Source organism: Enterobacter sp. BIGb0383 (assembly GCF_003751845.1).
Lineage (GTDB): Bacteria > Pseudomonadota > Gammaproteobacteria > Enterobacterales > Enterobacteriaceae > BIGb0383.
Genome location: NZ_RJKQ01000001.1, coordinates 1,138,816 through 1,254,158, shown reverse-complemented (window position 1 = coordinate 1,254,158; position 115,343 = coordinate 1,138,816). Strand labels below are relative to the sequence as shown.

102 protein-coding genes, 2 tRNA genes, 1 riboswitch and 1 other annotated feature (2 of these 106 only partly in view) are annotated in these 115,343 nt (G+C 54.9%); of the genes, 81 read left to right on the top strand and 23 right to left on the bottom strand.

Going from position 1 to position 115,343, the window contains the following annotated elements:
- Positions 1–1,538: the start of a diguanylate cyclase gene (locus EDF81_RS06030; RefSeq protein WP_123347183.1), read on the bottom strand. Its footprint begins 1,792 nt before the window's first position; the window shows 1,538 of its 3,330 coding nt (coding positions 1–1,538); it begins with the start codon at positions 1,536–1,538; its stop codon lies beyond the left edge, outside the window.
- 334 nt (positions 1,539–1,872) lie between these two features.
- On the opposite strand from EDF81_RS06030, the gene udk reads away from it, so the two are divergent.
- The 3 genes from udk to asmA all read left to right on the top strand — a co-directional run bounded on the left by udk (position 1,873) and on the right by asmA (position 5,186).
- Positions 1,873–2,514, top strand: coding sequence for a uridine kinase (gene udk, locus EDF81_RS06025; protein ID WP_123347182.1), 642 nt, complete (start codon positions 1,873–1,875; stop codon positions 2,512–2,514).
- Positions 2,515–2,604: 90 nt separating this feature from the next.
- Positions 2,605–3,186 carry a dCTP deaminase gene (dcd, locus tag EDF81_RS06020; RefSeq protein WP_123347181.1) on the top strand — a complete coding sequence of 194 codons (582 nt, stop codon included), beginning with the start codon at positions 2,605–2,607 and terminating at the stop codon, positions 3,184–3,186.
- Positions 3,187–3,335: 149 nt separating this feature from the next.
- On the top strand, positions 3,336–5,186 hold the full coding sequence (asmA, locus tag EDF81_RS06015; protein WP_123347180.1) for an outer membrane assembly protein AsmA: 1,851 nt from the start codon (positions 3,336–3,338) through the stop codon (positions 5,184–5,186).
- A 35-nt stretch (positions 5,187–5,221) separates the two neighbouring features.
- Here the strand turns inward: asmA and EDF81_RS06010 are convergent, their stop codons facing one another.
- Positions 5,222–6,802: a TerC family protein gene (locus tag EDF81_RS06010; protein ID WP_123347179.1), complete on the bottom strand. Its 1,581-nt coding sequence runs from the start codon at positions 6,800–6,802 to the stop codon at positions 5,222–5,224.
- A 668-nt stretch (positions 6,803–7,470) separates the two neighbouring features.
- Here EDF81_RS06010 and EDF81_RS06005 point away from each other — a divergent pair.
- The 39 genes from EDF81_RS06005 to EDF81_RS05815 all read left to right on the top strand — a co-directional run bounded on the left by EDF81_RS06005 (position 7,471) and on the right by EDF81_RS05815 (position 50,221).
- Complete coding sequence (locus tag EDF81_RS06005) at positions 7,471–8,610, top strand: polysaccharide export protein (RefSeq protein WP_123347178.1); 1,140 nt, start codon at positions 7,471–7,473, stop codon at positions 8,608–8,610.
- Positions 8,611–8,616: 6 nt separating this feature from the next.
- Entirely contained in the window at positions 8,617–9,060 is a 444-nt protein-coding gene (gene wzb / locus EDF81_RS06000) for a low molecular weight protein-tyrosine-phosphatase Wzb (RefSeq protein ID WP_123347177.1), read from the top strand.
- A gap of 2 nt (positions 9,061–9,062) precedes the next feature.
- Entirely contained in the window at positions 9,063–11,231 is a 2,169-nt protein-coding gene (wzc, locus tag EDF81_RS05995) for a tyrosine-protein kinase Wzc (RefSeq protein ID WP_123347176.1), read from the top strand.
- A gap of 85 nt (positions 11,232–11,316) precedes the next feature.
- Positions 11,317–12,159, top strand: coding sequence for a colanic acid biosynthesis glycosyltransferase WcaA (wcaA, locus tag EDF81_RS05990; RefSeq protein ID WP_123347175.1), 843 nt, complete (start codon positions 11,317–11,319; stop codon positions 12,157–12,159).
- A gap of 2 nt (positions 12,160–12,161) precedes the next feature.
- A complete protein-coding gene (gene wcaB, locus EDF81_RS05985; RefSeq protein WP_123347688.1) occupies positions 12,162–12,650 on the top strand; it encodes a colanic acid biosynthesis acetyltransferase WcaB in 489 nt (162 codons plus the stop codon).
- Positions 12,647–13,864, top strand: a complete 1,218-nt coding sequence (wcaC, locus tag EDF81_RS05980; RefSeq protein ID WP_123347174.1) for a colanic acid biosynthesis glycosyltransferase WcaC — start codon at positions 12,647–12,649, stop codon at positions 13,862–13,864. Before wcaB ends, wcaC begins: the two co-directional genes overlap by 4 nt.
- Positions 13,839–15,059, top strand: coding sequence for a colanic acid polymerase WcaD (wcaD, locus tag EDF81_RS05975; protein ID WP_123347173.1), 1,221 nt, complete (start codon positions 13,839–13,841; stop codon positions 15,057–15,059). Before wcaC ends, wcaD begins: the two co-directional genes overlap by 26 nt.
- A 16-nt stretch (positions 15,060–15,075) precedes the next feature.
- Positions 15,076–15,822, top strand: a complete 747-nt coding sequence (wcaE, locus tag EDF81_RS05970) for a colanic acid biosynthesis glycosyltransferase WcaE (RefSeq protein ID WP_123347170.1) — start codon at positions 15,076–15,078, stop codon at positions 15,820–15,822.
- A gap of 21 nt (positions 15,823–15,843) precedes the next feature.
- Positions 15,844–16,392: a colanic acid biosynthesis acetyltransferase WcaF gene (wcaF, locus tag EDF81_RS05965; RefSeq protein WP_123347168.1), complete on the top strand. Its 549-nt coding sequence runs from the start codon at positions 15,844–15,846 to the stop codon at positions 16,390–16,392.
- Between the two features lie 28 nt (positions 16,393–16,420).
- Complete coding sequence (gene gmd, locus EDF81_RS05960; protein WP_123347166.1) at positions 16,421–17,542, top strand: GDP-mannose 4,6-dehydratase; 1,122 nt, start codon at positions 16,421–16,423, stop codon at positions 17,540–17,542.
- A 2-nt stretch (positions 17,543–17,544) separates the two neighbouring features.
- Positions 17,545–18,510, top strand: a complete 966-nt coding sequence (locus EDF81_RS05955) for a GDP-L-fucose synthase (RefSeq protein ID WP_123347164.1) — start codon at positions 17,545–17,547, stop codon at positions 18,508–18,510.
- Positions 18,511–18,514: 4 nt separating this feature from the next.
- Positions 18,515–18,994: a GDP-mannose mannosyl hydrolase gene (locus EDF81_RS05950; protein ID WP_123347162.1), complete on the top strand. Its 480-nt coding sequence runs from the start codon at positions 18,515–18,517 to the stop codon at positions 18,992–18,994.
- The gene (gene wcaI / locus EDF81_RS05945) at positions 18,991–20,211 is read left to right on the top strand and encodes a colanic acid biosynthesis fucosyltransferase WcaI (protein WP_123347160.1); all 1,221 of its coding nucleotides are present in this window, start codon (positions 18,991–18,993) and stop codon (positions 20,209–20,211) included. The genes EDF81_RS05950 and wcaI overlap by 4 nt, the downstream gene beginning before the upstream one ends.
- 3 nt (positions 20,212–20,214) lie before the next feature.
- Positions 20,215–21,651, top strand: a complete 1,437-nt coding sequence (gene cpsB, locus EDF81_RS05940) for a mannose-1-phosphate guanyltransferase (RefSeq protein WP_123347158.1) — start codon at positions 20,215–20,217, stop codon at positions 21,649–21,651.
- Between the two features lie 74 nt (positions 21,652–21,725).
- Positions 21,726–23,096 (top strand): colanic acid biosynthesis phosphomannomutase CpsG, encoded by a 1,371-nt coding sequence (gene cpsG / locus EDF81_RS05935; protein ID WP_123347156.1) that lies wholly within the window; start codon positions 21,726–21,728, stop codon positions 23,094–23,096.
- A gap of 68 nt (positions 23,097–23,164) precedes the next feature.
- Positions 23,165–24,559 (top strand): undecaprenyl-phosphate glucose phosphotransferase, encoded by a 1,395-nt coding sequence (gene wcaJ / locus EDF81_RS05930; protein ID WP_123347155.1) that lies wholly within the window; start codon positions 23,165–23,167, stop codon positions 24,557–24,559.
- 12 nt (positions 24,560–24,571) lie between these two features.
- On the top strand, positions 24,572–26,050 hold the full coding sequence (gene wzxC, locus EDF81_RS05925; protein WP_123347152.1) for a colanic acid undecaprenyl disphosphate flippase WzxC: 1,479 nt from the start codon (positions 24,572–24,574) through the stop codon (positions 26,048–26,050).
- A 29-nt stretch (positions 26,051–26,079) separates the two neighbouring features.
- Positions 26,080–27,360, top strand: a complete 1,281-nt coding sequence (gene wcaK / locus EDF81_RS05920; protein WP_123347150.1) for a colanic acid biosynthesis pyruvyl transferase WcaK — start codon at positions 26,080–26,082, stop codon at positions 27,358–27,360.
- Positions 27,357–28,577: a colanic acid biosynthesis glycosyltransferase WcaL gene (gene wcaL, locus EDF81_RS05915; protein WP_123347148.1), complete on the top strand. Its 1,221-nt coding sequence runs from the start codon at positions 27,357–27,359 to the stop codon at positions 28,575–28,577. Before wcaK ends, wcaL begins: the two co-directional genes overlap by 4 nt.
- A 12-nt stretch (positions 28,578–28,589) precedes the next feature.
- Positions 28,590–30,002 (top strand): colanic acid biosynthesis protein WcaM, encoded by a 1,413-nt coding sequence (wcaM, locus tag EDF81_RS05910; protein ID WP_123347146.1) that lies wholly within the window; start codon positions 28,590–28,592, stop codon positions 30,000–30,002.
- A gap of 180 nt (positions 30,003–30,182) precedes the next feature.
- Entirely contained in the window at positions 30,183–31,178 is a 996-nt protein-coding gene (locus tag EDF81_RS05905; protein WP_123347144.1) for an NAD-dependent epimerase/dehydratase family protein, read from the top strand.
- 218 nt (positions 31,179–31,396) lie between these two features.
- Positions 31,397–32,290, top strand: coding sequence for a GalU regulator GalF (gene galF / locus EDF81_RS05900; RefSeq protein ID WP_123347142.1), 894 nt, complete (start codon positions 31,397–31,399; stop codon positions 32,288–32,290).
- A 393-nt stretch (positions 32,291–32,683) separates the two neighbouring features.
- A complete protein-coding gene (gene rfbB / locus EDF81_RS05895) occupies positions 32,684–33,766 on the top strand; it encodes a dTDP-glucose 4,6-dehydratase (protein WP_123347140.1) in 1,083 nt (360 codons plus the stop codon).
- Complete coding sequence (gene rfbA / locus EDF81_RS05890; protein ID WP_123347138.1) at positions 33,766–34,629, top strand: glucose-1-phosphate thymidylyltransferase RfbA; 864 nt, start codon at positions 33,766–33,768, stop codon at positions 34,627–34,629. The genes rfbB and rfbA overlap by 1 nt, the downstream gene beginning before the upstream one ends.
- A 15-nt stretch (positions 34,630–34,644) precedes the next feature.
- On the top strand, positions 34,645–35,196 hold the full coding sequence (rfbC, locus tag EDF81_RS05885; protein ID WP_123347136.1) for a dTDP-4-dehydrorhamnose 3,5-epimerase: 552 nt from the start codon (positions 34,645–34,647) through the stop codon (positions 35,194–35,196).
- A gap of 2 nt (positions 35,197–35,198) precedes the next feature.
- The gene (locus EDF81_RS05880; RefSeq protein ID WP_123347134.1) at positions 35,199–36,026 is read left to right on the top strand and encodes an NAD(P)-dependent oxidoreductase; all 828 of its coding nucleotides are present in this window, start codon (positions 35,199–35,201) and stop codon (positions 36,024–36,026) included.
- Positions 36,026–37,513 carry a lipopolysaccharide biosynthesis protein gene (locus EDF81_RS05875; RefSeq protein WP_123347132.1) on the top strand — a complete coding sequence of 496 codons (1,488 nt, stop codon included), beginning with the start codon at positions 36,026–36,028 and terminating at the stop codon, positions 37,511–37,513. Before EDF81_RS05880 ends, EDF81_RS05875 begins: the two co-directional genes overlap by 1 nt.
- 1 nt (position 37,514) lies before the next feature.
- Positions 37,515–38,024, top strand: coding sequence for a DapH/DapD/GlmU-related protein (locus tag EDF81_RS05870; RefSeq protein ID WP_123347129.1), 510 nt, complete (start codon positions 37,515–37,517; stop codon positions 38,022–38,024).
- Positions 38,024–38,602 (top strand): DapH/DapD/GlmU-related protein, encoded by a 579-nt coding sequence (locus EDF81_RS24320; RefSeq protein ID WP_148049919.1) that lies wholly within the window; start codon positions 38,024–38,026, stop codon positions 38,600–38,602. Before EDF81_RS05870 ends, EDF81_RS24320 begins: the two co-directional genes overlap by 1 nt.
- A complete protein-coding gene (locus EDF81_RS05860; RefSeq protein WP_123347116.1) occupies positions 38,603–39,496 on the top strand; it encodes a glycosyltransferase family 2 protein in 894 nt (297 codons plus the stop codon).
- 10 nt (positions 39,497–39,506) lie between these two features.
- Complete coding sequence (locus EDF81_RS05855) at positions 39,507–40,481, top strand: EpsG family protein (protein ID WP_123347114.1); 975 nt, start codon at positions 39,507–39,509, stop codon at positions 40,479–40,481.
- The gene (locus EDF81_RS05850; protein WP_148049910.1) at positions 40,465–41,574 is read left to right on the top strand and encodes a glycosyltransferase; all 1,110 of its coding nucleotides are present in this window, start codon (positions 40,465–40,467) and stop codon (positions 41,572–41,574) included. The genes EDF81_RS05855 and EDF81_RS05850 overlap by 17 nt, the downstream gene beginning before the upstream one ends.
- A gap of 2 nt (positions 41,575–41,576) precedes the next feature.
- A complete protein-coding gene (locus tag EDF81_RS05845; protein ID WP_260232654.1) occupies positions 41,577–42,194 on the top strand; it encodes a DapH/DapD/GlmU-related protein in 618 nt (205 codons plus the stop codon).
- A complete protein-coding gene (locus tag EDF81_RS05840) occupies positions 42,178–43,194 on the top strand; it encodes a hypothetical protein (RefSeq protein WP_123347110.1) in 1,017 nt (338 codons plus the stop codon). The genes EDF81_RS05845 and EDF81_RS05840 overlap by 17 nt, the downstream gene beginning before the upstream one ends.
- 6 nt (positions 43,195–43,200) lie before the next feature.
- Entirely contained in the window at positions 43,201–44,628 is a 1,428-nt protein-coding gene (gene cpsB, locus EDF81_RS05835; protein WP_404851449.1) for a mannose-1-phosphate guanyltransferase, read from the top strand.
- Positions 44,629–44,700: 72 nt separating this feature from the next.
- The gene (gene cpsG, locus EDF81_RS05830) at positions 44,701–46,071 is read left to right on the top strand and encodes a colanic acid biosynthesis phosphomannomutase CpsG (RefSeq protein WP_123347106.1); all 1,371 of its coding nucleotides are present in this window, start codon (positions 44,701–44,703) and stop codon (positions 46,069–46,071) included.
- A 168-nt stretch (positions 46,072–46,239) separates the two neighbouring features.
- A complete protein-coding gene (gene gndA / locus EDF81_RS05825; RefSeq protein ID WP_123347104.1) occupies positions 46,240–47,646 on the top strand; it encodes an NADP-dependent phosphogluconate dehydrogenase in 1,407 nt (468 codons plus the stop codon).
- A 262-nt stretch (positions 47,647–47,908) separates the two neighbouring features.
- Complete coding sequence (ugd, locus tag EDF81_RS05820; RefSeq protein ID WP_123347102.1) at positions 47,909–49,075, top strand: UDP-glucose 6-dehydrogenase; 1,167 nt, start codon at positions 47,909–47,911, stop codon at positions 49,073–49,075.
- Positions 49,076–49,336: 261 nt separating this feature from the next.
- The gene (locus EDF81_RS05815) at positions 49,337–50,221 is read left to right on the top strand and encodes a Wzz/FepE/Etk N-terminal domain-containing protein (RefSeq protein ID WP_184999469.1); all 885 of its coding nucleotides are present in this window, start codon (positions 49,337–49,339) and stop codon (positions 50,219–50,221) included.
- Between the two features lie 38 nt (positions 50,222–50,259).
- On the opposite strand, the gene hisIE is transcribed toward EDF81_RS05815, so the two are convergent.
- The 9 genes from hisIE to hisL form a co-directional block, all read right to left on the bottom strand.
- On the bottom strand, positions 50,260–50,871 hold the full coding sequence (gene hisIE, locus EDF81_RS05810; RefSeq protein ID WP_123347098.1) for a bifunctional phosphoribosyl-AMP cyclohydrolase/phosphoribosyl-ATP diphosphatase HisIE: 612 nt from the start codon (positions 50,869–50,871) through the stop codon (positions 50,260–50,262).
- Positions 50,865–51,641: an imidazole glycerol phosphate synthase subunit HisF gene (gene hisF / locus EDF81_RS05805; protein WP_123347096.1), complete on the bottom strand. Its 777-nt coding sequence runs from the start codon at positions 51,639–51,641 to the stop codon at positions 50,865–50,867. Before hisF ends, hisIE begins: the two co-directional genes overlap by 7 nt.
- Positions 51,623–52,360, bottom strand: a complete 738-nt coding sequence (gene hisA, locus EDF81_RS05800; RefSeq protein WP_123347094.1) for a 1-(5-phosphoribosyl)-5-[(5-phosphoribosylamino)methylideneamino]imidazole-4-carboxamide isomerase — start codon at positions 52,358–52,360, stop codon at positions 51,623–51,625. The genes hisF and hisA overlap by 19 nt, the downstream gene beginning before the upstream one ends.
- A complete protein-coding gene (hisH, locus tag EDF81_RS05795; RefSeq protein WP_123347092.1) occupies positions 52,360–52,950 on the bottom strand; it encodes an imidazole glycerol phosphate synthase subunit HisH in 591 nt (196 codons plus the stop codon). Before hisH ends, hisA begins: the two co-directional genes overlap by 1 nt.
- Positions 52,950–54,017, bottom strand: a complete 1,068-nt coding sequence (gene hisB, locus EDF81_RS05790) for a bifunctional histidinol-phosphatase/imidazoleglycerol-phosphate dehydratase HisB (RefSeq protein ID WP_123347090.1) — start codon at positions 54,015–54,017, stop codon at positions 52,950–52,952. The genes hisH and hisB overlap by 1 nt, the downstream gene beginning before the upstream one ends.
- Entirely contained in the window at positions 54,014–55,075 is a 1,062-nt protein-coding gene (gene hisC, locus EDF81_RS05785) for a histidinol-phosphate transaminase (protein ID WP_123347088.1), read from the bottom strand. The genes hisB and hisC overlap by 4 nt, the downstream gene beginning before the upstream one ends.
- Positions 55,072–56,376, bottom strand: a complete 1,305-nt coding sequence (hisD, locus tag EDF81_RS05780; RefSeq protein WP_123347086.1) for a histidinol dehydrogenase — start codon at positions 56,374–56,376, stop codon at positions 55,072–55,074. The genes hisC and hisD overlap by 4 nt, the downstream gene beginning before the upstream one ends.
- 5 nt (positions 56,377–56,381) lie before the next feature.
- Entirely contained in the window at positions 56,382–57,281 is a 900-nt protein-coding gene (hisG, locus tag EDF81_RS05775; protein ID WP_123347084.1) for an ATP phosphoribosyltransferase, read from the bottom strand.
- Positions 57,282–57,328: 47 nt separating this feature from the next.
- Positions 57,329–57,450: a sequence feature (His leader region), on the bottom strand.
- Complete coding sequence (gene hisL, locus EDF81_RS05770; RefSeq protein ID WP_001364200.1) at positions 57,426–57,476, bottom strand: his operon leader peptide; 51 nt, start codon at positions 57,474–57,476, stop codon at positions 57,426–57,428. It overlaps the preceding feature by 25 nt.
- Before the next feature lie 178 nt (positions 57,477–57,654).
- Between hisL and EDF81_RS05765 the strand changes: the two genes are divergently transcribed.
- The 5 genes from EDF81_RS05765 to tsuB all read left to right on the top strand — a co-directional run bounded on the left by EDF81_RS05765 (position 57,655) and on the right by tsuB (position 61,638).
- Positions 57,655–58,479, top strand: coding sequence for an SDR family oxidoreductase (locus EDF81_RS05765; protein WP_123347082.1), 825 nt, complete (start codon positions 57,655–57,657; stop codon positions 58,477–58,479).
- A 288-nt stretch (positions 58,480–58,767) separates the two neighbouring features.
- Positions 58,768–58,830, top strand: a complete 63-nt coding sequence (yoeI, locus tag EDF81_RS24110; protein WP_221180815.1) for a membrane protein YoeI — start codon at positions 58,768–58,770, stop codon at positions 58,828–58,830.
- Positions 58,820–60,178, top strand: coding sequence for an APC family permease (locus EDF81_RS05755; protein ID WP_123347077.1), 1,359 nt, complete (start codon positions 58,820–58,822; stop codon positions 60,176–60,178). The genes yoeI and EDF81_RS05755 overlap by 11 nt, the downstream gene beginning before the upstream one ends.
- Positions 60,179–60,339: 161 nt before the next feature.
- Positions 60,340–61,395, top strand: a complete 1,056-nt coding sequence (gene tsuA, locus EDF81_RS05750; RefSeq protein WP_123347075.1) for a thiosulfate utilization transporter TsuA/YeeE — start codon at positions 60,340–60,342, stop codon at positions 61,393–61,395.
- Positions 61,396–61,410: 15 nt separating this feature from the next.
- Positions 61,411–61,638, top strand: a complete 228-nt coding sequence (gene tsuB, locus EDF81_RS05745; protein WP_123347073.1) for a thiosulfate utilization sulfurtransferase TsuB/YeeD — start codon at positions 61,411–61,413, stop codon at positions 61,636–61,638.
- Between the two features lie 42 nt (positions 61,639–61,680).
- On the opposite strand, the gene sbcB is transcribed toward tsuB, so the two are convergent.
- The gene (sbcB, locus tag EDF81_RS05740; protein ID WP_260232653.1) at positions 61,681–63,111 is read right to left on the bottom strand and encodes an exodeoxyribonuclease I; all 1,431 of its coding nucleotides are present in this window, start codon (positions 63,109–63,111) and stop codon (positions 61,681–61,683) included.
- 252 nt (positions 63,112–63,363) lie between these two features.
- Between sbcB and EDF81_RS05735 the strand changes: the two genes are divergently transcribed.
- The 23 genes from EDF81_RS05735 (at position 63,364) to EDF81_RS05625 (ending at position 86,865) form a co-directional block, all read left to right on the top strand.
- A complete protein-coding gene (locus EDF81_RS05735) occupies positions 63,364–64,452 on the top strand; it encodes an acyltransferase (RefSeq protein ID WP_123347069.1) in 1,089 nt (362 codons plus the stop codon).
- 129 nt (positions 64,453–64,581) lie between these two features.
- Positions 64,582–65,751, top strand: a complete 1,170-nt coding sequence (dacD, locus tag EDF81_RS05730; RefSeq protein WP_148049908.1) for a serine-type D-Ala-D-Ala carboxypeptidase DacD — start codon at positions 64,582–64,584, stop codon at positions 65,749–65,751.
- Positions 65,752–65,838: 87 nt separating this feature from the next.
- Entirely contained in the window at positions 65,839–66,897 is a 1,059-nt protein-coding gene (locus EDF81_RS05725; RefSeq protein ID WP_123347067.1) for an FUSC family protein, read from the top strand.
- A gap of 212 nt (positions 66,898–67,109) precedes the next feature.
- A complete protein-coding gene (locus EDF81_RS05720; protein ID WP_123347065.1) occupies positions 67,110–67,445 on the top strand; it encodes a DUF496 family protein in 336 nt (111 codons plus the stop codon).
- Between the two features lie 146 nt (positions 67,446–67,591).
- Positions 67,592–67,827: riboswitch (cobalamin riboswitch) on the top strand.
- A 94-nt stretch (positions 67,828–67,921) separates the two neighbouring features.
- Positions 67,922–69,301: a cobyrinate a,c-diamide synthase gene (locus tag EDF81_RS05715; protein ID WP_123347063.1), complete on the top strand. Its 1,380-nt coding sequence runs from the start codon at positions 67,922–67,924 to the stop codon at positions 69,299–69,301.
- Complete coding sequence (cbiB, locus tag EDF81_RS05710) at positions 69,298–70,257, top strand: adenosylcobinamide-phosphate synthase CbiB (protein WP_123347061.1); 960 nt, start codon at positions 69,298–69,300, stop codon at positions 70,255–70,257. The genes EDF81_RS05715 and cbiB overlap by 4 nt, the downstream gene beginning before the upstream one ends.
- 9 nt (positions 70,258–70,266) lie before the next feature.
- Positions 70,267–70,899: a cobalt-precorrin-8 methylmutase gene (locus EDF81_RS05705; protein ID WP_123347058.1), complete on the top strand. Its 633-nt coding sequence runs from the start codon at positions 70,267–70,269 to the stop codon at positions 70,897–70,899.
- Complete coding sequence (gene cbiD, locus EDF81_RS05700; protein ID WP_123347057.1) at positions 70,896–72,038, top strand: cobalt-precorrin-5B (C(1))-methyltransferase CbiD; 1,143 nt, start codon at positions 70,896–70,898, stop codon at positions 72,036–72,038. The genes EDF81_RS05705 and cbiD overlap by 4 nt, the downstream gene beginning before the upstream one ends.
- The gene (gene cbiE, locus EDF81_RS05695) at positions 72,032–72,640 is read left to right on the top strand and encodes a precorrin-6y C5,15-methyltransferase (decarboxylating) subunit CbiE (protein ID WP_123347055.1); all 609 of its coding nucleotides are present in this window, start codon (positions 72,032–72,034) and stop codon (positions 72,638–72,640) included. The genes cbiD and cbiE overlap by 7 nt, the downstream gene beginning before the upstream one ends.
- On the top strand, positions 72,630–73,199 hold the full coding sequence (locus EDF81_RS05690) for a decarboxylating cobalt-precorrin-6B (C(15))-methyltransferase (protein ID WP_123347053.1): 570 nt from the start codon (positions 72,630–72,632) through the stop codon (positions 73,197–73,199). Before cbiE ends, EDF81_RS05690 begins: the two co-directional genes overlap by 11 nt.
- Positions 73,192–73,965, top strand: coding sequence for a cobalt-precorrin-4 methyltransferase (locus EDF81_RS05685; protein ID WP_123347051.1), 774 nt, complete (start codon positions 73,192–73,194; stop codon positions 73,963–73,965). Before EDF81_RS05690 ends, EDF81_RS05685 begins: the two co-directional genes overlap by 8 nt.
- A complete protein-coding gene (gene cbiG / locus EDF81_RS05680; protein ID WP_123347049.1) occupies positions 73,946–75,001 on the top strand; it encodes a cobalt-precorrin 5A hydrolase in 1,056 nt (351 codons plus the stop codon). The genes EDF81_RS05685 and cbiG overlap by 20 nt, the downstream gene beginning before the upstream one ends.
- Positions 75,001–75,726 (top strand): precorrin-3B C(17)-methyltransferase, encoded by a 726-nt coding sequence (locus tag EDF81_RS05675; RefSeq protein WP_123347047.1) that lies wholly within the window; start codon positions 75,001–75,003, stop codon positions 75,724–75,726. The genes cbiG and EDF81_RS05675 overlap by 1 nt, the downstream gene beginning before the upstream one ends.
- Entirely contained in the window at positions 75,723–76,508 is a 786-nt protein-coding gene (locus EDF81_RS05670) for a cobalt-precorrin-6A reductase (protein WP_123347046.1), read from the top strand. The genes EDF81_RS05675 and EDF81_RS05670 overlap by 4 nt, the downstream gene beginning before the upstream one ends.
- A gap of 10 nt (positions 76,509–76,518) precedes the next feature.
- Positions 76,519–77,313, top strand: a complete 795-nt coding sequence (locus EDF81_RS05665) for a sirohydrochlorin cobaltochelatase (RefSeq protein ID WP_123347044.1) — start codon at positions 76,519–76,521, stop codon at positions 77,311–77,313.
- On the top strand, positions 77,310–78,023 hold the full coding sequence (locus tag EDF81_RS05660; RefSeq protein WP_123347041.1) for a cobalt-factor II C(20)-methyltransferase: 714 nt from the start codon (positions 77,310–77,312) through the stop codon (positions 78,021–78,023). The genes EDF81_RS05665 and EDF81_RS05660 overlap by 4 nt, the downstream gene beginning before the upstream one ends.
- Before the next feature lie 33 nt (positions 78,024–78,056).
- Positions 78,057–79,580, top strand: coding sequence for a cobyric acid synthase (locus tag EDF81_RS05655; RefSeq protein ID WP_123347039.1), 1,524 nt, complete (start codon positions 78,057–78,059; stop codon positions 79,578–79,580).
- Positions 79,577–80,119: a bifunctional adenosylcobinamide kinase/adenosylcobinamide-phosphate guanylyltransferase gene (gene cobU / locus EDF81_RS05650; protein WP_123347037.1), complete on the top strand. Its 543-nt coding sequence runs from the start codon at positions 79,577–79,579 to the stop codon at positions 80,117–80,119. The genes EDF81_RS05655 and cobU overlap by 4 nt, the downstream gene beginning before the upstream one ends.
- Entirely contained in the window at positions 80,116–80,856 is a 741-nt protein-coding gene (gene cobS / locus EDF81_RS05645) for an adenosylcobinamide-GDP ribazoletransferase (RefSeq protein ID WP_123347035.1), read from the top strand. The genes cobU and cobS overlap by 4 nt, the downstream gene beginning before the upstream one ends.
- A gap of 29 nt (positions 80,857–80,885) precedes the next feature.
- Positions 80,886–81,941 carry a nicotinate-nucleotide--dimethylbenzimidazole phosphoribosyltransferase gene (cobT, locus tag EDF81_RS05640; protein WP_123347033.1) on the top strand — a complete coding sequence of 352 codons (1,056 nt, stop codon included), beginning with the start codon at positions 80,886–80,888 and terminating at the stop codon, positions 81,939–81,941.
- Positions 81,942–82,158: 217 nt separating this feature from the next.
- Positions 82,159–83,586 (top strand): APC family permease, encoded by a 1,428-nt coding sequence (locus tag EDF81_RS05635; protein ID WP_221180807.1) that lies wholly within the window; start codon positions 82,159–82,161, stop codon positions 83,584–83,586.
- A 16-nt stretch (positions 83,587–83,602) separates the two neighbouring features.
- Entirely contained in the window at positions 83,603–85,330 is a 1,728-nt protein-coding gene (locus EDF81_RS05630) for an amidohydrolase (protein WP_123347031.1), read from the top strand.
- A 68-nt stretch (positions 85,331–85,398) separates the two neighbouring features.
- Positions 85,399–86,865 carry a sigma-54-dependent Fis family transcriptional regulator gene (locus EDF81_RS05625; RefSeq protein ID WP_123347029.1) on the top strand — a complete coding sequence of 489 codons (1,467 nt, stop codon included), beginning with the start codon at positions 85,399–85,401 and terminating at the stop codon, positions 86,863–86,865.
- 71 nt (positions 86,866–86,936) lie between these two features.
- Here the strand turns inward: EDF81_RS05625 and EDF81_RS05620 are convergent, their stop codons facing one another.
- Positions 86,937–87,239: a helix-turn-helix transcriptional regulator gene (locus EDF81_RS05620; protein WP_123347027.1), complete on the bottom strand. Its 303-nt coding sequence runs from the start codon at positions 87,237–87,239 to the stop codon at positions 86,937–86,939.
- 231 nt (positions 87,240–87,470) lie between these two features.
- On the opposite strand from EDF81_RS05620, the gene fusA reads away from it, so the two are divergent.
- Entirely contained in the window at positions 87,471–89,573 is a 2,103-nt protein-coding gene (gene fusA, locus EDF81_RS05615) for an elongation factor G (RefSeq protein WP_123347025.1), read from the top strand.
- 158 nt (positions 89,574–89,731) lie between these two features.
- Positions 89,732–90,673, top strand: a complete 942-nt coding sequence (ldtA, locus tag EDF81_RS05610; protein WP_123347023.1) for a L,D-transpeptidase — start codon at positions 89,732–89,734, stop codon at positions 90,671–90,673.
- A gap of 3 nt (positions 90,674–90,676) precedes the next feature.
- Here the strand turns inward: ldtA and EDF81_RS05605 are convergent, their stop codons facing one another.
- Together EDF81_RS05605 and EDF81_RS05600 are read right to left on the bottom strand one after the other, a co-directional pair.
- Entirely contained in the window at positions 90,677–91,900 is a 1,224-nt protein-coding gene (locus tag EDF81_RS05605; protein ID WP_404851448.1) for a YncE family protein, read from the bottom strand.
- Positions 91,901–91,923: 23 nt separating this feature from the next.
- Entirely contained in the window at positions 91,924–93,969 is a 2,046-nt protein-coding gene (locus EDF81_RS05600; RefSeq protein WP_123347021.1) for a TonB-dependent receptor, read from the bottom strand.
- 340 nt (positions 93,970–94,309) lie between these two features.
- Here EDF81_RS05600 and EDF81_RS05595 point away from each other — a divergent pair, with 340 nt between their 5' ends.
- A complete protein-coding gene (locus EDF81_RS05595) occupies positions 94,310–95,335 on the top strand; it encodes an LLM class flavin-dependent oxidoreductase (protein ID WP_123347019.1) in 1,026 nt (341 codons plus the stop codon).
- 603 nt (positions 95,336–95,938) lie between these two features.
- Entirely contained in the window at positions 95,939–96,880 is a 942-nt protein-coding gene (locus EDF81_RS05585) for an Abi family protein (protein WP_123347017.1), read from the top strand.
- Between the two features lie 166 nt (positions 96,881–97,046).
- Here the strand turns inward: EDF81_RS05585 and EDF81_RS05580 are convergent, their stop codons facing one another.
- Positions 97,047–97,577, bottom strand: coding sequence for a glyoxalase superfamily protein (locus EDF81_RS05580; RefSeq protein WP_123347016.1), 531 nt, complete (start codon positions 97,575–97,577; stop codon positions 97,047–97,049).
- 136 nt (positions 97,578–97,713) lie between these two features.
- A tRNA-Asn gene (locus EDF81_RS05575) sits at positions 97,714–97,789 on the bottom strand.
- A 5-nt stretch (positions 97,790–97,794) separates the two neighbouring features.
- Here EDF81_RS05575 and EDF81_RS24045 point away from each other — a divergent pair.
- The 4 genes from EDF81_RS24045 to EDF81_RS05560 all read left to right on the top strand — a co-directional run bounded on the left by EDF81_RS24045 (position 97,795) and on the right by EDF81_RS05560 (position 100,967).
- Positions 97,795–97,974, top strand: a complete 180-nt coding sequence (locus tag EDF81_RS24045) for a DUF5951 family protein (protein WP_184999468.1) — start codon at positions 97,795–97,797, stop codon at positions 97,972–97,974.
- A gap of 5 nt (positions 97,975–97,979) precedes the next feature.
- Positions 97,980–99,407 carry an EmmdR/YeeO family multidrug/toxin efflux MATE transporter gene (locus EDF81_RS05570; protein WP_123347014.1) on the top strand — a complete coding sequence of 476 codons (1,428 nt, stop codon included), beginning with the start codon at positions 97,980–97,982 and terminating at the stop codon, positions 99,405–99,407.
- 252 nt (positions 99,408–99,659) lie between these two features.
- Positions 99,660–99,735 (top strand) — tRNA-Asn (locus EDF81_RS05565).
- A gap of 245 nt (positions 99,736–99,980) precedes the next feature.
- Positions 99,981–100,967 carry a DUF2971 domain-containing protein gene (locus EDF81_RS05560; RefSeq protein WP_123347012.1) on the top strand — a complete coding sequence of 329 codons (987 nt, stop codon included), beginning with the start codon at positions 99,981–99,983 and terminating at the stop codon, positions 100,965–100,967.
- A 95-nt stretch (positions 100,968–101,062) separates the two neighbouring features.
- Here the strand turns inward: EDF81_RS05560 and EDF81_RS05555 are convergent, their stop codons facing one another.
- The 3 genes from EDF81_RS05555 to shiA form a co-directional block, all read right to left on the bottom strand.
- Complete coding sequence (locus EDF81_RS05555) at positions 101,063–102,841, bottom strand: aminopeptidase P family protein (protein ID WP_123347010.1); 1,779 nt, start codon at positions 102,839–102,841, stop codon at positions 101,063–101,065.
- A gap of 23 nt (positions 102,842–102,864) precedes the next feature.
- A complete protein-coding gene (locus EDF81_RS05550; RefSeq protein WP_123347008.1) occupies positions 102,865–104,313 on the bottom strand; it encodes an AMP nucleosidase in 1,449 nt (482 codons plus the stop codon).
- A gap of 117 nt (positions 104,314–104,430) precedes the next feature.
- Entirely contained in the window at positions 104,431–105,750 is a 1,320-nt protein-coding gene (gene shiA / locus EDF81_RS05545; protein ID WP_123347683.1) for a shikimate transporter, read from the bottom strand.
- A gap of 552 nt (positions 105,751–106,302) precedes the next feature.
- Between shiA and pagP the strand changes: the two genes are divergently transcribed.
- Entirely contained in the window at positions 106,303–106,878 is a 576-nt protein-coding gene (gene pagP, locus EDF81_RS05540; RefSeq protein WP_123347006.1) for a lipid IV(A) palmitoyltransferase PagP, read from the top strand.
- Between the two features lie 6 nt (positions 106,879–106,884).
- Here the strand turns inward: pagP and EDF81_RS05535 are convergent, their stop codons facing one another.
- From EDF81_RS05535 to EDF81_RS05525, 3 genes are read right to left on the bottom strand one after another with little or no spacing between them, the layout of a single operon-like run.
- Positions 106,885–107,850, bottom strand: a complete 966-nt coding sequence (locus EDF81_RS05535; protein WP_123347004.1) for an acyltransferase — start codon at positions 107,848–107,850, stop codon at positions 106,885–106,887.
- Positions 107,847–110,906, bottom strand: a complete 3,060-nt coding sequence (locus tag EDF81_RS05530; RefSeq protein ID WP_123347002.1) for an efflux RND transporter permease subunit — start codon at positions 110,904–110,906, stop codon at positions 107,847–107,849. Before EDF81_RS05530 ends, EDF81_RS05535 begins: the two co-directional genes overlap by 4 nt.
- Positions 110,906–111,991 carry an efflux RND transporter periplasmic adaptor subunit gene (locus EDF81_RS05525; protein ID WP_184999467.1) on the bottom strand — a complete coding sequence of 362 codons (1,086 nt, stop codon included), beginning with the start codon at positions 111,989–111,991 and terminating at the stop codon, positions 110,906–110,908. The genes EDF81_RS05530 and EDF81_RS05525 overlap by 1 nt, the downstream gene beginning before the upstream one ends.
- A 521-nt stretch (positions 111,992–112,512) precedes the next feature.
- Between EDF81_RS05525 and EDF81_RS05520 the strand changes: the two genes are divergently transcribed.
- Both EDF81_RS05520 and EDF81_RS05515 read left to right on the top strand, forming a co-directional pair.
- Complete coding sequence (locus EDF81_RS05520) at positions 112,513–112,944, top strand: universal stress protein (protein ID WP_123346998.1); 432 nt, start codon at positions 112,513–112,515, stop codon at positions 112,942–112,944.
- 37 nt (positions 112,945–112,981) lie between these two features.
- Positions 112,982–115,343 carry the 5' portion of a cation-transporting P-type ATPase gene (locus EDF81_RS05515; protein WP_123346995.1) on the top strand. It continues 326 nt past the right edge of the window, so only the first 2,362 of its 2,688 coding nucleotides appear in the window; it begins with the start codon at positions 112,982–112,984; its stop codon lies beyond the right edge, outside the window.

The window sequence follows — 115,343 nt, the reverse complement described above, 5'->3', positions numbered from 1 at the left end:
ATACCGTCTCTGACCTGAATACGAAACTCCAGCTTAAACGGCTGCTGGGAACGCAGCCCCTCGCGAACAATCTCTTCCGCCTGGTGACGATCTTCCGGCAGCAGGCACGACTGCCAGAGCTGCCAGGACGGTTTGATATGCGGTTCGACGTCATAGAGCTCGAACATCCGCTTATCCCAGTTCATGATGTCCGGCTTGATATCCCACTCCCAGATACCAATTCCACCCGCTTCGTTAGCGAGGGTAATACGCTCCATCAGGCGTCGGTTGATCTGCTCGGCGGTCTTCAGGTCGTTGATATCTTCAATCTGGGAAATAAAGTACAGCGGCGTACCGTTGGTATGGCGCACCACCGAGACCGCCAGCAGCGCCCAGACCACGTCGCCGCCGCGGGTGTAGTAGCGCTTCTCCATTGAGTAGCTGCGAATTTCGCCGTTGACCAGCTGCTGCAGTTTTTCCAGATCGTTATGTAAATCTTCCGGCCAGGTAAGCTGCTGGAAGGTCAATTCGCGCAGCTCATCCTGGCTGTAGCCCAGGAAACGGCACAGGGCTTTATTGACCTGCAGCCACTGGCCTTCGGTACCGATCAGCGCCATGCCGATGGCGGAATATTCCATGGCATTACGAAAACGCTCTTCGCTTTCGGTGATGTGCTTACGCTCGGAACGGAAGGCGTACATCACCATCGTCATAATATTGGCCGGCAGCAGCATCATCAGGAAAGGAAGCCAGGGAGCGTTCATCATGGTGCTGTAGTGCTGCGGGGTCAGCTCTGTGGGATGAGTCGCCATCATCATGGATACCGCCATAACGGTGATCAGGAAGACCACGAAGGCTTCCACCCGGGGCAGGCGCACGGCGCTCCACATCAGCAGTACGATAATGCAGGTAAAAGGCCAGGGCACATAGAGGATAGCCAGACCGCTCAGCGCCAGGGTCACCGAGAGCGTGACCAGAGTTTCCATCAGCAGGCGCGGATCGCGGTGGCGCGTGAGATAGTGCATTTTGAACAGCAGTCCGAGCGGGACCAGCGCCATCGCCCCGATGGTTTCCGACAGCACCCAGATTAAAAAGGTTTGTAGCGGCTGTTCGCCAGGTGCGACCAGGTGGGCCATTGCACCGCCGAACAGCGGAGGAATAACGGCGCTACCAATGGTCAGACGTACCCAGTCATTGAGATTCTTCAGCGGATTATACTGGGGCAGCAGCCGTCGCAGCAGCAGCGCGCCGATCAACGCCTGAGTGACGTTGATCGCGGTGTACCAGAGATTAAGATCGCTTAACGGGTTAATCAACATTGAGGCGCTGACGCTGCCCAGGGAACAGACAAGAATAATCCCTGGCCATATCCGCCCGGCATGACGGTAAAACGCAACCATCATAATGGCCGTCGGGAACCACACCGGCGCCAGTACCGTCCCAATACGTATTAACTCAAGTGAGAACAGCGTGAAGATAAAGGTCGCCAGCCCTAAACTGACCAGACGCAGTAGAGGGTTAGGGGCGATCGCTGTGGCACGCTGGGATGGTTTCGTCATTACCGCTCTATCCGCAGAGGCTCTGCTTGTGAGGCGCAGTGCCCGGACGTATGAAATTTGGATTTTGGATTATGCTAGTACAAACAATTTACAATTCCTATGGCGTCTGCTCATAATTTGACATCCCAGGGTTATTAATTACTTAGTCTGCCTAAAAAGTAGTTCCACTGCGCTAAAAATAAGCATAAAAATTTGCGCCAGGGTCACAAAATTCGCATCGCATCGTCACGGCGTATTCGACTGGTATCGGAACGCTGAAATCCCTATAATTGCCGCGTTTGACGCTCCGGCGTCGCCCTTCCTAAACATCCAGGTTAATCAGGTCGCTAAATTTATGACTGATCAGTCCCATCAATGCGTCATCATCGGCATCGCCGGCGCATCGGCTTCAGGTAAAAGTCTTATCGCCAGCACGCTGTATCGCGAACTACGTGAGCAGGTCGGTGATGAGCACATTGGCGTTATTCCAGAAGACAGCTATTACAAAGATCAAAGTCATCTGTCGATGGAAGAGCGTGTGAAAACTAACTATGACCATCCTAATGCTATGGATCATAGTCTGCTGTTCCAGCATTTGCAGACCCTCAAGAACGGTAATCCTATCGAGCTGCCGGTTTACAGCTATGTGGAACACACCCGCAAGCAGGAAACCATCCGTATCGAACCCAAAAAGGTGATTATTCTTGAGGGGATCCTGCTGCTGACCGATGCGCGTCTGCGCGGCGAAATGAACTTCTCTATTTTCGTCGATACTCCGCTCGATATCTGCCTGATGCGCCGCATCAAGCGTGATGTTAACGAGCGCGGCCGTTCGATGGATTCGGTGATGTCTCAGTACCAGAAAACCGTGCGTCCGATGTTCCTGCAGTTTATCGAACCCTCCAAGCAGTATGCCGATATCATTGTGCCGCGTGGCGGCAAAAACCGTATCGCCATCGATATTCTGAAAGCAAAAATCAGTCAGTTTTTTGAATAATTTACGTTAATTGTGTACCGTTCAGGGATCACCTGATTTGCCCTCGCCGCCGAGGCGGCGAGGGCGCGCGACACAAAAGGAGAACGCGCCATGCGTCTGTGTGACCGAGATATTGAAGCCTGGCTGGATGACGGCCGCCTCGCCATTACCCCGCGTCCGCCTGTGGATCGCATCAATGGCGCGACCGTCGACGTCCGCCTCGGCAATAAATTCCGCACGTTTCGCGGCCATACCGCCGGGTTTATTGACCTCAGCGGGCCGAAGACGGAAGTGGCTGCCGCGCTGGACCGCGTGATGAGCGATGAGATCGTTCTGGCCGATGGCGAGGCTTTTTTCCTCCATCCCGGCGAACTGGCGCTGGCGGTGACCTTTGAATCGGTCACCCTGCCGGACAATCTGGTGGGCTGGCTGGACGGCCGCTCCTCGCTGGCGCGTCTGGGTCTGATGGTGCACGTGACCGCGCACCGTATCGATCCGGGCTGGTCTGGCTGCATCGTGCTGGAGTTCTATAATTCAGGTAAGTTGCCGCTGGCGCTGCGTCCGGGCATGCCGATTGGCGCGCTGAGCTTTGAGCCGCTCTCCGGACCGGCTGCGCGGCCTTATAACAGCCGCCAGGATGCCAAATATCGCGATCAGCAGGGCGCGGTTGCCAGCCGAATAGATAAAGATTAATCGTTTGCTCATCAGGCGTTATTGTCGCAGCCAGTTTGGACACGGACAGCGCGCAGCAACCGGAGCGTACACGCAGTACGTGAGGGTTGCGAGCACTGCCCAGGTTCAAAATGGCAAGTAAAACAGCCTGACGCTGCACAGAGGATGCCATGAGACGAGTATTGACAACGCTAATGATATTGCTGGCCGTGCTGCTGGCCGGTCTGTCAGCCTTAGTGTTGCTGGTCAATCCGAACGACTTCCGTGAGCATCTGACGCGGCAGGTCGAAGCGCGCAGCGGCTATCAGCTGCGCCTTGATGGCCCGCTGCGCTGGCACGTCTGGCCGCAGCTGAGCATTCTTTCCGGCCGTATGTCCCTGACCGCGCCCGGCGCTGAACAGCCGGTGGTGCGCGCCGATAATATGCGCCTCGACGTGGCGTTGATCCCTTTGCTTTCCCATCAGCTACAGGTTCAGCAGGTGATGCTGAAAGGCGGCATTGTCCAGCTTACACCGCAGACCGAAGCCGTACGTCATGAAAATGCGCCGGTACCTCCGCGTTCCAACACGCTGCCGCAGGCGGAAGAGGATCGGGGATGGGCGCTGGACGTCAGACGTCTGAAAGTCGAAGACAGCGTGCTGGTGCTTCAGCGTGAATCTGACGAGCAGGTTATCTTCCGCGATATCAATCTGCAGATGGAGCAGAATGAGCGCCACGAGGCGACCATCGACTTCTCTTCCCGGGTGAATCGCAACCAGCGTGACCTGGCGCTGTCTCTGACGGCGCAGGTCGACGCCAGCGACTATCCTCACCAGTTGAAGGCCACTGTCGGACAGATAAACTGGCAGCTGCAGGGGGCGGATCTGCCGTCCCAGGGCATCGTCGGTCAGGGTAGCCTTGGCGCGCTCTGGCAGGATGAGACGCAGAAACTGACCCTCAGTAATCTTAATTTAAACGCCAACGGCAGCCAGGTAACCGGGCAGATCGGCATGACGCAGCAGCCGGTGCCTGAGTGGGTTGCCGATCTGAAATTCGACCGCCTTGACCTCGATAAACTGCTGAACGTCCCGGCGAACCCGGCCAGCAGCAGCGCGAGGATCCAGCAGGGGCAAAGCACTTCCGGCCAGCCGCGCCCGGTGATTTCAAACGGTGATTCACTGGATGGCTATGACGCGCTGCTCGGCAATACGGCGCAAATTTCACTGACCGCACAGCATCTTCTGTGGCGCGGCATGGATTTCAGCCAGGTCAGCGCCCGGGCGCAGAATCAGGCGGGCCTGCTGACCCTGAGCGAGCTGCAGGGCAAGCTGGGAGAAGGGGATATTTCCCTGCCGGGCACCGTTGATGCCCGCGGAAAAACGGTGCGCACCGCTTTCCAGCCGAAGCTGGATAACGTTGAAATTGGCACCATCCTGAAGGCGTTTAATTATCCCATTGCCCTGACCGGTAACCTCTCGCTGGCGGGTGATTTTACCGGCAATCGTATTGATGCCGATGCGTTCCGTCGTGACTGGCAGGGTGAAGCGCACGTTGAGCTGGCAAATTTGCGGTCAGAAGGACTGAACTTCCAGCAGTTGGTCCATCAGGCCGTGGAACGAAGCACTAACGTGCAGACCCAGCAGAACTACGATAGCGCGACCCGGCTGGATAGCTTCAGCAGCGATCTCCAGCTGCAAAAAGGCAAGCTAACCCTGTCGGAGATGGCCGGGCGTTCGCCGCTGCTGACACTGACCGGCGAAGGCAGTCTCGACCTGGTGAAACAGCTGAGCGATATGCGCTTTAACGTCAGCGTGCTGGAGGGCTGGAAGGGTGACAGCCAGCTGGTTGCCATGCTTAAAACCACGGCTATCCCGCTGCGGGTGTACGGTCCGTGGCAGGCGCTGAATTACAGTCTGCAGGTCGATCAGTCTCTGCGTAAACAGCTCCGGGGCGAGGCGAAACGCCGCCTGCAGGAGTGGGCGGAGAATAATAAGGACGATCCGGATAGTAAGAATATTAAGCAGCTTCTCGACAAGCTTTAAAACAACGGGCGGCCAGGTGGCCGCCCGTTTTGCACTCAGACTTCGTAGTCCGGCGCATCCTCAACGGGGGCGATAATCTGCACCTTCTGCACCCGATGACTGTCTATCTGCAGGGTTTTTAGCCTGTAGCCGCCAACCACCACCTCTTCGCCTTCCTGCGGCACCCGCTGCAGATGCTCCATCAGCAGGCCTGCGACCGTGTGATATTCGCGCCTTTCTTCCAGCGGCAGCGGCACATACTGGACGAGGTCTTCCAGCGGCATATGCCCGTTGACCGTCCAGCTGCCGTCGGCGTTTTTCTCAATATCGTGGCGGGCGTCAATCTCTTCGATTTCGTTTGGCAGGTTGCCGGCGATGGTTTCCATCACGTCGCTGAGCGTCACGATCCCTTCAACGGAACCGAACTCATCGACCACAAAGGCGAAATGGGTACGGGCGTTGCGGAACTGCTCCAGCGCCTGCAGCAGCGGCAGCGCCTCGGGGAAGACCAGCGGCTGACGGATTAGCACGCGTAAATCCAGGGCTTCGCCGCGCAGGGACTGCTGCATCAGGTCAATCACATGGATCACGCCCAGCAGCTCATCTTCGTTTTCTCCGCCGGTAACGACCATTCGGGTATGCTTGTTTTTTTCCAGCAGGGCGCGAATCTCGCTCTCCGGCGCGCTGAGATCGATATGCTCAATATCATGCCGGGAGGTCATAATACTGCTGACGCTGCGCTGGTTAAGATTCAGCACGCGCTCAATCATCCGCCGCTCCTGCGGGTTGAAGATAGGGGTATCGTCATGATCGAGCAGCATTGAGGCGGCATCAGCGTCCAGCTCAGCGTCCTCTTTTCTGCCGCTCAGCAGGCGCATCACCGTTTCGGTGGTGCGCTGACGCAGCGTCTGGTTGGCAGACAAGAAGCGGCGGCGGTTGAAAATGGCCAGCTGGTTTAGCGACTCGATAATCACCGAGAAACCGATAGCGGCATACAGATACCCTTTCGGAATATGGAAACCAAAGCCGTCGGCGACCAGGCTAAAGCCAATCATCAGCAGGAAGCTGAGGCACAGGATCACAATGGTCGGGTGATTGTTGACGAAACGGGTCAGGGCGCGGCTGGCGATCAGCATGACGCTAATGGCGATAATCACCGCGGCCATCATCACCGGCAGATGGTCCACCATCCCCACGGCGGTGATCACCGAATCCAGAGAGAAGACCGCATCCAGCACCACAATCTGTGCGACGACGCTCCAGAATTTAGCCCCGCTGCGCTGGCTGGGGTTATCGCTGTCTTTGCCCTCCAGCCGCTCGTTAAGCTCCACCGTGGCCTTAAACAGTAAGAATAGTCCGCCAAACAGCATGATCAGATCGCGGGCGCTGAAGCTGAGATCGCGGAAGTTGAAGAGCGGCTGCGTTAGCGTGACCAGCCAGGAGATAGAGGCGAGCAGGGCGAGGCGCATAAACATCGCCAGAATCAGGCCCGTTACGCGGGCCCGGTCGCGCTGCGCAGGGGGAAGTTTTTCCGCCAGTATCGCGATAAACACTAAATTATCAATACCAAGAACCAGTTCGATGACCACCAGAGTGACCAGACCGGCCCAGATAGAAGGATCGGCAATCCATTCCATGTTGAAAGTAATACCTTATGTTGTATGACAATTGTCACAGTGCGATCATGGTTAAAGCGGCGATAAAATGCAATATATTACTGAGATTTATCTTAATACAAACCCGGATATCAATGAATTATATCCGTATGATTACTGTGCTGAATTAGCTGTTTTTCCGTATTGTCTGTTAAATAATCGTTAATGGCTATTTGGTGACTTGTCAATATCAATATAATCCTAAAAGCACTTACTTGAATCCTTAATATTAATCTTAAAAAGCCGTAACCGGCAGTCTGTTACCTTGCCTGCTATTCGGTTAGCTGCAACAATTCTCGCAGTATTAAAAATTAAATTGTTCATCGATCTTTTTTCTGACCACGGTGTATGAACACGTTGTGCTGATAGCTTTCATATGGAAAACAATTGCCAGCTGGTTTTTCTGCATGTCAGGGTCTGTAACACCTTGATTTGACAGCGGTGGGTAGCTGAAAGCCAGGGGCGGTAGCGTGGTCGGTGGGTAGCAAGTCTGTTGCTGATTATTTGTCAATAGCATAGGGATGGATAAACATTTTTTAGGACTGATGCCAGTTATATTACGTTTCAATTAAATGCATTCTCAATGTCTATGAATTGAGCGCATATTAATTCGCACAGGATAATTACTCTGCCAAAGTGATAAATAATCAATGATGAAATCCAAACTGAAATTGATGCCATTATTGGTGTCTGTAACCCTGATGAGTGGTTGCACCGTCTTTCCTGGCAGCAATATGTCCACTATGGGCAAAGATGTGATTAAGCAACAGGATGCCAATTTCGACCTTGATAAGATGGTCAATGTTTTACCCTTGACCCCGCGACTGATTGAGCAATTACGCCCGCGTCCTAACGTGGCGCAGCCGAATATGTCTCTGGACCAGGAAATTTCTTCTTATGAATATCGCGTAGGGCCGGGCGACGTGCTCAGCGTTACCGTCTGGGACCACCCTGAGCTAACCACGCCGGCCGGTCAGTATCGCAGCTCCAGCGACACCGGCAACTGGGTGCAGGCCGACGGCACCATGTTCTATCCCTACATTGGTAAGGTTCACGTCGTCGGTAAAACGCTTGCCGAGATCCGCAATGACATTACCGGCCGCCTGGCCCGTTTCATCGCCGACCCGCAGGTGGATGTGAATATCGCCGCGTTCCGCTCACAAAAAGCCTATGTTTCCGGCCAGGTGAATAAGTCGGGCCAGCAGGCGATCACCAACGTGCCGCTAACCGTACTGGATGCGATTAACACCGCCGGTGGCCTGACGGATAACGCCGACTGGCGCAACGTGGTCCTGACGCACAACGGCCAGGAGCAGCGTATTTCCCTGCAGGCGCTGATGCAAAACGGCGATCTCAGCCAGAACCGTCTGCTCTATCCGGGTGACATCCTGTTTGTGCCGCGCAATGACGATCTGAAAGTGTTCGTGATGGGTGAAGTGAAAAAACAGAGCACGCTCAAAATGGACTTCAGCGGCATGACCCTTACCGAAGCGCTTGGCCAGGCGGAGGGTATCGATATGACCACCTCCAACGCCAGCGGCATTTTTGTTATCCGACCGCTGAAGGGCGAGAAAGACCGCGCAGGCAAGATTGCCAACATCTACCAGCTTGATATGTCCGATGCCACCTCTCTGGTGATGGCAACGGAATTCCGACTCCAGCCGTATGACGTGGTCTATGTCACCACCGCGCCTATTGCTCGCTGGAATCGTCTGATCAATCAGTTGCTGCCGACGATCAGTGGCGTTCGCTATATGACCGATACAGCTGACAAGCTCAACAACTGGTAAGGCGCTATGTTCAACAAAATATTGGTGGTTTGCGTGGGGAACATTTGCCGTTCCCCGACCGCAGAGCGGCTGCTGCGACAGTATCAGCCGGATCTGAAGGTGGATTCAGCCGGGCTGGGTGCTCTGGTGGGACGTTCTGCGGAATCGACCGCAACCAGCGTCGCGGCAGAACATCATCTTTCACTGGACGGCCACTGCGCCCGGCAGATTTCCGGGCGCATGTGTCGCGACTACGACCTGATTCTGGCAATGGAGAAAAAACATATCGCGACGCTGTGTGAGATAGCGCCGGAGATGCGGGGCAAAGTGATGTTGTTTGGTCACTGGGACGGCGAACGGGAAATTCCCGATCCGTACCGTAAAAGTCGTGAGGCCTTCGAGGCGGTGTACACCTTACTTGACCAGTCTGCCCGACAGTGGGCGCAGGCACTGAAAGCTCAGCAGGGATAACAATGACCGAAAAAGTAAAATATTCTGCCGCACCCGCGTCAGCGTCGGGCAGTGATGAAATCGATATTGGCCGACTGATCGGCACGGTGGTTGAGGCAAAATGGTGGGTTCTGGGCGTCACGTCGCTGTTTGCGCTGGGCGCGGTCATCTACACCTTTTTTGCCACACCTATCTATAGCGCCGATGCGCTGGTGCAAATCGAGCAAAACAGCAGCAGCGCGCTGGTGCAGAATCTTAATAGCGCCCTGTCGAACAAGCCTCCTGCCTCCGATGCGGAAATTCAGCTGATTCAGTCCCGCCTGGTGCTGGGGAAAACCGTTGACGATCTCGACCTGGATATTGGCGTCAGCAAAAATACCTTCCCGGTCTTTGGGGCCGGCTGGGATCGGCTGATGGGACGGCAGAACGAAACGGTAAAGGTGAGTGCTTTTACGCTGCCAAAAGGGATGAATGAGCAGATCTTTACCCTGACCGTGCTGAACCCTAAGCAGTATTCCCTTACCAGCGACGGTGGCTTCAGCGCCCGCGGTGAAGTGGGCAAGCCGCTGGAGAAAGACGGCGTGACTATGCTGGTTAAGAGCCAGGCCGCCAGCGAGGGCAGCGAGTTTACCGTCACTAAATTCTCCACGTTAGGCACCATCAACAACCTGCAGAATAACCTGACGGTGACGGAAACCGGCAAAGATACCGGCGTGCTGAGCATGACCTATACCGGCGAAGACCGGGAGCAGATTAGCGCCATTCTGAACAGCATCTCGCGCAACTATCTGCAGCAGAACGTTGAGCGGAAATCGGAAGAGGCGGCGAAAAGCCTGGCCTTCCTGGCTAAACAGCTTCCGGAAGTGCGCGGGCGTCTGGATGAGGCGGAAAACCGTCTTAACAGCTTCCGCCAGGAGAAAGACTCCGTTGACCTGCCGCTGGAAGCGAAAGCGGTGCTCGACTCCATGGTCAATATTGATGCACAGCTGAACGAGCTGACCTTTAAAGAAGCGGAGATCTCCAAGCTCTTCACCAAATCTCACCCGGCCTACCGCACCCTGCTGGAAAAACGCCGCGTGCTGGAGGATGAGAAGAATCGCCTGAATTCCCGCGTAACCGCGATGCCGAAGACCCAGCAGGAGATCGTCCGTCTGACCCGCGACGTGGAATCCGGTCAGCAGGTCTATATGCAACTGCTGAACAAGCAGCAGGAGCTGCAGATCACCGAAGCCAGCACCGTCGGGGATGTGCGTATAGTTGACCCGGCGATTACCCAGCCGGGCGTACTTAAGCCGAAGAAAGCGCTCATTATTCTGGGCAGTATTATCCTCGGCCTGATGCTGTCGATTGTCGGCGTGCTGCTTCGCTCCCTGTTTAACCGCGGAATCGAAAGCCCGCAGGTGCTCGAAGAGAGCGGGATCAGCGTCTATGCCAGCATTCCGCTTTCGGAATGGCAAAAGACCCGCGACAGTGTCAAAACCGTTAAAGGCGTTAAGCGCTACAAGCAGAGTCAGCTGCTGGCGGTGGGTAACCCAACCGACCTTGCCATTGAGGCGATCCGTAGTCTGCGTACCAGCCTGCACTTCGCCATGATGCAGTCCCGTAACAACGTCCTGATGATGACCGGGGTCAGCCCGTCGATTGGTAAAACTTTTGTCTGCGCCAACCTGGCGGCGGTGATCAGCCAGACCAACAAACGCGTGCTGCTGATCGACTGTGATATGCGTAAAGGCTATACCCACGAGCTGCTGGGGACCACCAACGGCAACGGGCTGTCGGAAGTGCTGGTGGGTAAAGGAAATATTGCCGATGCGGCCAAGCCGACGTCAATCAGCAACTTCGACCTGGTGCCACGTGGGCAGGTGCCGCCGAACCCTTCCGAGCTGCTGATGAGCCCGCGCTTTGGTGAGTTGATCGAGTGGGCCAGCAATAACTACGACCTGGTCCTGATCGATACCCCGCCAATTCTGGCCGTGACCGACGCCGCCATTGTTGGCCGTCATGCGGGTACCACCCTGATGGTGGCGCGCTATGCCGTGAACACCCTGAAAGAGGTGGAAACCAGCCTGAGCCGCTTCGATCAGAATGGTATCGAAGTGAAAGGGGTGATCCTGAACTCCATCTTCCGCCGCGCAACCGGCTACCAGGATTACGGTTACTACGAATACGAGTACAAGTCAGATTCTAAATAACAACTAACCCCCACGCCGACCTGTTCCCGCGCTCCTCAGGGGAAGAGGTGCGGGTGGGGGGAAGACACTGCCTTCGGGGAATACCATGACCAACGATCGCCCACTCATCTCCATTTATATGCCGACCTGGAATCGCCAGCAGCTGGCTATTCGCGCCATTAAGTCCGTGCTGCGCCAGGATTATCCGCACTGGGAAATGATTATTGTTGATGACTGCTCCGCGTCTTATGAGCAGCTGCAGCAGTACGTCACTGAACTGAACGATCCCAGGGTCAGCTATACCCGCAACGCCTTTAATTCCGGCGCCTGCGCGGTGCGTAATCAGGCTATTTTGCAGGCTAAAGGGCAGTTCATTACCGGCATCGATGATGACGATGAGTGGACGCCGAACCGGCTGTCGGTGTTTCTGCAGCACAAGCGGGAGCTGGTCACCCATGCGTTTCTCTACGCCAATGACTATGTGTGTCAGGGCGAAGTTTACGCCCAGCCGGCCAGTCTGCCGCTGTACCCGAAATCACCGTATTCGCGCACGCTCTTCTATAAGCGCAACATTATTGGCAACCAGGTTTTCACCTGGGCATGGCGGTTTAAAGAGTGCCTGTTCGATACCGAGCTGAAAGCCGCTCAGGATTACGACATTTTCCTGCGCATGGTGGTGGAATTTGGCGAGCCCTGGAAGGTGGAAGAGGCGACGCAGATCCTGCATATCAATCACGGGGAGATGCAGATCACCTCCTCGCCGAAAAAGTTTTCCGGCTACTTCCATTTTTACCGCAAGCATAAAGATAAATTCGACCGCGCCAGCAAAAAATATCAGCTCTTCACCCTGTACCAGATCCGCAATAAGCGTATGAACTGGCGCACGCTGCTGACCCTGTTTTCCGTGCGTAACGGTAAACGCCTGGCTGACGGGCTGCGGGGGAAATAATGCTGCTGGAAGATCTGCGAAGTAATAGCTGGAGCCTGCGACCGTGCTGCATGGTCGTGGCCTACCGCATTGCGCATTTTTGCTCCGTCTGGCGCAAAAAAAATGTCCTGAATAATCTGTGGGCGGCACCGGTTCTGGTGCTCTACCGCATCCTGACTGAATGCATATTTGGCTATGAGATCCAGGCGGCAGCCACTATAGGCCGCCGGTTCATCATCCACCACGGCTACGGGATCGTTATCAATAAAAACGTCGTGGCCGGGGACGACTTCACGATTCGTCATGGCGTGACCATCGGCAACCGCAGCGCGGAGAATCTGCGCTGTCCCACCATTGGTAACGGCGTGGAGCTGGGGGTTAACGCCGTCCTGATCGGGGATATTTGCATCGGTAATAACGTCACCATCGGTGCCGGCAGCGTCGTGCTGGACAGCGTTCCGGATAACGCGCTGGTGGTGGGCGAAAAAGCGCGAGTAAAGGTTATTAAATGAATATTCTGCAATTTAACGTCCGCCTCGCCGAAGGCGGCGCCGCGGGCGTCGCGCTGGATCTGCACCAGCGGGCGTTGCAGCAAGGGCTGCAGTCGCGCTTCGTGTATGGCTATGGCAAAGGCGGCAAAAAAAGCGTCAGCCACGACAACTATCAGGAGGTCATCAAGCAGACACCGCGCCTGACCTCTATCGCCAATCTGGCGCTTTTTCGCCTGTTTAATCGCGATGTTTTTGGCAACCTGAATAATCTGTACCGCACGGTCACCCGTACGCCGGGCCCGGTGGTACTGCACTTTCACGTGCTGCACAGCTACTGGCTTAATCTGGAAGAGGTGGTGACATTTTGCCTGAAGGTGAAAACCCATAAGCCGGAGGTGACCTTTGTCTGGACGTTGCACGATCACTGGAGCGTCACCGGCCGCTGTGCTTTCCTCGACGGCTGCGAAGGCTGGAAAGATAACTGCCAGAAATGCCCGACCCTGAGCAACTACCCGCCGGTAAAAGTGGACAGGGCGCATAGCCTGGTCGACCGTAAGCGCGAGCTGTTTCGCGCCATGCTGGCGTTGGGCTGCCGTTTTATCTCTCCGAGCCAGCATGTGGCCGACGCCTTTAACAGCCTGTACGGCGCCGGTCAGTGCCACATTATCAATAACGGTATCGACGTGGCGACGGAGGCGATCCTCGCCGATCTGCCGCCCGTTGCGCCCGAGGCAGCGCGGCCCAAAATTGCCGTTGTGGCCCACGATCTTCGCTATGACGGAAAAACCAACCAGCAGCTGGTGAGGGATATCATTGCCCTCGGCGATAAAGTGGAGGTGCATACCTTTGGCAAGTGGTCGCCGTTTGAGGGACCGAACGTCATCAACCACGGTTTCCTGACCGACAAACGTCAGCTGATGAGCGAGCTGAATCCGCTGGACGCGCTGCTGTTCAGCTCCCGGGTGGATAACTATCCGCTGATCCTCTGTGAAGCGTTATCCATCGGCGTGCCGGTGCTGGCAACCCATAGCGATGCGGCGCGGGAAGTGCTGCAAAAATCGGGCGGTAAAACCTTTGGCGAGCAGGCGATCCTGCCTCTGGTGCAGTGCCCGAAAGCGGAAATCGCCCAGGCGGTATTTGGCACCTCTCTGGACGCCTTCCGTGCCCGCAGCCGCGAAGCCTATAGTGGAAAACAGATGCTGGAGGAGTATGTCTCGTTCTATCAGAATCTGTAGTTATCTGGCTCTGCCGCTGATTTACCTGCTGGTCAACGTCAAGCTGGCCCAGATCGGTGAGAGCTTTCCGATAACCGTTGTGACTTTTTTGCCGCTGCTGCTATTGCTGTACGTGGACAAAATTAACCTGAAAAAACTGATGATTGCCTTAGGGATCGGGGCCGGGCTGACGCTGTTCAACTATATCTTCGGTACGTCGCTTAACGCCGGGAAGTACGTCACCTCGACCCTGCTCTTTATCTACCTGGTGATCATCATTGGCATGGTGTGGAGCATACGCTTTAAGCAGGTTTCACCCCATAACCACGCTAAGATTTTGCGTTTCTTCTACCTGGCGGTTGGGTTTATCGTTCTGCTTGCGGCCCTGGAAATGGCGCAGATTATTCTTACCGGTGGCAGCAGTTTGATGGAGATGATTTCGAAATATCTGATTTACAGTAATAGCTATGTACTTAATTTCATAAAGTTCGGTGGTAAGCGTACCACTGCTCTCTATTTCGAACCGGCATTCTTTGCTCTGGCACTAATCTCAATTTGGCTCTGCATCAAACAGTTCGGTATCAAAACACCAAAGACAGATGCTATGATTCTGGCAGGGATAGTTCTTTCGGGATCGTTTTCCGGGGTAATGACATTTATTCTGTTTTACCTTCTCGAATGGGCGTTTCAGTATTTGAACAAGGATGCAATAAGAAAAAGACTACCGCTGGCAATTATATCCTTAACCGCGTTTATGGTGGGGCTGGTTTTCGCCTTCCCCTATATTGCAACGCGACTGGGAGACCTCGGAACTGAGGGGTCGTCATCATATTATCGAATCATCGGGCCGCTGGTGATGGTCGGGTATTCCCTGACAAATATTGATGGCATGGTACGGTTCGGATCTCTTTACGAATATGTCGCATCATTCGGAATATTTAACGGTGCGGATGTCGGGAAAACCATAGACAATGGTCTGTATCTGTTAATCATCTATTTTTCATGGTTCGCAGTAATACTGACGGCATGGTATCTGTTTAAAGTGGGTCGCATGACGATCAATGCTTTTGGAAATAACCGGAACTTTGGCGTTCAACTGTACCTGTTTACTCCCGTGTCGTTGTTTTTTACGGGGTCAATTTTTAGCCCGGAATATGCTTTCTTAATTGTCTGTCCGTTTATTTTCCGCAAGGCGTTAAATATAACGAAGAATTGATAGGGTGAATCTAAACATGCTGCTGACTGTTATTACCGTAGCGTTTCGAAATTATGACGGAGTGGTGAAAACCTGGCAGTCGCTTCAGCAGCTGGCACGCGCCACTGACATCAGCTTCGAGTGGATCGTTGTAGACGGTGGCTCGCAGGACGGCACGGCGGAGTTCCTGCAAAACCTGAACGGGCAGCATCACCTGCGCTACGTCAGCGAGAAAGATAACGGACTTTATGATGCCATGAATAAGGGGATCGATATGGCCCGCGGCCGTTTCGCTATCTTTCTTAATTCCGGCGATATTTTCCACGCCGACGTGGCGGATTTTGCCCGCCAGCTGGCGGACAAAAAAGATGACGCCATGTATATCGGTGATGCGCTACTGGATTTTGGCGACGGGAATAAGGTCCGCCGTAGTGCGAAAAGTGGCTGGTATATCTATCACAGTCTGCCGGCCAGCCATCAGGCCATCTTTTTCCCGGTGAATGGGTTAAAAAAACATCCCTACGATCTCCAGTATCGTGTGTCATCGGATTATGCCCTGGCGGCGAAGATGTATAAGTCCGGCTATGCCTTTAATCGCATTAAGTGCCTGGTCTCGGAATTCTCGATGGGCGGGGTGTCAACCTCGAATAATCTGGAATTATGTCAGGATGCCCGCAATGTGCAGCGCAAAATATTACGCGTGCCGGGTTTCTGGGCCGAGCTTTCTTATCGGTTGCGTCTGCGGACAACCGGTAAAACAAAAGCCTTATATAACAAAGCATAAAGCGGGATATAAGGAAAAGTGATGCAAGAGCTAAACGGATTCTCGGTGCCAAAAGGTTTTCGGGGCGCGGGTGGAATTAAGGTTCAACTGTGGTGGGCGGTGCAGGCAACGCTGTTTGCCTGGTCCCCACAGGTATTGTACCGCTGGCGCGCCTTTTTATTACGGCTATTTGGCGCGCGGATTGGCAAGGGCGTGGTTATTCGTCCTTCGGTGAAAATTACCTATCCCTGGAAATTAACGCTCGGGGATTACGCCTGGGTTGGAGACGATGCCGTGCTCTATACCCTCGGTGAGATAACCATCGGCGCAAACGCCGTGGTATCGCAGAAGTGTTATTTGTGCACCGGCAGTCACGATTACCAGAGTGCGCATTTTGATATTCGTTCGACGCCAATTGTGATTGGCGAGAAGTGCTGGCTGGCGACGGATGTGTTTGTCGCTCCCGGCGTAACGATCGGCGACGGCACCGTTATTGGTGCGCGAAGCAGCGTTTTTAAATCGCTACCGGCAAATGTGATTTGCCGTGGCAACCCCGCAGTGGTGATACGCGAACGCGTTGAAACTGAATAATTTCTGATAAGTACAGAGGAATATAATCATGACTAAAGTCGCTCTCATCACCGGCGTAACCGGGCAGGATGGTTCTTATCTGGCTGAGCTTCTGCTGGAAAAAGGGTACGAAGTTCACGGCATCAAGCGTCGCGCTTCCTCCTTTAACACCGAACGCGTGGACCATATCTACCAGGATCCGCACAGTAGCAATCCGAAGTTCCATCTGCACTATGGCGACCTGACCGACTCCTCTAACCTGACCCGCATTCTGCAGGAAGTGCAGCCGGATGAAGTCTATAACCTGGGTGCAATGAGCCACGTTGCGGTCTCCTTCGAATCCCCGGAATACACGGCTGACGTGGATGCCATGGGTACCCTGCGTCTGCTGGAAGCCATTCGCTTCCTGGGCCTGGAAAAGAAAACCCGTTTCTATCAGGCCTCCACCTCTGAGCTGTACGGTCTGGTGCAGGAAATCCCGCAGAAAGAGACCACGCCGTTCTATCCGCGCTCTCCGTACGCGGTGGCCAAGCTGTACGCCTACTGGATCACCGTAAATTACCGTGAGTCCTACGGCATGTACGCCTGTAACGGCATCCTGTTCAACCACGAGTCTCCGCGCCGTGGCGAAACCTTCGTGACCCGTAAAATCACCCGCGCTATCGCCAATATCGCCCAGGGCCTGGAGAAGTGCCTGTACCTCGGCAATATGGACTCCCTGCGTGACTGGGGCCACGCCAAAGACTACGTGAAAATGCAGTGGATGATGCTGCAGCAGGAGCAGCCGGAAGACTTCGTTATCGCGACCGGCGTGCAGTACTCCGTGCGTCAGTTCGTTGAGATGGCAGCCGCTCAGCTGGGCATCAAACTGCGCTTTGAAGGTACCGGCGTTGAAGAGAAAGGCATCGTGGTTTCCGTTACCGGTCATGACGCCCCTGGCGTGCAGCCTGGCGACGTGATGGTGGCCGTTGATCCACGCTACTTCCGTCCGGCGGAAGTGGAAACCCTGCTGGGCGACCCGACCAAAGCGCACGAAAAACTGGGCTGGAAACCGGAAATTACGCTGCAGGAGATGGTCTCCGAGATGGTGGCAAAAGATCTGGAAGCGGCGAAAAAACACTCGCTGCTTAAGTCTCACGGTTATGAGGTTGCCATCGCGCTGGAGTCCTGAGCATGAGCAAACAACGTATTTTTGTGGCCGGTCACCGCGGGATGGTGGGATCGGCCATCGCCAGACAGCTTGAACAGCGCGGCGACGTGGAGCTGGTGCTCCGCAGCCGCGACGAGCTGAACCTGCTGGACAGCAAAGCGGTAAACGACTTTTTTGCCGCGGAGCGCATCGATCAGGTCTACCTGGCGGCGGCGAAAGTGGGCGGTATTGTGGCCAACAATACCTACCCGGCTGACTTCATCTTCGAAAACATGATGATCGAGAGCAACATTATTCACGCTGCGCATGTGCACAACGTTAATAAGCTGCTGTTCCTCGGCTCATCCTGTATCTACCCGAAGATGGCGAAGCAGCCGATTGCCGAGAGTGAACTGCTGCAGGGCACGCTGGAAGCTACCAACGAGCCTTATGCCATCGCCAAAATTGCGGGCATCAAGCTGTGCGAGTCCTACAACCGCCAGTATGGCCGCGATTATCGCTCGGTGATGCCGACCAATCTGTACGGTCCGCATGACAACTTTCACCCGAGCAACTCGCATGTGATCCCGGCGCTGCTGCGCCGTTTCCATGAAGCGACGGCCGAGAGTGCACCGGACGTGGTGGTGTGGGGCAGCGGGACACCGATGCGCGAGTTCCTCCACGTTGATGATATGGCCGCGGCCAGCATCCACGTGATGGAGCTGGATGCAGAAGTGTGGCAGGAAAATACCGAACCGATGCTGTCGCATATCAACGTCGGAACCGGCGTGGACTGCACTATCCGCGAGCTGGCGCAGACCATCGCGCAGGTGGTGGGCTACAAGGGCCGCGTGGTCTTTGACGCCACCAAACCTGACGGGACGCCGCGTAAGTTGCTGGACGTGACCCGTCTGCATCAGCTCGGTTGGTACCACGAAGTGGGGCTGGAGCAGGGCCTGGCCAGTACGTACCAGTGGTTCCTGGAAAACCAGCACCGGTTCCGGGGGTAACAGCATGTTCCTGAGTCATGAAGACTTTGCCACGGTAGTACGTTCAACGCCGCTGATCTCAATCGATCTGGTGGTGGAGAACGAGGCGGGGGAATTTCTGCTCGGCAAGCGCAACAACCGTCCGGCCCAGGGCCGGTGGTTTGTGCCTGGTGGCCGCGTGCAGAAGGATGAAACGCTGGCGGACGCGTTTATGCGTCTGACAGAAGCGGAACTGGGCGTTTGCCTGCCGATGTCGGCAGGCGAGTTTTACGGCGTCTGGCAGCACTTCTATGACGACAACTTCTCCGGGACGGATTTCTCCACCCACTACATCGTGCTGGGGTTCCGTCTGCGGGTCGACTCGAAGACGCTGGCGCTGCCGGTCGAGCAGCACAACGACTACTGCTGGTTGACGCCGGACGCGCTGCTGGCTCACGACAATGTCCACGACAACAGCCGGGCGTACTTCCTGGCCGAACGTCAGGCCGGAGTGCCGGGCCTATGAAAATCCTGGTCTACGGCATCAACTATTCCCCGGAGCTGACCGGTATCGGTAAGTACACCGGCGAGATGGTGGAGTGGATGGCCCGTCAGGGCCACGAGGTGCGGGTGATTACCGCCCCGCCATACTATCCCCAGTGGAAAGTCGGGGAACAATATTCCGCCTGGCGCTATCGCCGGGAGCAGGGGGCCGCCACCGTCTGGCGCTGCCCGCTGTACGTACCCAAACAGCCTTCAACGCTGAAGCGTCTGATGCATCTCGGCAGCTTTGCCCTCAGCAGCTTCTTCCCGCTGATGGCCCAGCGTCGCTGGAAGCCGGATCGCATTATCGGCGTGGTGCCGACGCTCTTTTGTACGCCGGGAATGCGCCTGCTGGCGAAACTCTCCGGTGCCCGCACGCTGCTGCACATTCAGGATTACGAAGTGGATGCGATGCTTGGCCTCGGAATGGCCGGGGGCAAGAGCGGCAAAGTTGCCCGTCTGGCGGCGGCCTTTGAGCGTAGCGGCCTGCAAAACGTCGATAACGTCTCCACCATTTCGCGCTCGATGATGAACAAGGCGTGCGAGAAAGGCGTGGCGGAGCAAAAGGTGATCTTCTTCCCTAACTGGTCGGAAGTCGCCCGTTTTCGCGACGTCGATGCGGCTGAGGTCGCGGCGCTGCGCGCCTCGCTCGGGCTGGATGACGCACACAAAATTATTCTCTACTCCGGCAATATCGGTGAGAAGCAGGGGCTGGAAAACGTCATTGCCGCCGCCGAGGCGCTGCGCGATCGTCCCTGGACCTTTGTCATCGTAGGGCAGGGCGGCGGTAAGGCGCGGCTGGAAAAAGAGGCGGCTGAAAAGCAGTTGCCCAACGTGAAATTCTTCCCGCTGCAGCCTTATGAAGCGCTGCCGGCGCTGCTGAAAATGGCCGACTGCCATCTGGTTATCCAGAAACGCGGCGCGGCGGATGCGGTACTGCCGTCGAAGTTAACCAACATTCTGGCCGTGGGCGGGAATGCTGTGATTACCGCAGAGGCGGACACCGAGCTGGGCCAGCTGTGCACCAGCCTGCCGGGGATCGCCGTTTGCGTTGAGCCGGAGCATGTTCCGGCGCTGGTAACGGGCATTGAACAGGCCCTCGCGCTGCCGAAAGTCAACGACATTGCGCGCGAATATGCTGAACGCACGCTCGAAAAAGAGAGCGTGTTAAGCCAATTTATTGCTGATATTCGGGGTTAAAAAATGAGTCAATCACAGCTTTATCCGGTCGTGATGGCGGGTGGCACCGGTAGCCGTCTCTGGCCGCTGTCGCGCGTGCTTTACCCCAAACAGTTCCTCTGCCTGAAAGGGGAACAGACCATGCTGCAGGCAACCGTTTCACGCCTGAACGGCGTCCAGTGCGAAAGCCCGGTGGTGATCTGTAACGAACAGCACCGCTTTATCGTGGCCGAGCAGCTGCGCCAGCTGAACAAACTGACGGAAAATATCATCCTGGAACCGGCGGGGCGCAACACCGCACCGGCGATCGCCCTTGCGGCGCTGGCGGCAAAACGCAATGCCCCGGATGGCGACCCGCTGCTGCTGGTGCTGGCCGCCGACCATATGATCCAGAATGAAGAGGCGTTCCGCCAGGCGGTTCGCGACGCCATCCCGTTTGCCGAAAGCGGCAAGCTGGTGACTTTCGGTATCGTGCCGAACCAGCCGGAAACCGGCTACGGCTATATTCGTCGCGGCGACGTAACGCCGGGCGATAAAGACGCGGTGGCCTTCGACGTGGCCCAGTTTGTCGAAAAACCGAATCAGGAAACCGCCGAGTCCTATATTGCCAGCGGCGAATACTACTGGAATAGCGGTATGTTCCTGTTCCGCGCCGGTCGTTTTATCGAGGAACTGCGCAAATTCCGCCCGGATATTCTTGACGCCTGTGAGAAGGCGATGAGCGTAGTCGACCCGGATCTCGACTTTATCCGCGTTGATGAAGAGGCGTTCCTCGCCTGTCCGGAAGAGTCTGTCGACTATGCGGTGATGGAGCAGACGGCCGATGCGGTGGTGGTGCCGTTGGATGCAGGCTGGAGCGATGTGGGTTCCTGGTCTTCTCTCTGGGAGATCAGCGCCCATACGCCGGAAGGTAACGTCCACCACGGGGATGTGATCAGCCATAACACCGAAAACAGCTATATCTACGCCGAGTCAGGCCTGGTGACCACCGTCGGGGTGAAAGACCTTGTGGTGGTGCAGACCAAAGATGCGGTGCTGATTGCCGACCGCGCCGCCGTACAGGACGTCAAAAAAGTCGTCGAGAAAATCAAAGCCGATGGCCGCCATGAACACCATATTCACCGCGAAGTTTACCGTCCGTGGGGGAAATATGACTCCATCGACGCGGGCGAACGCTATCAGGTCAAACGCATCAGCGTGAAGGCCGGGGAAGGGCTCTCTCTGCAGATGCATCACCACCGGGCCGAGCACTGGATCGTGGTCGCTGGTACCGCCAAAGTGACCATCGACGGTGAGATCAAGCTGATTGGTGAAAACGAATCGGTCTATATCCCGCTGGGCGCGCGTCACTGCCTGGAAAACCCGGGGAAAATCCCGCTCGATCTGATCGAAGTCCGTTCCGGCTCCTATCTGGAAGAGGACGACATTGTGCGATTTGAAGATCGCTACGGGCGCATTTAACCCCTGACGAATATCAATAATGGACTGGCCTGCCCGGCAGGCCCCGGCGGATCGCTGCCTGAAGAAGGTACAAGATGAGCAAATTAACCTGTTTCAAAGCCTATGACATTCGCGGCAAGCTCGGCGAAGAGTTAAATGAAGATATCGCCTGGCGTATTGGCCGTGCCTACGGCGAGTACCTGAAGCCGAAAACCATTGTGCTGGGTGGCGATGTGCGCCTGACCAGCGAGTCCCTGAAGCTGGCGCTGGCTAAAGGCCTGCGCGATGCGGGCGTTGACGTGCTGGATATCGGCCTGTCCGGTACCGAAGAGATCTACTTCGCCACCTTCCACCTTGGCGTGGACGGCGGGATCGAAGTGACCGCCAGCCATAACCCGATGGACTACAACGGGATGAAACTGGTACGCGAAGGCGCGCGTCCGATCAGCGGCGATACCGGCCTGCGCGACGTACAGCGTCTGGCGGAAGCCAACGACTTCCCGCCGGTAGACGAAGCCCGTCGTGGCAGCTATCAGAAAATCAATCTGCAGGATGCCTATATTGAGCACCTGCTGGGCTATATCAACCCGGCGAACCTGAAGCCGCTCAAGCTGGTCATTAACTCCGGTAACGGTGCCGCCGGTCCGGTGATTGATGCGATTGAAGCCCGCTTCCAGGCGCTTAAGGTGCCGGTGACCTTTATCAAGGTCCACAATACCCCGGACGGCAACTTCCCCAACGGCATTCCTAACCCGCTGCTGCCGGAGTGTCGCGCCGATACCCGCAATGCGGTGATTGAGCACGGGGCCGATCTGGGTATCGCCTTTGACGGCGATTTCGATCGCTGTTTCCTGTTTGATGAGCGTGGACAGTTTATCGAGGGCTACTACATTGTCGGCCTGCTGGCCGAGGCATTCCTCGAAAAACATCCGGGGGCGAAGATTATTCACGACCCGCGCCTCTCCTGGAACACCGTTGACGTGGTGAGTGCCGCTGGCGGTACGCCGGTGATGTCGAAAACCGGCCACGCGTTTATCAAAGAGCGGATGCGCGCCGAAGATGCGATCTACGGCGGGGAAATGAGCGCCCACCACTATTTCCGTGATTTTGCCTACTGCGACAGCGGCATGATCCCCTGGCTGCTGGTGACCGAGCTGCTGTGCCTGAAAGGACAATCCCTGGGCGAACTGGTTCGCGACCGGATGGCGGCGTTCCCGGCCAGCGGAGAGATCAACAGCAAACTGGCGGAGCCGGTCAACGCGATTGCCCGCGTGGAGCAACACTTCGCGGCCGACGCGCTGGAAGTGGACCGCACGGACGGTATCAGCCTGGCCTTTGCCGACTGGCGTTTCAACCTGCGTTCCTCCAATACCGAACCCGTGGTGCGACTCAATGTGGAATCACGCGGCGATGTTCCGCTGATGGAAGCACGCACACAGGCCATTCTGGCGTTACTGAATCAGTAAGCGGCATCCCCTCCCGGTATGGGAGGGGATAACCCTCTGACTCGACGCGGAATTTAACGGGAAAAACGATGACAACTCTAACAAAGCGCAAACGAGCTAAAACGAATGCATCGTTAATTTCAATGGTGCAGCGATTCTCCGATATCACCATTATGTTTGGTGTGCTGTGGGGAATTTGTAAGCTCTGGGCACTGCCCTTTTTCTATATTTACCTGTTGATGGCGCTGATCACGCTGGTGGTATTTCAGATGGTCGGCGGCATTACCGATTTCTACCGCTCCTGGCGCGGCGTCAAAATCGTGAGTGAGCTGCTACTCCTGCTGCAAAACTGGACGCTCAGCCTGATTTTCAGCGCCGGGCTAATGGCGTTTCACGACGAATTCAATAACAGCACCAGCCTCTGGCTGGCCTGGTACCTGCTGGCCGGTTTCGGCATGATCACCTGTCGTACCTGTATTCGCCTGGGGGCCGGCTGGCTTCGCCATCACGGCTATAACACCCGTCGGGTGGCGGTGGCCGGGGATCAGCCGGTAGGGCAGGCGCTGCTGAACAGTTTCCGCGAGGAGCCCTGGCTGGGCTTTGAGGTGGTCGGTGTTTATCACGATGCGAAGCCCGGCGGCGTAAGCAATGACTGGGCGGGAAACCTTGACCAGCTGATTGAGGATGCACGTGCGGGGAAAATTCACAATGTCTATATCGCCATGTCGATGCAGGATGAGTCTTCTATCCGTCGACTGGTAAACGATCTGGCTGATACCACCTGTTCGGTGATCCTGATCCCGGATGTCTTTACCTTCAACGTGCTGCATTCCCGCATCGAAGAGGTGAACGGCGTTCCGATTGTGCCTCTCTACGACACGCCACTTTCCGGCGTTAACCGCGTGCTGAAACGTCTGGAAGATATCGTGCTGGCGGGAGTGATCCTGATGCTGATCTCCCCGGTACTCTGCGCGATTTCGCTGGCGGTGAAGTTTACCTCGCCGGGGCCGGTTATCTTCCGCCAGACCCGCTACGGGATGGACGGTAAGCCCATTATGGTCTGGAAATTCCGCTCCATGAAGGTCATGGAGAATGACAAGGTGGTCACCCAGGCGACGCAAAACGATCCGCGCGTCACCCCGGTCGGTAACTTCCTGCGCCGCACCTCTCTGGATGAACTCCCGCAGTTTATTAACGTGCTGACCGGCGGGATGTCGATTGTCGGGCCGCGTCCGCATGCGGTGGCGCATAACGAGCAGTACCGCTCGCTGATCCAGGGCTACATGCTGCGTCATAAAGTGAAACCGGGGATCACCGGCTGGGCGCAGATTAACGGCTGGCGCGGCGAGACCGACACCCTGGAAAAAATGGAAAAACGCGTTGAGTTCGACCTGGAGTACATCCGCGAGTGGAGCCTGTGGTTGGATGTCAAAATTGTTTTTCTGACGGTATTTAAAGGCTTTGTTAATAAAGCGGCCTACTAAGCGAGCACACAGATGAGTCTGAGAGAGAAAACCATCAGCGGTGCCAAATGGTCGGCTATGGCGACGGTGATTATCATCGGCCTGGGGCTGGTGCAGATGACGGTGCTGGCGCGGATTATCGATAATCACCAGTTTGGTCTGCTGACCGTCTCGCTGGTGATTATCGCCCTGGCCGATACCCTGTCTGATTTCGGTATCGCCAACTCGATTATCCAGCGCAAAGAGATTAGCCATCTTGAACTGACCACCCTCTACTGGCTGAACGTTGGGCTGGGGTTGGTAGTCTGTGTGGCGATGTTTCTGCTGAGCGGCCCCATTGCCGGGGTGTTGCATAACCCGGATCTGGCGCCGCTGATCCAGACCCTGTCGCTGGCCTTTGTGGTGATCCCACACGGGCAGCAGTACCGCGCCCTGATGCAGAAAGAGCTGGAATTCAACAAGATTGGCCTGATTGAGACCAGCTCCGTGCTGGCAGGATTCACCTTTACCGTGGTCAGCGCACACTACTGGCCGCTGGCAATGACGGCGATCCTCGGATATCTGGTGAACAGCGTCGTGCGCACCGTCCTCTTCGGCTACGCCGGGCGCAAAATCTACCGTCCTGGGCTGCATTTCTCCCTGCGTTCTGTGGCACCCAATCTGCGCTTCGGGGCCTGGTTGACGGCAGACAGCATTATCAACTATCTCAACACTAACCTGTCGACGCTGGTGCTGGCGCGTATCCTCGGGGCCAGCGTGGCCGGGGGCTACAACCTGGCCTATAACGTGGCGGTAGTGCCACCAATGAAGCTGAACCCGATTATTACCCGGGTGCTGTTTCCGGCCTTTGCGAAAATTCAGGACGATACGGACAAGCTGCGGGTGAACTTTTACAAGCTGCTGTCGGTGGTGGGGATTATTAACTTCCCGGCGTTGCTGGGCCTGATGGTGGTCTCAAACAACTTTGTGCCGCTGGTCTTCGGTGAGAAGTGGAACAGTATTATTCCGATCCTGCAGTTGCTGTGTGTCGTGGGCCTGCTGCGCTCGGTGGGGAATCCGATAGGGTCGCTGCTGATGGCAAAAGCCCGCGTGGATATCAGCTTTAAATTCAACGTCTTCAAAACCTTCCTCTTTGTTCCGGCGATTATTATCGGCGGCCAGACCGCAGGCGCGCTCGGCGTGACCCTCGGCTTCCTGCTGGTGCAGGTGATCAATACGATTCTTAGTTATTTCGTGATGATTAAACCGATCCTTGGCTCCAGCTATCGCCAGTACATCCTCAGCCTGTGGCTGCCGTTTTATCTGTCGCTGCCGACGCTGGTGGTGAGCTATGGGCTGGGATTTGCCCTGCAGGGACATCTGACGCTGGCACCGCTGCTGGCGCTGCAGATTACCGCCGGGGTGCTGGCCTTTATGGTGATGATTGTGCTGTCGCGCAACGGGCTGGTGGTGGAGATAAAACGCCAGTTTTGTCGCAGTGAAAAAATGAAAACGCTGCTTCGCGCAGGTTGAGTATTTAAGAACCCCTTTAAGAGGTCATTATGAAATTATTGATTCTTGGTAACCATACCTGCGGCAACCGCGGCGATAGCGCCATTTTACGCGGGCTGCTGGATGCGATTGCCACGCTTGAGCCTGACGCAGAAGTGGATGTGATGAGCCGCTATCCGGTGAGCTCATCCTGGCTGCTGAATCGCCCGGTAATGGGCGATCCGCTCTATTCGCAGATGAAACAGCATAACAACGCCGCGGGCGTTGTGGGACGGGTGAAAAAAGTCCTGCGCCGTCGCTATCAGCACCAGGTGCTGCTCTCCCGGGTCACCGACAGCGGCAGGCTGCGTAATATCGCCATTGCCCAGGGATTCACCGATTTTGTGCGTCTTCTGTCAGGCTATGACGCCATTATTCAGGTCGGCGGCTCTTTCTTCGTTGACCTGTACGGCGTCCCGCAGTTTGAGCACGCCCTCTGTACCTTTATGGCCAAAAAACCGCTCTATATGGTTGGGCACAGCGTTGGGCCGTTCCAGGAGCCGCAGTTTAACCAGCTGGCGAACTACGTCTTCGGCCACTGTAACGCGCTGATCCTGCGTGAGTCCGTCAGCCTCGATCTGATGAAGCAAAGCGCAATAGACACCTCAAAAGTCGAGCACGGCGTGGATACCGCCTGGCTGGTCTCCCATCACGAGGAAGACTTTGTCGCCGACTATCGCGTACAGCACTGGCTTAAGGTGATTGGTCAGCAAAAAACCGTTGCCATTACGCTGCGCGAACTGGCGCCTTTCGATAAGCGCCTCGGCACCACCCAGAAGGCCTACGAGCAGGCGTTTGCTGACGTGGTTAACCGTATCCTCGACAGCGGCTGGCAGGTGGTGGCTCTGTCAACCTGTACCGGTATCGACAGCTATAACAAGGATGACCGGATGATTGCGCTGAATCTGCAGTCTCTGGTTAACGATCCGTCGCGCTATCACGTGGTGATGGATGAGCTGAACGATCTGGAAATGGGCAAAATCTTTGGCGCCTGCGATCTGACGGTCGGCACTCGCCTCCATTCGGCGATTATTTCGATGAACTTTGGTACCCCGGCGATTGCTATCAACTATGAGCACAAGTCGGCGGGTATTATGCAGCAGCTGGGGATCCCCGATATGGCGGTGGATATTCGCCATCTGCTGGACGGCAGTCTGGGCGCGAAGGTAGGCGACACCCTGGGACAGCTCCCGGCGGTACGCGAGCAGGTACAGCAGGCGGTAGCGGCAGAGCGTGAAGTGGGCCTGAAGATGGTGAAATCCGTTCTCCAGCGTATCGGGGAGGGGAAATGAAAGTCGGCTTCTTTCTGCTGAAATTTCCGCTCTCCTCGGAGACCTTTATCCTTAACCAGATTGTCGCCTTTATCGAGATGGGACATGAGGTCGAGATTATTGCCCTGCATAAGGGCGATCTGACCAATACCCACGCCGCCTTTACCCAGTACGGGCTGGCGGAGAAAACCCGCTGGCTGCTGGACGAGCCGGAAGGTAAACGCGCTAAGCTGATGTTCCGGGCGGCCAATACCTTTAAAGGCCTGAACCGTGCTGCCACCTGGCGGGCGCTTAACCTTGCACGGTACGGCGGCGAAGCCCGCAACCTGATCCTCTCCACCATCTGTGCGCGAGTGCCACAGGCCTATTCAGCGGATGTCTTTATCGCCCACTTTGGCCCGGCCGGCGTCAGCGCCGCCAAGCTGCGCGAGCTGGGCGTTTTGCGCGGAAAAATTGCCACCGTGTTCCACGGGATCGATGTGTCCCATCGCGATGTGCTGGACCACTACTCACCGGAGTATCGGCAGCTGTTTGGCCGGGGCGATCTGATGCTGCCTATCAGTGAACTCTGGGCCAGCCGCCTGCAGGCGATGGGCTGTCCGACGGAAAAAATCGTCGTCTCGCGTATGGGCGTTGATATTAACCGCTTTGCCCTGCGGCCGCTGAAAACGCCGGGCAGCACCCTGCAAATTATCTCCGTCGCCCGTCTGACCGAGAAAAAGGGGCTGCACGTGGCGATTGAGGCCTGCCGCCAGATGAAAGATCGTGGGGTGGATTTTCACTACCGCATTCTCGGTATTGGTCCGTGGGAACGCCGTCTGCGCACCCTGATCGAGCAGTATCAGCTGGAGGACGTGGTTGAAATGCCCGGCTTTAAGCCCAGCCATGAGGTCAAGGCGATGCTGGACGATGCCGATGTCTTCCTGCTGCCGTCGGTGACCGGCGCGGACGGGGATATGGAAGGGATCCCGGTGGCGCTGATGGAAGCCATGGCGGTGGGGATCCCGGTGGTATCTACCGTGCACAGCGGCATCCCGGAACTGATTGACGCAGGCCGTTCCGGCTGGCTGGTACCGGAAAACGATGCCCGGATGCTGGCAGACCGCCTCAGCGCCTTCAGCCATCTTGCCGGACAGGAGATCAAACCGGTGGTGCATCGCGCCAGGCAGAAGGTGGAGGCGGAGTTCAACCAGCAGATTATCAACCGTCAGCTCGCCTCCCTCCTGCAAACGCTTTAATCGAGAGGTTGCATGCAAAAAAACACATTTTCCCGACGTACCTTTCTCACGGCAGGCTCCGCGCTTGCCGTTTTACCCCTGCTGCACTCTCCCGCCGTTCGCGCCGCCGTGCGCAGCGGCACGGTCGATATACGTGACCACCTGACCGGCAATGACTGGGTCCTGGCGCTTCGGCAGGCTTTCGCCAGCGCTGATGTGGTGGAAGTCCCGGCCGGTGTGGTCTGCGACAATATCAACACCGGTATTGTCCTGCCGCCCGGTAAAACCCTGCTGGTGCGCGGTGAACTCCGCGGTAACGGAAAGGGTCGTTTTGCTCTGCAGGACGACTGCAAAATTATCGGCGAGAAGGGCGGTAGCCTCTATAACATCCGCGTTGATGTTCGTGGCTCAAACTGTGTTATCCAGGGCATCGCGATGAGCGGCTATGGGCCAGTAACTCAGATATTTATCGGCGGTAAACACGATCAGCCGGAGGTGATGCGCAACCTGCTGATCGATAACATTACCGTGACCAAAGCCAACTACGCCATCCTGCGCCAGGGTTTTCATAACAAGATCGACGGTGCACGCATCACCAACAGTCACTTTAGCCATTTACAGGGCGATGCCATCGAGTGGAACGTCGCCATCAACGACCATAATATTTTGATCTCAGACCACGTTATCGACAATATCGACTGCACCAACGGCAAGATCAACTGGGGTATCGGGATCGGGCTGGCGGGAAGCACCTACGACAATGCCTACCCGGAAGACCGGGCGGTGAAGAACTTTGTGGTCGCCAACATCACTGGCAGCAACTGCCGTCAGCTGGTGCACGTTGAAAATGGCAAACACTTTATTATTCGTAATGTAAAAGCTAAAAATATCACTCCGGATTTCAGTAAAAAAGCGGGAATTGACAATGCCACGGTAGCGATATACGGCTGTGATAATTTCGTTATTGATAATGTTGAGATGGAGAACAGCGCCGGGATGTTAATTGGTTACGGCGTCATCAAAGGTAATTATTTGTCCATTCCACAGAATTTCAGGCTCAACGATATTCGGCTGGATAACTCAAATCTTGCTTATAAACTGCGCGGGATCCAGATTTCGTCCGGCAATGCCACTTCGTTTGTCTCCATTACCAATCTTGAACTGCACCGTGCTTCGCTGGAGCTGCACAACAAACCGCAGCACCTCTTTATGAGAAATATCAACATAATGCAGGACTCCGACCGCGGTCCGGCGCTGCAGATGAACTTTGATCTGCGCAAAGACGTTCGCGGTAAGTTTATGGCCCGCCAGGACACGCTGCTGTCGATGGCAAACATTAATGCCGTGAATGAAAAGGGCGTGCGTTCGGTGGATATTGACCGGGTGGACCAGCACGTCGTGAATGTAGACCAGCTTAATTTTACCCTTCCCTCAGGGCGAAAATGAGAATGGGCTACTTTTTTCGTTTGTACAGCGCTCATTTCCCCTTAAATTTTGTTACTGAACTCCGCCACTTTAGGGTCTATAATCCGTGCCGTTATTTTGTAATGTTATCTATCACGGTGCCTCAGGGAAGGTCGAGATCGCCAGAGGTTTTTCCGACACATGTAACGCATTGAGTGGTTTATGAGCGATAAAGTTTTATTTATTGGCGCGTCTGGTTTTGTTGGCACTCGTTTAATCGAGATTTCGCAAAAAGAGTTTGATGTAACGAACTTTGATAAGCAGCCAAGTCATTTCTATCCTGAGATAACGGTATCGGGCGATGTACGGAACCAGGAGCAACTCGATCAGGCTCTCGCCGGCTTCGAAACCGTCGTCTTACTTGCGGCAGAGCACCGTGACGATGTGAGTCCAACCTCCTTATACTATGATGTTAACGTCCAGGGGACGCGTAACGTACTGGCTGCAATGGAAAAAAATAATGTTAAGAACATTATTTTCACCAGTTCTGTTGCCGTTTATGGCCTCAATAAAGTTAACCCTGACGAAGCGCACCCGCATGATCCCTTCAACCACTATGGAAAGAGTAAGTGGCAGGCGGAAGAGGTGCTGCGCGAGTGGTTTAATCATGCCCCACAGGAACGTTCCCTGACGATTGTTCGTCCAACGGTCATCTTTGGCGAACGTAACCGCGGTAACGTTTACAATTTGCTCAAACAAATTGCGGGTGGAAAGTTTGCAATGGTTGGTGCTGGTACCAACTATAAATCAATGGCTTATGTTGGGAATATCGTCGAATTTATTAAATTCAAACTGGTGAATGTCACGCCTGGTTATGACGTTTACAACTATGTGGATAAGCCCGATCTCAATATGAACCAGCTGGTTTCCGAAGTTGAAAAAAGTCTCAACAAGAAAATCCCATCGGTTCATCTCCCTTATCCTTTGGGCATGTTGGGGGGTTATTGCTTTGATATTCTTAGCAAGCTCACGGGTAAAAAGTATGCTATCAGCTCCGTTCGCGTGAAGAAATTCTGTGCAACCACGCAGTTCGATGCGAGCAAGGTACACAGTTCAGGATTTAATGCCCCCTATAGCCTATCCCAGGGGCTGGATCGCACGCTGAAGCATGAGTTTGTTCATGAGAAAAAGGACGACATCACGTTCGTCTCGGAATAAGCGGGTAAGGGGGTGCGATTTGTCGGAAATGTACACGCAATTGCATCCTGGAAAGTGGTTTCCGACTATTCTGGGTCACACCTGACGCTGAATGAGGTTAAGTAGGGTGAGTTTCACTCAATGCTTGATTCGCATAAGACGTATGTCAGACTTCATTAACCAGGTGTTTTCCCAGTGCAAGTCTATACTTCGTCAACCATTTTAAGGCGGAAGAAATAATGATTAATTTGAAAGCAGTCATTCCGGTAGCGGGCCTTGGCATGCATATGCTGCCGGCAACAAAAGCCATTCCTAAGGAGATGCTGCCGATCGTCGACAAACCGATGATTCAGTATATCGTTGACGAGATTGTTGCTGCAGGGATCAAAGAAATCGTTCTCGTGACGCACTCATCCAAGAATGCAGTAGAAAACCATTTCGACACCTCCTATGAGCTCGAAGCGCTGCTTGAGATGCGTGTTAAACGTCAGCTGCTGGCCGAAGTGCAGTCCATCTGCCCGCCGGGCGTGACCATTATGAACGTTCGCCAGGCGCAGCCGCTTGGGTTAGGGCACTCCATTTTGTGCGCGCGTCCTATCATTGGCGATAACCCGTTTATTGTCGTTCTGCCGGATATTATTATTGATACTGCCTCTGCAGATCCGCTGCGATACAACCTTGCGGCGATGGTGGCGCGTTTCAATGAAACTGGCCGCAGTCAGGTACTGGCAAAACGTATGAAGGGCGATCTGTCCGAGTATTCCGTTATCCAGACCAAAGAGCCGCTGGATTCGGAGGGGCAGGTCAGCCGTATCGTTGAGTTTATTGAAAAACCGGATCAGCCGCAGACGCTGGACTCGGATCTGATGGCCGTTGGACGTTATGTCCTTAATGCGGATATCTGGGCTGAGCTCGAAAAAGCGGAACCGGGAGCCTGGGATCGTATTCAGCTGACTGATGCTATTGCAGAGCTGGCGAAGAAACAGTCCGTTGACGGTATGCTAATGACCGGCGAAAGCTACGACTGCGGTAAGAAAATGGGGTATATGCAGGCGTTTGTGAACTATGGTCTGCGTAACCTGAAAGAGGGGCAGAAGTTCCGCAAGAGTATTGAGCAGCTTCTGGCGGACTGAGCATAGCGCATTTTTTTGTGCGTTGCGCACAAGATAAACGACAGATGAATGGGTGACGCTGAGCCATCAGTGGTTTTCCATGTCACTGTCGTTTTTTCATTTAGAAACAATGAATAAACCAGCAGTGCCGGCATTCAGTTTTCTGTGCGAAGCCGGGATTTTTCCTTGTTTTGGTTCGCGATTAAGACCACAATACGGCATTTAATTTTTAAGGGTATCGGCGTTTAACGCCGCTTCCCGAGCGAGAGTTAACAAAATTGATTTTCCACGCAGTGCACTGGTAGCTGTTGAGCCAGGAGCGGTAGCGTGCGTCAAATTCACCGTAATGAAATCAATTCTCAGGCTTCATTATCTTCAATACCTATTCGAATAGATTAATAGCGGAAATATAACGTGAAAATTCTGGTCACTGGTGGTGCTGGCTTCATCGGGTCTGCAGTTGTGCGGCATATTATCAATAATACGTCGGATGTCGTGGTTAACGTCGATAAATTAACCTATGCGGGTAATCTCGAATCTCTTGCCGAGATTGATAAGAGCGATCGCTATAGCTTCGAGCACGCTGATATCTGTGATGCTGAAAAAATGGCGCAAATTTTCGATGCTCACCAGCCAGACGCAGTGATGCACCTGGCGGCAGAAAGCCATGTAGACCGTTCTATCTCCGGCCCGGCAGCATTTATCGAAACAAATATTGTTGGGACCTACGTGTTGCTTGAAGCAGCTCGCAAGTACTGGAACACACTGGATACCGTAAAGAAAGCCGCATTTCGTTTCCATCATATTTCAACTGACGAAGTTTACGGCGATCTGCCGCACCCGGATGAAGTCGCCAGCGATGCGGAGTTACCGCTGTTTACAGAAAACACCGCATACGCGCCAAGCAGCCCATATTCAGCATCTAAAGCCTCCAGCGATCATCTGGTTCGCGCCTGGTTGCGAACCTACGGCTTCCCGACCGTTGTGACCAACTGCTCCAATAACTATGGTCCATACCACTTCCCGGAAAAACTGATCCCGCTGGTCATACTGAACGCGCTTGAAGGTAAAAATCTGCCAGTCTATGGCAAGGGCGATCAGATCCGCGACTGGCTGTATGTCGAAGACCATGCTCGAGCCCTTTATACCGTGGTAACGCAGGGGCTGGTGGGTGAAACCTACAATATTGGCGGTCATAACGAAAAACAGAATCTGGACGTTGTGCACACTATCTGTGACTTGCTGGATGAGATCGTGCCAAAAGAGCGTTCTTATCGCGACCAAATCACCTGGGTTGCTGACCGTCCCGGGCACGATCGTCGCTATGCGATTGATGCGGATAAAATCAGCCGTGAGCTGGGCTGGAAACCACAGGAAACATTTGATAGTGGGATTCGTAAAACGGTTGAGTGGTATTTAGCGAATCAGCAGTGGGTGAGCAACGTAAAAAGCGGCGCCTATGCGTCCTGGCTGTCCAAACAATATGGAGATAACTAATGAAAGGCATTATTCTTGCGGGTGGATCTGGTTCCCGGCTACATCCCATTACGTTGGGCACCTCGAAACAGCTATTACCTATTTATGATAAGCCGATGATCTACTACCCGCTGTCAGTACTTATGCTGGCGGGTATCCGTGACATCCTGCTGATTACAACGCCGGAAGATCAGGCCAGCTTCAAGCGCATTCTTGGCGACGGTAAGCAATTTGGCATCAACTTACAGTACCAGGTTCAGCCTTCACCAGACGGGCTTGCCCAGGCGTTTATTCTGGGTGAAGAGTTCATTGGTGATGACAGTGTTTGTCTGGTTCTGGGTGACAATATCTTCTTCGGCCAGGCTTTTGGCAAGCAGCTGAAGCATGCGGTAGATCATCTTGATGGCGCGACCGTATTTGGCTACAAGGTAATGGATCCAGAGCGTTTCGGCGTAGTTGAATTCGATAAAGACTTCAATGCCATCTCTATCGAAGAGAAACCGAAGACACCGAAGTCTAACTGGGCCGTTACCGGACTCTATTTCTACGATAATCGTGTAGTTGACATCGCGAAGAACGTAAAACCGTCTGAACGTGGCGAACTTGAAATTACCAGTATTAACCAAAAATACCTCGAGCTCGGTGAGCTGAAAGTTGAACAGCTTGGCCGGGGGTTCGCGTGGTTAGACACCGGTACGCACGACTCATTGCTTGAAGCATCTCAGTTTGTACAAACCGTTGAAAAACGCCAGGGCTTTAAAATCGCCTGCCTGGAAGAAATTGCCTATAACCAGGGGTGGCTGGACAAAGAGAGCGTTAAGGCCACGGGCAATGCTTTATCTAAAACCGGCTATGGTAGTTACCTGTTGAATCTCGTTAAGTAAGAGTGTGTTTGTAAAATGAACGTAATTAAAACAAAGATTGAAGGTGTTTTGATCATTGAACCGCGTGTTTTTGGCGATGAACGCGGCTTTTTCTATGAAACATTCCACGCAGCTCGTTATAAAGAAGCCGGTATTGCTGAGGATTTTGTGCAGGATAACCGCTCACGCTCAACGGGCGGTGTGCTGCGTGGTTTGCATTTTCAGAAAAACAAACCGCAGGGCAAGCTGGTGACCGTCACGCAGGGTGAAGTTTATGATGTCGTCGTCGATCTTCGCCCCGACTCTGCTACTTTTGGGCAGTATGAAGGTATTATGCTCACCGGCGAAAACAAGATTCAGTTCTACATTCCGCCCGGTTTTGCCCACGGTTTCTGTGTATTAAGCGATACGGCTGACTTCCAGTATAAATGCACCGATTTCTACGATCCTTCTGATGAAGGGGGTCTGATCTGGAACGATGAAACGGTAAATATTAACTGGCCAATTAGCGAACCCAATTTGTCAGCAAAAGATAAAGTTCTTCCTTCATTAAAAGATATTTATAAGAATCTGAAGGAAGGGTGGTAAAAATGGCAAAGTATACCGTATTCGGTGGTCGTGGATTCATCGGTAACGAAATTGTGGAGCAGCTTCGGCTGCAACACCACGACGTTTGGGTGCCTGAACGCGACGATAAGAGCATTTTTGCACAAGATCTGGGTATCGTTATCTACTGCGCAGGTAATGGCGATTGCCAGAAAACGCCATTTAACGTGTTTCAGGCTAACAGTGCATTACTTGCTGATATTCTTCAGCATTCAACGTTCTCTCGTCTGGTATACATGTCTTCTACGCGCGTCTATATGAATGGCAATGAGACAGATGAAGCGGCTGATCTGATTGTCAGCGAAGACGACGGGCGTCGACTGTTCAATCTCACGAAGCTTGTGGCTGAAGAACTGTGTCTGAAAAGCGGCAAAGATATTGTTATTGTCCGTCCAAGCAATGTCTATGGTGTGGCATTAAATAGCCCGCTGTTCTTACCTTCTATTACCCGTAATGCGATTAATAATGGTCATATCGACATGTTTATCGATCGTCACTATGAGAAGGATTATGTCGCGGTTGAAGATGTGGCTTCGGTCTGCGTCGCACTCTCACAGAACGATGCGGCTTCTGGCAAAATCTATAATGTCGCCGCAGGTTATAACACCACTGCTGAAGAGATCGCTGAAGTGCTGGTTCGTTCTACGGGATGTACTGTCACCTGGCATCAGAGAGCCTTTCCGCGCGAAGTTTTCCCAGTGACGGACATTGCTTCAGTGCTGTCGCTGATCCCTCACTTTACGCCCAGAAACGTTCTGGGGGATGTTGAGGATATGGTGTCGAGATTCAAAGAACAGATGGAAAGCCGGTAATGAGTGGCTTTAAGCGCCTCGTAAAAAACTCGATATCAAATATTATTAATGGGTTTTCAAACGTAATTTTGGGGATAGTAATATCCCCCTTTTTAATTAAAATATTATCAATTAATGATTTTTCTATCTGGTCACTGGTGCTACAGACAGGGGCTTTCTTTTCTTTACTGGGGTTTAGTGGGCAAATATCAGTAGCAAGATATGTCACCTTGTCTGTAGCGGAAAATAATAAATTAAAACTCCAGCGGGTAATCAATTTTGGTAATACCCTCTCTATTGCCAGTGTTGTCTTTTCAGTTACCGTTCTGTACCTCATTTACACCCACTTCTTTACCATTTTCAATGGGATACATGCAGAGCAATCATCCTATGCGCCGGATGTTTTTTTCGTCGTTTCACTATCCTTTATTATAGGGCTGCTGGCTTCAGTTTATAATGGATACTTTACCGGTGTTGAACGCAATGAAATACCAGCTGGGGTTAATTTAATATCACGCACTATACTGGGTGTGGGGATTTATATCTCAGCGCATTTCAGTATGATGATGATGGCTATCACCTATTTTGTAATTAACTCATTGTCTTATATTGTTGTTTACTTACTGTACCTGAGGTTCAGAAAGAGAAATGATAATGGTGACGTTAAAGATAGCGGAAGTATTAAATTCAAAGAGTTTATAAGTTATTGCTTTGGCGTGTTGGTTTTTAATCTTTCGACATTTTTAATTGTTAATTTGAACGGAGTGTTGATCGGCCGGTACGCGTTCAAAGAATATGCCTGGTATGCACTCGCCATTACTTTGGTTACTGCTGTTGTAGGGTTCCTGAATGCGGCCTTAACGCCAGTGCTGCAGCCTATCGTCAGGCTGACGCACAGTGATGAAAAATCAAGGCTGAACGATTTTGTTTATATACTCACCAGAGCCATTCTGACTCTGTCATTTACGCTGCTGGTCGTGAATTTCATTGTAGGTAGATTTGTACTCGACATCTGGATCGGGAGCGAGGTTGCCTCCTTTACCTGGCCGGTTTTTGTTTTCTTGCTATTGACTAATTTGTCACGACTGCTGGGTGCGCCGCTTGGTCTGGTATATCTGGCGAAAGGAAAGCAAAATGAGATTATCTACCTTCCGCTTCTCGAAGGGGCGATCAGTGTCGTGATGACCTTCATCTTTGTCAAAAGCTTTGGCGTGTATGCCTCTGCGATGTCGATGGCCGTTTCGACAATAATTATTATGTTTATATATTCCTTTAAACTGATTGGCATTGCCGCTCTTGATTCCTGTAAGAACAAATTCAGATGGCTACTTGCAGGGGGGCCGCTAGCATTACTCGTCATTATTTTTATATTAGCCAGAATTCAGCTACAGCTTACTGATGAGCGTTTACTGATAGTATTTTATATTGTAATGACAGTACTTGCAGTCGTCAGCTTTGCTGTTGTTTTTAAAGATATCAAACGTATTAAAAAAATCCTTGAGAGTTAATATGTTAAGTAAACTGATTAGCCTTTATTATAAATATAAGTATAAAAAACTAATTGATAAACGCGTCGCCATCGCGTCCGGGGCTTTTATTCATCACGGCGCTACTTTTATTATCCGTGAAAACAAATCTGCAGCCATTGAAATTCATGAGGGCGTTTATATCGGACGTAACGCCAATATACATACTAACTCCAGAATTATTATTGGCCGTGACTGTGTGTTAAGTGACTACGTCTATATCAGCACCTTATCACACGGTCTGGATCCCGCCGCCGGACGCATTATGTCGCAGCCGGATACGGACAAAGGTGAAGTGGTACTCGGTGAGAATGTATTCCTCGGTTTTGGTGCCAAAATACTGCCCGATGTCCGTCTGGGTGACTGGACGATCGTCGGTGCAGGCAGCGTAGTAACAAAATCATTCCCTGATGGCTATGTGATGATTGCCGGAAATCCAGCCAGAGTCATTAAACACTACGATCATCAAGCAAAACAATGGATTAAACCGTGATGCTCAGTAAGATTGTCAATAAGCTTTTTTATTTTATCGGACAGATAAAATACAGTTTAGCCATGGCGCGTTTTGGCACCGGTAGCCGCATCATCAAGCCCATGATGATCGTGAATGCACGCAGAGTGGCGATTGGGAAAAACGTCCTGATCCGCAACGGTGTCCGTCTGGAAGTGGTGGGGAATAACAAAGACACGGTGATCGAGATTGGTGACAATGTAAATATTGAGCAGTACGTGCATATTGTTGCCAAAAATAGCATTAAAATCGGTAATAACGTATCAATTACGGGTTGCTGCTCTATAGTTGATATCATTCATCCCTATGACGAGTACTCTGAGATAGAAAAGATCGGCAACCGTATTTCAGATAAAATACTGCCCGTTGAAATCGGTGATAATAGTTTTATTGGCTATGGCGTTCATATTAACCCTGGCGTAACTATTGGTAAGAATTGTATTGTTGGTGCAAGATCGGTCGTGACCAGAGATGTTGCTGACAACAGCGTTGTTGCAGGAAGCCCTGCACGAGTAATTAAATATTTCAATACCAGCAATAATAAATGGGAAAGTGTTTAAATGAGTAGTCCAAAGATTGGTATCGTCACCGTATTTTATAATTCTCCGGAAGTCTTACCGGATTTTTACAAAAGCCTTTCTCTGCAAGACTACGAAAATTATCATCTGTACATTGTAGACAATAGTTCCAATGATACCTCCAGACTGCTTGCGGAGAGATTAGCGACTGAATACAATATTTCAGCAACGCTGATCAATAACAACGGGAACAATGTCGGGGTGGCTGCGGGTAATAACCAGGGGATTAGCGCAGCTTTCAAGGATGATTGTGAGTATATCCTTATCGCTAACAATGATCTGCTTTTTGACGATGTAACCGTCTTCTCGTCGATCGTTGATATTGCACTCAGAGATGATGAAAAAATAATCAGCCCGGCAATTCTTAACTATCCAGAAAAGAAAGCATGGTACGTGGGTGGACACTTCGATAAGTTTCGTGCATTAGCGCCACATGAACACGTTGGTGCGGACTATTCAGAATTAAAAGCCACACTGGCGGATCATTGTACCTATTCACCGACCTGTTTCCTGTTGGTACATAAATCTGTTTTTGATAAAATTGGCATGATGGATGAGAAGTACTTTGCCTACTATGATGACACGGACTTCATTTACCGTGCGGTGATGGCCTCATTCCGGGTCAGAATCGCACGCGATACGATCGTTTACCACAAAGTCAGTATCTCTACTGGCGGCGGATATAGCCCGTTCGGGGCCTATCACCTCACGCGTAATCGTATCTATTTCGCCCGAAAATGTTTTACATTCCCTCAGCGCGAGATAGCTGTGTTCTATACCATCGCAACGCGTTTATCGCTGCCTGTCTTTCGTCAGGAGTCCCGAAGCGTGTTCAAAAATATTCTGAAGGGAATACGTGATGGTTTGAGGATGTAAGTTAAATAATATGACCATCTATCTTGTTATTCTACTTTTTATTCCGCTATTACTTCTCGTTGCCGCATCACCGATTCAGGCGGTGCTGGCAAAGATGATGTTTATGATGGTATATGCAATATATGTCTTCTATCATATTGATGCCGGTCCCGATCATACACTTTATCAGTGGGTCTATGACACCGACCCGGCAGGAGTAAACTACGAGCCTATTTATCGATTATTAACATCTATTGCCAAGGGACTTAACTTCAATTATGTTGAGTTTCTGGTGTTGGTCAGGTTAGTGAGTTTTTCCGTGCTGGCAATAGCTGTGTTTAAGCTCGATAAATACAAGCTGATTTTCTTCTTCTGTCTGTATATCCCGATTTCGTTTGTCACCTTTGAACTGAATCTGCTCAGGCAAGGGCTGGCGATTCATTTTGGATTGCTGGCAGCAGCTTTCCTCTGTGACAATAAAAAAGGGAAGTCATATTTTTCTGTGGGGCTGGCGATCCTTTCCCACTTTTCATCGTTGTTACTGGGATTGCTTTACATTAAAAAGATTAACAGGCAGATGGTGTTTGTTGGTTTTTTATTTTTAGCGATACTTTCTTATAACTTACCTTATTTACTGGGCAAGATTAATGATTACCGGGAGATTGGCGCGTTTAATTTCCGGTTTGATATTTCATTAGTTCAGACGGTGATATTGATAGTGCTACCGTTCATTATCTTCAAAATGGAAGGCCCGGCACTGCCAAAGCTGTTTTATGTCGCGTTGTGTTTACTAGCTGTGCTGCCGGTGATGGTCAGATTGTATCCAGTCGGATTATTAATCCTGCTGCCGTTGATCCAGGCGCCTAAAACCAGGACGCCCAGAATGCTGTTAGCGTGTTTTATTCTGTTGTCCGTAGGTCTGACTATGGGCAAAACAATGTTGTTACTTCAGGCTGATAATCAATCTATAGAACAAGGGGTGTATAGCCGTGGCTACCAGGGATGAGCGTTCGGTTGCTTTCGTCTCCATGTCGGGACGTGATTCTGCGATGTGGTTTTCGTTTACGGGGCTATACCACGCATTACAGGATGCGGAAGTTGCGAGTGAATTCTATTTTCCCTCTACGCAGCCTGATGCAGAAAAAGACTACAACAAGCAGTGTTTTTTTTACCGTCTGAAGAAGCCTGTTAAAACCTTTTTATCCGTCTGGCGGCTGGCGCGAACGTTAAACGCCAACCATAGCAAGGTGGTGGTGTTTTCACAGGGGATCTTTTCTGCGTTACTGGTCTTCCTGCTGAAGCGTCATGTTGAGGTTGTCGCCTGGGCTCATGAGATTGATAACTATGTTGCGCGTTCGGGCCTGTTGCGTGGTTTAAACTACCTGATTTCAGACAGATATATGGGATTACGCACCAGCACTGTACTCGTCGGCTCTGACCAGCTCTTTGCTAAAGCGCAAAAGCAGTATCCCAGAAAACGGGTTGTGAACTCCTGTTTACCGCTTTCCGGTGATTTCTACACTGCGCTAAAAACATCAACGCCGTCTGAGCCTGTAGCCCAGGTCGCCGATGCTGCATCACCTGTCAGGATCCTCTTCTTTGGCGGTATTACTGCCTATAAGGGGTTGCACCATCTGGATGAGGCTATCAGGCGCCTTCCGGAAGGGACGCTGGATATCAAGATTATCGGCCGCGGCGATCTGAAAACGCTCGCGCCTGAACTGTATGCACGTGCGCAGGGGAAAAAGGACGTTGTTTGGGTGAACAGATTCGCCAGCGCTGAGGAAGTGATTGAAGAGTTGAATAAAACCGACATGATGTTTGCCATGTATGATTCGGTGACGGCGACCTCGCTAATTGATATCGCCAATTCGACCGGTGTGCCGGTACTGGCCTCGGAACTTGCCTTCTTTAAAACAAAAATTGTCGACGGGGTGAACGGATTTATTGTGAACAGGGATTCGTTGTATTCGTTTTTAAATGAATATAAACAAATAAGTTGCCCCACCCGAAATCAGGTTATGGAACACTTTGTGACTTCAGGAGTGAATAACCAGTGCGTCGATGCGTTGTTGAATAATGGTGTGGTCAGGAGATAGTTTTGGATAAGATACGTCAGACTTTAAAACTGTACGGTTTTCTGGGATTCTGTTCGCTAATTTTTCAGGTTATCTATACAAAAATATTATATAAAAATGCGCGAATAGTCCGTCGTCCTTTTGATATCAGAGGGAAAAAACAGATCCGTTTTTCCCGAGGCTTCACGACGGGGCGCTATTGCCGAATTGAAGCGCACAGTCAGATGCCATGCGCTGAACCGATCATTGAATTTGGGGTTAACTGCCAGATTAATGATTCTGTCCATATTGCCGGGGCGGAAAAGATTTTTATAGGGGATGATGTCCTTATCGCCAGCCGGGTGTTTATCACGGATCTGAACCATGGAAGCTACAAGGGACCAAATCAATCGCATCCGAATACTATCAGCCGTGAGCGGGAGCTACACACGAATCCAGTCTACATTGAGTCAAATGTCTGGTTAGGCGAGGGAGTGGTTGTGCTTCCTGGAGTAAGAATCGGTCAGTCTTCGATTGTGGGTGCCAATTCGGTTGTCACCAGGAGTATCCCGGCAAACTCGATTGCTGCGGGTAATCCTGCGAGAGTAATAAAGCAGTTCAGTTTTGAAAGGAACGAGTGGGTGAATGTTAATGGTGAGTAATAAGACGGTATTGTTTATCTGTCCTGATTTCTTTGATTATAAGAAACTTATTGCAGAAGAACTTGAGAAACATTTTGATCGGGTCATCAGCTTTTCTGACAGACCGCTTTGCTCCTCCGTTTCTAAAGCGCTTTTCAAATACAATGTTCCACTCTATTCAACCCGAATGTCTGAGCGGTACGGGCGGACTATTTTTGATGCAATCGTAAACGATTTACCCACGCTGACGGATGTGGTGATTGTGAAAGGAACCTGCATCACTCCGTCATTTATAGATTTGCTACGCCAGCATAATCATAATTTAAAGATAACCAGTTATTCATGGGATTCTATCTCTAACATTAAAACCTTCCCTGCGCTGGCCAGTAAATCCGACCGGGCCTTTACGTTTGACCTGAGAGACAGCTTTGATTTTAAGCTTGAGTATTTGCCACTCTTCTACAGTGAAAGTCGTCCTGCGCCCGTAGCGGCTACGTCCGCCATACCCGAGTATGACTATACTTTTATCGGGAGCTATCACGGCGATCGTATCAGTGTCCTGAGCCGCTTTCTGGAAAGGAAAAAGCAGGCCACGACCTGTATCAAAATCTACTTCCAGAGCCGTTTGCAGTATCTCTTTTACTATCTGCGCGATCCTGCGTTGCGCGCCTGCCCGAAAGAGTGGCTCACGTTTGAACCTGTCTCACGAAATAATTTAGAGGCTCTCACCGCAGCCAGTGCGCACGTCATTGATATCCATCATCAGAAACAGACTGGCCTGACGATGCGAACCTGGGAAACGCTGCAGGGTAATCGACATTTGATTACCACTAATCCGGCCGTGCTGTTACACACGACAGGGGAAAATGTCACGGTGCTTGATCGCATCACCGGGCAAGAATGGTCTCTCAGCCAGTGTGAGGCCTACAAAGAGAGTATCAACCGGGAAGATCCGCATCTTAAACCTATGGGATGCCTGTCTTTATCGGCGTGGGTAAATGCTTTGCTAACAAAGAGTTGAATGAATATGAGCCTTTTTCCTGTGATCATGGCGGGCGGATCCGGTAGCCGTCTATGGCCACGTTCCCGCGTGCTTTATCCTAAACAGTTCCTCTGCCTGAAAGGAGAGCTGACGATGCTGCAAACCACCGTCAGACGCCTGGAAGGGATTGCATGCGAAAATCCGGTGGTGATCTGCAATGAGCAGCATCGTTTTATCGTTGCTGAGCAGTTACGCCAGCTTGATCGGCTGACGCAAAATATTATCCTCGAACCTGCAGGGCGTAATACTGCGCCAGCGATTGCGCTTGCAGCACTGACTGCCTTACGTTCCCCACAGGGGGACGATTCGCTGATTCTGGTACTGGCCGCCGATCATGTGATTCAGAATGAAGAAGCCTTCCGCCAGGCTGTTCGTAGTGCAACACCCTTTGCGGAAATGGGCAAACTGGTCACTTTTGGTATCGTTCCTGACCAGCCAGAGACGGGCTACGGGTATATACGGCGCGGTGCTGCAGCATCTGACGATGGTCAAAACGCCGCGTTTGACGTCGCCGAATTCGTCGAAAAGCCCGATCTGACTACCGCTCAAGCCTATATCAGCAGCGGTGATTACTACTGGAACAGCGGCATGTTCCTTTTCCGTGCCGGACGTTACCTGGAAGAGCTGGCAAAATTCCGTCCCGATATTTTGGCTGCCTGCGAAAAAGCGATGGAGGATGTCGACCCGGATCTGGACTTTGTCCGTGTTGACGAACAGGCATTCCTCGCCTGCCCGGACGAATCTATTGACTATGCCGTGATGGAAAAAACGGCCGATGCCGTGGTGGTTCCGATGGATGCTGGCTGGAGCGATGTGGGCTCCTGGTCATCATTGTGGGATATCAGTGATAAAGATCCGGACGGTAATGTCTATCATGGAGATGTGATCGGCCACGATACGGAAAACAGCTATATCTATTCAGAATCCGGACTGGTCACGACCATTGGCGTAAAAGATCTCGTGGTCGTGCAGACCAAAGATGCGGTGCTGGTTGCCGACCGAAACCGCGTGCAGGATGTGAAGAAAGTGGTGGAGCAGATCAAAGCTGATGGTCGCCATGAGCATCATAACCATCGGGAAGTGTATCGCCCGTGGGGGAAATATGACTCCATTGATGCCGGCAGTGGTTACCAGGTGAAAAGGATAACCGTTAAACCTGGTGAGGGGCTGTCGTTACAGATGCACCACCACCGTGCCGAACACTGGATTGTGGTGGCAGGTACAGCGAAAGTGACGCTGGGAGAAGAGTGTCGGCTGCTGGGTGAGAACGAGTCGATCTATATTCCACTTGGCGTGGCCCACTGTCTGGAAAACCCGGGAATAATCCCGCTTGATCTTATTGAAGTGCGTTCCGGTTCTTATCTTGGCGAAGATGACATCGTTCGTTTAAAAGACCGTTACGGACGTATCTGAACATAGGTTTACTCTGCCTGCACAGGTTTCTCTTGTGCGGGAGGAGAGTGGTTGGCCGAAGGAGCGAAACCAATGCAACAATTGACCTGTTTTAAAGCCTACGATATTCGCGGCAAGCTGGGCGTCGAACTGAATGAAGACATCGCGTGGCGAATTGGCCGCGCGTATGGCGAGTATCTGAAACCGAAAAACATCGTGCTGGGTGGCGATGTGCGCCTGACCAGCGAGTCCCTGAAGCTGGCGCTGGCAAAAGGGCTGCAGGATGCGGGCGTTGACGTGCTGGATATCGGCCTGTCCGGTACCGAAGAGATCTACTTCGCCACCTTCCACCTCGGCGTGGACGGCGGGATCGAAGTGACCGCCAGCCATAACCCGATGGACTACAACGGGATGAAGCTGGTACGCGAAGGCGCGCGGCCAATCAGCGGCGATACCGGCCTGCGCGACTTGCAGCGTCTGGCGGAAGCCAACGACTTCCCGCCGGTAGACGAAGCCCGTCGCGGCAGCTATCAGAAAATCAATCTGCAGGATGCCTATATTGACCACCTGCTGGGCTATATCAACCCGGCGAACCTGAAGCCGCTCAAGCTGGTGATTAACGCCGGCAACGGCGCGGCGGGCCCGGTGATTGATGCGATTGAGGCCCGCTTCCAGGCATTGAAGGTGCCGGTGACTTTTATCAAGGTCCACAATACCCCGGACGGCAACTTCCCCAACGGCATTCCTAACCCGCTGCTGCCGGAGTGTCGCGCCGATACCCGCAATGCGGTGATTGAGCACGGGGCCGATCTGGGTATCGCCTTTGACGGCGATTTCGATCGCTGTTTCCTGTTTGACGAGCGTGGACAGTTTATCGAGGGCTACTACATTGTCGGCCTGCTGGCCGAGGCATTCCTGGAGAAAAATCCGGGTGCCAAAATCATCCACGACCCGCGCCTCTCCTGGAACACCGTTGACGTGGTGAGTGCTGCTGGCGGTACGCCGGTGATGTCGAAGACCGGTCACGCCTTTATCAAAGAGCGGATGCGCGCCGAAGATGCGATCTACGGCGGGGAAATGAGCGCTCACCACTATTTCCGTGATTTTGCCTACTGCGACAGCGGCATGATCCCCTGGCTGCTGGTGACCGAGCTGCTGTGCCTGAAAGGACAATCCCTGGGCGAACTGGTTCGCGACCGGATGGCGGCGTTCCCGGCGAGTGGTGAAATTAACAGAAAGCTGGAAAAACCAGCCGAAGCGATTGCGCGCGTTCAGCAGCATTTTTCCATTCATGCGCTGGAGATTGACCACACGGACGGCATTAGTATGGCGTTCCCCCAGTGGCGTTTTAACCTGCGCTCGTCGAACACCGAGCCGGTTGTGCGCCTGAACGTGGAATCTCGCGCAGATACCGCGCTGATGGAAGAGAAAACAAAAGAGATTCTCGCGCTACTCGGAGAGTAATCCCGGTCCGGCCGTCACTGTGCCTGTGCGGCCTGACGGTCCAGGATTAGGCAATCAGTGTGGCATCGGTTAGCAAAGGCTATTCATTCTGCCTATTACTGAGTTAACATCTAAGCCACATTCAAACCGCGCACATGTCGCGGTGACCACACCTGACAGGAGTATGTAATGTCCAAGCAACAGATCGGCGTCGTCGGTATGGCAGTGATGGGGCGCAACCTGGCGCTCAACATCGAAAGCCGTGGTTATACCGTCTCCGTCTTCAACCGCTCTCGTGATAAAACGGAAGAAGTCATTGCCGAAAATCCGGGCAAGAAACTGGCTCCGTTCTACACGGTACAGGAATTTGTTGAATCTCTGGAAACGCCACGTCGTATCCTGTTGATGGTGAAAGCGGGCGCTGGCACCGATGCGGCTATCGACTCCCTCAAGCCGTACCTTGATAAAGGCGACATCATCATTGATGGCGGCAACACCTTCTTCCACGACACCATTCGTCGTAACCGTGAGCTGTCTGCTGAGGGCTTTAACTTTATCGGCACCGGCGTTTCCGGTGGCGAAGAGGGCGCCCTGAAAGGTCCTTCCATCATGCCTGGCGGTCAGAAAGACGCTTACGAGCTGGTTGCGCCGATCCTGACCAAAATTGCTGCCGTTGCAGAAGATGGCGAGCCGTGCGTGACCTATATCGGTCCTGACGGTGCGGGCCACTACGTGAAGATGGTACATAACGGTATCGAATACGGCGACATGCAGCTGATTGCTGAAGCCTATGCGCTCCTGAAGGGTGGCCTGAACCTCTCCAACGAAGAGCTGGCCGAGACCTTCACCGAGTGGAATAACGGCGAGCTGAGCAGCTATCTGATCGACATCACCAAAGACATCTTCACCAAAAAAGATGAAGAGGGTAAATACCTGGTTGATGTGATTCTGGATGAAGCCGCCAACAAAGGCACCGGCAAGTGGACCAGCCAGAGCTCTCTTGATCTCGGCGAGCCGCTGTCCCTGATCACCGAATCCGTATTCGCACGCTATATCTCTTCTCTGAAAGAGCAGCGCGTGGCGGCCTCTAAGGTGCTGTCCGGTCCGCAGGCTAAGCCAGCGGGTGATAAAGCCGAATTCGTTGAGAAAGTGCGTCGTGCGCTCTATCTGGGCAAAATTGTCTCCTATGCGCAGGGCTTCTCTCAGCTGCGTGCCGCGTCCGATGAGAACAACTGGGATCTGAACTACGGTGAAATCGCGAAGATTTTCCGTGCCGGTTGTATTATTCGCGCCCAGTTCCTGCAGAAAATTACCGATGCCTACGCGGAAAACGCCGGTATCGCGAACCTGCTGCTGGCACCATACTTCAAAAACATCGCTGATGAATACCAGCAGGCGCTGCGCGACGTAGTGGCCTATGCCGTTCAGAACGGTATTCCGGTACCGACGTTCTCTGCGGCCGTAGCGTACTACGACAGCTACCGTTCTGCGGTACTGCCGGCTAACCTGATTCAGGCTCAGCGTGACTACTTCGGGGCGCATACCTACAAGCGCACGGATAAAGACGGTGTATTCCATACGGAATGGCTGGATTAATCTGATTTAGCATCCTGATGATGAAAGGCCCGGTAACTGATACCGGGCTTTTTTTTTGCCTGCCAGCACCCGGCGGTAGCGCAACGGCTGAAATGCAAGGAAAAAAACCAGCATAAATCACTACCTGAGGCAGGGGGAAGCAGGCGGGGTGGTGCCTTGACAGTGGATTAACGGAAGAGTTAAAAACCCCATCAGATAACGACTTTCGCGGTGGTTCTTCTGCCATCCTCCTGACACTCATACTTAAAGAAGTTACTTACGAATGAAAATAACAATCTCAGGTACAGGTTACGTTGGTCTGTCGAACGGTGTTCTGATTGCCCAGAACCATGAGGTGGTGGCGCTGGATATCGTGCAGGCAAAAGTGGATATGCTAAACCAGAAGGTCTCGCCGATTGTCGATCCCGAGATCCAGCAGTATTTGACCGAGAAGCCTCTCAACTTCCGCGCCACCACCGATAAACACGATGCCTATCGTGACGCAGACTATGTCATTATCGCCACCCCGACCGATTACGACCCGAAACATAACTACTTCAATACCTCAACGGTTGAAGCGGTTATCCGCGACGTGGTGGAGATTAACCCTGACGCGGTCATGATCATCAAATCCACTATCCCGGTTGGTTTTACCCAGTCCATAAAAGACAAACTGGGTATTGATAACCTGATCTTCTCCCCGGAATTCCTGCGCGAAGGCAAGGCGCTGTATGACAACCTCCATCCTTCCCGTATCGTTATCGGCGAGCGTTCAGAACGCGCGGAGCGTTTTGCGGCGCTGCTGCAGGAAGGGGCGATCAAAACCGATATCCCGGTATTGTTTACCGACTCGACCGAAGCGGAGGCGATTAAACTCTTCGCCAATACCTTCCTCGCGATGCGCGTGGCCTACTTTAACGAGCTGGATAGCTATGCCGAGAGCCTGGGTCTGAATACCCGCCAGATTATCGAAGGGGTGTGCCTGGATCCGCGTATTGGCAATCACTATAACAACCCGTCATTTGGCTACGGCGGCTACTGCCTGCCGAAGGATACCAAGCAGCTGCTGGCAAATTATGACACCGTCCCGAATAACTTGATTTCGGCGATTGTGGATGCCAACCGCACGCGTAAAGACTTTATTGCCGACTCTATCCTTGCTCACCAGCCGAAGGTGGTCGGGGTGTACCGGCTGATTATGAAGAGCGGGTCTGATAACTTCCGGGCATCTTCTATCCAGGGGATTATGAAGCGAATCAAGGCGAAAGGCGTGCAGGTCATTGTCTATGAGCCGGTGATGAAAGAAGACGAGTTCTTCCACTCCCGCGTCGTGCGCGATCTGGATGCGTTTAAGCAAGAAGCCGACGTGATTATCTCCAACCGGATGGCAAAAGAGCTGGCAGACGTGGCGGATAAGGTTTATACCCGCGATCTGTTCGGCAGCGACTAAATCGCATCACCATCGACGTAAAAGGCCTTTATCAGGGCCTTTTTACGTTTTGGGGGGCAATGAGGTCGTATGTGATGCAGTAACATTTTTAATATGAATAGTCACCATGGCATACATTTAATCGCACTATTAATCAAAATCTTATGGCGGTTATGGTAGTGACCACTACAATCATAATGAGATAACACACTTTTAAAGGCTATTATGCACAGCACTGAGCGTCGTGAACAAAAGGGAATCACAGAAAATCAGGAGGTCGATATGTTTGATCTTCTGTTACAGCTCTGGAAGGGCAAAAAAATTATTCTCTGCACTCTGGTTTTTACACTGATTATCGCAACTGCTTACCTTATCTTCCACAAACCTAAATGGATTTCAACGGCCGTGGTGTCGATGCCGGAAACCGGGCAGGTGGCGGATTATACAAATACCCTGTTACTGCTGTATCCGTCGGGCGTGAGAAAAGAGGGGGCAGCGGAGACGTTTATACCTTCTATTTCTGATATTCGCGCTGCGACCTTTGATCGTTTCTCCGCTTTGCTGTCTGCGCGGATAATGCAGGATGAGTACAAAGAGACGGTCCGTACAGATGTCCTGAAGATGACGCAGTTGCCGTCACCGAACAGCGCCTCTCCGATTAAAATCAGCTATGTTGCTGGTGCGCCTGAGCAGTTAGACAGCAGCCTCAGAACCCTGGTTGAGCAGGTCAATCAGGACGTCGGGAAGCAGCTGATTAATGATTTGAACACCAATATCACGCTGAGAAAACAGGAACTGACGGCATCGCTGGCGATACAGGAAAAATTAGCCAAAGAGCAGCGCGCTCAGCGTATTGAGTCTCAGACCTCGCGTGAAGCCGGTGACGGCGTGGTGGTGATTAGAAAAGACGCAGACTCGCAGCGAAACTATGCCGATGAGTACCTGAATACGCAGGAACAGCTGCTGAAGCTGGCCGCGCTTGAGCCTGAGAAAATGAAGATTGGCACTTTCTTCTATGTCGTTGAGCCGACGGCGCCTCAGGAGGAAGAGAACAAAACCAGAATCATGGTCGTGCTGGTGTCTTTAATACTGGGGCTTATTGCAGGGGTGGGTATTGTTCTGACGCAAAGCGCCCTGCATAACTATCGGCAGCGTCGCGAAATCTAAAAAAACCGGGCGGATAAAGCGCCCGGTTTTTTTCAGGCTTATTGATGTCTTGCCCGCAGGTTCTCAATCACCGCCGTTAAATCCAGATCCTGATCCTGCAGTAGCACCAGCAGGTGATACATCAGATCCGAAGCTTCGTTAGTCAGCTCCTCGCGGTCGTTCACGGTGGCGGCGAGGGCGGTTTCTACCCCTTCTTCGCCAACTTTCTGCGCAATGCGTTTGGTGCCGCTGGCGTACAGTTTGGCCGTATAAGAACTGGCCGGGTCGGCGGTTTTGCGCGAAGCCAGCAGTTGCTCAAGCTGATACAGGAACAGCCACTGGTGGCTGCTGTCGCCGAAGCAGCTGGAGCTGCCGGTGTGGCAGGTCGGGCCAATCGGGTCGGCGAGCACCAGCAGGGTGTCGTTATCGCAGTCTGACGTAATGCTGACGACGTTCAGGAAATGCCCGGAGGTTTCACCTTTGGTCCACAGGCGCTGCTTGCTGCGTGAGAAAAAGGTGACTTTGCCGCTGGCTTCGGTTTTGGCCAGCGCGTCTCTGTCCATATAGCCCAGCATCAGCACTTCGCCGGAAACGGCGTGCTGCACCACGGCCGGTAACATGCCGTCGGTTTTTTCCCAGTCCAGCTGGCTGCGTTGTTGCTCTGTTAACATATCCGTATCTCCACGCCCTGATTTGCCAGGTACGCTTTTAATTCACCAATATTGATAATCTGCTTGTGGAACACCGACGCCGCCAGCGCGCCATCGACGCCCGCATCACGGAAGGCTTCCAGGAAGTGCTCCATGGTACCCGCGCCGCCGGAGGCAATCAGCGGGACGCGGCACAGGTCGCGGACCTTTTTCAGCTGTACCAGATCGTAGCCGTTACGCACGCCGTCCTGATTCATCATATTCAGGACGATCTCCCCGGCACCGCGTTTCTGCACTTCCTGCACCCAGTCGAGGGTCTCCCAGGTGGTGATGCGGGTGCGGCTCTCGTCGCCGGTGTACTGGTTAACGTGATACTTGCCGGTGGTCTCGTCGAACCAGGTATCAATTCCGACCACAATACACTGCACGCCAAAGCGATCCGCCAGGCGGGTAATCAGCTCCGGGTCCGCCAGCGCAGGCGAGTTAATAGAAATCTTATCCGCGCCGAAGGAGAGGATCTGCGCGGCATCCTCGGCAGACTTGATGCCGCCTGCGACGCAGAAGGGGATATCAATCACTTCTGCAACCCGCTCTACCCAGCTTTTATCCACGACGCGGCCGTCGCTGGAGGCGGTGATATCGTAGAACACCAGTTCATCCGCGCCTTCCTCGGCGTAGCGTTTTGCCAGCGGGACGATATCGCCAATAATCTCGTGATTACGGAACTGGACGCCTTTCACGACCTGCCCGTTGCGCACGTCCAGGCAGGGAATTATCCGTTTTGCCAGCATTGAATCGCCTCCGTTACGTTAAACTTACCTTCCAGCAGCGCGCGACCGACAATCACGCCGCGCACGCCCGTTCCGCGCAGGGCGGCGATATCGTTAAGATCGCCAATGCCACCCGATGACTGGAACGCCACCTGCGGGTAGCGGGCGCAAACCTCTTCATACAGAGAAACATTGGAGCCGGCCAGGGTGCCATCGCGGGAAATATCGGTACAGAGCACGTGCTTCAGACCGACAGGCTGATAGGTTGCGACCAGCTCTTCGAGGGTGACGCCGGAGTTCTCCTGCCAGCCGCTGACCGCGACCTGCTTCACGCCCTGGTCATCAATGCGGACGTCCAGCGCCAGCACCAGCGCGTCGGCGCCAAAGCGTTTAAACCAGCCCTTAACCATTTCAGGATCTTTCACCGCGGTAGAGCCGACTACCACGCGTGCAACGCCGGCTTCAATCAGGGCCGCAACGTCTTCTTCGCTGCGCACGCCGCCGCCAACCTGTACCGGGACGTTTACCCCGGCAACCAGGGTTTTCAGCAGCGGGATCTGCCGCTTAGCCGGGTCTTTCGCACCGGTCAGGTCTACGAGGTGCAGGACTTCCGCACCCTGGGCCGCATAGGCCTGCAGACGCGGGAGCGGGTCGCTGCCGTAATCACGCTGTTGGGCGTAATCGCCCTGATGGAGACGCACCACCGTGCCATCAATCAAATCTAACGCCGGAATAATCATTACATCTCCAGGAAATTTTTCAGCAGCTGCGCGCCCGCCGCGCCTGAGCGCTCCGGGTGGAACTGAACGCCGTAGAAGTTATCTTTCTGCACGGCGGCGGTAAATGGCTCGCCGTAGTTGCACTGGGCAATGGTGCTGGCATTCACCGGCATGGCATAGCTGTGAACAAAGTAGAAATAGGCGTCGTCCTCAATGCCCTGGAACAGACGATGGCCTGCTTTGGCGTTGACCCGGTTCCAGCCCATATGCGGCAGCGGCAGGCCGACGTCGGGGATTTTAGGCACGGCTTCGTCGATAATACCCAGCAGATCAACGCCCTGGTTCTCTTCGCTAAAGCGGCCCAGCAGCTGCATGCCGAGGCAGATCCCCAGCACCGGCTGGGTACAGGCCTTAATCAGTTCGATAAGCTCGCGTTCGCGTAGCTGATCCATCGCCGCCTGAGCGGTTCCGACGCCGGGCAGGAAAAGCTTATCGGCGCGCAGCACCACGTCCGGATCGCGGCTCACCACGGGATCGTAGCCGTGACGGCTGACGGCGGACTTAACCGAATTCAGATTGGCACAGCCCGTATCGAGGATCACCACGTTCATCACAGCACTCCTTTCGAGGAGGGAAGGGTATCGCCCTCAACGCGGATGGCCTGGCGCAGGGTGCGGCCAAAGGCTTTAAACAGGCTCTCCACGCGGTGGTGATCATTCTTGCCTTTAGTACGCAGGTGCAGGGTTACCGCCATGGTATAGGAGAGCGAGCGGAAGAAGTGCTCGATCATCTCAGTGCTGAGATCGCCCACGCGCTGGTAGGTAAACTCGGCTTTATACTCCAGGTGCGGACGGCCGGAGATATCCAGCGCACAGCGGGCCAGACATTCGTCCATCGGCAGCACAAAGCCAAAGCGGTTAATGCCGCGCTTGTCGCCCAGCGCCATTTTCAATGCTTCGCCGAGCGCCAGACCGGTGTCTTCTACGGTGTGGTGATCGTCAATATAGAGGTCGCCTTTTACTGCGATCTCCATGCGGAAGCCGCCGTGGGTGGCGATCTGATCCAGCATATGGTCGAAGAAGCCGACGCCGGTATTGATTTTGCTGCCGCCTTCGCGGTCGAGCCAGAGCTTAACGTCGATCTGCGTCTCTTTGGTATTACGCTCCACGTGCGCGTAGCGGTCGCGACGGGTCAGCTGTTCGCCAATGGCCGCCCAGTTGAGAGTTTCGCGGTTATAGCGCAGGCCGGTAATGCCCATATTGTCCGCCAGCTCGATATCGGTGGCGCGGTCGCCAATCACATAGCTATTGGCTTTATCCAGCGCCTCTTCGGCCAGATACGCGGTGACCAGCTGGGTTTTCGGCTTGCGGCAGTCGCAGTTATCGGCCGGCAGGTGCGGGCAAATCAGTACTTCGTCAAACACCACGCCCTGGGAGGTGAAAATCTGCATCATCAAATCGTGCGGGGCGTCGAAATCCGCCTGCGGGAAGCTGTCGGTGCCCAGGCCATCCTGGTTAGTGATCATCACCAGCTTGTAGCCCGCTTTTTGCAGCTGCAGCAGGACCGGGATCGCCTGCGGTTCAAAGGCCAGCTTCTCCAGGCGGTCTACCTGATAATCCGTTGGTGGCTCGCCAATCAGGGTGCCATCACGATCGATAAAGAGGTACTTCTGACTCATACAGACTCCGCACGTAAGGCGTCGATGACGCGCTGGCTCTCTTCACGGGTGCCGATGGTAATACGCAGGCAGCCGCTTAAGGAGGGTTGTTTGTTTTGATCACGCAGGATAATGCCCTGATCCCACAGAGATTTAAAGACCGCGCTCGACGTTGCGATCCGCGCAAGAATATAGTTGGTTTCCGAATCACAGACGGCTTCGACACAGGGAATATCCCGCAGTGCGGCAACCAGATACTGGCGCTCGACCAGAATCTTCGCCACCCGCTCGCGCATCGCCACAATACCCAGCGGGCTCAGAGCCTGAGCGGCGATATCCGCCACCGGCGTTGAGAGCGGATAAGGCGCAATCACTTTCATCAGCAGAGCAATAACATCTTCATTTGCCAGCGTGAAGCCACAGCGCAGGCCCGCAAGGGCAAAGGCTTTCGACAGGGTACGCAGCACGACAAGGTGCGGATACTCGGCCAGCCAGCTTACCAGCGACGCCTGCGGGCAGAACTCAATATAGGCTTCATCGGCGACGACGATAGCGTTGCCCCGGGTCATCTCCAGCAGGGTGCGAATATCCTGAGGATTGATAATCTGCCCGGTCGGGTTATTCGGGCTGCACACATAGACGATCTTCACGCCGTCGAGCTGGTCGGCGATGCCCTGCAAATCGAGCTGCCAGTCTTCCAGTGCCGGAACCGTACGCCAGGCCACGCCGATGGTTTCGGCGCTGACGCTGTACATACCGTAAGTCGGCGGACAGAAGAGCACGGCATCCTGGCCCGGCTCGCAGAACGCGCGGATCAGCAGTTCGATCCCTTCGTCCGCGCCACGGCTGACCAGAACCTGCTCCGGTTTCACGCCCGCATACTGGGCATAGTTTTCAATGACCGCCTTCGGCTGGCACTCCGGATAGCGGTTCAGGCTCTGCTGGGTTAAATCAAACGGCACCGCCGTCGGGTATTCATTGGCGTTCAGCCAGACGTCACCTTTGCCACCGAGACGGCGGGCGGACTGATAGGGCGTCAGCTCGCGGACATTTTTGCGGGCGAGATCTTCAATGCTCATGCTTGCTCCTTCAGGGCGTTGACGCGCAGCGTGACGGCGTTTTTGTGAGCGTCCAGGCGCTCGGCGGCGGCCAGAGTTTCAATGGTTGACGCCAGCGACAGGAAACCGTCGCGGGAGAGTTCCTGTACCGTCATGCGCTTCTGGAAATCCGCCAGTCCCAGGCTTGAGCTGGTGGCGGTATAGCCGTAGGTCGGCAGCACGTGATTGGTGCCGGACGCATAGTCGCCAGCGGATTCCGGGGACCAGTCGCCAAGGAACACGGAACCGGCGCTGGTAATATCATCCACCAGGTCACGCGCGTTGCGGGTCTGAATAATCAGGTGCTCCGGGCCATACTGATTGGAAATCGCCACGCACTGGGCCAGATCCTTCGCCACGATAATCCGGCTGGCGGCGAGCGCCTGACGGGCGGTTTCCGCACGCGGCAGAGAGGCAAGCTGGCGTTCTACCGCCTGCGCCACCTGACGACCCATTTCGGCATCCGGCGTCAGCAGGATCACCTGAGAATCAGGACCGTGCTCGGCCTGAGAAAGCAGGTCAGAGGCGACAAAATCCGGGGTTGCTCCGGCATCGGCAATCACCAGCACTTCGGATGGACCTGCAGGCATATCGATTGCCGCACCGTCAAGACGCTGGCTGACCTGGCGCTTGGCTTCGGTTACCCAGGCATTGCCCGGCCCGAAAATCTTATCCACTTTCGGCACCGATTCGGTCCCGAAGGCGAGGGCGGCGATAGCCTGCGCGCCGCCGACGTTAAAGATCTCCTGCACGCCGCAGAGCTGTGCGGCATAGAGAATCTCATCCGCAATTGGCGGAGGAGAGCAGAGCACCACGCGCTGGCATCCGGCGATACGCGCCGGGGTTGCCAGCATCAGCACGGTAGAAAACAGCGGCGCGGAGCCACCGGGAATATAGAGCCCGACGGAAGCCACCGGACGCGTCACCTGCTGGCAGCGAACCCCCGGCAAAGTCTCGACATCCACGGCAGGCAAAATCTGGGCCTGGTGGAAGGTATCGATGTTCTTAACCGCCACGGCCATCGCTGTTTTCAGCGCGTCGCTAAGACGGCTACCGGCCTCGGCGATTTCACGGGCGCTGACCTTAAGCGCGGCCACCTCGGTTTTGTCGAACTGAGCGCTGTATTCACGCAGGGCATCATCCCCGCGCGCTTTGACGTTATCAAGGATCGCCGCCACGGTGCGGGTGACGGTATCGGAAGAATCAAGCGCCGGGCGTTTCAGCAGCTGTTGCTGCTGTTCCGGGGTACTGCTGTTCCAGTCTACAAGGGTCTCGAAGCTCACGGGCGTTACTCCATCATCTTCTCAATAGGCAGAACCAGGATAGAGCTGGCGCCCAGCGCCTTCAGTTTCTCCATCGTTTCCCAGAACAGGGTTTCGCTGCTGACCATATGCATGGCAACGCGCTGCTGATCGCCTGCCAGCGGCAGAATGGTCGGACGTTCCGCACCCGGCAGCAGGGCGATCACTTCTTCCAGACGCTCGGTCGGCGCGTGCATCATGATGTACTTGGATTCGCGGGCCTGAATCACGCCCTGGATACGGGTCAGCAGTTTATCGATCAGCTGCTGTTTGGCGTCGGCCATCTCGCCGTCGCGCTGGATCAGACAGGCTTTGGAGCGATAAATCACTTCGACTTCGCGCAGGCCGTTGGCCTCAAGGGTTGCGCCGGTAGAAACCAGGTCGCAGATAGCGTCGGCCAGACCCGCGCGCGGAGCGACTTCCACAGAGCCGTTCAGCAGACAGGATTTAAAGGAGATACCTTTCTGGTCGAGGTAGCGCTTGAGCAGGTGCGGGTAAGAGGTGGCGATACGTTTACCGTCGAGGGCAGTAGGGCCGTCCCAGGTTTCGTCGGCGTTGGTGGCCAGCGACAGACGGCAGCCGCCGAAATCGAGGCGACGCAGGGTGAAATAGCGTGGGTCTTCGCCCTGAGCGCGACGGCTGAGCAGCTCTTCTTCCAGAACGTTTTCACCGATAATCCCGAGGTCGACCACGCCATCCATAATCAGGCCAGGAATGTCGTCATCACGTACGCGCAGAATATCAATCGGCATATTTTCCGCCAGCGCAATCAGACGCTGGGTGTGCAGGTTGACCTTGATACCGCAGCGGGCCAGCAGTTCGCGTGAGTCTTCGCTCAGTCGGCCTGATTTCTGAATTGCGATACGTAAGCGGGTATTATCTAACATTCTTTATTTTCCTCTTCATTCCTGTCGTGTCTGCCTGAATTCGGTCCAAAAAAAAGCCCCCGGAAGATGATCTTCCGGGGGCTCTCTTGCGTTCATGCACCTCTGGAAGATCTAACTGTCTTCCAGCACACATCGCCTGAAAGACTAGTCAGGGTGATGGTGATGATGGTGATGTTTGAACTGAACGCGTGTCATAAAAAATTCCAGTGAATGCTTATGCATTGATGGCATTAAACCTAAACCACTTACCTTATCGAAGGCAAGCCCTTTTTTTTGATCATTAATTCATTTCATCCAGACGGTATAAATTGTCAGTTCCGTTGCCCTGGCGTAGCCTTAATGCAGTAAGTGGTTAGCGTTCAGGAGAGCAGAGATGAAAAAGGTCGCCATTATTGGTCTGGGTTGGTTAGGTATGCCGCTGGCACTGTCGCTGAATGCGCGAGGCTGGCAGGTCACCGGGAGCAAGACGACCCTCGACGGCGTGGAAGCCGCACGAATGTGCGGAATTGACAGTTATCCGCTGCGTCTGGAGCCGGAGCTGGTCTGCGACCCGGATGACCTGGATGCATTAATGAATGTCGATGCGCTGGTGCTGACGCTGCCCGCCCGGCGCAGCGGCCCGGATGCCGACTTCTACCTACAGGCGGTGCAGGAAGTCGTTGATACCGCTCTGGCCCGTGGCGTTCCGCGTATCCTCTTTACCAGCTCGACCTCCGTCTATGGGCGTACCGAGGGCCTGATTAAAGAGAGCAGTCCCCGTGAGCCGGTGACCGCCAGCGGCACGGTGCTGAAAGAGCTGGAAGACTGGCTGCATAACCTCCCCGGTACCTCGGTTGATATCCTTCGCCTCGCCGGGCTGGTGGGGCCGGACCGTCATCCGGGGCGTTTCCTCGCAGGAAAATCCGCTGCCGATGGCGGACACGGCGTGAACCTGGTGCATCTGGACGATGTGGTTGCCGCGATTACCCTGCTATTGCAGGCACCGAAGGGCGGGCATATCTACAATATCTGTGCGCCGCAGCATCCTTCCCGCGAGACATTTTATCCGCAGATGGCACGCCAGCTTGAGCTGGAACCGCCGGTATTTACCCCGTCGACCGACCCGGGAAAAGGCAAACTTATCGACGGAAACCGGATCTGTAACGAGCTGGGATTTGAGTATCAATATCCTGACCCGCTGGTAATGCCGCTGGAGTAAGCAAAATCTGGCGCAAAAATGAACAAATCGTGCGGTGGCGATCCGGCCACTGTCGGTTTATCAAGCGGTTACCAATTTTAGTAGGCAATCTGCTTTTCATTCTCTTGTCATCGCGCCTCAATTTGGGGCAAAATATGCCGCCTGCAAAAAATGCAACTAACCGACGTTAAACGCGTCGGTTATTTTTTTGCACTCAGGAAACATCATTCAAAACAAAGAGGCCGGGCTTCGTACCGGATAGATATTTACTTCAAAACCGACAGTTGTTGTCGCCGAGGAATACACATAATGGGGCAATTTTTCGCTTACGCCATGGCTATCACCGTTAAGGGGAACCACCATGTCGCATAACGTTACTCCAAACACCTCTCGCGTGGAATTGCGTAAAACGCTTACGCTGATTCCGGTTGTTATGATGGGCCTGGCCTACATGCAGCCAATGACGCTGTTTGATACCTTTGGTATCGTTTCCGGCCTGACCGGAGGCCACGTGGCGACCGCTTACGGTTTCGCGCTGGTGGCTATCCTGTTTACCGCCCTGAGTTATGGCAAGCTGGTTCGTCGCTTCCCGTCCGCGGGTTCGGCTTATACCTACGCCCAGAAATCCATTAGCCCGACCGTTGGCTTTATGGTGGGCTGGTCGTCCCTGCTGGACTACCTCTTTATGCCAATGATCAACATCCTGTTGGCGAAAATCTATTTTGAAGCGCTGGTGCCGAACGTTCCGTCATGGATCTTTGTTGTGGCGCTGGTGGGCTTTATGACCATCTGCAACCTGCGCAGCATCAAGTCCGTTGCTAACTTCAACACCGTTATCGTTATCCTGCAGATGGGTATCGTGGCGGTGATTGTCGGCCTGATCATCTACGGCGTGGCTCACGGCGAAGGTGAAGGTACCCTGACGAGCGCGAAGCCGTTCTGGGGCCCGGAAGCACACGTGGTGCCGATGATTACCGGTGCGACTATTCTCTGCTTCTCGTTCCTTGGCTTTGACGGGATCAGCTCCCTGTCTGAAGAGACCAAAGACGCAGAGCGCGTGATCCCGAAGGCGATTTTCCTGACGGCGCTGATTGGTGGCCTGGTGTTTATCACTGCCTCCTACTTCCTGCAGCTCTACTTCCCGGATATCTCTCGCTTTAAAGATCCGGAAGCGTCTCAGCCGGAAATCATGCTCTACGTGGCGGGTAAAACCTTCCAGTTTGGCGTGCTGATTTTCTCTACTATTACCGTACTGGCGTCCGGTATGGCGGCACACGCGGGCGTCTCTCGTCTGATGTACGTCATGGGCCGCGACGGCGTGTTCCCGAGCCGTTTCTTCGGCTATGTACACCCGAAATGGCGTACTCCGGCCTGGAACGTACTGCTGGTTGGCGCGGTGGCACTGCTGGCGATTAAATTCGACCTCGTAACCGCAACGGCGCTGATTAACTTCGGTGCGCTGGTGGCCTTCACCTTCGTTAACCTGTCGGTGATCTCCCAGTTCTGGATCCGCGAGAAGCGTAACAAAACGCTGAAAGACCACGTCAATTACCTGGTCCTGCCGATGTGTGGCGCGATGACCGTGGGCGCGCTGTGGGTCAACCTTGAGCAGAGCTCAATGATCCTCGGCCTGATCTGGGGCACCATCGGCCTGATTTATCTGGCCTGCGTGACCCGCAGCTTCCGTAACCCGGTTCCGCAGTACGACGACGCCGCATAATTTATCTGCCGGATGTCAATAAACCGGAGGCTCAGGCCTCCGGTTTTTATTTTCAGATGTTAATATCATTCCGTTCTGACTTAGATTCTTTGGTTATTGGTCCTGGCATTGCCGGTGGGCAATAATTTCTGTTTTGCTATTTCTCAGGTTAATGACTTTTTATGTTACAGATGATCCTCACTGGGCTGCTCTGCGGCGCGCTGCTTGGCTTTGTGATGCAGCGCGGACGCTTCTGCCTGACCGGCGGCTTCCGCGATATGTATATCGCCAAAAACAACCGTATGTTCTATGCGCTGCTGATCGCTATCTGCATTCAGAGCGTGGGTGTTTTTGCCCTGATCCAGATGGGCGTGCTGAGCTATAACGCCGGTGCCTTCCCGTGGCTCGGTACGATTGCCGGCGGTTTTGTCTTTGGTCTCGGTATTGTCTACGCGGGCGGCTGTGCGACCGGAACCTGGTATCGCGCCGGTGAAGGCCTGATCGGCAGCTGGATTGCGCTGGCGACCTATATGGTTATGAGCGCAGTGATGCGCTCCCCGCACGCAAGCGGCCTGAACCAGACCCTGAAAACCTACAGTACGGAACATAACTCGATCCCGGAAACCTTCGGCTTCTCCGTCTGGCCGCTTATCGCGGTGCTGGTGGTGGTGACCCTCTGGCTGGTCAGCAAAGAGCTGCGCAAGCCGAAGCTGAAAGTCGCCTCGCTGCCGCCGCGTCGTACCGGGCTGGCACACCTGCTGTTTGAAAAGCGCTGGCACCCGTTTGTTACCGCGATCCTGATCGGCCTGATTGCACTGCTGGCCTGGCCGCTGAGCGAAGCCACCGGCCGTATGTTTGGCCTGGGGATCACCTCGCCAACGGCAAATATCCTGCAGTATCTGGTCGGTGGTGACAGCAAGACCCTGAACTGGGGCGTGTTCCTGGTACTGGGGATCTTCCTCGGCTCGTTTATTGCCGCGAAGGCCAGCCGCGAATTCCGCGTGCGCGCCGCCGATGTGGGTACCACGCTGCGTAGCGGCTTCGGTGGCCTGCTGATGGGCTTCGGCGCAAGCATTGCCGGAGGCTGTTCGATTGGTAATGGTCTGGTGATGACGGCGATGCTGACCTGGCAGGGCTGGATCGGACTGGTCTTTATGATCCTCGGCGTGTGGACCGCGTCCTGGATGTTGTATGTACGCCCGCAGCAGAAGGCGAAACTGGCCCGCGCAGCGGCTTAAGCAAAGGAGCTAAAAATGGCGATTAAAAAACTCGACGTGGTAACCCAGGTTTGCCCGTTTCCTCTGATCGAAGCAAAAGCCGCGCTGGCAGAAATGGTCAGCGGCGATGAGCTGGTGATTGAGTTCGACTGCACTCAGGCGACGGAAGCGATTCCACAGTGGGCGGCAGAAGAGGGGCACGCTATCACTGATTTCCAGCAGGTCGGCGATGCGGCCTGGAGCATTACGGTGAAGAAAGCCTGATTTACCTTCTCTCCCGCTACCGGCCAGTAGCGGGAGAACCCGTCAGACAATCGTCTGCACGTACTGATACAGCGCCTTCAGCAGCGCCTGCTTCTCGCTATTATCCGCATACTGGTTATAGAGCATCTCCAGCCGCTGGGCATAATCCTGTAAATACTCCGGGGAAAAGACGTCGCGACGATGGTTGAGCCAGCGCTGCTGCTCCTGCTCATCCAGCGTGCCGGGGAAGTTACGCGCCCGGTAGTTAAACAGCAGCTTATCGATACGCGCATCGGCAAAGGTAATATCCAGCGCCGGGAGATTCTGCGGATCGGTCTCAAGGACGATTTTCATCGCCGCGCGGTCCGCATCGCTAAAGAAGCCGTTATAGAGCTGGGTATCGACGTTATCCACCACCGCGAACGGCTCCGCTTCGGCAAACAGCGCCACCACTTTATCGCGAACCTGCGGGTTATTGCGCAGGATCTGCAGGTTATCCAGGCAGCGCTGGCGGTCAACGCCGAGACGTGCCGCATCTTCCGGTCGCAGCGTGTTGGCCTGTGCCAGCACCGGGCACTTGTTCAGATGCACCAGTTTGACCGGCACGGCGGCGTTATCGCCGAGATCCGCTTTGGCGGTATAGAGGCGCTCGCGCAGTTCATCGGCGTTGAGATCCAGCAGCGGAGACATGTCGCCGGCCAGGTCCACCATAATCACCGCGTTTCGGTTATCCGGATGCCAGGCCAGAGGGGCGACCCAGCTGGTATTGCCGCGCGTTGCGCCAAACATGCCCGAGACGTGCATCAGCGGTTTCATCTGCGGGACATCGATCAGGGTCGCCAGCTTGCGCTTATTGCGGTACGTGTAGAGATAGTCAAACAGCTTCGGCTGGCGGGATTTCACCAGTTTCGCCATGGCGATGGTGGCGTAGACATCGGCCATCGCATCGTGGGCGTTGCTGTGCTCGATACCGTTGGCGCGAGTCAGATGTTCCAGGCGGAAGCTGGGCAGGCCGTCGTCGTTATCCGGCCAGTTGATCCCGTCCGGGCGCAGGGCATAGCAGGCGCGCATAACGTCGAGCAGATCCCAGCGGGAGTTATCGTTTTGCCAGCTCCAGGCGTAGGGATCGTAGAAATTACGATAAAAAATGTTACGCGTCACTTCATCGTCAAAACGGATGTTGTTATAGCCCACCACGCAGGTTTTCGGCACCGTAAACAGATCGTGAATACGTCGGGCAAACGCCGCCTCGTTATCGCCTTTGGCGAGCGCTTCCTGCGGCGTAATGCCGGTAATCAGCACCGCTTCCGGCTGGGGGAGATAGTCATCGGCGGGCTTACAGTAAAACACCTCCGGCTCGCCGATAACGTTGAAGTCTTCATCGGTGCGGATAGCGGCAAACTGCGCGGGTCTGTCGAGCGCCGGACGGGTGCCGAAGGTTTCATAATCGTGAAAGAGAAAAGTGTTCTGTCCGTCGTTGTTTTTAACTGTCACCTGATGTACACGCCTGATGTTGTATGTAACTGAATTTGAATTGTAAATCGCCTTCTTACGACATTGATTGTACATCAAACGCCATGACAATCAGCGGCATAAAACGACCATTCCTCTATGGTAAACCATATTTAGGCCCGACTGAAATCATCGATTCTGATGGACGAGCGCCTGGCCAGCAAGCCCCGGACACGTTGATGACCTGGCACCAGGGGTGGTATTATTGTCGGCTAAAAAAAACTGGAATCCGGTATGTCGGCACATTCACTTAAAACAATTCAGGCTCTGCGCGGCATTGCCGCAATTATTGTTGTTTTGTTTCACTACAAATGGCAACTTAATCTTGATTTAGATAATCGGTGGGTATCGGCAGTTTTCAATTCAGGTGGTTTAGGTGTGACCATTTTTTTTATTCTGAGTGGTTTTATCATGGTTTATTCAGGGCAGAGTAAATCGTCAGCTATAAATTTTGTGGTTAACCGCTTTTCAAGAATTTATCCGGCGTATTTGTTCTTTATTATACTCGGTTTCGCGATTGGCGGAGCGATGAGTACGTTTCACTACGACGATAAAACATTAAATTTTATTCGTTCTTTTATGTTTATGCCAGCCACCATGGAATATGCGCCTGCTTATATAGATGTGAATTCCATTACGGGTGTCAGATGGACGCTTAACTATGAGATGTATTTTTATGCCTTAATGGCATTATCATTTATTTTCAGGCGGAAAATGATAGCGCTGTTTATGATGTTTACGGTGGCACTCATCATTATTCCGATTTGTTCAGGGTTCACGCCGACTCTTGGTGTTGAAGGCTATCCATACAAATCTGAATTTTTAGGGTTCATCACTAATCCTATAATGTATGAATTTATTTTGGGCGTAAGCATAGCTCTGCTATATGCTAAATTTAAAAATGTTCCGGCGGTGATTTCACTACCGTTATTAATTGTTGCATTGAGTGTGGTTGCATACGGGTGTTTTTATCATGGCATCAATGACCACGGGCTGAAATCATCTGCATTATTTATGGCTTTGCTTTTTGCTGCGCTGGTCTTTAACGCTAAATGGTTAGATAACTACATTCCGGGAGTGCTGTTCTATCTGGGTGAGATTTCTTTCTCGGTATATTTGCTGCATAATCCTGTAATGCATTTAGTTAAGAAGTATTTACTGCATTCAGAGAAAGGGTTGGCTGTTTTTATTGCGGCGTCTTTGCTGACGTTGATACTTTCGCATTTATCCTATAAATATTTCGAACGGAAAGGTTCAACGGCACTTAAAAATTATCTGCTCGCTAAAGTCGGCAGGAATGAGTTGAGAGCCGCGGAGATCTAACGAGGAAGAGGGCGCGAGTCTGGCAATCGCGCCTGTTTTCTGCCTTTCTCTGTCATATTTACTTTCAATTTGCCGAAGCCAGGACATATCTGTTTCCGTACAAAGGACGCCGAATGAATCACTGAGGATATGCTGTTGAAAGCCCGCTTGTTTATTGCTGTATCTTTACTCGCCACGAGTATTTCGTCCGCCCTTGCCGAGACACCGGATTTTGCTCCGCCACCGCCCGCCGTCCAGGCAGGTTCCTGGGTATTAATGGACTATACCACCGGCCAGATCCTGACCGCCGGGAACGAACACCAGCAGCGCAATCCCGCCAGCCTGACCAAACTGATGACCGGCTACGTAGTGGATCGCGCCATCGACAGCCACCGCATCACCGCCGACGATCGGGTCACCGTGGGGCCGGACGCCTGGGCAAAGGGTAATCCGGTCTTTAACGGCTCATCGCTGATGTTCCTCAAAGCCGGGGAGCAGGTTTCTGTTCGCGACCTGAGCCGTGGGCTGATTGTCGATTCCGGCAACGATGCCTGCGTGGCGCTGGCCGACTATGTTGCCGGTGGTCAGCCGCAGTTTGTGAAAATGATGAACGACTATGTGGCAAAGCTGAATCTGCGCGATACCCACTTCGAGACCGTCCACGGTCTGGATGCGCCAGGCCAACACAGTTCAGCTTTCGACCTGGCGGTACTCTCCCGCGCCATTATTCACGGCGAGCCTGAGTTCTACCATATGTACAGCGAGAAAAGCCTGACCTGGAACGGGATCACCCAGCAGAACCGCAACGGCCTATTGTGGGATAAGTCGCTTAACGTCGATGGCCTGAAAACCGGCCACACCTCTGGAGCGGGCTTTAACCTGATTGCCTCGGCGGTTGATGGCCAGCGGAGGCTGATCGCGGTGATTATGGGTGCAGAAAGCCCGAAAGGGCGTGAAGATCAGGCCCGGAAGCTCCTGCACTGGGGTCAGCAAAACTTTGATACCGTGCAGATCCTGCAAAAAGGCAAACAGCTGGCCCATGAGCGGATCTGGTACGGCGATAAAGAGCAGATCGCGCTTGGCACCGAGCAGGATTTCTGGCTGGCCCTGCCAAAAGCGGAACTGCCCCATATCAAAGCCCGCTATAGTCTGAATGGCAAAGAACTGGATGCGCCGATTGCTGCCCATCAGCAGGTGGGGGAAATTGAACTCTACGACCGGGATAAGCTCGTGGCGCACCTGCCGCTGATGACGCTCGAAGCGGTGGAGAAGGGCGGTTTCTTCTCCCGTCTCAGCGACTATATTCACCATAAGGCCTGACCGGACAAGGTTCAACCGCGGAGGGTAATGCCCTTCGTGGAAAAACCGGTACAATTGTGCCTTTCAGACCTTTGCCGGAGAACGGCTGTGCGTCCCGATAAGTCTCTTAGTCCTTTTGAAATACGCCTCTACCGCCACTACCGGATTGTTCACGGCGTGCGGATTGCGCTGGCGTTTATTCTCACCTTTCTGCTGGTGCGTCTGCTTGACGTACCGGAAGGGACCTGGCCGCTGATCACCCTGGTGGTGATTATGGGGCCGATCTCCTTCTGGGGTAACGTGGTTCCGCGTGCCTTTGATCGTATCGGCGGTACAATTCTCGGCTCGGTGCTGGGTCTGGTGGCGCTAAAGCTCGAACTGATCTCACTGCCGTTAATGCTGCTGTGGTGCGCCGCCGGGATGTTTCTGTGCGGCTTCCTGGCGCTGGGCAAAAAGCCTTACCAGGCACTGTTAATCGGTATCACTCTGGCGGTGGTGGTGGGCGCGCCCGCAGGCGATATGCATACCGCCCTGTGGCGCGGGGGCGATGTGATCCTCGGTTCTTTGCTGGCTATGCTGTTTACCGGTATCTGGCCCCAGCGGGCCTTTCTGCACTGGCGGATCCAGATGGCCCACTACGTTACCCAGTTCAATCGCGTCTATCAGGCCGGATTCTCGCCCAATCTGGTGGAAAGGCCGCGGCTGGAAAAGCGGCTGCAGCAGATGCTGAATGACGTGGTGAAAATGCGTGCGCTGATCACCCCAGCCAGCAAAGAGACCCATATCCAGAAATCGATTTTCGAAGCGATCCAGACCGTTAACCGCAATCTGGTCTGCATGCTGGAGCTGCAAATCAACGCGTACTGGGCTTCCCGCGACAGCCACTTTGTGATGCTGAATGCGCGGACCCTGCGTGAAACCCAGCAGATGACCCAGCAAACCCTGCTGACCATCGCTCATGCGCTGTATGAAGGAAACCCTCAGCCTATTCGCGCCAACAGCGCACGGCTAAGCGAGATTGCCGCCGAACTGCGCCAGCTGATCGACGCCCGGGATGGGGAGAGCCTGGTGGAGACGCCCATCCACGGCTACGTCTGGTTAAGCAGTGAACTGGCGCGTCAGCTGGAGTTGCTATCACACTTAATCTGCCGGGCATTGCGCAAATAATCTCCAGCCGCAGCGCCCGCGCTGCAAGGTTGTTTCGATTCAGCCCGGTTAAGGTTATGATGGCCACAGTGTAAAAATCAGCGCCTGGTGCCGCCGGGTCTGCGTCGCAGAGTGCGGCCTTTGGTCTTGAATGATTTTGTGTAAGTCCGTAAGGTTCAGACTACGGTGGCCGCGTTAAACGAATCCGAATTTCAATTATCAGGGGTGTAAAAATGGAAATCATCAAGCCTTCGTTCCAGGATGTTCTGGAATTTGTTCGCCTGTTTCGTCGCAAAAACAAACTGCAGCGCGAAATTCAGGACGTTGAGAAAAAGATCCGTGACAACCAGAAACGTGTGCTGCTGCTGGACAACCTCAGCGACTATATCAAGCCGGGCATGAGCGTTGAGGCCATTCAGGGCATCATCGCGAGCATGAAGACCGACTACGAAGACCGCGTTGATGACTACATCATCAAAAACGCCGAGCTGTCGAAAGAGCGTCGCGACATCTCCAAAAAACTGAAAGTCATGGGCGAGCAGAAAGCCGCCGAGCCGAAAGGCGAGTAAGTTTTTCCCCGCGGTGAGAGTCTCCCTCTCACCGCGTGATTCTCCGCAATCCCCTTCAGATCCTCCTCGCCATCCAGCCATATCCGATCCGATTCATTGTCATAGCGCAAAAAATCATTCCTGACAGAGGGATACACTTCCCGGGTTCTATTATTAAGCCAACAGGTTTGCCATAGAAATATGGCTGGGAAGGGAGTGCATACCCAAAATAATTCGAGTTGCAGCCAACAAAGAGGCAACTTGAAGTATGACGGGTATAAGTCCCCCACAGCCCCCGCTGCTGTAATGCTGACGACCCTGCAAAACCACCGATCGCAAGTTCGGGAAGGGCAGGTGAGGATGACGCTAAGTCAGAAGACCGGCCTGCTGGTAATCACTCAACAACTTCGGTGGGAAGTGGGTGGGTCAGATACGCACGGTCTTCGGGCCGGGCCTGATTACGCCTGCTTTCACGCTTTCAGCACAGGATTTAGTGTATGTCAGCAGGGCGTTACGCATTTATTCTTGCCGGGACCGCAAGCGGCTGTGGGAAAACCACCGTTACGCTTGGTCTGCTCGGGGCGCTTAAGCGTCGCGGGCTGCGCGTCCAGCCCTGCAAAGTGGGCCCTGACTATCTGGATACCGGCTGGCACAGCGCGGTATCCGGCGTGCCTTCCCGCAACCTCGACAGCTTTATGCTGCCGGAATCCACCCTTAACGCCCTGTTTAACGAGCAGATGCGCCATGCCGACGTGGCGGTTATTGAAGGCGTGATGGGGTTGTACGACGGTTACGGTACCGACCCGGACTACTGCAGCACCGCCGCCATGGCACGCCAGCTGGGCTGCCCGGTCATTCTGCTGGTGGATGGCAAAGCGGTTTCTACCTCGATTGCCGCTACGGTGATGGGCTTTCAGCACTTCGATCCGCGCCTCAATATTGCCGGGGTTATCGTCAACCGGGTCAACAGCGACAGCCATTATCAGCTGCTGAAAACCGCCATTGAGCACTACTGCGAACTCCCGGTGCTGGGTTATGTTCCGGTACAAAAGGATATCTCCCTGCCTGAGCGTCATCTCGGGCTGGTCAGCGCCCGCGAGTCGGGCCTGCTTCGCGATGCCTGGCAGGGTTTCTCGCTGGCGCTGGAAACGACCCTCGATATCGACCGTCTCCTTGCCCTGTGTCCGCTGCCTCATCTCCCGGTGGGCGTATGGCCGGAGATGCCGACGGCGGATGCCGGAGCCGGTCTGACCCTCGCGCTGGCCGATGATGACGCCTTCAATTTTTACTACCCCGATAACCTGCAGCTGCTGGAGCAGGCCGGGGTCAGGATCGTCCGTTTCAGCCCTCTGCATGACCGGACGCTGCCCGAGTGTCAAATGATCTGGTTTGGCGGCGGCTATCCCGAACTGCACGCGGCGCAGCTGGCGGCGAATGAGCCGATGCTGGCGCAGATCCGGGCGGCACATCGGCGCGGCGTGGCGATCTACGGGGAGTGTGGTGGGCTGATGGCTCTCGGCGATACCCTGTGCGATCTCAACGGCGAGACTCACCGCCTGGCGGGCATTCTGCCCGGTCACAGCCGGATGGGGACGAAACTGACGCGCTTTGGCTACTGTGAAGCCCGGGCGACCACCTCAACCCTGCTGGCCGCCGCCGGGGAGATCCTGCGCGGCCACGAATTCCACTACTCCGACTTTACGACGGACCTCCCGGCGACGCTGGCGTGCCGTAAAACCCGCGATGGTGAGGTACTGCGCCAGTGGGCGGCTGGCTGGCAGGTGGGCAATACTTTTGCCAGCTATCTGCATCTGCACTTTGCCCAGCGCCCGACCCTGCTGAATCACTGGTTCAACGCCGCAAGGCGCGCCCTGTGACGCTGCTGGCGTGGGCCGTCGCCTGGCTGCTGGATTGTCTGATTGGCGATCCGCGTGGGATGCCGCATCCGGTGCGCTGGATTGGCTCCCTTATTACGCTGACCCAACGGTGGGTGCGCCGGATTTGTCATGGCGAGCGCGCCTTGCGCATTGGCGGTGCACTGATGTGGCTGGTGGTGGTGGGCGCTACCGGCGGCCTGAGCTGGGGTGTACTGCTGCTGGCCCGCAGCCTGTATCCCTGGCTGGGCTGGGTGGTGGAAGTCTGGATGATCTTTACCCTGCTGGCCGCCCGTAGCCTGGCCGACGCGGCCCGCGACGTGGAACGCCCTCTACGCGCTGACGATCTGGCGCAGAGCCGGGAAAAACTGTCGTGGATTGTCGGGCGTGATACTTCTGCCCTGCAACCGCCGCAGATCCGCCGTGCGGTGGTGGAAACCGTGGCGGAGAACAGCGTTGACGGCGTTATTGCGCCACTCTTCTTCCTGCTGCTGGGCGGTGCACCGCTGGCGATGGCCTATAAGGCGGTCAATACCCTCGATTCCATGGTTGGCTATAAGCATGAGAAATACCGCGCCATCGGGATGGTCAGCGCCCGGCTGGACGATGTAGCGAACTTTATTCCCGCCCGACTGAGCTGGCTGCTGCTGACCCTTGCCGCCTGGCTGTGTCGGGAAGATGCCGGTCGCGCTTTCCGTATTGGCTGGCGCGACCGAAAAAATCACAGCAGCCCAAACTGCGCCTGGCCGGAAGGAACCGTCGCGGGCGCGCTGGGTATCCGCCTCGGCGGGCCGAATGACTACTTTGGCCAGCGGGTGGAAAAACCCTGGATTGGCGACGCGGTCCGCGAGGTCTCCACGGATGATATCCCCCGCACCCTGCGCCTGATGTGGGTCGCTTCAACCCTGGCCCTGCTGCTTTTTGCGCTGATTCGCTATCTGCTCGTCGGTGCTTTTTAAGGAAAATGTATGACTTATCTCCAACAGCCTCAGGCCATTGAACGTAAAAGCTTCGACATTATCGGCGACATTATTGCTGATACCCGGCCCGACTATCGCTTTGCCAGCCCGCTGCACGAGGCCATTATTAAGCGGGTGATCCACACCACCGCCGACTTCGAGTGGCTGGATATTCTCTGGTTTTCCCCTGATGCGCTGGAGCGACTCTGTGCGGCACTGCGCAGCGGCTGCCTCCTCTACACCGACACCACCATGGCGCTGTCCGGCATCAATAAACGCCTGCTGGCGCAGTTCGGCGGGCAGTGTCGCTGTTATATCGCCGACCCGCAGGTGGCTGAACAGGCGCTGGCGCAGAATATCACCCGCTCAATGGCGGCCGTTGACGTGGCGCTGAAGGAAGAGGGGGAGAAAATCTTTGTCTTCGGCAACGCGCCGACCGCGCTGTTTCGTCTACTGGAGCTGAACCCGGTGGTCAGCGGCGTGGTGGGCGTGCCCGTCGGTTTTGTCGGTGCCGAAGAGTCGAAAGCGGCGCTGGCAGCCAGCCAGCTTCCGGCGATTGCCGCGCTCGGGCGCAAGGGCGGAAGCAACGTGGCCGCCGCAATTATTAACGCCATTCTCTATCACCTGCAGGGGGCGCAATGAGCGATGCCGCCTTCGACAGCCCGGTCTGGCACAACGGCAAGGCGCTGCGTAAAGGCTACACCACCGGCTCCTGCGCCACGGCGGCGGCGAAAGTCGCGGCCCTGATGGTGCTGCGCCAGCACCTGATCCATCAGGTATCGATTGTCACGCCGTCCGGCGTCAACCTGCGCCTGTGCGTCGAATCTCCGCACGTTGAAGGCATGCAGGCAGTGGCGGCAATCCGTAAAGACGGCGGGGATGACGTTGATGCCACCCACGGCATGCTGATTTTTGCCCGGGTGACGCTGAATGACAGCGGCGATATCACCCTCAGCGGTGGCGAGGGGGTGGGCACCGTCACCCGTAAAGGCGTTGGCCTGCCGGTGGGCAGCGCGGCCATCAACCGCACCCCACGACAGACCATCGAGGCGGCGGTGCGGGAGGCTATCGGTCCGACCCGTGGCGCAGCGGTTGAAATCTTTGCCCCGGAAGGCGTCGAGCGGGCGCGAAAAACCTATAACGACCGGCTGGGGATCCTCGGCGGTATTTCCATTATCGGCACCACCGGTATCGTCACGCCGATGTCGGAAGAGAGCTGGAAACGCTCTCTGGCGCTGGAGCTGGAGATGAAACGCGCCGCCGGGCTGGAGCGGGTGATTCTGGTGCCCGGTAACCACGGGGAGCGCTTTGTCCGTGAACATCTCCCGGGCCTGAATGCCGACAGCGTGGTGACCATGAGCAACTTTGTTGGCTACATGATTGAAGAGGCCGTGCGGCTGGGCTTTAAGCAGATCGTCCTGATTGGTCACCCCGGTAAGCTGATTAAAATTGCCGCCGGCATTTTCCATACCCACAGCCATATTGCCGATGCGCGTATGGAAGTGATGGTGGCGCATCTGGCCCTGCTTGGTGCGCCTCTGACGCTGCTTCAGGCAGTCAGTGAATGCGACACCACCGAGGCGGCGATGGAACATATTGACGCCTGCGGTTTTCAGCACCTCTACGGCCATCTGGCGCAGCGGATCTGTCAGCGGATACTGCAAAGGCTGCGCTTTACCCAAACCCCGCCTGAATGCGATGCGATCCTCTTTTCTTTTGATAACCAGGTGATCGGCAGCAGCCGCTCGCTTGTTGAGATTGCGGAGGCCCTCGGATGCTGACAGTTGTGGGCATGGGCCCTGCAGGGCAGCAGTGGCTGACGCCCGCCGCGCTGGCGGTGATTAACAGCGCGTCCGCTTTGGTGGGTGCCCGACGACATCTGGCGCAGTTTCCTGATTTTGAAGGCGAAACCTTTACCCTCGGCGCGGATATCCCGGCGCTGCTCGACTGGCTGGCGGCGCGCCTGGATGAAAATATCGTGGTGCTGGCCTCCGGCGATCCGCTGCTGTTCGGCATTGGTAAACGGCTGGTGGACCATTTCGGCATTGCGCAGGTGCGGGTGATCCCCGGCATCAGCGCCGTGCAGTATCTCTGTGCGCAGGCCGGCGTTGATATGAACGAGCTGTGGCTAACCAGCAGCCACGGGAGGCAGGTCGATTTTGACCAGTTGGTTGAGCAGAACAAAGTGGCGATGGTCACCGACCGGGTCTGCGGCCCGCGTGAAATTGCCGCCGGACTGGTGGCGCGTGGCATGGGCCATCGCTGGATGGTGATTGGCGAAAATCTGGCAATGGACAATGAACGTATCCGCTGGCTGCGGGCCTGCGATGAACCCGGTGAGCAATACGATATGAATGTGGTGGTGATCCTCAATGAAAGATGAGTTGTTTCTGCGCGGCGAAAAAGTGCCAATGACCAAAGAGGCGGTTCGGGCCCTCGCTCTGTCACGCCTTGAACTGCATCAGGCCCGGCATCTGATCGATGTCGGGGCCGGAACGGGCAGCGTCTCGATTGAGGCGGCGCTACACCATCCGGATCTGCGGGTCACCGCTATCGAACGCGACCCGGCTGCGCTGGCGCTGCTGGCGGAAAATCGCCGTCATTTTGCCTGCCCGAACATCACCCTTGTTGACGGCGAAGCGCCGCTGGCGGTTGAGGAGAAAGCCGACGCTATTTTTCTTGGCGGCAGCGGCGGACACCTGACGGCTCTCATCGACTGGGCGCTGGCGCAGCTTCATCCGCAGGGGCGGCTGGTGATGACCTTTATCCTGCAGGAAAACCTGAGCACCGCGCTGGATCACTTAGTTGCATGCGGTATTCCTCAGCCCGACTGCACCCAGTTGCAGATTGCCACGCGTCAGCGCCTGGGCAGCGGGCACTACTTCAAGCCGAATAACCCCGTTTTTGTTATCTCCTGCCGGAAGGAGCCACGTAATGGCTGAAATCTTCGAAAAAAACTGCGTCTGGTTTGTCGGTGCAGGCCCTGGCGATCGCGAACTGATTACCCTGAAAGGCTACCGCTTGCTGCAGCAGGCGAGCGTGGTGATCTACGCCGGATCGCTGATCAACACGGAGCTGCTGGAGTACTGCCCGCCGGATGCCGAGTGCCATGACAGCGCCGAACTCCATCTGGCGCAAATCATCGACCTGATGGCCGCAGGGATCGCCGCCGGAAAAACGGTGGTCCGCCTGCAAACCGGAGACGTGTCGCTGTACGGCTCGGTACGTGAACAGGGAGAGGTACTGACCCGCCGTGGCATCCGCTGGCAAGTGGTGCCAGGCGTCAGTGCCTTCCTCGGTGCGGCGGCGGAGCTGGGGGTGGAATATACCGTCCCGGAAGTCTCCCAGAGCCTGATTATCACCCGTCTCGAAGGGCGTACCCCGGTCCCGCCGCTTGAGCAGTTAGAGGATTTTGCCCGCCATCAAACTTCGATGGCAATCTACCTCTCGGTCCAGCGTATTCACCGGGTGGCGGAGCGCCTGATCGAGGGCGGCTATGCGCCGGAAACGCCGGTCGCGGTGATCTACAAAGCCACCTGGCCCGAAAGTCAGACCCTGCGCGGGACGCTCAGCGATATCGCCGACCAGGTCCGCGATGCGGGGATCCGTAAAACCGCGCTGATTCTGGTCGGGGCTTTCCTCGGTGAGGAGTACCACTACTCAAAACTCTATGCGGCGGATTTCAGCCATGAATACCGTAAAGCCTGAATCGATCGCGCTCTTCTGCCTGACGCCCGGCGGCGTTGCGCTGGCCCGCGAACTGCAAAAAGCGCTGCCGATGACCTGCTTTACCCGCGAGGCGCTGCTGACCGAGGGTTTCCTGCCGTTTAACGGCGGGTTTGGCGAAAGCCTGCGCCAGGCCTTTCGCGACTACCGGGCGCTGGTGGTGATTGGCGCAACCGGGATCGTGGTGCGGACGCTGGCCCCGGTTATCGAGGACAAATTGAGCGATCCGGCGGTGGTGGTGATCGACGAGCGCGGTCAGCATGTGATTAGCCTGCTCTCGGGGCATGTTGGCGGGGCTAACGCCCTGGCGCGCTATCTGGCGGGCGTAATTGGGGCCGATCCGGTGATCACCACCGCCACGGACGTTAACGACCTGGCGGCGCTGGACAGTCTGGCGCAGCAACTCGACGCCGGGATGCCCGATTTCCGCACGGCGGTAAAAACGGTTAACCAGATGCTGGTCAGCCAGAAGCGCGTGGGCCTGTGGTGGGACGATGCCAGCCTTTATGCGGCCAGCGACTGCGACACGCGGGGCCTTATTCCGGTCCGTTCGCTCGATACGTTATCGGATCTGGATGCGCTGGTTTGCGTCTCGATGCAGGCTGAACTGCCTCCGCTGCCGGTCCCGGTTTTTCGCCTGGTACCGCGTCGGGTGATAGCGGGTATTGGCTGTCGGCGCGATACGCCCTTCAGCCTGATCAATACGCTACTGCACCGTCAGCTTGCGGCCAGCGGGCTTGATCCCCTGGCGCTTCGCGGCATCGGCAGTATCAGCCTGAAGCAGAATGAACCCGGACTTCTTGAGCTGGCGGCCAGCCTGCGGGTGCCGTTTCAGGTCTTCTCTGCAGAGGAACTGCGCCCCTATGAACACCATTTTCCCGGTTCCGACTTTGTACGCCAGACCACCGGCGTAGGAAGCGTATCCGGTCCGGCCGCCTGGCTAATGAGCCAGGGGCAACTTATTGGTGAAACCCTGCGGGAGCAGGGGGTCACGATCACTCTGGGAGTTTCACACTGATGTTAACAGTAATCGGCATTGGCCCTGGTTCGCAGGCGATGATGACCATTGAGGCCGTCGAGGCGCTGCAGGCCGCGGATATCGTGGTGGGCTACAAAACCTACACCCACCTCGTGAAGGCTTTTACCGGCGATAAGCAGGTCATTAAAACCGGGATGTGCAAAGAGATTGAGCGCTGTCAGGCGGCCATTGAACTGGCGCAGGCGGGGCATAACGTGGCCCTGATCAGCAGCGGCGACGCCGGGATCTACGGTATGGCCGGACTGGTGCTGGAGCTGGTCGGCAAGCAGAAGCTGGATGTCGAGGTACGCCTGGTGCCGGGGATGACCGCCAGCATTGCGGCTGCGGCTCTGCTCGGTGCGCCGCTGATGCATGACTTCTGTCATATCAGCCTCAGCGATCTGATGACCCCCTGGTCGGTGATTGAGAAACGTATTCTCGCCGCCGGAGAAGCCGACTTCGTGATCTGCTTCTATAACCCGCGCAGCCGGGGCCGCGAAGCGCATCTGGCCCGGGCCTTTGCCCTGCTCGCGGAAAGCAAAAGCGCGCAGACGCCGGTTGGGGTGGTGAAAGCGGCCGGGCGTAAAAAAGAGGAAAAATGGTTGACCACGCTCGGCGAAATGGATTTTGAACCGGTGGATATGACCAGCCTGGTAATTGTCGGCAACCGTGCGACCTATGTCGAAAATGGACTGATGATCACGCCCCGGGGCTATACCCTGTGAGGGCGGGCGAGGTGCTGGTCGTTGGCGGAACCAGCGATGCGCGGGCGCTCTGCCGCCAGCTGGATGCGGCCGGGGTGAACTATACCCTGTCGGTGGCAACTGCGGCGGGCGAACAGCTGGCGGGAGATATTCGTGGGGCGGTACGCTGCGGACGTATGGACTATGACGAGATGGTGAACTGGCTGCAGGCGCAGCAGACCCGCTGGGTGATTGACGCCTCGCATCCCTACGCCGAAGTGGTCAGCCACAATCTGGTCAGCGCCTGTCAGCAGACCGGCGTGCTGCTGAGCCGTTATCAGCGCCCGGAACAGCTGGTGAATTTGTCCCACCCTTTGCTGCACAAGGTCGTAAGCCTCGAAGAGGCCTGCACGCTGGCGGCCGAAATGGGCGAGCGAATCTTGCTGACCACCGGCAGTAAAGATCTGGCGCGCTGGCGTGCCGGATTGCCGGGGAAAACCCTGCTGGCGCGGGTGCTGCCGGTGGCTGAGGTGATGACGCAGTGCGCAGAGCTGGGGTTCGGCGTCGGTGAAATTTTTGCCCTTTGCGGCCCGTTTAGCGCCGAGTTTAATACCGCCTTTTATCGCCAGTGCCGGGCCGAGGTGGTGATCACCAAGGCGTCCGGTGCCGAAGGGGGCTATCAGGAAAAAGTCGGTCCCTGTCTGGAAGCCGGTATTCCCTGCATTGTGATTACCCGTCCACAGCCGCAGGTGGCGGGGGACGAACTCCTGGACAGCCCGGTGGCCTTCTCCCTGCGCCTGGCGCGCTGGCTGGCTGCAGCCTGAGGAACCTATGATGAAAAAAGCCCTGTTGGTTATTAGCTTTGGCACCAGCTACCACGATACCTGTGAGAAAAATATTGTTGCCTGCGAGCGGGATCTGGCGGCAAGCTGCCCCGATCGCACCCTGTTTCGCGCCTTCACCTCCGGGATGATTATCCGTAAACTGCAGCAGCGTGATGATATCCATATCGACACCCCTTCTCAGGCGCTCCGGCGGCTGGCAGAGCAGGGGTATCAGGATGTGGCTATCCAGTCCCTGCACATTATCAACGGCGACGAGTATGAAAAGATTGTTCGTGATGTGCAGGCTCTGCGGCCGCTGTTTACGCGACTCACTATCGGTGCGCCGCTGCTGAGCGGCTTCGACGACTACCAGCAGCTGATGAGCGCCCTGAGTCAGCAGATGCCCCGGCTTCAGCCCGGCGAAAAAGTGGTGTTTATGGGCCACGGCGCCAGCCATCACGCCTTTTCTGCCTATGCCTGCCTCGACCATATGATGGCCGTTCAGCAATTTCCGGCACGGGTAGGCGCGGTCGAGAGCTACCCGGAAGTGGAGGTGCTGATTGCCAGCCTGCGGCAAGAGGGAGTGACTCGCGTGCATCTGATGCCGCTGATGCTGGTCGCGGGCGATCACGCCATCAACGATATGGCGTCCGATGAGGATGACTCCTGGAAAACACAGTTTACGGCGGCAGGGATCCCGGCGCAGGCGTTGCTACAGGGGCTGGGGGAAAACCCGGCGATCCGCGCCATGTTTGTTGCTCACCTGCAGCAGGTTCTTCGCGAAAATCAGGAGGTGGCCGCATGAGCGGAAAACTGTATGCCATTGGCACCGGACCGGGTGCCAGCGACTTAATTACCGTTCGGGCAGCCCGCATCCTGCAAACGCTGGATATTGTCTATGCCCCGGCCGGTCGAAAAGGGGCCGACAGCCTGGCCCTGTCGATTGTGCGGGAGTATATCGGCGAGCACACCGAGGTGCGCTGTTGCCACTTTCCCATGAGCGCCGACGACGGAGAAAAAATCGCGGTCTGGGATGAGGTCTCGAGTGCGCTGGTGGCCGAAGTGGAAGCGGGTAAGCAGGTCGGATTTATCACACTCGGCGACGCGATGCTGTTCAGTACCTGGGTGTTTCTGCTCCAGCGTATTGGCCGTCCCGACTGGCTGGAAATTATCCCCGGCATCACCTCTTTTGCGGCGATTGCCGCCCGCGCCGTCATCCCACTGGCGATGGAGCAGCAGTCGCTGGCCGTGGTTTCCTGCACGGCAGAGGAGTCAGAGATCCGCCAGGCGCTGGCGCAGCACGACTGTCTGGTGCTGATGAAGGTGTCCGGGCGCTTCCCACGCATTAAAGCCCTGCTCGATGAAGCAGGCGCGCTGGACCATGCCCTGATGATGTCTTCAGCAACCCAGGCCGGAGAGCAGTGCTGGCGAGAGCTGCGGGAGATCGACGAGGATCGTCCGCTCTCCTATTTTTCGACTATCGTGGTTAACAAACTCTGGGATCCGCAAAAATGAGGCCCGGCTTTGTGCCCGGATAAAGGAAGTACGATGACACAGGCAATTATGATCCAGGGCACGGCGTCGGACGTGGGGAAAAGCGTGCTGGTCGCCGGGCTATGCCGCATTTTTTATCAGGACGGGCATAAAACCGCCCCCTTTAAATCCCAGAACATGGCCCTTAACTCCGGGATCACGCCGGATGGTAAAGAGATGGGCCGTGCGCAGATTTTCCAGGCCGAGGCCGCCGGTATTTCGCCTGACGTGCGGATGAACCCGATCCTGCTGAAGCCGACCAGCGACCGCAACGCTCAGGTGGTGCTGATGGGCCGCGTTGCCAGCGATATGGATGCCGTCAGCTACCACGACTATAAACCGCGCCTGCGGGAGCATATCCTCGGCGTGTGGCGCGAACTGGCCGACGAATTTGAGGTGCTGGTGCTGGAAGGGGCGGGGAGCCCGGCGGAGATTAACCTGCGCGACCGGGATATCGTCAATATGGGCATGGCCGAAATGGCGCAGTGTCCGGTGATCCTCGTCGCCGATATCGATCGCGGCGGCGTCTTTGCGGCGATTTACGGCACCCTGGCCCTGCTTCAGCCCCACGAGCGCTGGCGGGTAAAAGGGGTGATCATTAATAAATTTCGCGGCGATGTCAGACTCTTGCAGTCCGGGCTGGACCAGATTGAAGCCCTGACCGGCGTACCGGTACTGGGCGTCATGCCCTGGCTGGAGGTCGACCTGGAAGAAGAAGACGGCGTGGCCCTGCAGCGCACGCGTCAGACCGCGCCCGGAGACCGACCCATTAATATTGCGGTGATTCAGCTTCCGCATATCGCCAACTTTACCGACTTTAACGCGCTGTCGGCCCAGCCTGATGTGCGGGTACGCTATGTCTGCCATCCGAATGAGCTGGCCGGATCCGACCTGCTGATCCTGCCGGGCAGTAAAAATACGTTGGGCGATCTGAACTGGCTGCGTCAGAGCGGTCTGGCCCACGCTCTCTTATCCGCGCACCGCAAGGGTACGCCGGTGATGGGGATTTGCGGTGGCTACCAGATGCTGGGTGAAAGCATTATCGACGACGTAGAATCCGCTCTCGGCAGACAGCCCGGTCTGGGGCTGCTGGAGACAACTACCCGGTTTGCCCGCCAGAAAACCACCACGCAGGTGAAGGGGCGGCTGCAGCCTGCGTTACCGGGCTGGCTGGCACCGCTTTCCGGGCTGCCGGTGAGCGGCTATGAAATTCATATGGGGGAAACCCAACTGGCAGCGGAGTCGGCTCCGGCCCTGAACCTTGAAAAAGAGGGCCAGTCGGTTGCCGATGGGGCGGTCAGCCCGGACGGTCAGGTGTTTGGCACCTACCTGCACGGTCTGTTCGACAGCGACACTTTTACCCGGGCTTTGATTAACGGCCTGCGCCAGCGTAAAGGCCTGGCCCCGCTCGACGTGGCGCTCGACTATGCCGGGTACAAATCCCGCCAGTTTGATATCCTGGCGGACGGAATGCGTAAACATATTGATATTGAAAGGATCTATCAGATTATGCGTGAGCATCAGGAGTTAACGGCATGATTCTGGTCACCGGCGGCGCCCGCAGCGGCAAGAGCCGCCATGCGGAATCCCTGCTGACTCACGCGTCGTCCGTGCGCTATATCGCCACTTCGCAGGTCTTTGACGAAGAGATGGCCGACCGTATCCGCCATCATCAGGAAGGGCGTCCGGCGCACTGGCAGACTATCGAGCGCTGGCAGGGGCTGGAGCAGGTTATCAGCCCTGAGATGTCGGCTGATGATGCCGTGCTGCTGGAGTGCATCACCACTCTGGTGACCAATCTGCTGTTCGCCTACGGCGGTGAGGACGATCCACAGAGCTGGGACTACGCCGCGCTTGAGCAGCAGGTTGACGCTGAAATTGACCAGCTGATTGCGGCCTGCCGGGCCTGCCCGGCGCAGGTGGTGCTGGTCACCAACGAGGTGGGCATGGGGATTGTCCCGGAGAACCGGCTGGCGCGGCATTTTCGCGATATCGCCGGGCGCGTCAATCAGCGTCTGGCCCATGCGGCAGATGACGTCTGGCTGGTGGTCTCCGGAATCGGAGTCAAAATAAAATGATAAAGCTGTTCTGGGCAACCCTCTCCTTTATGAGCCGCCTGCCGGTGCCGCACCGTTGGTCTCAGGGGCTGGAAGTCGATCAATACGTGCGCGGGATTATTACCTTTCCCTTTGTTGGCCTGCTGCTCGGGGCATTGAGCGGGCTGGTGTTTATTATTGCTGAAGGCTGGTGCGGGCTGCCGCTGGCGTCGCTGTTAACGGTGCTGGCACTGGCGTTGCTCACCGGCGGTTTTCACCTCGACGGGCTGGCGGATACCTGTGACGGCGTCTTTTCCGCCCGCAGCCGGGAGCGGATGCTGGAGATCATGCGCGACAGCCGACTCGGCACCCACGGCGGTCTGGGGCTGGTGTTTGTGCTGCTGGCGAAGGTGCTGGTAATAAGCGAGCTGGCCCTGCGTGATACCCCGATGCTGGCGGCCCTGGCGGCGGCCTGTGCTGCCGGCCGGGGCTGTTCCGTCCTGCTGATGTATCACCATCGCTACGCCCGCGAAGAAGGGCTGGGAAACCTGTTTATCGGTAAGGTTAGCGGCGGTCAGACGGCAGTTACGCTGGGTCTGACGCTGGCGATAGCCGTGGTGCTGTTCGGCGGAGCAGGCCTGTGGGCGCTGCTGGTCACGCTGGTCGGGATGGTTATTCTCGGAAAGCTTCTGCGCCGCACGTTGGGCGGCCAGACCGGAGATACGCTCGGGGCGGCAATTGAGCTGGGCGAAGTGATTTTTCTGCTGGCGCTACTCTGAGCCAGCGACGACAAGGAACGAATACACATATGCAAACACTCACCTCTTTGCTGCAGGCCATCCCGCAGCCGGACATTGCTGCGATGGCCCGCGCACAGCAGCATATTGACGGCCTGCTAAAACCGCCCGGTAGCCTTGGGCGTCTGGAAGCGCTGGCGGTACAGCTGGCCGGAATGCCCGGCCTTAAAGGTGCGCCTCAGGTCCAGGAAAAAGCGATTCTGGTGATGTGCGCCGACCACGGCGTCTGGCATGAAGGGGTGGCGATCTCCCCGCAGGTGGTAACCGCGATTCAGGCCGGCAATATGGTGCGCGGCAATACCGGCGTCTGCGTGCTGGCCCGTCAGGCGGGTGCGAAGGTGCATATTATCGATACCGGTATTAACGCTGAACCGCTGGACGGCCTGATCAATATGAAAGTCGCACGCGGCAGCGGCAATATTGCCCGCGAGGCGGCAATGACGGCGACGCAGGCACAGGCGCTGCTGCTGGAAACGATGCGCTACACTCGCAACCTGGCGGCGCAGGGCGTGACCCTGTTTGGCGTCGGCGAACTGGGGATGGCGAATACCACCCCGGCGGCGGCGGTGGTCAGCGTGCTGACCGGAAGCGAGCCGCAGGATGTCGTCGGTATCGGGGCCAATTTACCGACCTCGCAGCTGGGCCATAAGGCGGAGGTGGTACGTCAGGCTATCGCGCTTAATCAGCCCGATCCGCAGGACGGTCTGGACGTGCTGACCAAAGTGGGCGGCTTCGACCTGCTGGGCATGACCGGCGTGATGCTCGGTGCAGCCAGCTGTGGCCTGCCGGTGGTGCTGGACGGCTTCCTCTCATACGCCTCGGCGCTGGCGGCCTGCCGTATTGCACCTGACGTTAAGTCATACCTGATCCCATCTCATCTCTCCGCCGAAAAAGGCGCGCGTATCGCACTGGCGCATCTGGGGCTGGAGCCGTATCTCAATATGGAGATGCGTCTGGGCGAGGGCAGCGGCGCGGCGCTGGCCATGCAGTTGGTAGATGCCGCCTGCGCGATTTATAACGAAATGGGAACGCTGGCGGAGAGCAATATTGTTCTGCCGACCACATAGCGTTGCCGGTTGTTAAATGCCCCCGCTTAATTTTAAACATCGGCAAATAAAAATTTTAAGCACGGTGATTAAAATTAAGCATTTTTCTGAATGAGAATCAGCATCATTGTTGCGAATGATCTATCATTTTCAATAGGTTAGAAGAGTGTTTTTTAGTATTTAAAAATGGCACAGGCTTTGCAATTTCTTTTCCGTTATTTTTTAAATGGAGAAGAATATGCAAAATAAAGAAGAGCTAGTCCCCCAAAAAGGAAAGATGGGCGTCACGCAAATTTCCTTATTCACAATGTGCGCCGTGATTGTTCTGGAAACATTAACGGCGTCCGCATCCATCGGCCCTGGAGGACTATTCTGGTGGGCGGTAACCTTTGTTCTTTTCGTGATACCTTATGCCTTAATTACTTCTGAACTGGGGACGACGTATCCGGCTGAGGGTGGGATCTATGTCTGGATCCGAAAAGCCTTTGGCGCACGGATGTCAACACGAGCCGTTTACTTGTACTGGCTGGCCGGTGGGTTATGGATGCCGGCGGGCTATGTGCTTTTTGCCGGTATTTTTTCCAGTACCTTTATGCCGGACCTCTCTCTGAATGGACAGGTCATCATCATTCTGGTAATGAGCTGGCTGACGATCGCATTTATCAATTATAAAGTTGATGTCGGGATTTGGTTAACAATACTGGGGGCGATATTTAAAATCTCCGTGATCCTCATTCTGGGGATTGCCGGGTTCTATAAACTCTTTACCCACGGCATTGCCAATGAATTCAGTATGGCCACCATGATGCCCTCTGCGGATGCCAAAGGGATCGGGTTTTTATGTGTGATTATCTATAACCTTATTGGCCTGGAATTGGTGGCCTGTATGGGTAAACAACTAAAGAATCCGGTCAAGGATATTCCTAAGGCTATTTTACTCTCTTCTCTGGCCATTTCATTTCTGTACATATTTGGTTCAATGGGGATTTTACTGGCCCTGCCGCTATCTGAATTAAATCTGGTTTCGGGAATCGTTGATGCCTTGATCCCTATGTTTGGTAAGGGAAACCCGCTGATATGGATCGTCAGTATTTTCTTTATGCTCAGCATTATTGGGAATCAGGCCACCTGGGCAATGGCACCGAGTATGGCCGTTTCTGAAGCGGCAAAAGAGGGGGAAATGCCCGCTTTTCTGGGCAAGATCCATCCCCGTTATCATACCCCTTACTGGGCTAATCGGGTCCTGGGCACTGTTGCTACGGCGGTGACCCTGGTGTATGCCTGGTTTGCCGCAGGGGATAATGCCAATATGTTTTGGTCTGTCTTTGCATTTTCCAGCACCGTTATTGTTATCAGTTTTTTACTCTTTTTCGCCTCTTTTATTAAACTCAGAATTTCCGACCCTGACACGCTCAGGCCTTTTCGGGTTCCCGGTGGGCTTGCTGCTGCATGGGCCTGTTCTTTATCCTGCATCTTCTTTATCTTTTGTGCGGCAGTATTGTTTGTGTTCCCGGACATCTTACACGGACAAATCAACTGGGAATACAGTGCGCCGATTTTATCTGGCGTCGTTCTGGTCTTAGTTATCGGTGAATTAATTATCCGCAAAGCGGAGAGCGCGGCGCATAAGCTGGAAACGAAAGAACAGATTGCAGCGATAAATTAACTCTAAGGATTATAATATGAAAAACACGGTTATGGCCGACACCCTTTTTTTTAATGGCGCTATTCATACATTTGATGCTGATGATAACGTAACGGAAGCCATTGCAATTAAAGGCGGTGTTATTATCGCCGTCGGCACGAATTCAGAAATAAACTGTTTTTCCGGTGAGGATACCCGGCGTATTGATCTGCAAAAAAAAATGCTGATGCCGGGAATTATTGACAGCCATCTGCATGCGATATGGGGAGGGAAACAGTTATTAAGTTTTAGCCTGGAGTATCAGAGCCTGACGGTAGAAGAGACGTTGAATAAAATACAGAGCCATTTAGATCGGGATGCACTCAAAGGCGAGGGCGACTGGCTAACGGTCCGGGCATGGCTGCGTTGCGGAATGATCCCTGCCGGGGCAGATATCACCCGCGCAGCTTTGGACTCGCTAAACACCCGCAGACCGGTGGTTTTGTTCTCAAATGATTGTCATACCCTGGTGGCGAACAGTCGGGCGCTGACGCTGCTGGAAATCGATGAAACCAGCCCGGAGCCTGCGGACGGTAAATATTATCGAAGCGAAGATGGCCTGCTTAACGGGATTATCGATGATGCACCGGCAATGCGGGCCTACGACAGCATCACCTCCCTTAACCAGGAGCAATCTGTCCATTTAGCCGATGTTATCCAGCGCGCCCTTAACGCTCAGGGGGTGACAACGGTGATGGATGCCCGGGTTTATACCGAGCATCTGGATTATTTTAATGAGCTCAAACAACAGAATCGCTTACATATTCGCTTTATGGGGGCTAAAGAAGTCACCCCTACGGATGCGCTTACCCCGGCGGATGCCGATGCGGTTATTGGCAGCATCGCCGAATTAGCTGAAAAGTATAATACCCGCTGGTCACCGACCCCGGATGTCGGTCTTTGTAACGTAAAATTCTTTATTGATGGCGTGCTGCAACCCCCCATGATGACAGGCAGCCTGAGGGAATCTTATCTGGAAAATAAAGGAACGGAACAGATCCCCGACTGGCAGCCTTCAGGGCGTTACGGCGATCTCTATTTTAAACCCGATATTTTAAATGCCTTATTTATTTCCTGCGCCAAAGCCGATTTGCACCCGCATACGCATACTATGACCGACGGGGCTATCGAGATGGTACTGAATGCGATAGAAGAGATGCGCAGCGTCTGTCCGGACAGCGATATTCGCCCTACGCTGGCGCACAATGAATATGTTGGCAGCGATCAATACCCACGTTATAAAGCATTGAACGCTACGGTTTTGTTGGCCTTTCAGTGGGCAGGCGTGACGCCTGAACTGATGCAAGAGGAACAGAATATACTGGGGACTCACCGTTTTCAGAATCTCGAAACTGCAGGGAAATTTATCGATCGCGGTATCCGCGTCGCTTTTGGCAGCGACTGGCCGATAGATCCCTTAAATGAATGGTACGATTTCCAGGTTGGCGTAACGCGCCAGGCTCATTTGGGAAATGAAATATACACTCCACGTCTGGAAACCGATCGCAATCTGACGGTGAAAGAAGTCTTACGTGCCGCAACAATTGACGCCGCGTATGTAACTCACAAAGAACAATACATTGGTTCTCTGGAAAAAGGGAAGTTTGCTGATTTGATCGTTTTAGACCAAAACGTTTTTGATGTAGATCCACATAGTATTAAAGATACCAGGGTAATGTTAACGATGGTTGGAGGTGAAATTGTTTACACTCCAGAAATAGAATAGAGCATGAAACGGTTAAGTTAAGCAGCGCTTATGCTGCTTAACTTAACGTATAATTAGAGGAGATGTTAATGGGAGATACAGCAGATATCGATCCTGAATTAGCCGCAGCGCTTAGCGTGTTTAAACATTTTTTTGATGTCACTCACATTCCAATTGCCATTCTTGATAACAACGGGAAACATATTTATTACAATAAAGAAAATGCTGAGCTGGACGGATGTCGCCGCGAGGATGTATTAGGGAAACACATGCTGGACTCTTTCCCCAACATTAAAGAAAGAGACAACGGAACGTTAAAAGTCTTACGTGAAGGTATTGAATACATCGATCGCCACATGATTTATTACACCGCCAGAGGGAAACTGGTCAATTATCTGCATACTACCGTGCCATTGTTTAACAAGAATAAAGAAATTATTGGTGTTATTGAGAGGGGGAACGACCTCTCCAATACCCATCATCTCTACAATCAGATAGTGATGATGCATGAAAAGCTCTATAAGAACAGTGAAGAAGACAAATATAAAATCATCTATGCCTCGCCGCAGATTGAAGAGGTTTTGAACAAATCAGAACGTCTGGCAGCACAGGATATTCCTATCATCATCGTCGGGGAGAGCGGCACGGGTAAGGAACTTATTGCTCGCTTTATTCATAACAAAAGCCAGCGCAAAAACAAACCATTTATCGCGCTGAACTGTGCCGCCATACCTAATACGCTATTTGAAGGGACGTTTTTTGGCTCTTTAAAAGGCTCATTTACCGGAGCAAAGGACTATCGTGGTTTTCTTGAAATGGCAAATGGCGGAACGTTATTCCTTGATGAAATAAACTCTATGCCGTATGAAATCCAGAGTAAGCTATTGCGTTTTTTGCAGGAGAAGACCTTCTGGAAACTCGGTGGTAACAAAGAAGAAATGTCCGATGTACGCATTATCGCCGCCATGAATGAATCCCCCTTCGAGAAAATAAGGCAGAATCAGCTCAGGGCCGATCTCTATTATCGTCTTGAAGTGGGCATGATTGTTATCCCTCCACTGCGCAATCGTAAAAAGGATATCTTATTCCTGGCGAACTATTTTTTAAAAAAGCATAAGTCACTTACCAGTCAGGCCGTTAACCATCTGTCAGATGAGGTTAAAGAGCAGCTGTTGACATTCTCATGGACGGGCAATGTCAGAATGCTCGAGAACGTCATTATCCGCAGCCTGATCATGCATGAAAACAGTAATATATTAACCAAGCTCGTGTTTAATGATGAAGTTGAAGTCGATTACAATCTATCAACTAACAGTGAAGACATTTATATAGAAAGAGTCAAAAATACTTTCAAAAATCAAGAAGACCAGTATCTTGATGGAGAAGGAATAAATGAACGTATTCAGCGTTACGAGCGCGCCTGGATAGTCCAGACGTTATGTAATAACTTTGGTAACATCTCAGATGCCTCACGCGTTCTCAAGATATCCCGGGGTTCGCTGCAGTACAAATTAAAAAAATACAACATCCAGCTGGAATTAATCGAGAAAGCGTAGCGTCAGGAGGAGTCAATAATTCGCTTAAAACCCCTCTTAAGCGTCAGAAGAGGGGCAATGCGATGATGAGGCTAATTCATTACCCGCAGCAGCGTATCCAGCAGCCCCGGAAAACGGATATCCAGATCTTCCCGGCGCAGTGAAATAATATTCTCCCGACCCTGCGGCCGTTGCCAGATAACGCCACTGTCGCGCAGGACGCGCCAGTGGTGGGTCATGGTGGATTTCGCCACGTCCTGCGGGCGCAGGGCGTTACAGCTTAACTCCTGACCCTCGGCCAGCAGCCGGATTATCTCCAGACGCAGCGGGTTGCCGAGGGCAAAAAGGACGTTCTCAAGGCGGATCTGCTCAGTTTCGGGGTGGTTCGCAATCATAATATTCCTGTGTCGGCGGTTGCTGCTCCGGGCAGCCCGTATCGGCGGTTGGGCGGTAATATACCCAAAGCCACTTTTCGATGCCACGACATCCAGCGTGGCTTAGCCAATCGTTATGATAGCAAAAAATAGTTCGTATATACTCGTACAATTGGACTATGATAAATCCCGTAAACAAATGGCGGTCAATTCCGACCGCGTAAACACAGTCAAAATGACTAAGGACGCATCATGCCCCGACCCATCCCCCTCGAACGCTATCGCAACATCGGTATCTCCGCGCATATCGATGCCGGTAAGACCACCACGACTGAACGTATCCTGTTTTATACCGGCATGAGCCATAAACTGGGTGAAGTTCACGATGGCGCGGCAACGACGGACTGGATGGCGCAGGAGCAGGAGCGCGGGATCACCATTACCTCGGCGGCGGTCAGCTGCTTCTGGCCTGGTATGGACCAGAGCTTTGAGCCGCACCGGATTAATATTATCGACACCCCCGGCCACGTGGACTTCACCATTGAGGTGGAGCGCTCCATGCGCGTGCTGGACGGCGCGGTAATGGTCTATGACTCCGTCGGCGGCGTGCAGCCCCAGTCGGAAACCGTCTGGCGGCAGGCCAACAAATATCATGTGCCCCGGCTGGCCTTCGTCAATAAGATGGACCGCCCCGGCGCGGACTTCTTCCGCGTGGTGCAGATGATGGTTGACCGCCTGAAAGCGAACCCTGTGCCCATCGTTATCCCGATTGGCGCGGAAGAGCACTTTTCCGGCGTGGTGGACCTCATCAAAATGCGCGCTATTTTGTGGGACGATGCCACCCAGGGGATGACCTTCAGCTACGCGCCGATCCCGAATGACTTACTCGACATTGCGCAGCAGTGGCGGGAAAAAATGGTCTCGGCGGCGGCGGAAGCCAGCGACGCGCTGATGGACAAATACCTGGAAACGGGCGATCTCGATGAAGCGGAGATTATTTCCGGGCTGCGTATTCGTACTATTGCCGGGGAAATCCAGCCGATGCTGTGCGGCAGCGCCTTTAAAAATAAAGGCGTGCAGCGCATGCTCGATGCGGTGATCGAACTGATGCCTTCACCGCTGGATATTCCGGCGATTCAGGGCACCGATGAGAAAGGCCAGCCCGCCGAGCGTCACGCCAGCGATGACGAGCCGTTCTCTGCTCTGGCTTTCAAGCTGATGACCGACCCGTATGTGGGCCAACTCACTTTTATCCGCGTTTATTCCGGCGTGCTGAGAAAAGGTGATGCGGTCTATAACCCGGTAAAAGGCAAGAAAGAGCGTATTGGCCGTATCGTGCAGATGCATGCTAACGACCGCCACGAAGTGGACGAGCTGCGCGCCGGGGATATTGCCGCCTGCGTCGGGCTGAAGGATGTAACCACCGGGGATACGCTGAGCGATCCTGATGCGGTAATTACCCTTGAGCGGATGGAGTTTCCGGATCCGGTGATTTCGCTGGCTATTGAGCCGAAAACCAAGGCCGACCAGGAGAAAATGGGTATCGCACTGCAGCGGCTGGCGTCGGAAGATCCTTCGTTCCGTCTGCATACGGACGAGGAGTCCGGCCAGACCATTATTTCCGGCATGGGCGAGCTGCATCTGGAGATTATCGTTGATCGTATGAAGCGCGAGTTTGGCGTGGAGGCGAACATCGGCCGTCCTCAGGTGACCTACCGCGAGACGCTGCGTAAAAAAGTGGCCGACGTGGAAGGGAAGTTTGTGCGCCAGTCCGGCGGTAAAGGCCAGTACGGCCATGTGGTGCTGAGCCTGGAACCGCTGGCGGCAGGGAGCGGCTTTGTGTTTGAAGACGCGACCAAAGGCGGCGTGGTGCCGCGCGAGTATATTCCGTCGGTGGAAAAAGGCCTGCGTGAAGCCATGAATAGCGGTGTGCTGGCGGGTTATCCGGTGGTGGACGTCAAGGCGACCCTGACCTTTGGTTCATACCATGACGTTGACTCCTCGGAGATGGCCTTCCGCATGGCGGCAATCTTTGGTTTTAAAGAGGGGGCAAAGCGTGCGGATCCGGCTATCCTCGAGCCGGTGATGCAGGTGGAAGTGGAAACGCCAGAAGCCTACGCCGGGAATATTATGGGCGATCTCTCGTCCCGTCGCGGGATGGTGCAGGGCATGGAAGAGCGGTTTGGCAGCCAGATTATCCGCGCTGACGTACCGCTGGCAGAGATGTTTGGCTATGCTACCACGCTGCGCTCCATGTCTCAGGGCCGGGCGACCTACAGCATGGAGTTCCATCACTATGCTGAAGCGCCGCGCAATGTAGCCGATGCGATCGTTGCCAGCCGGGCAAAAGCCTGAGTGTCAGACAGGCGGATAAGGTGACTTATCCGCCTTTTTGTTGGGCCGCTCGCACGATGGCTTCTCACTCTGACGGCGATAAGGTTCTGTTAACAGGGAGAAAGTGCAAAAACAGACTATGATTAGCGGACAAATGCCATGCCCGAGGAAGGGAACGAATGCGCCGAGCCACGCTTTTTTGCTGCCTGATAGTCCTGCTCTCCGCCCGCAGTGCGCTGGCGGTCAGCTATCCGTTGCCGCCTGAAGGCAGTCGGCTGGTGGGAAACCCGCAGGCGATCGTCGTCCCGCACGATAATATTTTGCCGCTGGAAGCCTTTGCGGCCCAGTACGGGCAGGGCTTAAGCAATATGCTGGAAGCGAACCCGGAGGCGGATCCTTTTCTGCCGAAACCCGGTTCAACGCTGGTGGTGCCGCAGCAGATCATTCTGCCGGACACGGTGCGGGAAGGGATTGTCATCAACGTGGCGGAAATGCGCCTCTACTACTATCCGAAAGACGGTAACAGCGTCGAAATTCTGCCTATTGGTATCGGGCAGGCCGGGCGCGAAACGCCGCGCAACTGGGTTACCGCCGTTGAACGTAAACAGGCGGGGCCAACCTGGACACCAACGCCCAATACGCGTCGCGAATATGCTAAAGAAGGCAAAACGCTGCCTGCCTTTGTGCCCGCCGGGCCGGATAACCCGATGGGGTTGTATGCCATTTATATCGGCAGGCTCTATGCCATTCATGGCACCAACTCTAACTTCGGTATCGGGCTGCGCGTCAGCCAGGGCTGTATTCGCCTGCGTCATGCGGATATTAAATATCTGTTTGATACCGTGCCGGTTGGCACCCGGGTACAGATTGTTGACCGGCCGGTGAAGGTGACCACCGAACCGGACGGCAGCCGCTGGGTCGAAGTTCACGAACCTCTCTCGCGTAACCGCACGGAATTTGAATCGGATAAAAAAGTGCCGCTGCCGTCAATGCCGGTGCTGCAGACCCTGCTGAAAGGTGAGGGTGTGGATCTTCACCGGGCCAGCGATGCGCTGGAGCGGCGGTCGGGGATGCCGGTGAATATAGGGGGAAGCAGAAGCCCGCAGGGCGGGCTTCTGTAGGTTTTACTTCAGATCAATACGCACCACGCTCTCCGGCGTATTGGCTTTTGTCGCATCGCCGTCGTTCTTCACGGTGACGAACAGCGCCTGGTTTTCCGTATCCAGTGCGAGGCTATTGGGATGCGGCGGCAGCGGCACCGTTTGCAGCAGACGCAGCGTTTCGGCATCAAAGACGGAGACTGTGCCTTCGCCTTTGGCGACCCTCACGCCGCCACGGTTAGTGACGTAAACCCGACGGGCCTGCTCATCCAGCAGCAGAGAGATCGGCACATCGTCAGTTTCCACGCTGGCCAGCACTTTCCCGTCCTGCGCATTCAGAGCGAAGAGGCGGTGCCCGCTGCTGCGGCGCGTATATTTCTCTTTCAGGTGCAGGTTGCGGTATTTATCCCGGTCGATGCCCTGATCGACGCCGAGCACCCGGTCATGTTTCGCATCGTAGACCAGGTTAAGGAGTTGGTCGGCCTGGGTTTCCGCGGTGTGGGTCAACGCCAGGGTATCGGCATTCACGGTTATTAGCTGGCCCTGCATATTGGACACAAACACCCGGCGACCTTTCTCATCGATCGCAATACCGACCGCATAGAAGCCGAACCCGGGGAGGGTTTTTTCCAGCTTGCCGGTACGGGTATCCACCACAAACAGCACGCTATCCACACCGTAGCCCAGTCCCGGCAGGAACAGCCGGCCCGTTTTCGCGTCATAGCGGGCTTCGCGAATTTTATACAGATGACCTTCGCTAATTTTAAAGCGCTTCAGCTCTGCCAGCATAAAGTCGAGCTGCTCTCGGCCCATACCCGATTTGCGCCAGGCGGCTTCGATATTCACTTCATCCTGCAGTTTGATGGACGGCAGGCTGCGATTAGCCGCCGTATCGACCACGCCGACCGAGCCGTTAAAGCCCTCGGTCAGCCAGAGGCGATTACCGGTATCATCCAGCGCCACGCCGAAGCCTTTGACCGCCATCGGGATAGTGGCCTTAACGTCCAGGGTCTTTGGATCGAGGCGCAACACCGTCGATTTCTTCTCATCTTTCCAGTCCGGGGAACTGACAAAGAGCGCATTCTGTTTTGCGCTCAGGGCCAGTTCAACCACGGTGGGTGCCACGGCCGCACGCTGAATATGTTCCGCATTGATGGCGGTGTCCTGCGCCCGCGCCAGGGACGAGGTTATCACGCAGGCGCCGAGCAGCATGCCGCTGAGCAGGCGGGAAGGGGAGGCTGACATCATGTTCTCTCCGGTTAAGTCTGTCATTAGAAGCGTAACTCCAGCGAGGCACCGATCAGGCGGGAACGCTGCTGCGTTGCGGTATAGACGTCGTTGCCGCCGATCATGACCTTGCGGTCGGAGTCAAACAGGTTCTGTGCAAACAGCGTGGCCTTGCCGTACATAAAGGTGTAGGCAAGCTGGGCGTTGGCGGACCAGTAAGAGCCGACGCGACCGCGTGAGTCGTTGTCGTAGGCCGAGTAGTAGGAGTCCGAGAAGGCAACGTTGCCACTCAGTTCCCAGCCGCTGGCAACCTGCCAGGCCGCACCGACGTTGGCGGTATATGCCGGGGCGCGGGCCAGTTCGTGGCCTTCTACGCCGCTGTTGGCGAAGTCAGAGATGCGGGTTTTCAGCAGACCGACGTTACCGGACAGCTCCAGGTCCCAGCGTGGGGTCCAGGTTGCACCCATCTCCGCGCCCCAGGTTTCCACTTTATCGGCGTTGCGAATAACCGTGGAGTTAGCGGCGAGATAGTAGGGAAGCTGCATATCTTTGTAGTCGTTGTAGAAGAGGTTCCCCTTTAACACCACATTGCCATCGTTAAGGGCATGGCGGGTATACAACTCATAGTTCCAGACATATTCCGGATCATAGGTGTAGCTGGTAATCGGCGTGCTGAGGGTAATACCTGCGCCACCGGCGTTATACCCGCGGCCGATACGTGCGCCCCAGGTCTGGTTGGGTTCCGGTTTCCAGGTTACGTCCAGCTTCGGTAAAAAGACGTTATAGGTTTCGTCCAGATCGATACGTACGGTCTGGCTGCCGCCGCTGCGTTTGCGATGTTCCCGCTCAAGACGGGTAGATGCCGTGACGTCAACCTGCGGCGTCAGCGCATACGTCAACTCGCCGTAGGCCGCGCTGGTCCGGGTATCATCCGTAAAGTTTGAGCCGCCAAATATGGACACGAACTCGTCCTGGGTGGCGTCGAAATAGCGTAAACCGGCAAAGCCGCGTAGCGTGCTGTCCCCGGAACCGAAATGAACCACTGGTTCAACGTGGACTTCCTGACCGTCAATATGCGCAGAGGGGAGGCCCGGGGCCGTGTAGCGGTTAATCTGGAACCCGGTATAAATCAGGCGGTTTTCCAGCTTCAGCCCCTCGCTGGCTTCCCAGGCGATATCCCAGATCCCGCTATTGACGTTGCTTTTAAACACCGGGCGACGGGACTCGTAGCGGGCGTTGGTCGGATGCGGTATCGGGTTAAGGCTTTCGTTCTGCGGCGCGCCGCTGTCGGAGTGGTTAAAGGTCAGTTTGGTGGTGACATCGCGCAGGCCCGCCGGGTTAAAGAGCAACTTGGCGCGGGCGCTGGTAGTCTGCACTTCCCGGGGATCGCCCACCGGTTCGTAGGAGGGTAAATCGATATCGCTGCGGCGGCGCTGGCGATCGACGCTGGCGCGGAAGGCCAGCTGATCTTCAATCAGCGGGGCGTTGACCATTGCCGCCATCTGGGAGGAGTGCTGATTACCCATCCCACCCTTAACGGCTGTTTCCCAGTCAAAAATCGGATCTTTGGTGGTCATCACGATAGCGCCCGCGATGGCGTTACGGCCCTGGATATAGCTCTGCGGTCCGCGGAAAACTTCAACCCGCTCCATATCCCACAGCGAACCTGAACTGTAGGCCTGCTCGTTATAGGTCAGGGATCGACCGTCCAGAGAGAGACCGAGACGCGGTCGTGTTCCGCTCAGGAAGGCACCTGCGCCGGTGCTGGGGCCGGAGCCGTCCACGCCGCGCACGGTGGGCAGGTCGTTACCGACCCCGACATCGACGGTGTTGGTGGTCATCCGCATCAAATCGGATACGGTGGCCGTGCCGGGCAGGCTGTCGATACGACGGTTGTCGAAAACCTCCACGCTGGAGCCTGTGTCGAGCAGGGAGCGGTTGGTTTTTTCCCCGGTGACAATCATGGTTTCCTGATCTTTCGTTTCCGTATCGGCGGCAGCCGCACCGAGGGGAAGGAGGCTACAGATGCCGATCGCGAGAGGCGACAGGCGGAAGGGTTTTTTGCGGCGAGCGCGAGTACGGGTGCCCATAAGGCATCTCTCCTGTGTCCATAGAAAAAAGGGAATGACAGTGCTTATCGCTAAAGGCAGGCATTGGTGTTGCTCGTACTACCTGTCTTGCGGCTCTCTTGATGGAGTTTTTGTGGCGTTTTTATGACAAATGTAAAATCTTGTTACCGATGATAACGATTTTCATTATCACAAACAAACCGCCATAATTTGTAGTTATCCTGAGGAAAGATAAGGAGATTGTGTTTGCTGAATCCATCAGTAAATTTGAACCTTTAGGTGAATCAAAGGCTATTTATTCGCTCCCCGTAATCGGTAAAGTAGAACGAATGATTTTCCTGACGCTAAGGGTACCCACATTATGAAAAAGATCGGTTTCTTATCATTTGGCCACTGGACGCCTTCGCCGCAGTCCGGCACCCGCTCGGCCGCTGACGCGCTGCTGCAATCCATCGATCTGGCCGTTGCCGCTGAAGAACTGGGGGCGGACGGAGCTTACTTCAGGGTTCACCACTTTGCCCGCCAGCTTGGCTCACCGTTCCCGCTTCTGGCGGCGATTGGGGCCAAAACGCAATCCATTGAGATCGGGACCGGCGTGATTGATATGCGCTATGAAAACCCGCTCTATATGGCAGAGAACGCCGGAGCGGCAGACTTAATTGCCGGTGGACGCCTGCAGCTCGGTATCAGCCGCGGATCGCCGGAGCAGGTGATCGATGGCTGGCGCTATTTTGGCTATCAGCCGGCGGAAGGGGAAAATGAATCCGATATGGCTCGTCATCATACGGAAGTCCTGCTGGACGTGCTGCGTGGGGAAGGTTTTGCCAAACCCAACCCGCAGCCGATGTTCCCCAACCCGCCGGGCATGTTACGTCTTGAGCCGTTCTCTGAAGGTTTACGGGAGCGTATCTGGTGGGGCGCAGGCTCTAACGCCACGGCGGTATGGGCGGCGAAGCTTGGGATGAATCTGCAAAGCTCGACGCTGAAAGATGATGAGACCGGCGAGCCGTTCCATATCCAGCAGGCACAGCAGATCCGCGCCTATCTTGAGGCCTGGGCCGAAGCGGGGCATACCCGCACGCCGCGCGTCTCCGTCAGCCGCAGTATCTTTGCGCTGATGGATGACCGGGACCGGGCGTACTTTGGCGGCAGCCGGGATGACGGTGACAAGGTGGGCTTCCTCGATGAGAAAACCCGCGCCATCTTTGGGCGCAGCTATGCGGCGGAGCCGGATAAACTTGTCGACCAGCTGAAACAGGATGAGGCGATTGCCGAAGCGGACACCTTACTGCTGACGGTACCCAACCAGCTGGGCGTGGACTATAACGTGCACGTGATCGAAGCCATTCTGAAACACGTGGCTCCGGCCATGGGCTGGCGCGACTAATCGACAAAGGCGGGGCAGCGGCTCCGCCATCGATGCCGGTAAGCGGGAAGCCCTGAGCGATAAAATAGTCAGCAATCGGCTGGCCGTTACCGCAGCCAATATCCAGAATATGCCCCTTTCCACCAACGGCTGCGATAAACTTGTCCAGCCAGCTTCTTTCAAACAGTGCCTGCGAACGCTTGCGCGCAAAGGCCTCTGCGTGGCGCTGACAAAGGGAAGGATATTGTCGGCGGCTGAGGTGCTCATGGTTGGTCCTTTTTTTTCAGAAACGCCGGTGTAAATTCAACGCTTAATTTTCATTGAGATATGAGATCCTGATTCCAGGAAAGTCGCTATTCATCAGTGGGTTATGGGCGTATCGTTTTCGGAAGCCTGAATCATCGGAGGCTAGGGTTGGCCTCCTGCAAAATTGACCTGATGGAGGGAGTATGCAGGTTAGAACGAGGAAGGCCCACCAGAGGTGGGCCTTCAAAAAACGCTTTGCCTGTGGTGCATAACGACTAGAACCAGTTAAGGGGAAGAAGGTTATGCAGGCTTGCAGGACGTAATCTACACCCGGGTAAAATATGTGTCAACGGAAGGACCTGCCAGGAAAAGGATATCATGCCACAAAACGCCAATTATGCAGCGGTGCTACCATTTATTACCTCTCCGAGGCTGAGCAGTTTCATCACAACCTTTCGTCCTGTGCAAGACTACGAAATTTACGGGGTATACATCTGGGCGCAGCATGCTGCAAGTTCTATTTATCCGCTTCTTCAGAACCTTGAGGTCACTCTACGAAATAGCATTGACCGCGAAGCCACGCGTCGATTCGGTAAAAAGTGGTGGGATAACCCTGTCCTGGCCTGTAAGACTCGCATTCAGAAAACAAACTTTTACGGTAAAATAACGCAGGCCATCGACAACCTGAACAGAAGCTGGGAGCAGGATCAACGTCTGTCAGGGGGGGTACCAGGACATCCTCCGGTCTGGTCGCACGATCAGATCATTGCGGCTACTGACTTCAGTGCATGGCATTTCATTCTTAAAAACGAATTCGCAGCACCTGGCGGGCGAAACAATGGTAGGCACCAGCATTACCTGTGGCCCACCTCGTTCGGTCGCTGTTTCAGGAACTACGCCACTTTTTCATCTAAAAATGCGGATGCCCGTAGGCTCTTACAGGAACGGCTCATAGAACTCAGGAAGTATCGCAATCGACTGTTTCACCATGAACCGATATGGGTCAAGGCGGCGAACGTGAAAGATGCCGTGACGGCGATTGATACCATTAGAGTGAAGATCAAACGCATTGAGCAAGTCATTAATGCAATTGATCCGAATGTTGAGAAGATTATGGCCATTACTGGCCTGTTTTCCCATACGCTTCGAATCTGTTCTGTGCAGGAACTGGCGATATATACCTTTGCTCATTCGCCGCGGATATTGACGAGAAAACAGAAGCGTAGTTTACGTAATGTTGTCTCAACAGCAAGGTCACTGAATCTTTCACAAACTTTTGAATACGGCAACAGACTCTATTCGATACACTGCGTTCGCTAATTAAATAGTTCTGGTTTTAGTTACTTGTTTTGCCCCGGGAAAAACCACATAGACATAAAAATAAACACGATAAGGGGAATAAATTTATTCGCAGAGCGGCAGTACTGAAAACCTGGCGCTCGCGGACATTAAAATACGACGTTGTTGTCAGTACACTTTCTGTGGCTCAGCTTTGACAGAAGCGAATTCTGTTGCCAGAGGGATCATAAACTTCCAGAAGTTTTCCCCAGTCCTGCTGTACTATCTCCGGGCGACCGTATCCATAATTCTTGTGGTTTAATTCATCCCTGAATAATTCAATATTACGTATGGGGACGAAAACTGTGGCGCCCGGGCTGGCATCGCCATGATGCTCAGAGAGATGTATCTGTAAACCGTTGCGGTCGATACCCATATAAAGAGGCAGATCGGCTTCAAAGCGATGTTCGAATTCAACCGTGAATCCGAGAAAATCCAGATAGAACTCACGCGCCTTCCGCTCGTTAAACATGCGCAGAATAGGGATACTTTTTTCAAATGAAACAACAGAATCTGCGGGCTGCGGAGTTAGCTTTGCCGATGCGGTATTCCAGTCCTTAAATCCCAACTGTTGAGATACGATTTCCAGCGCGGAAGAGTGGGAAAGGGTGACGTCGCATGACTCCAGTGAAGTCCGCAATTTTGACGCCATTAGTTTTGCCTGTTCGATTGAAAACATCTTTTCTCCTGTCGTCGGGCATTTTGGTGCTCGCATTATCAATCCCCGACCGTCAAAAGATGCAAACTACGCCATACCGGTATGTCAGATAACAAAAAGCCCGCCTCAGGTTTCCCTGGGCGGGCTTCTCTAAATATGGCTCCTCTGACTGGACTCGAACCAGTGACATACGGATTAACAGTCCGCCGTTCTACCGACTGAACTACAGAGGAATCGCATGGAGGCCTATCTTAGCGGCGAAATTTTCTTTGTCAAACCGCAATTGCACCGCGCCATCTCGTCTGCTGCATCCGTCAACAATTTGTTGTATTTGCCAGCGATTTTTGTGGAAAAATACTTTGCAGGATTAGGGTTTCTCCATCATCATTTGAAAAGTAGTTTCAACTTTTTCAATTAAGGTCAATTTTGAACGTCTCCGTCGCCTTACGTCAGGCCGTCCAGCGGACGCCCTGGTACCAGAAGCGCAAAACTTACCGCGTGTTGTTCTGGCGAGAAATCTCCCCCCTTGCTGTGCCTATCTTTCTGGAAAACACCTGCGTCCTGCTGATGGGCGTGCTCAGTACGTTCCTGGTGAGCTGGCTGGGTAAAGAAGCCATGGCCGGTGTCGGGCTGGCGGACAGCTTCAATATGGTGATTATGGCCTTCTTTGCCGCAGTGGATCTCGGGACCACTGTGGTGGTGGCCTTTAGCCTCGGCAAGCTGGATCCGAGCCGGGCGAGGTCGGCGGCGCGGCAGTCGCTGGTGATTATGACCCTGTTTGCCATCGTGCTGGCGGTTGTTATCCATGCCAGCGGCGAGCAGATTATTAATTTTGTTGCCGGTGAGGCGACGCCGGAAGTGAAGGCTCTGGCGCTGACCTATCTGGAGCTAACGGTGCTGAGCTATCCGGCGGCGGCGATTACGCTTATCGGCAGCGGGGCGCTGCGCGGTGCAGGGAATACCCGTATTCCGCTGATCATTAACGGCGGGATGAATATCCTCAATATTATGATCAGCAGCGTGCTGATCTACGGGGTGTTTTCCTGGGATGGTCTGGGCTTTGTCGGCGCGGGTCTGGGCCTGACCATTGCCCGCTATATTGGCGCGGTGGCAATTATCGTGGTGCTGATGATTGGCTTTAATCCGGCCCTGCGCATCACCCTGAAGAGCTACTTTAAGCCGCTGAACTTCAGCATTCTGTGGGAGGTTCTGGGGATCGGGATCCCGGCCAGCATCGAGTCGGTGCTGTTTAACGGCGGGAAGCTGCTGACCCAGATGTTTGTCGCCGGAATGGGCACCAACGTCATTGCCGGTAACTTTATAGCCTTCTCCATTGCGGCGGTGATTAACCTGCCCGGTAATGCCCTCGGCTCGGCGTCGACCATTATTACCGGCAAGCGTCTGGGTAAAGGTCAGATAGGCCAGGCCGAGCGCCAGCTGCGTCACGTGTTCTGGCTATCGACGATTTTCCTGACCCTGATTGCCTGGGTCAGCGCGCCGTTCGGCGGGCTGCTGGCCTCGTTCTATACCCAGGAGCAGGACGTGAAGGAGGTGGTGCAGGTACTCATCTGGCTCAACGCCGCCTTTATGCCGATCTGGGCCGCGTCCTGGGTGTTACCTGCCGGGCAGAAGGGCGCACGCGATGCCCGATTTGCCATGTGGGTGTCGATGCTCGGGATGTGGGGCTGTCGCGTCGTAGCAGGCTACACCCTGGGCGTGGTGCTGGGGATGGGCGTGGTGGGTGTCTGGATGGGGATGTTCTTTGACTGGGCGGTGCGCGGGGCGTTCTTCTACTGGCGAATGGTCAGCGGACGCTGGCTGTGGAAGTATCCTAAGAGTTCATCTCATTAGGCTATTTTACTTGCCATTTTGGCCCCGGGCAGTGCTCAAAATCCTCACGTACTACGTGTACGCTCCGGTTCTTCCGCGCTGTCCGTGACCAAACTGGCTGCGCCAATAACGCCTGATGAGATAAACTCTAAGCCATCCAAAAGCGCTGTTTCTGCGCAAACTGGAGAATAAATCGGCAAACGCACAAAACTGTGCAAATCAGTCTTTGACAAGGTCGGGATGCGCCGCTAATATTCGCCCCGTTCACACGATTCCTCTGTAGTTCAGTCGGTAGAACGGCGGACTGTTAATCCGTATGTCACTGGTTCGAGTCCAGTCAGAGGAGCCAAATTTAGAAAAGCCTGCTTTCGAGCAGGCTTTTTGCTTTTAGCAGGCTACGCTCTCTGAACTCTCTGTTACAGCCTGTTCTTCTGAGACGCCCGTTTCAGGCAGACGACTGAAATTTTCTTTGTTGCTACGTTCATTTCCTGCCGGGAATCGATTTTTTTGAATAATTACAACGGATTGTGATAAACAATAGATGCTGATTCCAGATTTTTTTATTTTCGATAAATAAAGGAGCTATTGATCGGGATGACCAGATTTTTGTACAAATATATGACTCTGAGAGACGGTTTTTTCTCTGAGCCAATGATCAGAGCTACGCCTGCGGTGTTGCTTAACGATCCGTTTGAAGGGCGCTTTAACGCAGAGCAGGTCAGAGATGCAAATCACAACCACCTGAAATATTATCGTGAACAAGGTAAAGATACATATGACGAACCTGATGACTATCAGGTTCGGGAAAGTATGGGGCTTCTTCAGGGAGATATCAGCGAACTTGGTATTATTTCCTTTACGGAAAGCTATAGTAATCCACTGATGTGGGCACATTATAGTAACGAGCATAAAGGCGTAGTTGTTGAATTTGATTTCAATGAGCCATTTTTCGCAGATTCTACGTATGACGTAGATGGGAGACCGTCCCGGTTTGAAAAAGATTTTATGGGTACCTGTTTTGAACTCCCTGAAAAGGTGGATTATCGCAGAGAGCTACCTGCATTCAAAAGACCGGAGTTTTCCGCACCGGACTCAATGTCCGACTACCACTGGAATAAGTTCTACAAAACGGTTCTGTTCACCAAGTCTATCGATTGGATCTATGAGCAGGAACAGCGCATAGTCGTTCGCTTATATGATGCAGATGTAATAATATGCCGCGATAATGAATATGTTAGAGCAACCTGCAAAGAAGATTTATCCATCAAGGTGGAAGAACAAGAGAACCAGAAAATAAAAATAATATTTCCTGAAGGATATGAAATGCATGAGGAGATGGGGGATCAAAGTATAAAAAAAGAAATTTATCGTCGGGTTACCGACCCTGACGCCATTTATCTTTTCAGAGTTAATCCATACGCCATTACTTCGGTTTATTTCGGCTGTAAGTCAGCTCATGAAAATGCTCTAAAAAATATTATTGAAAATAGACAGCTGGGCTACCTGGATAATATATATAAAATGAGGCCCAGTGATACACTTTATCAGTATGAGGCAGAAAGGATCATGATCCCGACATAAACATATTGCCTTATGCACCCGGGCTTCCGACGTTAACAATGGCCGCAGAATACGATATTGCGGCCATTGTTATGTAAATCAAAAGATATTCAGACTTATCCTGCCTGCACCCGAACCGGGGCCGTCGCCGCAAACAGCCACGGCCTGGCTTCGCTGTCCACCAGCGGAGAGAGGGTTTCCCGCACCTGATGGTGATACTCATCCAGCCACTGCAGTTCCTGGTCACTCAACAGATGCAGCTCCACCTGGCTAACATCAATCGGGATCAGCGTCAGGGTTGAGAAGCGACAGAAGCCAGGAATGCTCGCCACCACTTCCACCTGATTTTCAATACGGATCCCGTACTGGTCCGCCAGATAGTAGCCCGGCTCAATGGTAATGATATTGCCTGCCTCAAGCGGCCACGGGTTGACCTTTTTGGCGATGCGGTGCGGCGCTTCGTGGATCAACAGCTGATGGCCGACGCCGTGACCGGTGCCGTGATCGAAGTCGAGACCCAGTTCCCACAGCGCGCGACGGGCGAAGGCGTCCAGTTGATGGCCCTGGCTACCGCTCGGGAACTGAAGAGCGATCAGGGAGAGAAAACCTTTGAGTACCGCGGTGTAGTGCAGGCGACGCTGAGCATCCAGCGGGGCAAAGGAGAGAGTACGGGTCGCATCGGTAGTGCCGTTCACATACTGGCCGCCGGAGTCATTGAGATAGAAGCCGTCCCGGGTAATGGCGGTGTCGGTTTTCTCGCTGGAGTGATAGTGGCACATGGCCGCATTGCTGCCGGAGGCGGAAATCGTGCTAAAGCTCTGCTCGATAAACCCGTCCTGCTGCTGGCGGAAGGCCAGCTGGCGTGCCTGAGCTTCCATCTCGGTAAGCGGGCTACCGGCGGCTTCCCGGGCCGGGACTTCATGGGCCAGCCAGGCGAGGAAGTTCACCCAGGCCGCGCCGTCGGTGCGGTGGCTCTGGCGATAGCCCTCCAGCTCGACTGCGTTTTTACCGGCTTTGATAAAGGTGATGGGATCCGGCTGCCACAGCACCGTGCCGCCGTTTTGCTCGATGGCAAAGCGCAGGGCGACCGGCGCATAGTCGGCATCAAGCAGGATGGTCTTGCCGGAGGCGATCTGCTGGCAGCGAGCAACAAATTCCTGCTGCGGGGAAACCTTCAGGCTTTCCAGCAGAGCAGGCGACAGTTTGCGGATTTTCTCTTCGGTAACAAACCACTCGACGTCGCCTTCGCGGCTCAGCAGGGCAAAAGAGTGGGGCACCGGGTTCATGGTGACGTCCGAGCCGCGCACGTTCAGCAGCCAGGCGATATTATCCGGCAGGGTAATGGCCAGATAATCAGCCCCCTTCTCCGCCAGCACGGCCGCAATACGAGCGCGTTTATCATGGCTGCTCTCGCCTGCGATATCCAGCGGCATCTCACCGATAACGCCGCGCGGCGCGGCAGGACGATCCTGCCAGATGACGTCAAAAGGATCGCTCTGGAGCGCGACCAGATCGCAGGACGTGGCGCGCAAAGCCTGGTACTGACTGTTCACCATCAGCATCGGTTCAAAGGCGATGCGGCTTCCTGCGGATACGTCCGTTTTCAGCCAGTCGGCGAGGGGTTCGTTATGCAGGTGGTGGATCTCCCACGCCTGCAGATCGACCTCGGCGCGAACCTGCACCTGGTAGCGGCCGTCAACGAACAGCAGGGCGCGGTCGTGCAGAACCAGCGCCAGCCCGGCTGAGCCGGTAAAGCCGGTTAGCCAGTGCAGCTTGTTGTCGCTGGCGGCGCAGTCTTCGCTCTGGTGAGCGTCGGCGCGGGGAACGATCATGCCATCCAGCCCCTGCTGTTGCAGAAAGAGTCGCAGAGCGGAAAGCGGTGAAGTGGTTTGCATAGTCAGTCCTGTTATTGATGTTATTAGCGGAACGGCGGCTCGTTAAAGGTGCGCAGTTTGCGCGAATGGAGCTTTTCGCCTTCCGCCCGAAGTAAATCAATGGCGTGAATACCAATCTGCAGATGCTCGGAGATCGCCCCTTCATAGAAGCGGTTGGCCTGGCCGGGCAGCTTGATTTCGCCGTGCAGTGGCTTATCGGAGACGCACAGCAGCGTGCCGTAAGGTACGCGGAAGCGGTAGCCCTGAGCGGCGATAGTAGCGCTCTCCATATCGATGGCCACCGCACGGCTCAGGTTAAAGCGCAGAGCCGAGGCGGTGTAGCGCAGCTCCCAGTTACGGTCGTCAGTCGTGACGACGGTTCCGGTACGCAGGCGCTGTTTCACCTGCTCGCCCTCCATACCGCTGACCTCCTTGGTGGCGTCGTACAGCGCGCGCTGTACTTCGGCGATGCTGGGGATCGGGATATCCGGCGGCAGGACCGCATCCAGCACGTGGTCGTCGCGCAGGTAGGCGTGGGCCAGCACGTAGTCGCCAATGGACTGGCTTTCGCGCAGGCCACCGCAGTGACCAATCATCAGCCACACCGCCGGGCGCAGTACCGCCAGGTGATCGCAGATGGTTTTGGCATTCGACGGGCCGACGCCGATATTGATAAGCGTGATGCCCTCGCCGTCGGCGGTAATCAGGTGCCAGGCCGGCATCTGGTGCTTCTTCCAGGCCAGATCGGAAATGGCCGTCTCCGGCGCTTCCGTATCGGCGGTGATCCAGGCGCCGCCGGCGCAGGACAGGGCGATATACGGACTGTCCGGGTCGAGGATCTGGCTGCAGCCCCAGCGCACGAACTCATCCACATAGCGGGTGTAGTTAGTGAACAGCACGAAGGGCTGGAAATGTTCTGCTGGCGTACCGGTGTAATGGCGCAGGCGGGCGAGAGAGAAATCAACCCGTCGGGCATCGAAATGGGAAAGCGGGTAAAACTCGCCGGGATGGAACAGGCCGTCGGCGGTCTCATCGCCAATTTGCGCCAGTTCGGTAGTCGGGAAGTGACGCGTCAGGCCCGCGCTCATGGAGCGGTCCAGGGTCAGCTCTGAGCCATCGATAACATAGGGCCAGGGGATTTCATGCTGGGATGGCTCAACGGTGATTTCCGCACCGTAGTCCTGCTGCAGCAATGTGAGCTGTTCAAGCAGATAGGGCCGGAACAGGGCCGGGCTGGTGATGGTGGTAGTGTAACAGCCGCTGTGGGTGAAACGGCCAAAGGCGCGGGTTTTCGGCGGATTATGGGCGCTGCCGTCCCAGCTCACGGAGAGCTGAGGATAAACAAACAGGCCACGTGCGCGGGCCTCGATATCGGGCAGGCTCTGGTCGGTAATATAGCTTGCGATGGAGTTGCGCAGGGCGTTAACGGACTGGGTATACAGGGCCTGGAGAGCCTCGACGGCGTCTTCCGGGGTTAAACCTGGACGTTTCATGATTCACTCCTTGTTTCAGCATTACAGCCATCGCTGTGAGTATGTCACAGACAGATGAAACGGAAATCAGGGGATTATGCCGAAAAAAGACGCCTCCCGGAGGAGGCGCACTGTCGGCTAGTGTGTGGATTTTTTCATAAACATAGCCGTTATGGCGGAGAGCAGACAGCCTGCGGTGAGATAAATCGCCACCGTATGCCATTCACCGCCGGAGAATGTGACCAGCGCCGCAGCGATAAACGGGGTAAAGCCGCCGCCAACCACGCTGGCGACCTGATAGCCAACGCCCGCGCCGCTGTAACGGTAACCGGGCCCGAACATTTCGGTAAACATCGGCTGCTGGACGCAGACCACCATATCGTGGGCAATATTCGCCAGCATCAGGGAGAAGAGTACGACCCCGATAATCGACCGGGCTTCCAGCGCCATAAAGAACGGGAAGGCGCTCAGCGCACCCAGCAGTGCGCCGGTGATATAGATCCGGCGGCGACCGTAGCGATCTGCCATCCAGGCAAACAGCGGAATGGTCAGACAGCTGATTCCGCCCACCAGCAGGCCGATATTGAGGAACAGCTCGCGGGGCATGCCCAGGTTCTGGGTGGAGTAGTTGAGCGCAAAGGCGGTGACGATATACATGGTCAGCAGTTCGCACAGGCGCAGGGCGATAATTTTCAGAAATGCGCCCGGGTGACGTGCCAGAGCTTCAAAGACCGGCAGACGTTTTTTCTGTGCTTTCGGCGTTTCCTGCTCCTGCTGGCGTTCGAATTCGGCGGACTCTTCCATGCCGTTGCGCACCCACAGCGCCCCCAGCACCAGCACGATGCTGAACAGGAACGGCAGACGCCAGCCCCAGCTCAGGAACTGCTCGTTGGTGGTCATACTGCTAATTAGCGACACCAGACCGGTCGAGAGCAGCAGGCCCACGCCGTAGCCGACCTGAACGCCGCTGCTATAAAACGCCTTCTTACCTTTAGGGGCGCTTTCAACGGCCAGCAGGGCCGCGCCGCCCCATTCGCCGCCGACGGCAAAGCCCTGGATAGCGCGCAGGATGACCAGCAGGACAGGTGCCCACCAGCCGATGCTGTCAAAGGAGGGCAGGATGCCGATACAGGCGGTGGCGATCCCCATCATCCAGACGGTGAGCATCAGCATCCGCTTGCGGCCCAGCTTGTCGCCAAAGTGGCCGAAGATAATGCCGCCTAGCGGACGGAACAGGAAGCCGACGCCGAAGGTTGCAAAGGCGGCAAGGGTGCCCATTGCCGGATCGACCTGCGGGAAAAATTCGCTGTTAAAGACCAGCGCGGCGGTGATGCCATAGAGTAAAAAATCATACCAGTCGACGACCGCCCCGGCGAAGCTGCCCCAGGCAGCGCGGCGAGCGCGGTTAAGAGAAGGTGTTTGCTCATCGGGGCGGGATGTTGCGAGCGTTGAGTCCATCATTGTCCTGTCTATTCCTGAATGTTCTTTTTTTAGTTATCAATCGGGGATTTGTTACTCACATTGCGCGCGGCAAAATAAAGGCCGCTACTGAGACTACCGTGAGAGCCGTCAGGAGAAAACCCTTTTAAGAAAACGGCGCTCTGAAAGGGGAATTTGAATCAGGGAAAGGGCCGAGTGCAGACGATTATTCGGCCCTGAAAACCCGCGCCCGGCGTCTGTGCTGGTCGTAAAGCTCTGCGCTACTCATAAGCACAATTGATCGATGTGAGCGATCAATAAGCAGTATTTGATCTGTAGAACCAATTGGAGCGAGAGCGGCCCATAAATGTACAGTACAGCTTCATGGAAGAGGAGGTGGAAAAATGAGCGCTCGGATGGCGTGGTTCCTGAGCTTTATTCTCTCTGCGGTCTTTTGGGGCGTTGTTCTGTTTCTGCTGCTTTAGTCTTCGCGGCTCTCCGATTATTGATTGTCAGCCTGCAGAAAGTTGCAAATATAGCGGACTGTCCCAGAATAGATTGATACCCGACGTATTTGATCAGGATGAGACTATGCGACACCCGTTGGCCGTGCTGTGGGGAACCTTAATTATTGGCGCTGTTCCGGCGCACGCTGTGGAAAAAGTGTATGGCGAATCGCGCATTCGCGACTGGTGGAATCATTTTACCGATGACGTGTCGCAAACCTGGCATCAGCCCCAGCATTACGATCTCTACGTGCCCTTTCTGAGCTGGCATAACCGCCTGACCTACGACAAGGACAAGACCGATGACTATAACGAAATGCCCTGGGGCGGCGGCGTCGGGATGTCCCGCTATGACAGTAATGGAGACTGGAGTGCCCTCTACGCCATGATGTTTAAAGATTCCCATAACATGTGGCAGCCGATGATTGGCTACGGCTGGGAGAAAGGCTGGTATCCGGCCGGCGGTCAGGATTTCCGTCTCGGTCTGGGGCTGACAGCCGGGATCACCGCCCGGGATGACTTTGCCAACTATGTCCCGCTGCCGCTGGTTTTACCGCTATTTTCCGCAGGCTATAAGCGGGTCAATCTGCAGTTCACGTATATTCCCGGCACGCACAATAACGGCAACGTCCTGTTTGCCTGGATGCGATTCGCCTTCTGAATCCCTTCACAGGGTGATCACTTTTTTGACGACCGGGCTGGCCAGCGCCAGGGTGGAGATCGCCACAGAACTGACAAAGGTCAGGGCGATCAGCACCAGCTTGGTTGTCAGGGAGTTGATGGGGATAAGCCAGCTCAGGAGATGAAAGACCGAGTAGTGGAGAATATAGACCCCGGTCATCGTTTTACTGATGGTCGCCAGCAATCCCTCTTTAAACGCCACATTATGACGAAAACGCACGCCGTTAGCGGCGATGGTCAGCGCCACCACCAGAATATAGATTTGCGATCCGGTCAGAATAAAGGCGTTTCTGTCCGCTTTAAACAGCGCAAAAAAGAAGTGACGCTCATAAAACCAGGTAAACAGATAGATAAAAGGGATGGCAAACAGGGCGGCTTTGATCACCTTTTCGCGGGCTACCCATTCGGCAATCAACGGGTCGAAAAAGAGCTGGCCGGTGAGATAAAACAGCAGCCAGGTCCAGAGCCGGTATTCGGGGGCAACGGAAAAAATATGCACCCCGGGCCAGAGGACGGCCAGCAGATCGTAGCTATAGGAACCGATCAATAGCGTAAACACCGTGCCGATAAACAGCCTTCTTCTCTGGCTTAGCCATTCGACAGCCGGATGAAAGGCGTAAATCACCATAAAGGCGAAAACAAACCACGGCTGAATCAGGTAGCCCCGCTGGTACGGCTCCCACAGGTAGTAGATCGTTATCCAGAAGATAAACACGAGGGTTAAATTTTTAATTTTGCCGAGCTGCCACAGCGGTCCGTGCCGCGACTGGGCGTCAAGATAACCGGCGACGACAAAAAACAGCGGCGTGGCGATAGTCGAAATAAAGGTCAGAAAACCGAGGATCCAGTGGTAGTCGTAATCGTACTCATCCCAGGTGTTGTAGATTGTAAAAAAGGTCACCGCCGTCATGCATCCCAGCGTTTTAATAATATTTAACCCTGTGGTATTCATTGCGGCCTCATCTCTTCCTGCCGGTGGAAACAGGCATAAATCACCGGCAGTACCAGCAGCGTCAGAAGGGTCGCAAACCCCAGGCCAAACATGATGACCACGGCCATGCTCTGGAAGAAAACATCGCGCAGCAGCGGCGCCAGGCCAAGCACCGTAGTAAAGGCGGTCAGCAGGATCGGCCGCAGACGCGAGGTGCTGGCGTACAGGATGGCCTCATGCTGATTTTTTTGCAGCTTCTGCTGCTCTATCTCCTCGACCAGCACGATTCCGTTACGGATAAGCATCCCGCTCAGGCTCAGCAGGCCAATTAACGCCATAAAGCCGAACGGAATACCGGTGACAAGGAACCCTGGCGTGACGCCGATCAGCGCCAGCGGCACCGTTAGCCAGATGGCGACGGCATTTTTCAGGGAGCTGAACATCAGTACCGTAATCACAAACATCACCAGATAACCCAGCGGCAGCGTCATAAAGACCCCCTGCTGCGCTTCGCTGGAGCTTTCCGCGTCGCCGCCCCATTCGATACTGTAGCCAGGGGGTAGAGAGAGCGCGTTAATCTGTGGCTGAACGCGGCTGAGAATATCCCCGGAGGTTTCATTGCTGAGCGGGGCCGGATTGGTGCTGACCGTCAGCACGCGGCTGCGGTCGCGGCGCAGGATCAGCGGGTCTTCCCACTCCAGGTTAAAGCCGCTGACCACGTTGCTCAGCGGAATATACTGCTGGCGACTCTGGCTCCAGACCAGCACATTATTGAGGTGGTTGGCGTCCTGACGTTCGCTTGCCGGCGGGCGAACCACCACCGGTAACAGGTCAGAACCTTCCCGGTACAGCCCGGCGCGACTGCCGGAGAAATTCATCTCCAGGGCGTTATCAATATCCTGTTTATCGACGCCCAGTTCCCGGCCTAATGCCGTTGAATACTGCGGGCGAATCACCTTGCTGCGATTCTGCCAGTCATTTCGCACGCTGTCCGTGCCCGGATCGGCGGAGAGAATGTCGCTCACCTGGCTGGCAATGAGGCGCAGTCTGTCCGGGTCCGGTCCTTTAATTCTCACTTCGATGGCGCTGTCGCCGGAAGGGCCGAACATCACCCGTTTGGCGCTGGCGTTAACCTGCGGATAGTGGCGGGCAATATAGTCCTCGGCGAAACGCGTCAGGCCGGCAATGCTGCGCTGATCCTCCGTGCGCACCATAATTTGCGCGTAGTTGCTGTACTGCCGCTGGCCGCTGTAGGTCAGAATAAAGCGCATACTGCCCTGACCGACGGTGGTGATAGTCGTGGCCACGCCCGGCTGTTGATTAATGGATTTCTCGATATCCGCCGCCATCCGTTCGGTCCAGGCAATATCCGTTCCGTAGGGCAGCCAGAGGTCGACAAAGAAAATTGGCGTATTCGACGAGGGGAAGAAGTTTTGTCGTACCGAGCCGAAGCCCCAGATTGCCGCCGCCAGCAGGGCCGCCATCAGCGTCAGCGTGATGGTTTTACGCAGCAGCAGGGCATTAAGGGTGGCCTGGTAGAGGCGGAAAATACGTCCTTTGTAGGGATCGGCCTCGGTCGTGGCAGGCGGCGCGTCACCCTTAAACAGCCACCATTTAACCAGCAGCGGAGTAATCGTCAGCGCCGAGAACCAGCTCAGCATCAGTGAAATCAGCAGAACCTGGAAGAGGGATTTACAGTACTCCCCCGTCGAATCCTGAGAAAGCCCAATCGGCGCGAAGGCCAGAATGGCGATCACCGTCGCGCCCAGCAGCGGCAGCGCCGAGCGGCGGATAATATAGTTGACGGCGGTGACCAGGCTGGAGCCCTGCTGGCGGGCAATCAGGATCCCCTCGACAATCACAATGGCGTTATCGACCAGCATACTCAGGGCGATAATCAGCGCGCCCAGCGAGATACGCTGCAGCTCAATCCCCCACAGATACATAATCAGCAGGGTACCGAGCACGTTTAGGGCCAGCGACAGCGCGATAATAATCCCGCTGCGCACGCCCATAAAAATCAGCAGCACGCCGACGACAATCGCCACCGCCATCAGGAAGTTAGTGATGAAACCGTTGACTGAAAGGGCAACTTCCGCCGCCTGATCGTAGAACAGATCGATATTTATCCCGGCGGGCTTCTCGGCGGACATCTCCCCAAGCTTCGCCTGCAGCGCACGGCCAACGTCGATAACATTGACGCCGGGAATAAAGGAGACGCCCATGGTCACGGCCTGACGACCGTTGGCGTGATAGATACTCGACGGGGATTCATTCAGCCCGCGTGACAGGGTAGCGATATCGCGCAGATGCGTTGCGGCTCCCGCGCCCGGTGGGCTGATTAGCAAGTCGGCCAGCGCATCAAGGTTTTCAAATTCCCCGGTCGGGTGAAGGCGAATCGACTCGCTCCCGGAGGAGATTTCTCCGGCGCTGGAGACCACGTTCAGGCGGGCGAGCGTCGCCGAGAGCTGGCTTAGGGTGATCCCGCGTGCAGCCATTTTATGCAGGGAGATATCGACATTAATTTGCGGCTGGATCGCGCCGCCGATAGCCACCTTGCCGACACCGGGAACCCGCACCAGCTCGCGGCGCAGCTGTTCGGCATACTGGACCAGCTCATCGTTGGTAAAGTTATCGCCCGAGAGGGCGAAGAAAAAGCCAAATACGTCGCCGAAATCGTCGTTCACAAAGGGGGCGGCCACGCCGGGCGGGAACATTCGCGTGGCATCACCCACCCGACGACGCAGTTCATCCCAGATTTGCGGCAGTTCGCTCGAGTGGTAGCGCGAGGCGATATTGACGGTGATCTGGGACAGGCCATTGGAGGAGATGGAGCTGACGTTGTCCAGATACGGCAGTTGCTGAATGGCGTTTTCCAGCGGCAGCGTGACTTCTTCCTCGACCTGCTGGGCCGACGCGCCCGGATACTGCACCACCACCACGGCCGTCTTAATGGTAAAGGCCGGATCTTCCAGACGCCCGATATTCAGCAGGGCAAAAATCCCCCCAAGACCCAGCAGTAACAGGGCCAGCCAGACGCGGACCGGGTTATCAATAAACTGACGAAAGATATCCATTACAGACCCCGTTCACGCGTCCAGACCCGCACCGGCTGTTGGGCATGCAGCTCGCCCACGCCCGCCGCCACCACGCGCTCGCCGGCGCTCAGCCCGTCAAGGATTGCCACGCCCTCGGCCGTGACCTGGCCGACTTTGACTTTGCGATCCTCAAGGTGCAGCGCCTCGCCTTCGCCTTTGACCACCCAGACGTGTGGCTCGTTGCGCGGGCTATTGTCAGGGTTAAAGACGGCTTCCGGTGGCACCACCAGCATTTTCTCACTGGCACCCGCCGACAGATTCGCCAGGTTGACCCGGACGCTGCCGCTGACGCCGCCTGCGGAGGGAAAATCGTCCGGGCGGGGCAGGGTCAAAATCACCTGCCAGGTGAGGGTGCTACTGTCGCTGCTGGCGGTATGTTCTTTGTACTCGGCGACGAACTCGCGCCCCGGCATGGCATTGATGGTGACTACCGGCCGGTATTGCGCATTGCGGATATCCAGGGCGGCAAAGAGGTTTTCCGGAATGCTGAAGACCACGTCCAGCACATCGGCTCGGGTCAGTGTCGCGATGGGCTGTCCTGCGGCGATAACCTGATGATTGCGCACATGGACGCTGGCGGCTGTACCGCTAAAGGGCGCGGTGAGGGTCATTTGCGCCAGCTCTTCGCGGGCAATTTTCAGCGCGGCACTCGCCGAATCCCGGTTGGCGCGCTGAATATCCATTTCGGATTTTGACACCGCCTGTCTGGCGGTCAGGGACTGGAAGCGATCAAACTGTCGCTGCGCGAGGGTCGCCGCCGCCTGGCGCTCGTTGAGGCGCTGCTGGGCATCCCGGGCGCTGAGTCGGGCAACGGGCTGGCCTTCGGTCAGGCGCATGCCCGGGCGAATATCCAGGGTTTCAAGTTGCCCACCGCGCTTAAAGGAGAGGTCGGTCGAGTCGCCAGATTCAATTCGTGCCGGAAAGACCCGCGTCAGAGCCTGACCCGCTTCAACCACGCTGGCAACTTTTACCATGCGCGGCTGCGGGGGGATTTGTTCGGTTTTCTGGTCGCACGCTGTTGTTAACAAAATAACAACAGGGATGAAATAAAAATAACGGTTCACTGTATTCCCTTCAGAACTAAGATTTTATTTTCGAATTCTGGCTAATAACGCCGTTTTATTCAGCGAGTATGGATACCACCATATAGGTGACAGAGCCAATCGCCGTACAGGCAATGATGGCCAGCACGATAAACAGGCCCAGGCGTAACAGGCTTAACCCGTACATGGCTTTCCTCCATTAGCGCAAGCTATTATTACTGTTGTGATATGAATGGTGTAACAACGGATGGATAACAGATGTTAAGAGCATAGCCGTGGAAAACGATTCGTGCGAAAACCAGCCTGATTTGCGGTTTTGTTGCTTGTTATGCGGCTTTGGTAGTTTAAAATCCTGCTGATTCGTGTCCTTGTGATATTTATCAATATATTAATTTGTATTAACAGAGGGCTAATGCCGCTGTGCTACTTTTAATAGCACACATTTCTTTTGTTGCCGAATCTGTTATCGAGAGTTATTTCCGCGCTACGTTGTTGAGTTGTATCCATTAAATGCCTGACTGGTCATAAAAAGGACGCTCATTATGTATAACAATATTCTGGTCCCCGTTGATGTGTACGAAATTGGTCTGGCCGACAAGGCGCTTCTGCACGCGCAGTTTCTGGCGCAGGCTTCTACCGGGAATATTCATTTACTGTACGTTACACCTGCCTTCTCCGCCGTGCTGACCCGCGGTTTTATTTCCGATGCGCGAAAGATGGAAGAGTATCTGATTAACAACGGGAAAGAGAAACTCGCCGCGCTGGCGAAAAAGATGACGCTGGACCCGCAGCATATTCACCTGCATATCCTCAGCGGTAATATTCGCGATCGGGTTATCGAACTGGCCGACGATCTTAAGGCTGAGGTCATCATTGTTGGCTCACGCAACCCGGATATTCAGACGCATCTCCTCGGGTCTGATGCCGCCAGCATCGTGCGCTATGCCCACGTGCCGGTTTTTGTTATTCGCTAACGCGGGCACCTTTCGATAAAAAAGCGAGAAGGACACTATGAATACTGACAAACCGGATAGCCCGTTTTATCAGCTTTCCATCGAAGAAACGCTGGCAAAAACGCAAAGCTCACCCGACGGGATCGCGCGTGAGGACGCGGCGGCGCGCCTGCAGCAATACGGTGAAAATGCGCTACCCCAAACCCCCGGTAAGCCCGCGTGGCTTCGTTTTCTGGCGCATTTTAATGATGTGCTGATCTATGTGCTTCTCGCTGCCGCCCTGCTGACGGCGGTGATGGGGCACTGGGTCGATACCCTGGTGATCCTGGGCGTGGCGGTGGTCAATGCCCTGATCGGCCATATTCAGGAGAGCAACGCCGCAAAATCTCTGCAAAGCATTCGCAATATGCTCTCCAGCGAAGCGGTGGTGATCCGTCAGGGCAACCATGAAACCATCCCCACCACGGCGCTGGTGCCTGGCGATATTGTGGTACTCCGTGCGGGCGACCGCATTCCTGCCGATCTGCGCGTGCTGGAGGCCCATAATCTTCGTGTGGAAGAGGCGATCCTGACCGGCGAATCGACGGTGGTGGATAAAAGTACCGACCCGCTCCCGGGCGATCTGCCCCTCGGGGATCGCACCAATCTGCTCTTCTCCGGCACCACGATCAGTGCCGGTGGCGGGAAGGGGGTTGTGGTGGCGACCGGCGGCGATACGGAGCTGGGCCATATCAATCAAATGATGTCGGAGATTGAGAAGCACCGTACGCCGCTGTTGATACAGATGGATAAACTCGGCAAAGCCATTTTTATCATTATCCTGGTGATGATGGCGGCGCTGTTTGTCTTCAGCGTACTGTTCCGCGATATGCCGGTGTCGGAGCTGATGCTCTCCCTGATAAGCCTCGCCGTGGCCTCGGTCCCGGAAGGGTTACCGGCGATTATCTCGATTATTCTCTCTCTTGGCGTGCAGACCATGGCCCGGCAAAAGGCGATTATCCGCAAGCTGCCGACAGTGGAAACGCTCGGTGCCATGACGGTGATTTGCTCGGATAAAACCGGCACCCTGACCATGAATGAGATGACCGTTAAGGCGGTGATCACCGCAGAGAAAATTTATCGGGTGGAGGGCGACAGCTACGAGCCCGTCGGCAATATTCATGCTGAAGATGACCCGACTCCGCTTCAGATTGTGGGTGGAAGCCTGATGGAGCGCTACTTACGCGCCATCGATCTCTGTAATGATAGCCAGCTGATCAAGGATGATACCGGCCTGTGGAAAATCACCGGCGGGCCGACGGAAGGCGCGCTCAAGGTGCTGGCGGCAAAAGTAAAACTGCCGCCGCTTGCCACCGAACTGCGCAGCAAGATCCCCTTCGACTCCCAGTATAAATATATGTCGACCCACTATCGCATCGGCGACGAGGAGATGATTCTTATCACCGGTGCGCCGGACGTGCTCTTCCGCCTTTGCGACCATCAGCAAACGGAAAGCGGCCTGCAGCCGCTGGATCAGCCGTACTGGGAAGGCAAAATTGAGGAGTATGCCCGGGAAGGCTTGCGTATGGTGGCTGCCGCCTGGAAACCGGCTGCCGAGGGACAGACCACGCTGACGCACCCGGATCTACAGCAGGGTCTGATTCTGCTGGGTATCGCCGGGATGATGGACCCGCCACGGCCTGAGGCGATTACCGCCATCGGTGACTGTCTGCAGGCGGGGATCAGCGTGAAGATGATCACCGGCGACCACCCGCAAACCGCCATGAGCATCGGCAAGATGCTGGGGATCGGCAAATCCGGCAAGGCCATTACGGGCCGCGAACTGGAGGTGATGGACGACGCCCAGCTAAGCGAAGCCGCGCAGGCCTACGACATCTTTGCCCGAACCAGCCCGGAAGATAAATTCCGCCTGGTGCAGGCCCTGCAGAGCAAAAATGAAGTGGTCGGGATGACCGGCGACGGGGTAAACGATGCGCCCGCGCTGAAACAGGCGGACGTCGGTATCGCGATGGGCATTAAAGGAACCGAGGTCACCAAAGAGGCCGCGGATATGGTGCTGACGGATGACAACTTCGCCACCATCGCCAGCGCGGTCAGGGAAGGGCGGCGGGTTTATGACAACCTGAAAAAGACCATCCTGTTTATTATGCCCACCAACCTGGCTCAGGGGCTGCTGATTATTATTGCCCTGCTGGCCGGAAACCTGATCCCGCTGACGCCGGTGCTGATCCTGTGGATGAACATGGCCACCTCTGCCACGCTCTCCTTTGGTCTGGCGTTTGAGGCGGGTGAGAAGAACATCATGAAACGGCCGCCGCGCGATCCGAAGCTGCACGTGATGGACGGCTTTGCCGTCTGGCGCGTGATTTTTGTCGGGTCGATGATCGCCATCAGCGCCTTTATCCTTGAGGCCTGGCTTC

Coding starts and splice junctions, on each gene's coding strand:
- udk (WP_123347182.1), top strand. CDS start 1,873: ATGACTGATCAGTCCCATCAATGCGTCATCATCGGCATCGCCGGCGCA.
- dcd (WP_123347181.1), top strand. CDS start 2,605: ATGCGTCTGTGTGACCGAGATATTGAAGCCTGGCTGGATGACGGCCGC.
- asmA (WP_123347180.1), top strand. CDS start 3,336: ATGAGACGAGTATTGACAACGCTAATGATATTGCTGGCCGTGCTGCTG.
- EDF81_RS06010 (WP_123347179.1), bottom strand. CDS start 6,802: ATGGAATGGATTGCCGATCCTTCTATCTGGGCCGGTCTGGTCACTCTG.
- EDF81_RS06005 (WP_123347178.1), top strand. CDS start 7,471: ATGATGAAATCCAAACTGAAATTGATGCCATTATTGGTGTCTGTAACC.
- wzb (WP_123347177.1), top strand. CDS start 8,617: ATGTTCAACAAAATATTGGTGGTTTGCGTGGGGAACATTTGCCGTTCC.
- wzc (WP_123347176.1), top strand. CDS start 9,063: ATGACCGAAAAAGTAAAATATTCTGCCGCACCCGCGTCAGCGTCGGGC.
- wcaA (WP_123347175.1), top strand. CDS start 11,317: ATGACCAACGATCGCCCACTCATCTCCATTTATATGCCGACCTGGAAT.
- wcaC (WP_123347174.1), top strand. CDS start 12,647: ATGAATATTCTGCAATTTAACGTCCGCCTCGCCGAAGGCGGCGCCGCG.
- wcaD (WP_123347173.1), top strand. CDS start 13,839: ATGTCTCGTTCTATCAGAATCTGTAGTTATCTGGCTCTGCCGCTGATT.
- wcaE (WP_123347170.1), top strand. CDS start 15,076: ATGCTGCTGACTGTTATTACCGTAGCGTTTCGAAATTATGACGGAGTG.
- wcaF (WP_123347168.1), top strand. CDS start 15,844: ATGCAAGAGCTAAACGGATTCTCGGTGCCAAAAGGTTTTCGGGGCGCG.
- gmd (WP_123347166.1), top strand. CDS start 16,421: ATGACTAAAGTCGCTCTCATCACCGGCGTAACCGGGCAGGATGGTTCT.
- EDF81_RS05955 (WP_123347164.1), top strand. CDS start 17,545: ATGAGCAAACAACGTATTTTTGTGGCCGGTCACCGCGGGATGGTGGGA.
- EDF81_RS05950 (WP_123347162.1), top strand. CDS start 18,515: ATGTTCCTGAGTCATGAAGACTTTGCCACGGTAGTACGTTCAACGCCG.
- wcaI (WP_123347160.1), top strand. CDS start 18,991: ATGAAAATCCTGGTCTACGGCATCAACTATTCCCCGGAGCTGACCGGT.
- cpsB (WP_123347158.1), top strand. CDS start 20,215: ATGAGTCAATCACAGCTTTATCCGGTCGTGATGGCGGGTGGCACCGGT.
- cpsG (WP_123347156.1), top strand. CDS start 21,726: ATGAGCAAATTAACCTGTTTCAAAGCCTATGACATTCGCGGCAAGCTC.
- wcaJ (WP_123347155.1), top strand. CDS start 23,165: ATGACAACTCTAACAAAGCGCAAACGAGCTAAAACGAATGCATCGTTA.
- wzxC (WP_123347152.1), top strand. CDS start 24,572: ATGAGTCTGAGAGAGAAAACCATCAGCGGTGCCAAATGGTCGGCTATG.
- wcaK (WP_123347150.1), top strand. CDS start 26,080: ATGAAATTATTGATTCTTGGTAACCATACCTGCGGCAACCGCGGCGAT.
- wcaL (WP_123347148.1), top strand. CDS start 27,357: ATGAAAGTCGGCTTCTTTCTGCTGAAATTTCCGCTCTCCTCGGAGACC.
- wcaM (WP_123347146.1), top strand. CDS start 28,590: ATGCAAAAAAACACATTTTCCCGACGTACCTTTCTCACGGCAGGCTCC.
- EDF81_RS05905 (WP_123347144.1), top strand. CDS start 30,183: ATGAGCGATAAAGTTTTATTTATTGGCGCGTCTGGTTTTGTTGGCACT.
- galF (WP_123347142.1), top strand. CDS start 31,397: ATGATTAATTTGAAAGCAGTCATTCCGGTAGCGGGCCTTGGCATGCAT.
- rfbA (WP_123347138.1), top strand. CDS start 33,766: ATGAAAGGCATTATTCTTGCGGGTGGATCTGGTTCCCGGCTACATCCC.
- rfbC (WP_123347136.1), top strand. CDS start 34,645: ATGAACGTAATTAAAACAAAGATTGAAGGTGTTTTGATCATTGAACCG.
- EDF81_RS05880 (WP_123347134.1), top strand. CDS start 35,199: ATGGCAAAGTATACCGTATTCGGTGGTCGTGGATTCATCGGTAACGAA.
- EDF81_RS05875 (WP_123347132.1), top strand. CDS start 36,026: ATGAGTGGCTTTAAGCGCCTCGTAAAAAACTCGATATCAAATATTATT.
- EDF81_RS05870 (WP_123347129.1), top strand. CDS start 37,515: ATGTTAAGTAAACTGATTAGCCTTTATTATAAATATAAGTATAAAAAA.
- EDF81_RS24320 (WP_148049919.1), top strand. CDS start 38,024: ATGCTCAGTAAGATTGTCAATAAGCTTTTTTATTTTATCGGACAGATA.
- EDF81_RS05860 (WP_123347116.1), top strand. CDS start 38,603: ATGAGTAGTCCAAAGATTGGTATCGTCACCGTATTTTATAATTCTCCG.
- EDF81_RS05855 (WP_123347114.1), top strand. CDS start 39,507: ATGACCATCTATCTTGTTATTCTACTTTTTATTCCGCTATTACTTCTC.
- EDF81_RS05840 (WP_123347110.1), top strand. CDS start 42,178: ATGTTAATGGTGAGTAATAAGACGGTATTGTTTATCTGTCCTGATTTC.
- cpsB (WP_404851449.1), top strand. CDS start 43,201: ATGAGCCTTTTTCCTGTGATCATGGCGGGCGGATCCGGTAGCCGTCTA.
- cpsG (WP_123347106.1), top strand. CDS start 44,701: ATGCAACAATTGACCTGTTTTAAAGCCTACGATATTCGCGGCAAGCTG.
- gndA (WP_123347104.1), top strand. CDS start 46,240: ATGTCCAAGCAACAGATCGGCGTCGTCGGTATGGCAGTGATGGGGCGC.
- ugd (WP_123347102.1), top strand. CDS start 47,909: ATGAAAATAACAATCTCAGGTACAGGTTACGTTGGTCTGTCGAACGGT.
- EDF81_RS05815 (WP_184999469.1), top strand. CDS start 49,337: ATGTTTGATCTTCTGTTACAGCTCTGGAAGGGCAAAAAAATTATTCTC.
- hisIE (WP_123347098.1), bottom strand. CDS start 50,871: ATGTTAACAGAGCAACAACGCAGCCAGCTGGACTGGGAAAAAACCGAC.
- hisF (WP_123347096.1), bottom strand. CDS start 51,641: ATGCTGGCAAAACGGATAATTCCCTGCCTGGACGTGCGCAACGGGCAG.
- hisA (WP_123347094.1), bottom strand. CDS start 52,360: ATGATTATTCCGGCGTTAGATTTGATTGATGGCACGGTGGTGCGTCTC.
- hisH (WP_123347092.1), bottom strand. CDS start 52,950: ATGAACGTGGTGATCCTCGATACGGGCTGTGCCAATCTGAATTCGGTT.
- hisB (WP_123347090.1), bottom strand. CDS start 54,017: ATGAGTCAGAAGTACCTCTTTATCGATCGTGATGGCACCCTGATTGGC.
- hisC (WP_123347088.1), bottom strand. CDS start 55,075: ATGAGCATTGAAGATCTCGCCCGCAAAAATGTCCGCGAGCTGACGCCC.
- hisG (WP_123347084.1), bottom strand. CDS start 57,281: ATGTTAGATAATACCCGCTTACGTATCGCAATTCAGAAATCAGGCCGA.
- EDF81_RS05765 (WP_123347082.1), top strand. CDS start 57,655: ATGAAAAAGGTCGCCATTATTGGTCTGGGTTGGTTAGGTATGCCGCTG.
- EDF81_RS05755 (WP_123347077.1), top strand. CDS start 58,820: ATGTCGCATAACGTTACTCCAAACACCTCTCGCGTGGAATTGCGTAAA.
- tsuA (WP_123347075.1), top strand. CDS start 60,340: ATGTTACAGATGATCCTCACTGGGCTGCTCTGCGGCGCGCTGCTTGGC.
- tsuB (WP_123347073.1), top strand. CDS start 61,411: ATGGCGATTAAAAAACTCGACGTGGTAACCCAGGTTTGCCCGTTTCCT.
- EDF81_RS05735 (WP_123347069.1), top strand. CDS start 63,364: ATGTCGGCACATTCACTTAAAACAATTCAGGCTCTGCGCGGCATTGCC.
- dacD (WP_148049908.1), top strand. CDS start 64,582: ATGCTGTTGAAAGCCCGCTTGTTTATTGCTGTATCTTTACTCGCCACG.
- EDF81_RS05720 (WP_123347065.1), top strand. CDS start 67,110: ATGGAAATCATCAAGCCTTCGTTCCAGGATGTTCTGGAATTTGTTCGC.
- EDF81_RS05715 (WP_123347063.1), top strand. CDS start 67,922: ATGTCAGCAGGGCGTTACGCATTTATTCTTGCCGGGACCGCAAGCGGC.
- EDF81_RS05705 (WP_123347058.1), top strand. CDS start 70,267: ATGACTTATCTCCAACAGCCTCAGGCCATTGAACGTAAAAGCTTCGAC.
- cbiD (WP_123347057.1), top strand. CDS start 70,896: ATGAGCGATGCCGCCTTCGACAGCCCGGTCTGGCACAACGGCAAGGCG.
- cbiE (WP_123347055.1), top strand. CDS start 72,032: ATGCTGACAGTTGTGGGCATGGGCCCTGCAGGGCAGCAGTGGCTGACG.
- EDF81_RS05690 (WP_123347053.1), top strand. CDS start 72,630: ATGAAAGATGAGTTGTTTCTGCGCGGCGAAAAAGTGCCAATGACCAAA.
- EDF81_RS05685 (WP_123347051.1), top strand. CDS start 73,192: ATGGCTGAAATCTTCGAAAAAAACTGCGTCTGGTTTGTCGGTGCAGGC.
- cbiG (WP_123347049.1), top strand. CDS start 73,946: ATGAATACCGTAAAGCCTGAATCGATCGCGCTCTTCTGCCTGACGCCC.
- EDF81_RS05675 (WP_123347047.1), top strand. CDS start 75,001: ATGTTAACAGTAATCGGCATTGGCCCTGGTTCGCAGGCGATGATGACC.
- EDF81_RS05665 (WP_123347044.1), top strand. CDS start 76,519: ATGAAAAAAGCCCTGTTGGTTATTAGCTTTGGCACCAGCTACCACGAT.
- EDF81_RS05660 (WP_123347041.1), top strand. CDS start 77,310: ATGAGCGGAAAACTGTATGCCATTGGCACCGGACCGGGTGCCAGCGAC.
- EDF81_RS05655 (WP_123347039.1), top strand. CDS start 78,057: ATGACACAGGCAATTATGATCCAGGGCACGGCGTCGGACGTGGGGAAA.
- cobU (WP_123347037.1), top strand. CDS start 79,577: ATGATTCTGGTCACCGGCGGCGCCCGCAGCGGCAAGAGCCGCCATGCG.
- cobS (WP_123347035.1), top strand. CDS start 80,116: ATGATAAAGCTGTTCTGGGCAACCCTCTCCTTTATGAGCCGCCTGCCG.
- cobT (WP_123347033.1), top strand. CDS start 80,886: ATGCAAACACTCACCTCTTTGCTGCAGGCCATCCCGCAGCCGGACATT.
- EDF81_RS05635 (WP_221180807.1), top strand. CDS start 82,159: ATGCAAAATAAAGAAGAGCTAGTCCCCCAAAAAGGAAAGATGGGCGTC.
- EDF81_RS05630 (WP_123347031.1), top strand. CDS start 83,603: ATGAAAAACACGGTTATGGCCGACACCCTTTTTTTTAATGGCGCTATT.
- EDF81_RS05625 (WP_123347029.1), top strand. CDS start 85,399: ATGGGAGATACAGCAGATATCGATCCTGAATTAGCCGCAGCGCTTAGC.
- EDF81_RS05620 (WP_123347027.1), bottom strand. CDS start 87,239: ATGATTGCGAACCACCCCGAAACTGAGCAGATCCGCCTTGAGAACGTC.
- fusA (WP_123347025.1), top strand. CDS start 87,471: ATGCCCCGACCCATCCCCCTCGAACGCTATCGCAACATCGGTATCTCC.
- ldtA (WP_123347023.1), top strand. CDS start 89,732: ATGCGCCGAGCCACGCTTTTTTGCTGCCTGATAGTCCTGCTCTCCGCC.
- EDF81_RS05605 (WP_404851448.1), bottom strand. CDS start 91,900: ATGATGTCAGCCTCCCCTTCCCGCCTGCTCAGCGGCATGCTGCTCGGC.
- EDF81_RS05600 (WP_123347021.1), bottom strand. CDS start 93,969: ATGGGCACCCGTACTCGCGCTCGCCGCAAAAAACCCTTCCGCCTGTCG.
- EDF81_RS05595 (WP_123347019.1), top strand. CDS start 94,310: ATGAAAAAGATCGGTTTCTTATCATTTGGCCACTGGACGCCTTCGCCG.
- EDF81_RS05585 (WP_123347017.1), top strand. CDS start 95,939: ATGCCACAAAACGCCAATTATGCAGCGGTGCTACCATTTATTACCTCT.
- EDF81_RS05580 (WP_123347016.1), bottom strand. CDS start 97,577: ATGTTTTCAATCGAACAGGCAAAACTAATGGCGTCAAAATTGCGGACT.
- EDF81_RS24045 (WP_184999468.1), top strand. CDS start 97,795: ATGGAGGCCTATCTTAGCGGCGAAATTTTCTTTGTCAAACCGCAATTG.
- EDF81_RS05560 (WP_123347012.1), top strand. CDS start 99,981: ATGACCAGATTTTTGTACAAATATATGACTCTGAGAGACGGTTTTTTC.
- EDF81_RS05555 (WP_123347010.1), bottom strand. CDS start 102,841: ATGCAAACCACTTCACCGCTTTCCGCTCTGCGACTCTTTCTGCAACAG.
- EDF81_RS05550 (WP_123347008.1), bottom strand. CDS start 104,313: ATGAAACGTCCAGGTTTAACCCCGGAAGACGCCGTCGAGGCTCTCCAG.
- shiA (WP_123347683.1), bottom strand. CDS start 105,750: ATGGACTCAACGCTCGCAACATCCCGCCCCGATGAGCAAACACCTTCT.
- pagP (WP_123347006.1), top strand. CDS start 106,303: ATGCGACACCCGTTGGCCGTGCTGTGGGGAACCTTAATTATTGGCGCT.
- EDF81_RS05535 (WP_123347004.1), bottom strand. CDS start 107,850: ATGAATACCACAGGGTTAAATATTATTAAAACGCTGGGATGCATGACG.
- EDF81_RS05530 (WP_123347002.1), bottom strand. CDS start 110,906: ATGGATATCTTTCGTCAGTTTATTGATAACCCGGTCCGCGTCTGGCTG.
- EDF81_RS05520 (WP_123346998.1), top strand. CDS start 112,513: ATGTATAACAATATTCTGGTCCCCGTTGATGTGTACGAAATTGGTCTG.